General features: G+C 29.4%; 109 protein-coding genes, 1 pseudogene and 2 riboswitches (1 of these 112 running past the window's edge). Of the genes and pseudogenes, 75 read left to right on the top strand and 35 right to left on the bottom strand.

The window, feature by feature from the left end; all coding sequences use genetic code 11:
• Positions 1-1,110: the 3' portion of a glucose-6-phosphate isomerase gene (locus T369_RS0101655; RefSeq protein WP_006363697.1), read on the top strand. The gene continues 240 nt to the left of window position 1, outside the view; the window shows 1,110 of its 1,350 coding nt (coding positions 241-1,350); its start codon lies off the left edge, out of view; its stop codon occupies positions 1,108-1,110.
• 40 nt (positions 1,111-1,150) lie between these two features.
• Here T369_RS0101655 and T369_RS0101650 read toward each other — a convergent pair whose 3' ends face one another.
• The gene (locus T369_RS0101650) at positions 1,151-1,858 is read right to left on the bottom strand and encodes a UTRA domain-containing protein (RefSeq protein ID WP_006363696.1); all 708 of its coding nucleotides are present in this window, start codon (positions 1,856-1,858) and stop codon (positions 1,151-1,153) included.
• Positions 1,859-2,086: 228 nt separating this feature from the next.
• Here T369_RS0101650 and malQ point away from each other — a divergent pair, with 228 nt between their 5' ends.
• Genes malQ through T369_RS0101630 form a run of 4 tightly spaced genes read left to right on the top strand, consistent with a single transcriptional unit; the run spans position 2,087 to position 8,268 of the window.
• On the top strand, positions 2,087-3,592 hold the full coding sequence (gene malQ / locus T369_RS0101645) for a 4-alpha-glucanotransferase (RefSeq protein ID WP_031550889.1): 1,506 nt from the start codon (positions 2,087-2,089) through the stop codon (positions 3,590-3,592).
• Entirely contained in the window at positions 3,582-5,837 is a 2,256-nt protein-coding gene (gene glgP / locus T369_RS0101640) for a glycogen/starch/alpha-glucan family phosphorylase (protein ID WP_031550885.1), read from the top strand. Before malQ ends, glgP begins: the two co-directional genes overlap by 11 nt.
• A gap of 22 nt (positions 5,838-5,859) precedes the next feature.
• Complete coding sequence (locus tag T369_RS0101635; RefSeq protein ID WP_031550882.1) at positions 5,860-6,651, top strand: endonuclease/exonuclease/phosphatase family protein; 792 nt, start codon at positions 5,860-5,862, stop codon at positions 6,649-6,651.
• A gap of 27 nt (positions 6,652-6,678) precedes the next feature.
• Positions 6,679-8,268 (top strand): alpha-glucoside-specific PTS transporter subunit IIBC, encoded by a 1,590-nt coding sequence (locus T369_RS0101630; protein ID WP_031550878.1) that lies wholly within the window; start codon positions 6,679-6,681, stop codon positions 8,266-8,268.
• A gap of 51 nt (positions 8,269-8,319) precedes the next feature.
• On the opposite strand, the gene T369_RS0101625 is transcribed toward T369_RS0101630, so the two are convergent.
• Genes T369_RS0101625 through T369_RS0101615 form a run of 3 tightly spaced genes read right to left on the bottom strand, consistent with a single transcriptional unit; the run spans position 8,320 to position 10,542 of the window.
• Positions 8,320-9,141: a MetQ/NlpA family ABC transporter substrate-binding protein gene (locus tag T369_RS0101625; protein WP_031550875.1), complete on the bottom strand. Its 822-nt coding sequence runs from the start codon at positions 9,139-9,141 to the stop codon at positions 8,320-8,322.
• A 2-nt stretch (positions 9,142-9,143) separates the two neighbouring features.
• Positions 9,144-9,815, bottom strand: a complete 672-nt coding sequence (locus T369_RS0101620; protein ID WP_006363690.1) for a methionine ABC transporter permease — start codon at positions 9,813-9,815, stop codon at positions 9,144-9,146.
• On the bottom strand, positions 9,808-10,542 hold the full coding sequence (locus tag T369_RS0101615; RefSeq protein ID WP_031550873.1) for an ATP-binding cassette domain-containing protein: 735 nt from the start codon (positions 10,540-10,542) through the stop codon (positions 9,808-9,810). Before T369_RS0101615 ends, T369_RS0101620 begins: the two co-directional genes overlap by 8 nt.
• A gap of 298 nt (positions 10,543-10,840) precedes the next feature.
• On the opposite strand from T369_RS0101615, the gene T369_RS0101610 reads away from it, so the two are divergent.
• Entirely contained in the window at positions 10,841-11,848 is a 1,008-nt protein-coding gene (locus T369_RS0101610) for a LacI family DNA-binding transcriptional regulator (RefSeq protein WP_031550871.1), read from the top strand.
• A 7-nt stretch (positions 11,849-11,855) separates the two neighbouring features.
• Positions 11,856-12,653: a Cof-type HAD-IIB family hydrolase gene (locus T369_RS0101605; protein ID WP_031550868.1), complete on the top strand. Its 798-nt coding sequence runs from the start codon at positions 11,856-11,858 to the stop codon at positions 12,651-12,653.
• Positions 12,654-12,691: 38 nt separating this feature from the next.
• Here T369_RS0101605 and T369_RS0101600 read toward each other — a convergent pair whose 3' ends face one another.
• Positions 12,692-14,215: a ClC family H(+)/Cl(-) exchange transporter gene (locus T369_RS0101600; RefSeq protein WP_031550866.1), complete on the bottom strand. Its 1,524-nt coding sequence runs from the start codon at positions 14,213-14,215 to the stop codon at positions 12,692-12,694.
• Positions 14,216-14,401: 186 nt separating this feature from the next.
• Between T369_RS0101600 and T369_RS0101595 the strand changes: the two genes are divergently transcribed.
• The 4 genes from T369_RS0101595 to T369_RS0101580 all read left to right on the top strand — a co-directional run bounded on the left by T369_RS0101595 (position 14,402) and on the right by T369_RS0101580 (position 20,774).
• Positions 14,402-15,127 carry a rhodanese-like domain-containing protein gene (locus T369_RS0101595; RefSeq protein ID WP_031550863.1) on the top strand — a complete coding sequence of 242 codons (726 nt, stop codon included), beginning with the start codon at positions 14,402-14,404 and terminating at the stop codon, positions 15,125-15,127.
• Positions 15,128-15,251: 124 nt separating this feature from the next.
• Positions 15,252-16,454, top strand: coding sequence for a glycosyltransferase family 4 protein (locus T369_RS0101590; RefSeq protein WP_031550860.1), 1,203 nt, complete (start codon positions 15,252-15,254; stop codon positions 16,452-16,454).
• Positions 16,455-16,564: 110 nt separating this feature from the next.
• Positions 16,565-19,204, top strand: coding sequence for a DNA polymerase I (gene polA / locus T369_RS0101585; RefSeq protein ID WP_031550857.1), 2,640 nt, complete (start codon positions 16,565-16,567; stop codon positions 19,202-19,204).
• A gap of 310 nt (positions 19,205-19,514) precedes the next feature.
• Positions 19,515-20,774, top strand: a complete 1,260-nt coding sequence (locus tag T369_RS0101580; protein ID WP_031550855.1) for a Glu/Leu/Phe/Val family dehydrogenase — start codon at positions 19,515-19,517, stop codon at positions 20,772-20,774.
• Between the two features lie 69 nt (positions 20,775-20,843).
• Here T369_RS0101580 and T369_RS0101575 read toward each other — a convergent pair whose 3' ends face one another.
• A complete protein-coding gene (locus T369_RS0101575; RefSeq protein ID WP_031550852.1) occupies positions 20,844-22,832 on the bottom strand; it encodes an amidase family protein in 1,989 nt (662 codons plus the stop codon).
• 134 nt (positions 22,833-22,966) lie between these two features.
• On the bottom strand, positions 22,967-23,821 hold the full coding sequence (locus T369_RS0101570; protein ID WP_031550849.1) for a 5'-nucleotidase, lipoprotein e(P4) family: 855 nt from the start codon (positions 23,819-23,821) through the stop codon (positions 22,967-22,969).
• Positions 23,822-24,254: 433 nt separating this feature from the next.
• On the opposite strand from T369_RS0101570, the gene gap reads away from it, so the two are divergent.
• Together gap and T369_RS0101560 are read left to right on the top strand one after the other, a co-directional pair.
• Complete coding sequence (gene gap, locus T369_RS0101565) at positions 24,255-25,274, top strand: type I glyceraldehyde-3-phosphate dehydrogenase (protein ID WP_031550846.1); 1,020 nt, start codon at positions 24,255-24,257, stop codon at positions 25,272-25,274.
• A gap of 350 nt (positions 25,275-25,624) precedes the next feature.
• Complete coding sequence (locus T369_RS0101560) at positions 25,625-27,646, top strand: hypothetical protein (RefSeq protein WP_031550843.1); 2,022 nt, start codon at positions 25,625-25,627, stop codon at positions 27,644-27,646.
• A 78-nt stretch (positions 27,647-27,724) separates the two neighbouring features.
• On the opposite strand, the gene T369_RS0101555 is transcribed toward T369_RS0101560, so the two are convergent.
• Entirely contained in the window at positions 27,725-29,494 is a 1,770-nt protein-coding gene (locus T369_RS0101555; protein WP_031550840.1) for a glycerophosphoryl diester phosphodiesterase membrane domain-containing protein, read from the bottom strand.
• Positions 29,495-29,783: 289 nt separating this feature from the next.
• Between T369_RS0101555 and T369_RS0101550 the strand changes: the two genes are divergently transcribed.
• From T369_RS0101550 to T369_RS0101455, 20 genes are all read left to right on the top strand, one after another.
• Complete coding sequence (locus tag T369_RS0101550; protein ID WP_031550837.1) at positions 29,784-31,286, top strand: sucrose-specific PTS transporter subunit IIBC; 1,503 nt, start codon at positions 29,784-29,786, stop codon at positions 31,284-31,286.
• Positions 31,276-32,586: a glycoside hydrolase family 32 protein gene (locus tag T369_RS0101545; protein WP_031550835.1), complete on the top strand. Its 1,311-nt coding sequence runs from the start codon at positions 31,276-31,278 to the stop codon at positions 32,584-32,586. Before T369_RS0101550 ends, T369_RS0101545 begins: the two co-directional genes overlap by 11 nt.
• Before the next feature lies 1 nt (position 32,587).
• Entirely contained in the window at positions 32,588-33,526 is a 939-nt protein-coding gene (locus T369_RS0101540; protein ID WP_031550832.1) for a carbohydrate kinase family protein, read from the top strand.
• 311 nt (positions 33,527-33,837) lie between these two features.
• On the top strand, positions 33,838-34,650 hold the full coding sequence (locus T369_RS0101535) for an MIP/aquaporin family protein (RefSeq protein WP_031550830.1): 813 nt from the start codon (positions 33,838-33,840) through the stop codon (positions 34,648-34,650).
• A 45-nt stretch (positions 34,651-34,695) separates the two neighbouring features.
• Entirely contained in the window at positions 34,696-35,781 is a 1,086-nt protein-coding gene (locus T369_RS0101530) for a GTP-binding protein (protein WP_031550827.1), read from the top strand.
• A 96-nt stretch (positions 35,782-35,877) separates the two neighbouring features.
• Positions 35,878-36,462 carry a methyltransferase domain-containing protein gene (locus T369_RS0101525; protein WP_031550823.1) on the top strand — a complete coding sequence of 195 codons (585 nt, stop codon included), beginning with the start codon at positions 35,878-35,880 and terminating at the stop codon, positions 36,460-36,462.
• A gap of 27 nt (positions 36,463-36,489) precedes the next feature.
• Positions 36,490-36,633 carry a hypothetical protein gene (locus T369_RS0101520; RefSeq protein WP_006363668.1) on the top strand — a complete coding sequence of 48 codons (144 nt, stop codon included), beginning with the start codon at positions 36,490-36,492 and terminating at the stop codon, positions 36,631-36,633.
• 140 nt (positions 36,634-36,773) lie between these two features.
• Positions 36,774-37,451 carry a response regulator transcription factor gene (locus T369_RS0101515; protein ID WP_031550820.1) on the top strand — a complete coding sequence of 226 codons (678 nt, stop codon included), beginning with the start codon at positions 36,774-36,776 and terminating at the stop codon, positions 37,449-37,451.
• Complete coding sequence (locus T369_RS0101510; protein ID WP_031550818.1) at positions 37,444-38,676, top strand: sensor histidine kinase; 1,233 nt, start codon at positions 37,444-37,446, stop codon at positions 38,674-38,676. Before T369_RS0101515 ends, T369_RS0101510 begins: the two co-directional genes overlap by 8 nt.
• A gap of 186 nt (positions 38,677-38,862) precedes the next feature.
• On the top strand, positions 38,863-39,228 hold the full coding sequence (locus T369_RS0101505) for a hypothetical protein (RefSeq protein WP_031550815.1): 366 nt from the start codon (positions 38,863-38,865) through the stop codon (positions 39,226-39,228).
• A gap of 36 nt (positions 39,229-39,264) precedes the next feature.
• Positions 39,265-39,729, top strand: a complete 465-nt coding sequence (locus T369_RS0101500; RefSeq protein ID WP_031550812.1) for a DUF4064 domain-containing protein — start codon at positions 39,265-39,267, stop codon at positions 39,727-39,729.
• A 187-nt stretch (positions 39,730-39,916) separates the two neighbouring features.
• Positions 39,917-40,303, top strand: a complete 387-nt coding sequence (locus T369_RS0101495; RefSeq protein WP_081821890.1) for a hypothetical protein — start codon at positions 39,917-39,919, stop codon at positions 40,301-40,303.
• A 12-nt stretch (positions 40,304-40,315) separates the two neighbouring features.
• The gene (locus T369_RS0101490; RefSeq protein WP_031550807.1) at positions 40,316-41,263 is read left to right on the top strand and encodes a polyprenyl synthetase family protein; all 948 of its coding nucleotides are present in this window, start codon (positions 40,316-40,318) and stop codon (positions 41,261-41,263) included.
• Position 41,264: 1 nt separating this feature from the next.
• Positions 41,265-42,434: a tetratricopeptide repeat protein gene (locus T369_RS0101485; protein ID WP_031550803.1), complete on the top strand. Its 1,170-nt coding sequence runs from the start codon at positions 41,265-41,267 to the stop codon at positions 42,432-42,434.
• Between the two features lie 33 nt (positions 42,435-42,467).
• A complete protein-coding gene (locus T369_RS0101480) occupies positions 42,468-43,223 on the top strand; it encodes a GNAT family N-acetyltransferase (RefSeq protein ID WP_031550800.1) in 756 nt (251 codons plus the stop codon).
• Positions 43,224-43,384: 161 nt separating this feature from the next.
• Complete coding sequence (locus T369_RS0101475) at positions 43,385-44,335, top strand: serine hydrolase (RefSeq protein WP_031550797.1); 951 nt, start codon at positions 43,385-43,387, stop codon at positions 44,333-44,335.
• A 145-nt stretch (positions 44,336-44,480) separates the two neighbouring features.
• Positions 44,481-45,941, top strand: a complete 1,461-nt coding sequence (locus T369_RS0101470) for a DEAD/DEAH box helicase (protein ID WP_031550793.1) — start codon at positions 44,481-44,483, stop codon at positions 45,939-45,941.
• A gap of 148 nt (positions 45,942-46,089) precedes the next feature.
• The gene (locus T369_RS0101465) at positions 46,090-47,352 is read left to right on the top strand and encodes a competence/damage-inducible protein A (RefSeq protein ID WP_031550791.1); all 1,263 of its coding nucleotides are present in this window, start codon (positions 46,090-46,092) and stop codon (positions 47,350-47,352) included.
• 73 nt (positions 47,353-47,425) lie between these two features.
• Entirely contained in the window at positions 47,426-47,728 is a 303-nt protein-coding gene (locus T369_RS0101460; RefSeq protein WP_031550788.1) for a hypothetical protein, read from the top strand.
• A gap of 190 nt (positions 47,729-47,918) precedes the next feature.
• On the top strand, positions 47,919-50,081 hold the full coding sequence (locus T369_RS0101455; protein WP_031550785.1) for a hypothetical protein: 2,163 nt from the start codon (positions 47,919-47,921) through the stop codon (positions 50,079-50,081).
• Between the two features lie 36 nt (positions 50,082-50,117).
• On the opposite strand, the gene T369_RS0101450 is transcribed toward T369_RS0101455, so the two are convergent.
• Positions 50,118-50,444 (bottom strand): thioredoxin family protein, encoded by a 327-nt coding sequence (locus tag T369_RS0101450; protein WP_031550782.1) that lies wholly within the window; start codon positions 50,442-50,444, stop codon positions 50,118-50,120.
• A gap of 211 nt (positions 50,445-50,655) precedes the next feature.
• Here T369_RS0101450 and gorA point away from each other — a divergent pair, with 211 nt between their 5' ends.
• Positions 50,656-52,008 carry a glutathione-disulfide reductase gene (gene gorA, locus T369_RS0101445; RefSeq protein WP_031550779.1) on the top strand — a complete coding sequence of 451 codons (1,353 nt, stop codon included), beginning with the start codon at positions 50,656-50,658 and terminating at the stop codon, positions 52,006-52,008.
• Positions 52,009-52,112: 104 nt separating this feature from the next.
• Positions 52,113-52,856 (top strand): DUF4097 family beta strand repeat-containing protein, encoded by a 744-nt coding sequence (locus tag T369_RS0101440; protein WP_031550776.1) that lies wholly within the window; start codon positions 52,113-52,115, stop codon positions 52,854-52,856.
• Between the two features lie 42 nt (positions 52,857-52,898).
• Here T369_RS0101440 and T369_RS0101435 read toward each other — a convergent pair whose 3' ends face one another.
• Genes T369_RS0101435 through cysS form a run of 6 tightly spaced genes read right to left on the bottom strand, consistent with a single transcriptional unit; the run spans position 52,899 to position 57,400 of the window.
• Positions 52,899-53,423 carry an NYN domain-containing protein gene (locus T369_RS0101435; protein WP_006363642.1) on the bottom strand — a complete coding sequence of 175 codons (525 nt, stop codon included), beginning with the start codon at positions 53,421-53,423 and terminating at the stop codon, positions 52,899-52,901.
• Positions 53,424-53,456: 33 nt separating this feature from the next.
• Positions 53,457-54,329 (bottom strand): YwqG family protein, encoded by an 873-nt coding sequence (locus tag T369_RS0101430; protein WP_031550772.1) that lies wholly within the window; start codon positions 54,327-54,329, stop codon positions 53,457-53,459.
• 22 nt (positions 54,330-54,351) lie between these two features.
• The gene (locus tag T369_RS0101425; protein WP_031550769.1) at positions 54,352-54,795 is read right to left on the bottom strand and encodes a GNAT family N-acetyltransferase; all 444 of its coding nucleotides are present in this window, start codon (positions 54,793-54,795) and stop codon (positions 54,352-54,354) included.
• Positions 54,788-55,603: a 23S rRNA (guanosine(2251)-2'-O)-methyltransferase RlmB gene (rlmB, locus tag T369_RS0101420; RefSeq protein WP_031550766.1), complete on the bottom strand. Its 816-nt coding sequence runs from the start codon at positions 55,601-55,603 to the stop codon at positions 54,788-54,790. Before rlmB ends, T369_RS0101425 begins: the two co-directional genes overlap by 8 nt.
• Positions 55,587-56,018 (bottom strand): Mini-ribonuclease 3, encoded by a 432-nt coding sequence (locus T369_RS0101415; RefSeq protein ID WP_006363638.1) that lies wholly within the window; start codon positions 56,016-56,018, stop codon positions 55,587-55,589. The genes rlmB and T369_RS0101415 overlap by 17 nt, the downstream gene beginning before the upstream one ends.
• The gene (gene cysS, locus T369_RS0101410; protein ID WP_031550762.1) at positions 56,003-57,400 is read right to left on the bottom strand and encodes a cysteine--tRNA ligase; all 1,398 of its coding nucleotides are present in this window, start codon (positions 57,398-57,400) and stop codon (positions 56,003-56,005) included. The genes T369_RS0101415 and cysS overlap by 16 nt, the downstream gene beginning before the upstream one ends.
• 219 nt (positions 57,401-57,619) lie before the next feature.
• On the opposite strand from cysS, the gene T369_RS0101405 reads away from it, so the two are divergent.
• From T369_RS0101405 to T369_RS0101385, 5 genes are all read left to right on the top strand, one after another.
• Positions 57,620-58,498, top strand: a complete 879-nt coding sequence (locus tag T369_RS0101405) for a YitT family protein (RefSeq protein ID WP_031550759.1) — start codon at positions 57,620-57,622, stop codon at positions 58,496-58,498.
• Between the two features lie 355 nt (positions 58,499-58,853).
• Positions 58,854-59,840 carry a mannose/fructose/sorbose PTS transporter subunit IIA gene (locus tag T369_RS0101400; protein WP_006363635.1) on the top strand — a complete coding sequence of 329 codons (987 nt, stop codon included), beginning with the start codon at positions 58,854-58,856 and terminating at the stop codon, positions 59,838-59,840.
• Between the two features lie 29 nt (positions 59,841-59,869).
• Entirely contained in the window at positions 59,870-60,679 is an 810-nt protein-coding gene (locus tag T369_RS0101395) for a PTS mannose/fructose/sorbose transporter subunit IIC (protein ID WP_031550756.1), read from the top strand.
• A 16-nt stretch (positions 60,680-60,695) separates the two neighbouring features.
• Positions 60,696-61,619 (top strand): PTS system mannose/fructose/sorbose family transporter subunit IID, encoded by a 924-nt coding sequence (locus T369_RS0101390; protein ID WP_031550753.1) that lies wholly within the window; start codon positions 60,696-60,698, stop codon positions 61,617-61,619.
• Between the two features lie 133 nt (positions 61,620-61,752).
• Positions 61,753-62,115, top strand: a complete 363-nt coding sequence (locus T369_RS0101385; protein ID WP_006363632.1) for a DUF956 family protein — start codon at positions 61,753-61,755, stop codon at positions 62,113-62,115.
• A gap of 63 nt (positions 62,116-62,178) precedes the next feature.
• Here T369_RS0101385 and T369_RS0101380 read toward each other — a convergent pair whose 3' ends face one another.
• The 3 genes from T369_RS0101380 to T369_RS0101370 all read right to left on the bottom strand — a co-directional run bounded on the left by T369_RS0101380 (position 62,179) and on the right by T369_RS0101370 (position 67,077).
• Entirely contained in the window at positions 62,179-64,311 is a 2,133-nt protein-coding gene (locus tag T369_RS0101380; protein ID WP_006363631.1) for a cation:proton antiporter, read from the bottom strand.
• 164 nt (positions 64,312-64,475) lie between these two features.
• Positions 64,476-66,464 (bottom strand): 5'-nucleotidase C-terminal domain-containing protein, encoded by a 1,989-nt coding sequence (locus T369_RS08830; RefSeq protein ID WP_051618953.1) that lies wholly within the window; start codon positions 66,462-66,464, stop codon positions 64,476-64,478.
• 292 nt (positions 66,465-66,756) lie between these two features.
• Positions 66,757-67,077: a thioredoxin family protein gene (locus T369_RS0101370; protein ID WP_031550746.1), complete on the bottom strand. Its 321-nt coding sequence runs from the start codon at positions 67,075-67,077 to the stop codon at positions 66,757-66,759.
• A 202-nt stretch (positions 67,078-67,279) separates the two neighbouring features.
• Here T369_RS0101370 and T369_RS0101365 point away from each other — a divergent pair, with 202 nt between their 5' ends.
• The 7 genes from T369_RS0101365 to T369_RS0101335 all read left to right on the top strand — a co-directional run bounded on the left by T369_RS0101365 (position 67,280) and on the right by T369_RS0101335 (position 74,090).
• Positions 67,280-67,744 (top strand): GNAT family N-acetyltransferase, encoded by a 465-nt coding sequence (locus tag T369_RS0101365; protein ID WP_051618952.1) that lies wholly within the window; start codon positions 67,280-67,282, stop codon positions 67,742-67,744.
• A gap of 104 nt (positions 67,745-67,848) precedes the next feature.
• Positions 67,849-67,985, top strand: a riboswitch (Lysine riboswitch).
• A gap of 95 nt (positions 67,986-68,080) precedes the next feature.
• Positions 68,081-69,373 (top strand): diaminopimelate decarboxylase, encoded by a 1,293-nt coding sequence (gene lysA / locus T369_RS0101360; protein WP_031550740.1) that lies wholly within the window; start codon positions 68,081-68,083, stop codon positions 69,371-69,373.
• 30 nt (positions 69,374-69,403) lie between these two features.
• Positions 69,404-70,294: a 4-hydroxy-tetrahydrodipicolinate synthase gene (gene dapA / locus T369_RS0101355; protein WP_031550737.1), complete on the top strand. Its 891-nt coding sequence runs from the start codon at positions 69,404-69,406 to the stop codon at positions 70,292-70,294.
• Positions 70,295-70,296: 2 nt separating this feature from the next.
• Positions 70,297-71,040, top strand: coding sequence for a 4-hydroxy-tetrahydrodipicolinate reductase (dapB, locus tag T369_RS0101350; RefSeq protein WP_031550733.1), 744 nt, complete (start codon positions 70,297-70,299; stop codon positions 71,038-71,040).
• Between the two features lie 44 nt (positions 71,041-71,084).
• On the top strand, positions 71,085-71,786 hold the full coding sequence (gene dapD / locus T369_RS0101345; RefSeq protein ID WP_006363624.1) for a 2,3,4,5-tetrahydropyridine-2,6-dicarboxylate N-acetyltransferase: 702 nt from the start codon (positions 71,085-71,087) through the stop codon (positions 71,784-71,786).
• Positions 71,787-71,805: 19 nt separating this feature from the next.
• Positions 71,806-72,966 (top strand): M20 metallopeptidase family protein, encoded by a 1,161-nt coding sequence (locus T369_RS0101340; RefSeq protein WP_031550730.1) that lies wholly within the window; start codon positions 71,806-71,808, stop codon positions 72,964-72,966.
• Positions 72,967-73,016: 50 nt separating this feature from the next.
• A complete protein-coding gene (locus T369_RS0101335; RefSeq protein ID WP_031550727.1) occupies positions 73,017-74,090 on the top strand; it encodes an alanine racemase in 1,074 nt (357 codons plus the stop codon).
• Positions 74,091-74,146: 56 nt separating this feature from the next.
• Here T369_RS0101335 and T369_RS0101330 read toward each other — a convergent pair whose 3' ends face one another.
• From T369_RS0101330 to T369_RS0101320, 4 genes and pseudogenes are all read right to left on the bottom strand, one after another.
• Positions 74,147-74,644 carry a universal stress protein gene (locus tag T369_RS0101330; protein ID WP_006363621.1) on the bottom strand — a complete coding sequence of 166 codons (498 nt, stop codon included), beginning with the start codon at positions 74,642-74,644 and terminating at the stop codon, positions 74,147-74,149.
• A gap of 265 nt (positions 74,645-74,909) precedes the next feature.
• A complete protein-coding gene (locus tag T369_RS09585; RefSeq protein ID WP_411431472.1) occupies positions 74,910-75,122 on the bottom strand; it encodes an immunoglobulin-like domain-containing protein in 213 nt (70 codons plus the stop codon).
• Positions 75,123-75,137: 15 nt separating this feature from the next.
• Positions 75,138-75,455 (bottom strand): annotated as a pseudogene (locus T369_RS08825) (YuzB family protein); the annotation flags it as partial.
• An 83-nt stretch (positions 75,456-75,538) separates the two neighbouring features.
• Positions 75,539-76,195 (bottom strand): TIGR01906 family membrane protein, encoded by a 657-nt coding sequence (locus T369_RS0101320; protein WP_031550721.1) that lies wholly within the window; start codon positions 76,193-76,195, stop codon positions 75,539-75,541.
• Positions 76,196-76,405: 210 nt separating this feature from the next.
• Here T369_RS0101320 and treR point away from each other — a divergent pair, with 210 nt between their 5' ends.
• The 7 genes from treR (at position 76,406) to T369_RS0101285 (ending at position 83,441) form a co-directional block, all read left to right on the top strand.
• Entirely contained in the window at positions 76,406-77,131 is a 726-nt protein-coding gene (gene treR, locus T369_RS0101315) for a trehalose operon repressor (protein WP_006363618.1), read from the top strand.
• Between the two features lie 282 nt (positions 77,132-77,413).
• Positions 77,414-77,794, top strand: coding sequence for a class Ib ribonucleoside-diphosphate reductase assembly flavoprotein NrdI (gene nrdI / locus T369_RS0101310; RefSeq protein ID WP_006363617.1), 381 nt, complete (start codon positions 77,414-77,416; stop codon positions 77,792-77,794).
• Positions 77,781-79,871 carry a class 1b ribonucleoside-diphosphate reductase subunit alpha gene (nrdE, locus tag T369_RS0101305; RefSeq protein WP_031550717.1) on the top strand — a complete coding sequence of 697 codons (2,091 nt, stop codon included), beginning with the start codon at positions 77,781-77,783 and terminating at the stop codon, positions 79,869-79,871. The genes nrdI and nrdE overlap by 14 nt, the downstream gene beginning before the upstream one ends.
• Before the next feature lie 24 nt (positions 79,872-79,895).
• Positions 79,896-80,864, top strand: coding sequence for a class 1b ribonucleoside-diphosphate reductase subunit beta (nrdF, locus tag T369_RS0101300; protein WP_006363615.1), 969 nt, complete (start codon positions 79,896-79,898; stop codon positions 80,862-80,864).
• Positions 80,865-80,877: 13 nt separating this feature from the next.
• Positions 80,878-81,441: a histidine phosphatase family protein gene (locus T369_RS0101295; protein WP_031550714.1), complete on the top strand. Its 564-nt coding sequence runs from the start codon at positions 80,878-80,880 to the stop codon at positions 81,439-81,441.
• A gap of 97 nt (positions 81,442-81,538) precedes the next feature.
• A complete protein-coding gene (locus T369_RS0101290; RefSeq protein WP_031550711.1) occupies positions 81,539-82,102 on the top strand; it encodes a histidine phosphatase family protein in 564 nt (187 codons plus the stop codon).
• 421 nt (positions 82,103-82,523) lie between these two features.
• Positions 82,524-83,441 (top strand): homoserine O-succinyltransferase, encoded by a 918-nt coding sequence (locus T369_RS0101285; protein WP_031550709.1) that lies wholly within the window; start codon positions 82,524-82,526, stop codon positions 83,439-83,441.
• Positions 83,442-83,504: 63 nt separating this feature from the next.
• On the opposite strand, the gene T369_RS0101280 is transcribed toward T369_RS0101285, so the two are convergent.
• From T369_RS0101280 to efeO, 5 genes are read right to left on the bottom strand one after another with little or no spacing between them, the layout of a single operon-like run.
• Positions 83,505-83,705: a twin-arginine translocase TatA/TatE family subunit gene (locus tag T369_RS0101280; protein ID WP_006363611.1), complete on the bottom strand. Its 201-nt coding sequence runs from the start codon at positions 83,703-83,705 to the stop codon at positions 83,505-83,507.
• 1 nt (position 83,706) lies between these two features.
• Complete coding sequence (gene tatC, locus T369_RS0101275) at positions 83,707-84,417, bottom strand: twin-arginine translocase subunit TatC (protein WP_031550704.1); 711 nt, start codon at positions 84,415-84,417, stop codon at positions 83,707-83,709.
• Positions 84,418-84,427: 10 nt separating this feature from the next.
• Positions 84,428-86,134, bottom strand: a complete 1,707-nt coding sequence (locus tag T369_RS0101270) for an FTR1 family iron permease (protein ID WP_233417870.1) — start codon at positions 86,132-86,134, stop codon at positions 84,428-84,430.
• A complete protein-coding gene (efeB, locus tag T369_RS0101265) occupies positions 86,103-87,338 on the bottom strand; it encodes an iron uptake transporter deferrochelatase/peroxidase subunit (protein WP_031550698.1) in 1,236 nt (411 codons plus the stop codon). Before efeB ends, T369_RS0101270 begins: the two co-directional genes overlap by 32 nt.
• 1 nt (position 87,339) lies before the next feature.
• A complete protein-coding gene (gene efeO, locus T369_RS0101260) occupies positions 87,340-88,221 on the bottom strand; it encodes an iron uptake system protein EfeO (protein WP_031550695.1) in 882 nt (293 codons plus the stop codon).
• 336 nt (positions 88,222-88,557) lie between these two features.
• Between efeO and T369_RS0101255 the strand changes: the two genes are divergently transcribed.
• The 3 genes from T369_RS0101255 (at position 88,558) to T369_RS0101245 (ending at position 90,813) form a co-directional block, all read left to right on the top strand.
• Positions 88,558-89,478: a helix-turn-helix transcriptional regulator gene (locus T369_RS0101255; RefSeq protein ID WP_051618951.1), complete on the top strand. Its 921-nt coding sequence runs from the start codon at positions 88,558-88,560 to the stop codon at positions 89,476-89,478.
• 2 nt (positions 89,479-89,480) lie between these two features.
• The gene (locus T369_RS08950; protein ID WP_031550689.1) at positions 89,481-90,215 is read left to right on the top strand and encodes a glutathione S-transferase family protein; all 735 of its coding nucleotides are present in this window, start codon (positions 89,481-89,483) and stop codon (positions 90,213-90,215) included.
• A gap of 109 nt (positions 90,216-90,324) precedes the next feature.
• Entirely contained in the window at positions 90,325-90,813 is a 489-nt protein-coding gene (locus T369_RS0101245; RefSeq protein WP_031550686.1) for a hypothetical protein, read from the top strand.
• Between the two features lie 88 nt (positions 90,814-90,901).
• On the opposite strand, the gene T369_RS0101240 is transcribed toward T369_RS0101245, so the two are convergent.
• Complete coding sequence (locus T369_RS0101240) at positions 90,902-91,636, bottom strand: HAD family hydrolase (RefSeq protein ID WP_006363603.1); 735 nt, start codon at positions 91,634-91,636, stop codon at positions 90,902-90,904.
• 131 nt (positions 91,637-91,767) lie between these two features.
• Positions 91,768-93,459: a M3 family oligoendopeptidase gene (locus T369_RS0101235; RefSeq protein WP_031550681.1), complete on the bottom strand. Its 1,692-nt coding sequence runs from the start codon at positions 93,457-93,459 to the stop codon at positions 91,768-91,770.
• A gap of 278 nt (positions 93,460-93,737) precedes the next feature.
• On the opposite strand from T369_RS0101235, the gene def reads away from it, so the two are divergent.
• From def to T369_RS0101215, 4 genes are all read left to right on the top strand, one after another.
• Positions 93,738-94,292 carry a peptide deformylase gene (def, locus tag T369_RS0101230; RefSeq protein ID WP_031550679.1) on the top strand — a complete coding sequence of 185 codons (555 nt, stop codon included), beginning with the start codon at positions 93,738-93,740 and terminating at the stop codon, positions 94,290-94,292.
• A gap of 124 nt (positions 94,293-94,416) precedes the next feature.
• Entirely contained in the window at positions 94,417-94,854 is a 438-nt protein-coding gene (locus T369_RS0101225; RefSeq protein WP_031550676.1) for a YehR family lipoprotein, read from the top strand.
• A 31-nt stretch (positions 94,855-94,885) separates the two neighbouring features.
• Positions 94,886-95,323: a YehR family lipoprotein gene (locus T369_RS0101220; protein ID WP_031550673.1), complete on the top strand. Its 438-nt coding sequence runs from the start codon at positions 94,886-94,888 to the stop codon at positions 95,321-95,323.
• A 36-nt stretch (positions 95,324-95,359) separates the two neighbouring features.
• Positions 95,360-95,881 carry a YehR family lipoprotein gene (locus T369_RS0101215; protein ID WP_031550670.1) on the top strand — a complete coding sequence of 174 codons (522 nt, stop codon included), beginning with the start codon at positions 95,360-95,362 and terminating at the stop codon, positions 95,879-95,881.
• A 30-nt stretch (positions 95,882-95,911) separates the two neighbouring features.
• Here the strand turns inward: T369_RS0101215 and prfB are convergent, their stop codons facing one another.
• The 6 genes from prfB to T369_RS0101185 form a co-directional block, all read right to left on the bottom strand.
• Positions 95,912-97,030: a peptide chain release factor 2 gene (gene prfB, locus T369_RS0101210; RefSeq protein ID WP_031550667.1), complete on the bottom strand. Its 1,119-nt coding sequence runs from the start codon at positions 97,028-97,030 to the stop codon at positions 95,912-95,914.
• A 114-nt stretch (positions 97,031-97,144) separates the two neighbouring features.
• The gene (locus tag T369_RS0101205; protein WP_031550664.1) at positions 97,145-97,696 is read right to left on the bottom strand and encodes a hypothetical protein; all 552 of its coding nucleotides are present in this window, start codon (positions 97,694-97,696) and stop codon (positions 97,145-97,147) included.
• Between the two features lie 18 nt (positions 97,697-97,714).
• Positions 97,715-98,158: a DUF1307 domain-containing protein gene (locus tag T369_RS0101200; protein WP_031550660.1), complete on the bottom strand. Its 444-nt coding sequence runs from the start codon at positions 98,156-98,158 to the stop codon at positions 97,715-97,717.
• 18 nt (positions 98,159-98,176) lie between these two features.
• On the bottom strand, positions 98,177-98,629 hold the full coding sequence (locus T369_RS0101195; protein WP_031550657.1) for a DUF1307 domain-containing protein: 453 nt from the start codon (positions 98,627-98,629) through the stop codon (positions 98,177-98,179).
• Positions 98,630-98,648: 19 nt separating this feature from the next.
• Positions 98,649-99,080 carry a DUF1307 domain-containing protein gene (locus T369_RS0101190; RefSeq protein ID WP_031550654.1) on the bottom strand — a complete coding sequence of 144 codons (432 nt, stop codon included), beginning with the start codon at positions 99,078-99,080 and terminating at the stop codon, positions 98,649-98,651.
• Between the two features lie 25 nt (positions 99,081-99,105).
• Positions 99,106-99,546: a DUF1307 domain-containing protein gene (locus T369_RS0101185; protein WP_031550651.1), complete on the bottom strand. Its 441-nt coding sequence runs from the start codon at positions 99,544-99,546 to the stop codon at positions 99,106-99,108.
• 285 nt (positions 99,547-99,831) lie between these two features.
• Between T369_RS0101185 and hrcA the strand changes: the two genes are divergently transcribed.
• The 14 genes from hrcA to T369_RS0101115 all read left to right on the top strand — a co-directional run bounded on the left by hrcA (position 99,832) and on the right by T369_RS0101115 (position 114,283).
• On the top strand, positions 99,832-100,845 hold the full coding sequence (gene hrcA, locus T369_RS0101180; RefSeq protein ID WP_031550648.1) for a heat-inducible transcriptional repressor HrcA: 1,014 nt from the start codon (positions 99,832-99,834) through the stop codon (positions 100,843-100,845).
• Between the two features lie 14 nt (positions 100,846-100,859).
• On the top strand, positions 100,860-101,426 hold the full coding sequence (grpE, locus tag T369_RS0101175) for a nucleotide exchange factor GrpE (RefSeq protein ID WP_031550645.1): 567 nt from the start codon (positions 100,860-100,862) through the stop codon (positions 101,424-101,426).
• A gap of 326 nt (positions 101,427-101,752) precedes the next feature.
• Positions 101,753-103,570, top strand: coding sequence for a molecular chaperone DnaK (gene dnaK / locus T369_RS0101170; protein ID WP_031550643.1), 1,818 nt, complete (start codon positions 101,753-101,755; stop codon positions 103,568-103,570).
• Between the two features lie 71 nt (positions 103,571-103,641).
• The gene (gene dnaJ, locus T369_RS0101165; protein WP_031550640.1) at positions 103,642-104,808 is read left to right on the top strand and encodes a molecular chaperone DnaJ; all 1,167 of its coding nucleotides are present in this window, start codon (positions 103,642-103,644) and stop codon (positions 104,806-104,808) included.
• A 169-nt stretch (positions 104,809-104,977) separates the two neighbouring features.
• Positions 104,978-105,074, top strand: a riboswitch (TPP riboswitch).
• Positions 105,075-105,185: 111 nt separating this feature from the next.
• Positions 105,186-105,977, top strand: a complete 792-nt coding sequence (gene thiD / locus T369_RS0101160) for a bifunctional hydroxymethylpyrimidine kinase/phosphomethylpyrimidine kinase (RefSeq protein ID WP_031550637.1) — start codon at positions 105,186-105,188, stop codon at positions 105,975-105,977.
• A gap of 5 nt (positions 105,978-105,982) precedes the next feature.
• Positions 105,983-106,774, top strand: a complete 792-nt coding sequence (gene thiM / locus T369_RS0101155; RefSeq protein WP_031550633.1) for a hydroxyethylthiazole kinase — start codon at positions 105,983-105,985, stop codon at positions 106,772-106,774.
• Entirely contained in the window at positions 106,767-107,402 is a 636-nt protein-coding gene (thiE, locus tag T369_RS0101150; RefSeq protein WP_031550630.1) for a thiamine phosphate synthase, read from the top strand. Before thiM ends, thiE begins: the two co-directional genes overlap by 8 nt.
• A 125-nt stretch (positions 107,403-107,527) precedes the next feature.
• On the top strand, positions 107,528-108,292 hold the full coding sequence (locus T369_RS0101145) for an alpha/beta fold hydrolase (protein ID WP_031550627.1): 765 nt from the start codon (positions 107,528-107,530) through the stop codon (positions 108,290-108,292).
• A 535-nt stretch (positions 108,293-108,827) separates the two neighbouring features.
• On the top strand, positions 108,828-109,685 hold the full coding sequence (locus tag T369_RS0101140) for a MetQ/NlpA family ABC transporter substrate-binding protein (RefSeq protein WP_031550624.1): 858 nt from the start codon (positions 108,828-108,830) through the stop codon (positions 109,683-109,685).
• Between the two features lie 117 nt (positions 109,686-109,802).
• Positions 109,803-110,531: a prepilin peptidase gene (locus T369_RS0101135; RefSeq protein WP_016359621.1), complete on the top strand. Its 729-nt coding sequence runs from the start codon at positions 109,803-109,805 to the stop codon at positions 110,529-110,531.
• Positions 110,525-111,301: a RadC family protein gene (gene radC / locus T369_RS0101130; RefSeq protein ID WP_031550619.1), complete on the top strand. Its 777-nt coding sequence runs from the start codon at positions 110,525-110,527 to the stop codon at positions 111,299-111,301. Before T369_RS0101135 ends, radC begins: the two co-directional genes overlap by 7 nt.
• A gap of 185 nt (positions 111,302-111,486) precedes the next feature.
• Positions 111,487-111,813 carry a hypothetical protein gene (locus T369_RS0101125; RefSeq protein WP_031550616.1) on the top strand — a complete coding sequence of 109 codons (327 nt, stop codon included), beginning with the start codon at positions 111,487-111,489 and terminating at the stop codon, positions 111,811-111,813.
• Between the two features lie 559 nt (positions 111,814-112,372).
• Positions 112,373-113,071, top strand: coding sequence for a hypothetical protein (locus T369_RS0101120; protein WP_031550613.1), 699 nt, complete (start codon positions 112,373-112,375; stop codon positions 113,069-113,071).
• Between the two features lie 258 nt (positions 113,072-113,329).
• Positions 113,330-114,283 (top strand): Abi family protein, encoded by a 954-nt coding sequence (locus T369_RS0101115; protein WP_031550610.1) that lies wholly within the window; start codon positions 113,330-113,332, stop codon positions 114,281-114,283.
• The last annotated feature ends 1,060 nt before the right edge of the window (positions 114,284-115,343 follow it).

The raw sequence follows: 115,343 nt of genomic DNA, 5'->3' as shown, positions 1-115,343 counted from the left end.
GGAGGTTCTTATCTAGGGGCTCGTGCAGCTATTGAAATGTTAAATGATAATTTCTATAATTTCTATGAAAAAGATAGAAAAGCACCACAAGTATTCTTTGTAGGACATACTATTTCTTCAACATATACAGCGGAATTAGTGAATTACTTAAAAACTACTGGTAAAGATTTCTCAGTAAATGTAATTTCTAAATCAGGAACTACTACTGAACCTGCAATTGCATTCCGTATTTTTAAAGAATTACTAGAAGAAAAATATGGAAAAGAAGGTGCAAAAGAAAGAATCTTTGCTACAACAGATAGAGCTAAAGGAGCTCTAAAATCTCTTGCGGATGATGAAGGATATGAAACATTTGTAGTTCCTGATGATGTAGGTGGACGTTTTACAGTTCTTACAGCGGTAGGATTATTACCTATAGCAGTTAGTGGAGTTGATATTGATAAAATGATGGCTGGAGCTAAATTGGCTCAAGATCAACTTTCTACACCAGATTTAAGTACAAATATTGCTTACCAATATGCAGTAATGCGAAATATTCTTCAACAAAAAGGGAAATTAATAGAAATATTAGTTTCATATGAACCTTCAATGGTTTACTTTAATGAATGGTGGAAACAACTTTATGGTGAATCTGAAGGTAAAGATGGAAAAGCATTATATCCATCAAGTGTATGCTTCTCAACAGACTTACACTCAATGGGGCAATATGTTCAAGAAGGACGTCGTATCTTATTAGAAACTATTCTTAAGGTTAAAACTCCAAATAAAGATATCGAGTTAAAAGAAGCAGATAATAATTTAGATGGTCTAAACTACTTAGCTGGTAAAACTATGGACTTTGTTAATACTAAAGCATTCGAAGGAACATTACTTGCTCACACAGATGGTGGAGTACCTAACTTTGTAGTAGAACTTCCAGATATGAGTGAATTTACATTTGGATACTTAGTATACTTCTTTGAAAAAGCAGTAGCTATTTCTGGATATATGCAAGGATTAAATCCATTTGACCAACCAGGAGTAGAAGCATATAAGAAAAATATGTTTGCTTTACTAGGTAAACCTGGATTTGAAGATTTAAAAGCAGAATTAGAAGATAGATTAAAATAAAACTATAAAAAAAGATGCTAATTTAAAATTAGCATCTTTTTTATCTTTTAGCCATAGTAACAAAGGTGAATTTATCTGGTCGATAACTTAGTATTCCGTATTGTAGTATATTTCCATTTGATAAATATGTAGTACTTTCAACAACAGCAACCATATCATATTCTCCTAGGTCCATATGTGTTCTTTCTTCTTCATTAGCGTATCGGAAAGAAATCGCTCGTCTTGAATGAGTAATTTTTAGACCTAGTTCATCTTCTAAATATTTATAAATTGATGATTCGGCTATTTCTTTATTTAAGAAAGGTACCAATTTGCGATTAAAATATGAAACTTCATATTCTAGACGTTCACCATTAATAGTTCTACTTCGACTAACTCGGTAAAAATCTTCGTTCTCTTTAGCCCCAAAAATTTTCATTATTTTTTCTTCACCTTGAATTATATAAAGAGATTCAAGGTTTGTTGTTATTTCATATTTTCCATCAATATTTAATTCCGAAGAAGTTTTTATGTTTCCAAGATAATTATTTTTTATACGTCCATGTCCAAGAATTAAAGAGTTTTTTCCTTTTATTTTTTGGATATAGCCATTAATTTCAAGTAAAGATAAAGCTTTTCTTATAGTATCCTTAGAGTATCCATATTCTTTAACTAATTCATTTTCACTTGGTAATTCTGTATTACGTTTATAATAACGTGTATCTATTTTGTTTTTTATATCATTGTATACTATTTTATATTTACTCATTTTTATATTTATCCTTTTATATTTATCAATTAAATATTATAAATGTCTTTAATAAAAAAAGCAACTATTAATAAAAAGTTAATATAAAATTCTAACATATACGTAAATGTATAAAAAATATAATAAAAGAATTACATAAATGTATTGACAAATTAAACCGTTTTAATTATAATAATTAGTGTTGAGATATAAGATTATGTTAATAGCAAACTTATGGAGGATTTATAGATGAAAAAACGCTCAAGTGGTATTTTAATGCATATTACATCATTACCAGGTGAATTTGGTATCGGTACTTTTGGTAAAAGTGCTTATGAATTTGTTGACTTTTTAGAAGAAACAGATCAAACATATTGGCAAATATTACCATTAACAACTACAAGTTATGGAGATTCGCCATACCAAAGTTTTTCTGCAGTAGCTGGGAATTTAAATTTAATAGATTTTGAATTACTTAGTGAATCTGGATTATTAGAAAAAGGTGATTACGAAGGAGTAAACTTTGGTGATAATAAAGAAAAAGTAGATTATGAATTATTATTCAATGCAAGAAGACCTATACTAGAAAAAGCGGTAGAAAATACAAAACAAAATAGCAGCATTTTAGAAGAAATAGAAAAATTCGAACAAGAAAATACAAGTTGGTTACCTGATTATGCAGAATATATGGCTATAAAAGAAAGTTTTGGATATCAAAGCCTTAATCACTGGGACGAAGATATAAAACGTGGTGAACAACAATCTAGAGAAAGATATAGAGCAGAATTAAAAGATAGTATTAGATACTATACTGTAACTCAATACTTCTTCTTTAAACAATGGCTAGAGCTTAAAAAATATGCAAATGAAAAAGGTATAAAAATAATAGGGGACATGCCAATTTATGTTAGTGGTGACAGTGTTGAAATGTGGACAATGCCAGAGCTATTTAAAATTGATGAGAACAATGAACCTCTATATGTAGCAGGATGTCCAGCTGATGACTTTAGTCCAACTGGTCAACTTTGGGGGAACCCAATATATGATTGGAAAAAGCACAAAGAACAAAATTATTCTTGGTGGGTTTATAGAGTACAAGAGAGTTTTAAAATTTATGATGTACTAAGAATAGATCACTTTAAAGGTTTTTCAGATTTTTGGCAAATCGATAGAGATGCAGAAGATGCTGTAAATGGTACATGGGAAGAAGGTCCTGGTATTGAATTGTTTGAAAAAATAAAAGAACAATTAGGTAACTTACCAATTATTGCAGAGAATCTTGGATTCATTGATGCAAAAGCAGAAAAATTATTAGATGATTCAGGATACCCAGGTATGAAAATACTTCAATTTGCGTTCCCTGATCACGATAGTTTAGATTTACCACATAATTATACAGCTAATAGTGTGGCTTACACTGGTACACATGATAATGATGTTGTGAATGGTTGGTATGAAAAACTAAATGAAGATGAACAAAAATTAGTAGCTGAATATTTAAATCAACGTGATGATGAAACTATTACACAAGCAATGATACGTGGTATTCATTCATCAGTTAGTGATTATTCAATTGTAACAATGCAAGATTTATTAGATAAAGATGCAAGTAGTAGAATGAATGTTCCTTCAACAGTAGGTGGAAACTGGGAATGGAGAATGCTTGCGGAAGATCTTACAGAAGAGAAAAAAGAATTTTTAAAAGATCTAACAAATAGATATGCGAGAGAAAGAGAGGAAAACGATGAAATTTAGTAACTATGTATTAGATAAAACAGGAAAAGAATTAAGTTCTTTAAATAATAAAGAAATCTATATACAATTATTAAACTATGTTAAAGAAGAAGCTGATAAGAAGGCGTTAAATACTGATAAGAAAAAAGTTTATTATATTTCTGCTGAGTTTTTAATTGGTAAATTATTATCAAATAACTTAATAAACTTAGGGATTTATGAGGAAGTTGAAAAAGAATTATCAGCAGCTAATAAGCGTCTTAGTGAGGTAGAAGAAGAGGAGTTAGAACCATCATTAGGTAATGGAGGTCTAGGTCGACTAGCTTCATGCTTTATCGATTCTATTTCATCACTAGGGATTAATGGTGACGGAGTTGGATTAAATTATCACTGTGGATTATTTAGACAGGTATTTGTGAAAAATGAACAACATGCTGAACCAAACTTCTGGATTGAAGATTCTTCATGGTTAAGAGATACTGATATTAAATATACAGTTCCATTCAAAAACTTCAACCTAACATCTACACTGAAAAGAATAGATGTTCTAGGATATAAAAAAGATACAAAAAATTATTTAAACTTATTCGATATTGATTCAGTAGATACTAATATTATTGAAAATGGAATTAGCTTTGATAAAACAGAAATAGAGAAAAACTTAACACTATTCTTATACCCAGATGATAGTGATAAAAATGGTGAATTACTACGTATTTACCAACAATACTTTATGGTATCTAATGCAGCACAATTAATTTTAGATGAAGCTATCGCAAAAGGAAGTAACGTTCATGATTTATATGAATATGCTTATGTTCAAATAAACGATACTCATCCAAGTATGGTAATCCCTGAATTAATTCGATTATTAACTGAAAAACACGGAATTGGATTTGAAGAAGCATACACTATTGTGCAAAAAATGACTGGTTATACAAACCACACAATTTTAGCAGAAGCATTAGAAAAATGGCCGCTAGAGTATTTAGAAGAAGTAGTTCCTCATCTTGTTAAAATTATTAAAAAACTTGATGCAGTTATTCGTGAGAAATACGAAGGTGAAGATATCCAAATTATCGATAAAGATGATAAAGTACATATGGCTAATATGGATATTCACTTCTCAAATAGTGTAAATGGAGTAGCATACTTACATACAGAAATACTTAAAAATTCTGAATTAAAACACTTCTACGAGTTATATCCAGAAAAATTCAATAACAAAACAAATGGTATTACTTTCAGACGTTGGTTAGAGTTCTCTAATAGACCATTGGCAGCTTATTTAAAAGAACTAATTGGTGATGAGTACCTAACAGACGCAACAAAATTAGAAAAACTATTAGAATTTGTTGATAGTAAAGAAGTAGCAGCTAAACTAGAAGAAATAAAACATGAAAATAAACTTGTTCTTAAAGAATATCTAAAAGAAACTCAAGGAATTGAATTAGATGAAAATAGTATTATCGATACACAAATCAAGAGATTCCATGAGTATAAACGTCAACAAATGAATGCTTTATATGTAATTAAAAAATACTTAGATATTAAAAATGGTAAATTACCAGAAAGAAAAATTACTGTATTCTTTGGTGGTAAAGCAGCACCAGCTTATATAATAGCTCAAGACATTATTCACTTAATTCTTTGCTTATCAGAATTAATTAATAATGATCCAGAAGTAAACAAATACTTAAATGTATTCCTAGTTGAAAACTATAATGTAAGTGTTGCGGAAAAATTAATTCCAGCAACTGATATTAGTGAACAAATCTCATTAGCATCTAAAGAAGCTAGTGGAACTGGTAATATGAAATTTATGTTAAATGGAGCATTAACATTAGGAACTCTAGATGGAGCAAATGTTGAAATCGATGAGTTAGTAGGACGTGAAAACATCTATATCTTTGGTAAAGAAAGTGATGAAATTATTAAACTTTATGAAACTAGCGGATATGTATCTAAAGATTATTACAAAAAAGCTGGTGTAAAAGAAGTAGTTGATTTTATCGTTTCTGATGACTTAGTAAAACTAGGAAACAAAGAAAGATTAGAAAGACTATACAATGAGTTATTAAATAAAGATTGGTTTATGACACTAATTGATTTTGAAGAATATTACGCTAAAAAAGAAGAAATGTTAGCAGACTATGAAAATCGTGAATTATGGCTTAAAAAAGTAATTGTTAATATTGCTAAAGCCGGATTCTTCTCATCTGACCGTACAATAGATCAATATAACAAAGAAATTTGGAATAAATAACTATATGAAAGAGGGAAAGAATATGAAACTATTAACGATTAACGTTCATAGTTGGTTAGAAAATAATCAGCTTGAAAAACTTGATACCTTAGCAAAAACTATCGTAGAAAAACAATATGATGTTATCGCAATGCAAGAAGTTAATCAGCTGATTAATAGTGAAAATGTTTATTCGAACATAAAAAAAGATAACTTTGGAAAGATGTTATTGGATAAAATAAATAGTTATGGGGAAAGTGGCTATAATTATTACTGGACTTATTCTCATATTGGTTTTGACAAATATGAGGAGGGTCTAGCAATACTAGCTAAGGGTAAAGTGTGTGATGTAGAGGATTTTTACTGTACATCACACAAAGATATCCACTCTATATCTTCTAGAAAAATATTAAAGGTAACGTTACAAATAAATAATCAGACAATAGAATTTTATAGTTGCCATATGAATCTACCTACTTGTGAAGATGAAAACATTAGAGAAAATCTTTATAATTTAGTTAATCACACAGATAACTCTAATTTGAAAATCTTTATGGGTGACTTTAACACAGATTATTTTAATCAAAAAGAAGATTACAACATGATTATAGAAATGGGACTTTTTGACACTTACGAAATGGCTCAGAAAAAAGATGATGGTGTAACAGTATATAAAAACATTAGTGGTTGGGAAGATTCAATGAACAAGAAAAAACTAGATTATATATTTAGTAATCGTGAACTTAATGTTACGGAAAGTAGTGTTATTTTTAATAATACTAATTATCCAATAATATCAGATCACAATGGTTTAGAAGTAACAATAGCAGAATAAAAAAAAGAAAAAAAGGAGGATAATGTTATGTTACAAAAGATTCAGCGTTTTGGAGGCGCTATGCTAATGCCATCGATAATCTTCGCATTCTTTGGGTTAGTAGTAGGTTTAACTTCAATATTTAAAAACCCTAACTTAGTAGGGAGCATCGCGACAGAAGGTACTTTATGGTATAACTTCTGGTTCGTAGTAGAGCAAGGGGGATGGACAATCTTCAATCAAATGCCAGTAGTATTCGCACTTGGTATTCCGATTGGTCTTGCAAAAAAAGCAAATGGTCGTGCAGCACTTGAAGCATTCTTAATTTATATGGCTTTTAACTACTTTATCAATGGATTTTTAACAGTATTCCCATCATTTGGAGTAGATGTAACACCAGCTTTAAAATTACCAACAGGTTTAACTAGAATCGCAGGAGTTATCACATTAGATACTTCAATTATCGGTTCTATCCTTATTGCATCAATTGCCGTTTGGATTCATAATAAATACTTTGATAAAAAACTTCCTGAATTATTAGGAATTTTCCAAGGTACTACATTTGTTATTATTATTGGTTTCTTATTAATGATTCCTATGGCATACTTAACAGCATTATTATGGCCTAAAGTTCAATTAGGAATTGCTGCTTTACAAGGATTCTTAAAAGCATCAGGAGTAATTGGAGTATTTTCATATACATTCTTAGAAAGAATACTTATTCCTACTGGATTACACCACTTTATCTATGGACCATTTATGTTTGGACCAGCAGTAGTAGAAAATGGAATTACAGCTTTCTGGGTACAACATATTCAAGAGTTCTCTCAAAGCACAACTCCATTAAAAGAATTATTCCCTCAAGGTGGATTCTCATTACACGGTAACTCTAAAGTATTCGGTTTACCAGCAGCAGCTTTAGCTATGTATGTAACAGCTAAAGATAAAAAGAAAAAAGTTGTAGCAGGTCTATTACTTCCAGCTGCATTAACAGGTTTCTTAACTGGTATTACTGAACCAATCGAGTTCACATTCTTATTTGCAGCACCAGCATTATTCGTTGCACACGCAGTATTAGGTGCAGCAATGTCAGCAACTATGTATGGATTTGGAGTAGTAGGTAACTTTGGAAGTGGATTAATCGACTTCTTAGCACTTAACTGGATTCCAATGTTTAAAAACCATTCATCACAAATGTTTGTTCAAATAGCAGTAGGTTTAACATTCTCAGTAATTTACTTCTTCGTATTTAGATTTATGATTCTGAAATTCAATTTAAATACACCAGGTCGTGAAGATGACGATGCTGAAACAAAACTATATTCTAAACAAGAATATCGTGAAAAAGGTAAAGGAAATGCTGAAGCTAAACCAGAAGTTAGAGATGATTCTGCAACACACGATGACCAAGCAGTAATTATTCTTGAAGGTTTAGGTGGAAAAGACAATATTGTTGATGTTACCAACTGTGTAACAAGATTACGTGTTAACGTTAAAGATGAAAGTCTAGTTAAAGATGATAACTTCTTGAAAAAATCAGGGGCTCTTGGTGTAGCTCGTAATGGTAAAGCTATCCAAGTTATTATCGGATTCTCTGTAGGTCAAGTAAGAGAATCATTTGAAAAATTATTAAAATAATATAAAAAGAGCGAGTTGATATTTTCAACTCGCTTTTTTGTGATTAGTGTATTAGAATGCTGGAGTAGCATGTCCTTTTAGTTTTTCGTTGATGAAGTTTTTAACTTTTTCGCTAGCTAAAGCTTTTTTAACAGCTTTTACAGCATCGCTATCTTTATTATCTTCTCTTGCAACTAAACTTACTGCAAATGTAGAATCATTTTGATCTTCAACTATGATACCATCTTTTAATGGTGTAAGACCTAGTTTAGCAATGTAAGTAGGGTAGTTGAATACTAAGTCTTTTTCGTTATATGCTTCATTAAGGTTTAATAATGCAACTTCAGTAAATTTAAGATTTTTAGGGTTTTCTTTAATATCTGCTGTTGTTACAGTATAACTGTTAGGATCTTTAAGAGTGATTACTTTATTTTTGTCTAATAAACGTAAAGCACGAGCTAGGTTAGTTGGGTCAGATGGAATAGCTACATCTGCACCATCTTTAAGCTCTTTAATATCTTTAATGTTTTTAGAATAAAAAGCTACTGTTGCGTTATATATAGGTTGAACTGCTACTAAATGAGCACCATTTTTTTGGTTAAATTGTTCCATAAATGGTTTGTGTTGGAAGAAGTTAGCATCAACTTCTTTATTATTTAATGCGACGTTAGCTTGAACGTTGTCAGAAACTTTTACGATTTCAAGATTATATCCTTCTTTTTGAAGGTCATCTTTAATCATTTCTAACATATCTGTCATTGGGGCAGTATGTGAAGCTACTTTAACAGTAACATTTTCTTTTTTCTCACTTTTTGAATCTGATTTGCTAGAACAAGCAGTAAGAACAAGTGCAAGTGCTAATAAGCTTGTAAAAATTGAAATTAGTTTTTTCATTATTATTTCTCCTTTTTATTTATATAATTTTTTGCTAATCCATAACCTATGGATTGAATAATGAAAACATAGATAACAAATATGATAACTACAAGATACATAAGATTGTAGTCATATTCTTGGTAACCGTATCTATAGGCAAATTCACCTAGTCCTCCTGCACCAATAACACCCATTACAGTTGAATATGATAGTAAACTTATTGTTACAGATGTGAATGACAAGATTAAATCGCTTTTTATAGATGGTAATAGGAAGTAACGAATTATTTGTAATTTAGTTGCCCCCATACTTATAGCTCTATCAATAATTTTTTTAGGAACATTAAGTAGAGCCTGTTCAACAAAACGTGAATATATACTTATGGATACTAATGCTAGTGGTAAAGTTGCAGCTAAGTTACCGAATGCAGTTTTAAATAAAAATCTATTTACTGGTATTAAAATAAATATAAATATTAAAAATGGTACACTGCGTAAAGCATTAAGTAATATACTAAGTATTTGATAAATAAACTTATTTTTTAATAAATAATCTTTTTCTAATGAAAATAAAAGTATTCCCAATGGTAGAGAGAAAATAAGACATACTAACATTGAGACTGCCATCATAAAGTTAGTTTCCCAAAATGCTTTTATAATCCCATCAGAGTTTTTAATTAATAAATCAATCATTTAGCAAAAACTCCTTTACATAATTATAGTAGTTTTCATCATAATCTTTTTCATTATCTCTTTTTGGCACGATAACATCTTTTATAGTAGAGTCATCTATTATAATAACTTTATCGCAAAAGTTTTTTAATAATGATAAGCTATGTGAAATCATCAATATAGAAATATTTGTAGTCTCTCGAAGTTTATTCAATAGAGCAAAAATCTCTTTTTCACTATTAGTATCAAGAGCAGAACTTATTTCATCACATAATAAAATCTCGGGTTCCTGAAGTAGAGCCATCGCTATAGCAACTTTTTGTTGTTCACCACCACTAAGACTTCCGCAAAGACTATTTTTAAGTCTAGTAATATTCATAAACTCCAGTATTTCATCTATTTTTTTATTATTAACACTTACATTGTTTAATTTATAAACAAGACTAAGGTGATAATAGACGCTCTTATTATCTAAAAGATTAGAGTTTTGAAATATGTATGCTAAATTTTTTCTTGTACTTCTAAGTTCTTTATTTGTCATTGATTTTAAAGATTTTTCTTTATAGAGAATATCTCCACTATCAAAACTAACAATTCCATTAATCATTTTTAAAATTGTACTTTTTCCAGTACCATTTCTTCCGATTATACCAATAACTTCTTGCTTGTTTATATCAAAAGAAATATTATTTAGTTTAAAATTAGCATTTTTATATTGTTTAGATACGTTTTTTAATTGAACTAGCATAATTACCTCCAAAAAAAAATATATCACTTTTAGTAAATGATTTCAAGATAAATGCTTATGCTGTCTTAGTGTTTTTAAAAAATACACTTCATTCAAATAAAGTTGTTAAATCAATATTTTTAAAACTGTATTATATTCTGAAAAGATTCGAGATAGTACAGGTAACATATAATGTAAAATTTATTTAATTTTAGTAAAATTAAACCTGTTTCGACTTTATTTATTTTAAAGGATAGTTTATAATTAGATATGGTTGTAAATATAATTACAGAAGTGAAAAAGGGGGCTATAAATTTTTATGAAAAAATTGACTATAGTGGATATAGCCAGAATGGCAGGGGTAGGAACTACTACTGTTTCAAGGTATTTTAATGGTGGTAATTTAAAAAAAGATACAAAAGAGAAAATTAAAGAAGTTGTAGACAAATATAACTATACACCAAATACTTTTGCTAAAGCATTAAAAAGTACAGATAGTAAAATAATAGGTGTAATTGTTCCATGTTTACATTCATATGTTAGTTCTAATACGTTAAAATATATTGATGAATATTTGAAGAAAAGTAATTATGAAACATTAATTATGAATGCAAATTTTGATGAAGAAAAACAGCTTGAATACATTAGAAAGCTAGCGCGAATGAATGTTGATGGGATAATTCTATTACCGACAACTATGAGTAAAAGCTATGAAGATACTATAAAATCTATAGATGTACCTGTAGTGCTTTTAGGGCAAGAAGGAGAATATACCTATAGTGTAGAATACAATGACTTTAACGCAGCAAGAGACTTAACAAATTTTGTTTTAGCTAGTGGTCATAGAAAAATAGCGTATATAGGTGTAGGGGAAGAAGATATAGCAGTAGGGTACTACAGAAAATTAGGAGTAATGCGTACTCTGGAAAGATATAATTTAGAACCTAAAGATGTATTTATAACAAACTTTGGTTTAGAAAATAGTTATAAACTTGTCGATGAGAATATAGATAGAATTAGAGAGAATACATGTTTAATATGTGCTACAGATAATCTAGCATATGGTGCTATAAAAGCACTTGAAGAACATGGTTTAAGTGTGGGAGATGATTTCTCTGTTGCAGCGTTTGGTGATTATGCCTCTTCATCACTTTTAAAATCTCCATTAACAACTATCAAATTTGATTTAAAAGAAGCTGCAAAAAAAACAGTTGAAATGTTATTAAAGGTTATTAAAGAAGAAGAAACTGAAATGAAAATATTAATAGGTTATGATCTAAAAACTAGAAAGAGTGTAGTAGATCTTAATAATTATAATAGAAAGTAGAGAAATAATGACAAAAATTAAAGCAATATTTTTTGATATTGATGGAACTATTAGAAGTTTTAAAACTAAAACAATTCCGGAAAATACTAAGGAAACTTTGAAAAAATTAAGAGAAAAAGGAATAAAAATCTTTGTTGCAACAGGGCGTGCGCCGTTTCATACAAAATTTTTAGATGATTTACTTGATTTCAAATTTGATGGATATGTCACAATAAATGGACAGTACTGTTATTTAAATACAGGAGAGGTCTTAAACGATAAAGTTTTATCAAAAGAAGACATAAAGCAAACTTTACCATATTTTCAAGAACATAATATAGCGTGTGATTTTGCATTATTAGATGGTGCATTTTTAAATTTAAAAAATGAAAGAGTGCAATGGCTAGAAGATGAATTAGGAGATCCTACTAGATTTGTTGTTGTAGAAGATGCATATGAAAGAGCATTAAAAGAGAAAGTGTATCAACTTAATGTTTTTGTATCTGAAGAGGAAGAAGGGGACTTTATGCATCTTATGCCTAATTCAAAAACTGCACGTTGGACAAGCCATTTTACGGATATAATACCAAAGAATGGTGGGAAAAATAAAGGAATTGATGCAATTATTAATCATTTTGGAATTAAACTAGAAGAAACTATGGCTTTTGGTGATGGTGGTAATGACATAGACATGTTAAAACATGCTGGAATAGGTATTGCTATGGAGAATGCCAGAGATGATGTAAAAGAAATTGCAGATTTTATTACAACTAGTGTAGATGATGATGGAATTACTAATGCTTTAAAACATTATAATGTATTATAAAAACACATAAGGAACAGATTCGTTCCTTATGTGTTTTTTTACTCTCCAAATTTCTTTATAAATTCCTCGACACTTTCTTTATACATAATTACAGTGAGTCTGTCATTGGCTTCTAATTTAGTTGATCCTTTTGGTACAATTTCTCGTCCTGAACGCTCAATATTAGAAATTAATATTCCTTTAGTCCACGGTACCTCACTAATAGTTTTTCCTATTAGATTGCTGTCGTTAGAAATATTTGTAATTATTTCGACTTCCATTTCTAATTCATTATCATTAAGTTTATTACTTGTAAGTATGCGATCTAATAAATACTCATATACAGGTTTTGTTCCTAATATATTTGCTGTAAAATAAGCTAATAAACAACATAATGCAATGGGAAGGAAGTAATTTAGTTTTTGAGTCATTTCAAATAATAAAATAATAGAAGTAATAGGGCTTCGCACAATGGCAGTTAAGTATCCTGACATTGATAAGATAATAAATAGTGCAGCATATTTAGCATCAAAAAAATTACTAAACAAAGCACCTAATACCGCACCTTGTATAAGTATAGGAAGGAAAATACCTCCTGCAACTCCTGAAGTAAATGATATTAGTGAGAATAATGTCTTAATAAAGTATAGGATTAATAAAAATGCTATACTAAATTTATTTTTGATAAGAACCTCCACTAAACTATGCCCACTACCTAGGACTATTGGATAAACTATAAATAAAATAAATGAAATTATAAATGCAACTTGAGGTCTAAATACTATATTTAAGTTTAATTTTTCATAAATTTTAAATAAAACTTTAATAGTAGTATTATAAAATGTCCCAAAAATTCCAAGAAGAATTCCTAATATAACAACAGCAGGATATATTTCTGGTCCTACATAATCTATACTAGGGAAATTAAATATTGGCTTCAAACTAAAAATGTATTGTCCTATTATGTTTGCTACAACTGCTGCACTAAAGCAACAAATAACAATCTTCTTAGTAATGTTTTTATGAACTTCTTCAATTGAAAATAAAACCCCAGCAAGTGGTGCTCCAAATGCTATAGAAAGACCAGCACTAGCTCCACATGTTATTAAATATTTTTCTTCGACTGGGTTTCTTTTTAAAACTCTTGAAACGAGTTTACCACTCATGGCTCCTAGCTGAATAGATGGTCCTTCACGTCCTAATGATAAACCACCAAGACTAGCAACTAAACCACCAGTGATTTTATATACAAGAACCCTGAGTGGGTTAGAGTCTAATCTACCTGTAATCTCTGCAGAAACTTGAGGAATACCACTTCCACTAGCCATTGGTTCTCTTTTTAGTAAAAATCCAGAAATCAGTCCAAGTAAAATAAGGACAATTAATAAAATAACTTTCCAAATAAAGCCGGTTTTTATAAAATCTGCAGTAAAATGAACTAACTTTTCACTAAAACCAATAAGTAACCTATAGCTTGCTCCAACAATACCAGCAAAAATTCCAACTAAAATACCATTAAGAAGTAGAGTAGCCTCTGTTTTAAGATTTTTATTATCAATATTGTTAATTTTACTTATTTTCATGAAATACCTCCTTTCTAGAAAATTAAACATCTAATTATTACTATTTTATTAAATTAATGATAATAAAATAAATACTAATATCATTTTACTCCTAATTATATAAAAAATCAAAGATATTTTGTTTCTTTTAGTACAAATATATAATAAAATATGTTAAAATTAAAAGTAACAGAAAGGGGTATAGCGATGAATGTATTATTAATTATTTGTATAATTCTATTAATAATTGTAATCGGACTATACGCATTTTGGCAAAAACTACTAAAAGGAAAACCAGGTCGAGTACCGGGTGCTGAAGTAGAGAAAAAAACTTATGAAGAAGCACTAGTAGTGGATACTCGTTGGAAAAAAGAGTATGACAGGGTGCATGCCATTAATGCAGTAAGTTTACCGATTAAATTATTTAAAGATGGTAGCGATATTCTAGATGATTATAAAGATAAGGATATTATTCTATATTGTGTAGTAGATGTTACTTCACGAAACACAGAGAAATTATTACGTGAAAGAGGATTTACGAAATTACATATAGGTGATGGGGTAAAACAGTATGATTATGGAAAAGCTATATATACAAATGTTTTACTATCTGAGTTTAAATATAGAATCACAAAAACTTCTAAAAAACAATTATTAAATTTAGGGGAAGAAGTATTGTCAGATGACGAAATAAAAGTTTCACCTAAAGAAATCGATTCGGTTTTAGAAAAATTAGATAAAGATACTACAATTTTTGTCTATAATAATAATCCGGAAGAAAGTAAAGAAGTTTGTAAAAAACTAGGGGAAAATGGCTATACTATTATTAATTTAATAGAACCATTTTATACTAAAAAATATCGTGATGCATTTTATAATCCAAAAGATTATGATGCGAATCCGGCAGAACAAGCTTCTGAATGTAGCGCTTGAGGTTAGAGATTATTAAAACGATAGGTTATCGTTAATAAAACAAAAAGGGGTTCTTGATTAAGAATTCCTTTTTTCTGTGGTATAATAGTATGATAGAATAATTAAAAAGTTGAGGATGAAATTTATGCGAGTGTTACACGTTTTAGCACAATTACCTGCAAAAACAGGAAGTGGAGTTTATTTTACAAATGTAATAGAGGGATTAGAAAGCTTTAATCATGAACAAGCGGCTGTCTATGGTACTACTCCTGAATATAATTTTAATATATTAGATACTGTGTATGAAGTAGAATTTGAAGGAGAAGACCTAGACTTTCCTATAGTGGGAATGAGTGATATTATGCCTTACAATAATACTCTTTACAAAGATATGACAGAAGATATGGTAAATTCTTGGCAAAACGCATTTAAAGAAAAATTAATAAAAGCAAAAGAAGAATTTAATCCTGATGTAGTTATCACTCACCATCTTTGGATTTTAAGTTCAATAGTTTGTGAAATTTTTGATGATAGAAAAATTATAGGGGTGTGTCACAATACAGACATAAGACAAGCTGAAAAAAATCCTATAATGAAAGAAAAATATGTATTGAATCTAGGTAAACTTGACAAAGTATTAGCCTTAAGTAGTGGGCAAATTGATGAAATTGCAAAAGAATTTGATTATCCAAAGGAAAATATAATAAATCTTGGAGCAGGATATAATGAAAAAGTCTTTTTCCCTTTAAAAGAATATCCTAAAAAAGATAAAGTAGAGATAGTATATGCAGGGAAATTTGATGAATCTAAAGGATTTTTTGAATTAATTAAAGCTTTTAGAATATTAGAAACAAAAGTTGATAATATTGAAATAGAATTAATAGGAAACCTTAAAGAGCAAGATAGAGATAGAATTGAACGTCTTGTTGGAGATTCAAAAAATATAAATATTTATAATGCCATGGATCAAGTTCATCTTGGAGAAATAATGCGTGAGAAAGATATCTTTATCTTACCATCATACTTTGAAGGTTTAGGGCTAATTGCAGTAGAAGCATTAGGTAGTGGATTAAGAGTAGTTGCTACTGAAATAGAAGGACTTATTGAGTTTTTAGGTGATAAAATTAATAACTCAGATATAATAGAGTATATAGCTATGCCAACTATTTATGATACGGATAAAGCGGTAGAAGAGGAAAAACCTGCTTTTATTGAGAGAATAGTGGCTGCTCTAGAATTAATGATAGAAAGAACAAGAAAACAGCGTGAGATTCCAAAAGAGTTAATGGAAGAAATAAAACGTCATTCTTGGAAGAGTAAAATAGAACTAATTCATAATTTATTATAAGAAGTAATATTGTTATAAATGTGAGTGACTTAATAACGATGATTATTTTGAAATCATTGTTTGAGTCACTTCATTTGTGATTTATAGAAATTATTTTATAGGAGGAAAAAATGGATAAAATAATTTTATTAGATGGGAATAGCTTAAGTTATCGTGCTTATTATGCTATGCCAGCTCTAAAAAATAAAAAAGGTTTATATACAAATAGTGTATATGGCTTTACTTTGATGTTAGAAAAAATATTAGAAGATACCAAACCTAAATATGCATTAGTAGCATTTGATAAAGGAAAAGAGACATTTCGTCATAAAAGCTATGGAGCTTATAAAGGAACTAGGGACAAAACCCCTAATGAATTAGTAGAACAGTTTGGATATGTTCGAGAATTATTAGATTCATATGGTATAAAATATGAAGAGCACTTAGATTACGAGGCTGATGATATAATAGGTAGTTATGCGAAAATAGCCGAAAAAGCAGGGTTAGAAGTTATTATAGTATCAGGAGATAAAGACTTAACTCAGCTTGCTAGTGATAATATTACAGTTTACTATACTAAACGTGGAGTTACAGAAATTGATTATTATACCCCAGAGTTTATTAATGAGAAATACGGACTAACACCTCAACAAATAATCGATATGAAAGGATTAATGGGGGATAAATCTGACAATATTCCAGGTATTCCAGGGGTTGGAGAAAAAACTGCTATAAAATTATTAACTGAATATGAAACTGTAGAAAATGTACTAGAAAATATTGATAATATTAGTGGTAAAAAATTAAAAGAAAGATTAACTGAAGGTAAAGAAGATGCTATATTAAGTAAAAAACTAGCCACAATCTTTACTGATGTTCCTGTTGATAATAAAATAGAGGACCTTACTTTTAAAGAAGATAGAGAGAAGAAAAAAGAGTTATTTGAGAAATTAGAGTTTGTTTCATTTTTGAGAAAATTATCCCAAGAAAATAGCTCTGAAGACGCAGGTGAATCTGAAACTAAGGAAGAAAATATTAAAAAAGATATAAAAATTCAAATAGCTGATAAAGACACTAAATTAGATTTTAAAAATAGTGCATTACATATAGAATGCTATACTGAAGATTATCAAAATTCTGATGTGCTAGGTGTTTCTGTATATGTAGATGACATTGTATATATTTTTAGTGAGGAGAATTTCTTTGATAATAAATATGTTATTGAATATCTGCAAAGCCAAGAAGAAAAAACAGTTTATGATATAAAAAAAATCATTTATATAGCTAAAAAGAATAATATAGAAATTAATGGAGATGTATTTGATATTAAGATTGCTAATTATCTAATAGATGTTACATCAAAAAGTGAAATAGATAAAATAGTATTTAATTATCTAGGTGAGATAATTAGTAGTAATGAAGAAATCTATGGAAAAGGAGCTAAACGTTCCTTACCTACTCAAGAAGTTTTAAATTCATATATAGCCAAGATAGCAGCTAGTATTTTAGAAGTTAAGCCTCTAATGATAAAAAGGCTTGAAGAAGAAAATATGCTAGACCTATATAAAAATATTGAAATTAAAGTGGCTAGAGTGTTAGCTAATATGGAATTTGAAGGAATCCATGTTAGTAAAAAAGCTTTAGATGAAATGAGTCAGGAGTTTGATGAAAGAATTAAAGTCTTAGAAGGTAGTATTTATACTCTTGCTGGTTCAGAATTTAATATAGCTTCACCTAAGCAGCTTGGAGTAGTTCTATTTGAAGACTTAGGGTTACCGGTAGTTAAGAAAACAAAAACAGGTTACTCTACTGCCGTTGAAGTGCTAGAGCAGTTACAATATAAACATGATATTATTCCATTAATTATGGAGTATCGTACTTTAACAAAGTTAAATTCAACATATGCAAAAGGTTTAGTAAAAGATATTACACGTGAAGGGAAAATCCATACTCGTTATGAACAAACATTAACACAAACGGGTAGATTATCTTCAGTAAATCCGAATCTTCAAAATATTCCAACAAGAATAGAAGAAGGTAAAAAGATACGAAAAGCATTTATCCCGGCTTCTAGTGATAGAGTAATTTTATCTATAGACTACTCACAAATAGAATTACGTGTTTTAGCTCACATTGCCCAAGATAAAGGTATGATTGATGCATTTAAACATGATGTAGATATACATACAAAAACAGCAAGTGATGTCAATGGTGTACCACTAGATGAAGTAACACCAACTATGAGAAGGGAAGCTAAAGCAGTAAACTTTGGAATAGTTTATGGAATATCTGACTTTGGATTATCAAACAACCTTGGAATTACTAGAAAACGTGCAAAAGAATTTATTGAAAAGTATTTAGAAACATTTAAAGGTGTTGATAAATATATGACTGACATTGTAGAATTTGCTAAAGAGCATGGGTACGTAGAAACTTTATATAACAGAAGAAGAAGTTTGCCTGAAATCACTGCTAAAAACAAAATAATTGCAAATCTTAATGCACGTATTGCTATGAATACACCTATTCAAGGAACTGCGGCTGATATTATAAAAATAGCAATGATAAGTGCATATAACTACATCGAAGAAAGTAAGGTTGATGCAAAACTACTGTTACAAGTACACGACGAACTAATTTTTGATGTTAGTAAAGATATTTTAGAAGAATTTACTGATAAAATGGTAGCTATAATGGAAGAAGCGGCTAACCTAGATGTTAAGCTAAAAGCTGAAGCAAGTAGTGGACCTTCATGGTACGAAGCAAAATAAATAATAAATATAGTAAAAAACAGTTTTGATACGAGATCAAAGCTGTTTTTTATTGTACTAGTTAATAAAAATAATAAATATAAATAATATATTATTTAAATGAAAAAATAAAGTAATATTTATATTGAAAGTTATGAGGATTTCTATTTTAAAAAGCATATGAAAAATAATATTATAAATAATAAAAAAATATTATTTGTCTATGTAATTTTAGAAAAATATACTTTTTTAAAAAGTATTAGAGATTTGTTATAATATAGTAAACGAATACATTATTAAATGTAAAATTTAATTGTAAGGAGATAATGCTATGAACAACAATCCATTAATTAACGCAAGAGAACAAATCAAAAGTGCTTGTGATATATTAGGTTATAAAGAGGAAGTTTACGAATCACTAAAAGATCCTCAAAGATTTATTGAGATTACTATTCCGGTGAAAATGGATAGTGGAGAAGTGAAGTATTTTAAAGGGTTCCGTTCACAACATAATGATGCGATAGGGCCAACAAAAGGTGGACTTCGATTCCATCCATTAGTAACAGGAGATGAGGTAAAGGCATTATCAATTTGGATGACATTCAAATGTGCAGTTGCTAATCTACCATATGGTGGAGGAAAAGGAGGGGTTATAGTTGACCCTAAAGAACTATCAAAAGGTGAATTAGAAAGACTATCACGTGGATATATCCGTGGATTATATAAATACTTAGGAGAGAAACAAGATGTTCCAGCACCAGATGTTAATACAAATGGTCAAATTATGTCTTGGATGATTGATGAATATAACGTACTTACTGGAGAACAAGGAATAGGTACGTTAACAGGAAAACCATTAGAAATGGGCGGATCATTAGGAAGAACACAGGCTACAGGTCATGGGGTTGCATTATCTGCCAAACTTGCTTTAGAAAAAACTGGTAAAACAGTTGAGGGAGCTAAATTTTCTGTACAAGGATTTGGTAATGTAGGAAGTTATACAGTAGATACAGCCATAAAATATGGAGCTACAGTCGTTGCAGTAACAGAACGTGATGATGATGGAGTTCAATATGCAGTATATCGTGAAGAAGGACTATCATACGAAGAATTACAAAATTGTAAAGATACTAAAGTTAGATTCCATACTTTACCAAATACAAAACGTCTATCATTAGATGAATTCTGGGCTCTTGATGTAGATGTATTATGTCCTTGTGCTTTAGAAAATGCTATTGATTCTCATGAAGCAAGCTTAATTAAAGCACCTATTGTTTCAGAAGGTGCTAATGGACCAGCTACTCTTGAAGGAGATAAAGCTTTACAAGAAAAAGGTATTGTTGTAATTCCTGATATACTAGCTAATAGCGGTGGTGTTACTGTATCATACTTTGAATGGGTTCAAAACTTACAAGGATACTATTGGAGTGAAGAAGAAGTTGTTGAAAAACAAGATAAAGTTATGACAAAAGCATTTAACGATATTTGGGAAGTAAAAGAAAGATTCACTATTCCAATGAGAAAAGCTGCTTATGTAAACTCTATTGAGAAAATTGTAAAAAATATGAGACTAAAAGGTAGATTAAGCTAACTAAATTTTTTATTAACTTTATAATAAGAGAGTGACTTGAATTTTAAATTCAGGTCACTCTTTTTATAATTAGTTATTCTTTTTATTTCTATATAGCATTAGGGCTATTAAACCTAACGCAGCAATTGTAGTGAATGAAGTAGTGTTAGTTACCCCAGTTTTTGGTAAAGCTTTAACAGTAGAGTTATTATTTGCTTCTACTTTACTAAATTTTGGATAATTGCTAACAATATTTTTATCTGCTTTAGTAGTATCGGGATTAGCTGATGGTTTAACACTATCAATATTTAAAATAGGTAATTCTTCAACTACAGGAGCATAATTAGGTGTAGTATATTCAAATTTAGTATTGTAATCATTAACTCCAACTTTATTTCCATTTTCAGATAATGCAGTATTTCTAATACTTGAATTCATAATGAATTGCTTATTATCTTGGAATAATTGTCCCATTTCAAGTAATATTTTCTCTGAATTATTTCTACCAGCGAACATAACACCTAGTGGTAAGTTACTTTCGTTTTTGTATACAGGAAGAGAAATAGATGGGTTACCTGTAAGGTTGAATAGCCATGTAAATGGAGTTCTCTTCATCATAGGTTCCCATTGTTTTACTAATAAATCAAAGCGTTCTTTAGGGTCTTTAATATTATTAATGTTATATAATTTTTTCTCTACTTCAGGATCTACATAAGGGTCAATGCTCTTATCATTTGAAGGCGCTGTTACAGCATTAGTAGCCATTAAGAATAAATCATATTTTTTATAGAAATCATCCATTTGTTTTATATATGTGCTAGCTGGTTTAGCAGAAGAAATATCAGTATTACCTACCACTTTTCCTCTTGAAATAGTTGATGTTCCTAATGCATATGTAGCAGGATCAAGTTCATATTTTGTTGTCTCATTTGCAAGTTTTGCTGCTTGGGCGTATGCACCACCTATAGCACCAACTGTATATGTTCTGATTCCTTCATATCCATCAACAGGGAACTCATTAACTTCTTCAACTTCAAAACCTTGAGCTTTTAAGAAATCTACAGCTTTTAGAACTGCTTTTTTACCGTCTTCACTTAATTCAACATCTTTAAGTGGGGTTTTAAGAGTATAAGCTACTTTTAGTTTTTTTAAGTCGCTTGGTACTTCTTCAAGTGTTTTAGGTTTACTAATGTTAGTTTTATCAAAGTAAACTTTAGCATCTTCAATAGTTTTAACAAGAGGGAATTTAACTACATGTCCTGTAGGTTTTAAACCGATTAAACCTGTCCAAGAAGCTGGAATACGGATAGATCCTCCAGCATCACTAGCACTAGCAATTGGAACCATACCACTAGCTACAGCACCAGCACTTCCTCCTGAAGAACCTCCAGTATTTCGTGATGGATCAGCAGGGTTTCCCGCAGGTCCAAATAATTTAGAATCTGTAATATTTCTAGTTCCTAGCTCAGGATAGTTAGTTTGACCTAAAATGACAAATCCTAATTTTCTGAATTCTTTTGCTACCATTAAGTCGTTTTTTGATACTTTCCCCTTGTTAAAGTAAACACCATTTGATGCATCACCATTTTTGATTTGGTCTAACCCTTTAATAAGTGTAGGTACACCTAAAAATGGTTGTTCATCCCAGTTAACAGGGTTAGAAGAAGCTGTTCCTGCTTTTATACGATTATCAATTTCCTTAGCGTCAGAATAAGCTTGTTCTTTAATAGCAGCTGGAATTTTTCCATTTTCTGTTGTAAGTACAGCATTAAGTTTTGGATTTTCTTGGTCAATTGTTTTATATGCAAGGTTTACTAGCTCTTCACTAGTTACTTTTTTCTCGCGAATTAATTGAGCTAGCTCCAAGGCACTTTTTTGCTTGTACTCAGAAACAGTCATAGGAATTTTATTACTAATTTCCTTAGGTTCTTTTTGAAAAGTTGGTTGAGCGGCTGGTTGAGTAGCTGCAACTGTAGTACTTTCATCATTTGCTTTAGCGTTATTGTCTGCAAATATAGGGAACATTGCTGCTGTTGTAAATGCAGGTATAAGTACGTATTTTAATTTGTTTTTTTTCATTTTATGCTCCTTAAATATATATAGAAATATTTTCTAGTTTGTATTATACTCTTGAAAAATAATGTAATCAAGGAAAATGTTTTCAAATATAAAAAGAAGAGGTGAGGTCCACCTCCTCTTTAATAAAATATAGATTATTTATAACCTTTAAGAGCATTCATACGAGCTTCAGATTGACCTTTAGCGTCTTTTTTCTCACCTTTATAAACTGCAGATTCCCATGATCCGTACATAGGGTTAGGGAAGATAATGAATTTTTCACCAAATTCACCTTTTAATTCTTCGTATAATTTTTCTCTATCAGTTTCTGATGTTTTAGAGAAGTCAGCAAAGTCTACTAGATTATCCCCAAATAGCATAATTAAATTAGTATGTTTCATAACTTCTTGTCGACGTGGTTCTTTAGATTTATCTCCCTCTTTTTTAAACATTAAATGATCACGTCCTTGAACAGGAATACCTTGTTCCTCAAGATTTTTAATAGTTGCATCTATTTGAGAATCAGTTCTATCAGAAATATAGTAGATTTGAACTTTATTTTTATCAGCGAATTGAAGGAATTCTTTAGCTCCAGCAACAGGTTTTGCGGCTGCTTTTTGAACCCATTCATCCCAATCTTTAGCGTTAAATGCAGTTCCATCTTTAATATTTTGAACTTGATATGGGGTATTATCTAATACAGTTTCATCTAAGTCTAATACAATTGAGTATGGCTTTTCTGAAGGTGTTTTTAAATATTCTTTTAACTTAGCTGTTGCTATGTTATAACCTTGTTGGTATAGTGCATCTACTTCTGCAGCATTTTGATACCACAGAGTTCCCATAGTGTTTTCTCTAGATCTTAGTTCATCGTAAGAAAGAGTAATCTTGTTATCAGAATTTTTATTTTCTTCTTTTGAACTGTTATCAGATTTTTGAGCACATCCAGTTGCTAAAACAACAGATGCTAATAATGATGTCATAGTGACAACAACTTTTTTTCTTTTCATAGTTAGTTATTAACTCCTTTTTATGTTATCTAATATTAAGTATAGAACATGAAAATACAAAAATCAAGCCCTTTCAAAAGTTAAGAAACAAAAAAATATTTTAATATAAAATTTATTTAAAATATTAGCAATGCAAAAAATTCCCTTATAATAAAAGGTTTTAAATTTTGATGAAAAATATAAATTTTTATTTCATAAATATTTATATCATAAAAGTCTGTAATTTAAGTTTTAAGATATTGAAATTACTATTTTGATATGATATACTGTGTTTAGGTGTTTTGAAACGCTTACTATAAGTTTGCTTATAGAATGTACATTATGAATTTAAATAAAATTAAAAAGTTTATTTTACTATAAAAACGTGATTTAATCAAAATGAATTTTTAAGAAACTTATAGTAATAAAATAAATTTTTAGGGGGAAAAAACACATGACAATAAAAGTTGCTATTAATGGTTTTGGTCGAATTGGGAGATTAGTCTTGAGACAGATACAAGCACAACATGCTGATGATATTGAAGTTGTTGCAGTAAATAGATCAAGAATGAGACCAATTAATCAGATAGTATATTTATTAAGATATGACACAACTCAAGGAGCTTTTCCAGGAACTGTAGAAGAGGGAGAAGGAGCATTTATAGTTAATGGAAAAGAAATTAAAGTATTTGGGGAACCAGATCCAGAAAACCTTCCTTGGAAAGAATTAGGTGTTGATATCGTTTTAGAATGTAGTGGTAGATTCAATAGTAAAGAAAAAGCTGAAGCACATATTAGAGCTGGAGCTAAAAAAGTACTATTATCTGCACCAGGTGGTAATGATGTAAAAACAATAGTTTATAATGTTAATCATGAAATATTAACAGGGGAAGAAACTGTTATTTCAGGTGCTTCTTGTACAACTAACTGTTTAGCTCCAATGGCAAAAGTGCTTCATGATAATTTTGGAATTGTTCAAGGACTAATGACTACAATTCATGGTTATACTGGAGATCAACATACTTTAGATGGTTCTCATAATAAAGGAGACTTTAGAAGAGGACGTGCAGCTGCAGAAAATATTGTACCTAATACAACAGGTGCAGCTAAAGCAATAGGACTAGTAATTCCGGAATTAAATGGTAAATTAGATGGTGCTGCACAACGTGTACCAGTACCAACTGGATCATTAACAGAATTATTCGCCAATGTTGAGAAAAAAGTAACTGTTGAAGAAATCAACGAAGTTATGAAAAAAGCAGCAAATGAATCATACGGTTATACAGAAGATCCTATAGTTTCATCTGATATTATAGGTATGAGTTATGGATCTTTATTCGATGCTACTCAAACTAAAGTAATAGGTTTAGGAGATAAACAATTAGTAAAAGTTGTAGCATGGTATGATAATGAAATGTCATATACAGCACAATTAATTAGAACATTAAAACATTTCGTAAAATTAGTTAAATAATAAAAAAATTAAGAGAGAATGATAATCCAAATAAAAAAGATTATCATTCTTTTTTTAAAACATAAGATAATTTTTATTTTTCTAAATATAACTATAATAAAAATTTATTTGTAATCAACTATTTTTAAAATGGCAGTTCCTTTGAGAAAAGTATAAAAATAATATATCGTAAATATATAAAACGTTTTAGAGCTTATTATAGAAACTTTTGAAAACGATAAGATTTTGTTGTAATATGGTACATATAAAACAAAATACGAAGATGATTAATGTTATATCAGATAAGATAATGATAGAAATATATTTAGGAGAAATATTTTTTGTGTTATTTTTAAAACGGGGTGAAATAAATGAATAAAAAAATTATATTAAAATTATCGAGTGGAATTTTAGGTGGTGTATTAGTTCTATCTGGAATACCGCAGTTTGGGAAAGTAGAAGTTCACGCTAAGGAAAATATTGAAGTAGAAGTAAATCAAGATGCACAAGTTAGAATTATAGAGAATGATGAGGGTGCTATACTTGAAATAAAAGCTATTAAAGACATAAAAAATATTGATGTAAAAATAACATTAGATGGCAAAAAAACTATAAATTACCATATAGATAAACTAGCAGCAGGAGAAATCGAGCAAAGGGAAATATCTAAAGATGAACTTGAAAAGATAAAAAAATATAGGGTATTACCTAACACAGCTATTGTTAGAAAATCTTTACAAAAAAGTGCAATAGTACATGATACTATATTCAAAGTTAAAGTGAGTTATGATGTTGAAGGAGAAGTAGAAGCAACATCGTCACAAACCGAAAATAATAATGGATCAACAAGACAAAATGCAAAATTAGATTTCTTAGTATTAACTAGTGCTAATAAACCAATATCTGATACATTAACATTCAAATTTGCAAATAAAAAGCATCCTGAGGAAGTTGTTGAGATAACATCAAAAGATGGGATGCTAACTAGTTCCCAACTGTATACAAATGAAGAATATAATATATCTATAAAAGATAATAAAAAATATTCGTTTGATCCAATAGATGTAGTACTTAAAAAAGAAGAAGGTTATTATATTCTTTATGATGCAAAAACAGAACGTATTATAAATCATTTAGACTTAAAAGCCAAAAAAGAGAGTGCTACTTCAACAAGTAAACATTTATCTTTAGATAGTATATCTGCAAAAGTACTAGATAAGAATAATCAAGTATCGGAAAATGTACAATTTAGATTATTTGAATATGATGGAAATATACCTAATATTGTGAAACAACCTAAAACTTCAAAAGATGGAACAGTGACAGTTAAATCAAATGATTTAAAACCAAATACTAAGTATGAGTTAAGAATAGAAAAAAGAGATGTTGCATTTAGTAGGGAAAGTCTAGTATTTACAACTGATGATAAAGGAAGAATAAATAATTTAGATAATAAGGCTGTTACAGATAAAACATCTGATGTAGTTGAATTTAAAGAAGAAGTAAAAAATGATCAAAATGTTAAAGTGGTAAAATCACAGTTTAGAGTTGTTGATGAAAAAGGAAACCCAGTTGAAAATGTTGAATTATCTGTAAGTGGAATAAGAACGAAAATAACTACTTTAAAAAACAGTAAATCAAATAAAAATGGTATAGTTGAATTAGATTTAGAAGGTAAAGTAAATGGAGTAGAATATATAGTTAATGTCTCAAAAAATGATCAGTTTAACTGGGAATTTAAACCAGATTCAATAAATGTAAGTGTATCAGAAGATGGAATAATTGAATATGGTAAAGCAACTAGCTATTCAACTTTTAACTATGAAGGAAAAGAAATACCCGTATTTGTAGTTAAAAAAGTTGATTTAAATCATTTAAAAACTGATTTAGCAAATAAAATAAAAGAAGCAGAAGAAGTTTTAAATACTAAAGATTCAAAACAATTACGTGATTTAGTAACCTCAGCTAAAGAAGAACTTGCAAAACCAGAGACACTACCGATATATGTGAATGGTTATCTTAAAGATATAGAAAAAGAATTAGAAAAAATTAAAAAAGATAGTGCTAGTTCAAAAGAAGAAAAAGACAAAGTGAAAATAGGAACTATTTCACAAATAGTGGTAATGAATAAAGAACAACCAGTATTTGATGAACTAGAATTTGAGTTAGTCAGTAAAAAGAATCCTAATGATGTTATAGCGATAAGAAGTTCTCAGAGTATGCTATCTAATATTAATGTTAAAATGGGAAATGTCTATACGTTAAGAATAAAAAATAGTAAAAAATACTCGTATCAAAAAGATATAGAAATTCATGATGAGGATGGCGAAGCAATACTATTTGTATTAGGTACTGAAGAACCACTTGTTAATATTGATTTAGTTGAGAAATAAGTTCATGATAATTTCTAATAATGATTAATAAAAAAGTAAACCTATATAAGTTAATTTACCAACTTATATAGGTTTTTTCTAATCTTCTAGTCCCGCTAACCTCAATACTCGATCAAAATAAGAGTTGTTTTTTTCTAATTTTTCTTTTGTTTCTTTCACTTGAGTAGGTTCGTCTGTTATTATACCATTTGCAGGACTTTGTAAATATTTAGTAATTAAGCTAGGTTCATTTATTGTCCAAACATAAACACTTTTATTCTGTTTTTTTGCTTGTTCCACTAAACTATTACTAAATGAAAAGTCTTCTATAGCAAAGAAGTCAACATTATTATTAGAAAACTTACCAAACTGGAAAGGAATTATATATCCAGTTTCTAGTTGAGGCGCTTTAGATTCTAATTCTTCCATAATTTTTAAATCTAGGGACATATATTTATAATTTTTTTCTATATCTAACTCTTTTACCTTCTCTAGGAATATATCAACATAGTTATTTGGTTCACCACCATGTGGTTTTAATTCTACTACAAGTTTCATGTTAAGTTCTTTAGCTCTTTTTACATATTCTTCAAAAGATGGTATCTTACTTGTATGACCTGATTGGGAAATAGGTAAACCTACTAATTCATTATATGTCATATCTTGAACTTTTTTATTTATACCTGCAAGACGTTTTAAATTATAATCGTGCATTACTATAAACTTATTATCTTTTGTCATAAGAACATCCATCTCAACATAATCGACTCCAGCTTCAGCTGCAGCTTCAAGAGATTCAATAGAATTTTCTACACCTTTTTCTACATATCCTCTATGGGCAATTGTTTTGATATTGTCATTAACTCCATTAGAGTATAAAGTAAAACCATTAAAAATAATTATTCCTAAAACTAAAACTGTTGATAAGAAAAGAAGAACTCGCGATTTTTTCTTATCTTCTTTTTTATTTATAACCATTTCTTTAGATATCTGATCTTGTTCTATTAATACTGTAATAATTGCGGTTATACTCGTTACTTTAGAAAGGGCTCCAAAGAAAAAGATAGTTGCACTTAGGATAGTAAAGAATACTGTTTCGATAATAAAATTATTGCCTTTTGGATCAATAAAAGCTAATAATGATACTGTTAAACTTACTGTGGTAAATGAAATTATGGCATAAATTAATTCAAATATACCTATAGTAATAAAGAATTTAAATTTACCTTTTTTAGTGAGTCTCCAACTTTCTTTTATACTATCTAAAATTTTCTTATCACTTATAGCTGTTAGAGGAAGAGTAAATATCAATCTAATATGTATATATGTAGATAGTATAACAACAGCAGCTAAAATCAAACTTCCAGAATTAGATTTAGAAAGTTCATCTGTGATAAATTTAGGAATATAAAAATTCTGTGAGAGTATTGATTTTATACCAATATTAGCAACAGGGATAGATAAAATAAAGTAACCAATGAAAAATATGATTTGAATACCTATTAAATTTTTCATTTTCTTCCATGCGTTACCAGCAATGTTACGAATAGAATAGGTGCTCTCTACTAATTGACCGTAAATAGTAAAGGTTAATGTAGAAAATTCTATAAACATAAAAAATGCTGCAGTGAGAATTAAGACTATGAGTAGTATAAAACTAATAGGGTTTGAAATAATATGGTAAATATTATTTTTATCTAGATTATCTTCTCCTGCAAAGTTTAAAGCTAAACGAAATATATTGGAAATTAACCAAATACCACATAGTAATGTTAATTGTAATACGGTAGCGACTGCAAGATAGGTTGATTTATTTTTATAGATATTAGTCCATATTTTGCTAAAAAGCCGTAGAATAGATATATTCATTGAAGTTCCTTCCGTTAAGTTAATTATAAAGCTGCTTTGATTATATCAAAGTTAAAATCCTATAAGCAAGAAATATACTATTTTTTAAAAATCAATCGCTAAAATAATGATTGTTTTTCAGTTTAAAAAAATAAAAATAAAAAATTTAGGTAACGTTACTTTTTTCTATTGACAAATCTACTTAAGTAATATAGAATATAAAAAGTAACGTTACCATTTATATTTTATCGGTTTTTACCGAAGTGTTATTATTAAAAATAAATAAAAATAAAAAAGGAGAAAAAATATAATGGATTTAAAAAAAGTTGTTAATGAAGTTGTAGAACACAGTGGTGGCGAAAGCAACATTCGTAGTGTAGTTCACTGTGCAACACGTCTTCGTTTAGAATTAAATGATGAGGAAAAATATGATAAGGATAAGTTAGAGGATATTGAAGGGGTTAAAGGTGTATTCTTTAATAATGGACAACTTCAATTAATCTTCGGAAGTGGTTTAGTTCAACAAGTATATGCTGCTTATAACGATGCTTATAAAGGAAATAATGTTAATAGTGAAGAAGATTCTTCAGATACAGTAAAAAAAGCAAAAGGAAATCCTATTCAACGTTTTGTTAAAATGTTAAGTGATATCTTCGTACCAATCATTCCAGCGATTGTTGCTGGAGGGTTATTAATGGGGATTAATAACGTATTAACATCTAAAGATTTATTCTATACTGGTAAATCAGTTATTGAAGCTAACCCAAGTATTGCTGGACTTGCTGATATGGTTAACGTTTTTGCTAATGCACCGTTCGTATTCTTACCAGTATTAATTGGTTTTTCTGCAACTAAGCGTTTTGGTGGTAACCCATATCTTGGGGCAGCACTTGCAATGTTAATGGTTCACCCAGATATTATGAACTTCTATACATTTGGTAAATTAGATCCAGCTACTAATCAACTATTAGCACCAGCTGTAGATATTGTTAACCAAAGTGGGCAAGTAGTAGAAGGTTTACAAAAAGTAACAACTCTACAATATTGGGATGTATTTGGATTTAAGATTGCAAAAGTAGGATATCAAGGTACAGTATTGCCTATCTTAGCGGCAGCATGGATTCTTGCGACTATCGAGAAATTCTTACGTCGCGTAACACCATCATGGTTAGATAACTTAACTACACCATTAATTTCATTATTCGTAACTGGATTTGTAACATTTGCATGGATGGGGCCAGTTCTTCGTGAAGCAGGTACTCTACTTGGAGAAGGATTACAATGGTTATACACTAATGGTGGATTTATTGGAGCTGGTATCTTTGGTCTATTATATGCACCAATCGTTATTACTGGTCTTCACCAAAGTTTCGCAGCTATCGAAACTCAATTATTAGCTGCAACAGGACTAACATTTATTTTCCCTATTGCATCTATGTCAAACGTAGCTCAAGGGGCAGCAGTTCTAGCAGTATTAGTATTCTCTAAAAACACAAAAATGAAATCAATTTCTTCAGCATCAGGTATTTCTGCTTTACTAGGTATTACAGAACCAGCGATGTTTGGGGTTAACTTAAGACTTAAATATCCATTCTACGGAGCTATAGCAGGAAGTGCTGTAGGTAGTGCATGGATTGGATTTAACAAAGTATTTGCATCAGCTTTAGGTGCAGCAGGGCTTCCAGGATTCATCTCAATTCCTGCAAATCACTGGTCAGTATTTGCCATTGGTATAGCATTATCATTCATAGTAGCATTCTCAGTAACAGCATACTTCTTCAAAACTAAGAAAGAGCTTGTGAATGCTAGCTAATAATTGGAAGCAAAATCTTCATTTAGAACCAGAAAAAGGTTGGCTAAATGATCCAAACGGACTAGCTTATTTTAAAGGTAAATATCATATATTTCATCAATACTCATATGAAGTAAATGGTGGATTGAAACTATGGTATTACTATACAAGTAGCGATCTTAAAAAATATGAAGATCAAGGCGTATTCTTAACACCAACAATTGAAGAAGAAAAAAGTGGTGTTTACTCTGGAAGTGCTAATGTAGAAGGTGATAAGTTAGTTTTCTATTACACAGGAAATGTGAAATATAAAGGAGATTATGACTACGTTCATGCTGGGCGTGGTCATAATACCATATCATTCTCAACAGAGGATGGAGTAAACTTTACTGAGAAAAAATGTCTTTTAACGACAGATGATTATCCTAATATGTCAAACCATGTTAGGGACCCAAAAGTATTCGAAAAAAATGGTAAAAACTATCTAGTGCTTGGAGCTAGAGATAGTAATGATTATGGATGCTTATTAGTATATGATAATGATACTTTAGAACCATACAAAACTATTTACTCTGAGAAAAATCTAGGTTTTATGTGGGAATGTCCAGACTATTTTGAAGTAGATGGAAAAGAAATCTTTATGTTCTCTCCTCAAGGAATATCTAGAATGTATCCTAATTATGAGAATATGTATCAAATTGGATATTCAGTTGTAGAAGAAGGAATTGAGAATGTAGAAAAAATAAATAACTTTAGTCTATTAGATTACGGTCATGATTTTTATGCTTCGCAAACATTTTTAGATGAAGATAATAATCGTGTACTAATAGGATGGATGTATGTTCCAGATAGTAGTTATACAAACCCAACATCAAAATTTGGATATCAAAACTGTTTAACAATACCTCGTGTAGTAAATTATAAAGATGGTAAAGTACGCCAAACATTGCACAAGTCAGTAAAAGAATTATTAGGAGAAAGTATAAAAGATAGTGATTTTACTGAGAAAACATGGTATTATAAACAAGAGCATGGTCAAGAGTTTGAAATCGAAATAGCTGATTTTAAAGTGAGCTACAATGATAATGAATTAAAAGTAGATTTTGGGACTAGTGGCTATGGTCGTGATAATAGAAATTATAAAGTGAATATAGAAAATGTAGAAATAGTTTTTGATAGTTCATCAATAGAATTATTTGCTAATGACGGATCTTTTGCATTATCAACAAGATTTTATCCAGATAATCACAATGTGAAAATTTCAGCAAATAATTATATAGCACAAAAACTAGGAAAGATAGAAATTAGAGAGGAGAACTAGAATGGCAGTTTTATGTATAGGAGAAATGCTAATTGACTTTATTGGCGAAGGTGTAGGTAAAATCGATACTGTTAAATCTTTTAAAAAAGAAGCTGGGGGATGTGTAGCTAATGTTGCATGTGTCACTCAAAAATTAGGTCATAAGAGTTATCTATTAACATCATTAGGAGAAGATGGCTTCGGAGATTTCTTAGAAAATACTTTAAGAAAAGAAAATGTAGATTGTAAATATGTAAGCCGAAAAGGGCATAGTTTTACACCATTAGCATTTGTATCTTTAGATGAAACAGGAGACCGTTCATTTAGTTTTTACTTCAAAGGTTCTTCAGCTTTAAAAATTAGTAAAGAAGATGTAGAAAAAGTAGATTTATCTGAAATAGAAGCAATTCACTTTGCTAGTATTGCTATTCAAGAAGAATCAAAAGAAAGCCATCATCTTTTATTAAAAAAAGCAAAAGAAGCTGGAGTTCTAATTTGTTTCGATGTTAACTTAAGATTTAATCTTTGGGAAGATAAAAAAGTATATTTAGAAACAATTAAAGAATTTTTACCATATGTTGATGTAATCAAGGTTGCTGATAACGAACTTGAATTTTTAACTGGTACAACAAATATTAAAGAAGCTCTAGAAAAAGACTTTTCACACATAAAAGTTGTTCTTTACACTAAAGGAGAACATGGAGCAGAAGTATATTATCAAGATAAAAAAGCCGTAACAGAAATTCCAAATGTTAGGGCAATAGATACTACAGGGGCAGGAGATGCTTTTGCAGGTTCATTTTTATCAAAACTATTAAATCATAATAATCTTGATGAAATAACAGAAGAAGAATTATCGGAAATGGCTACTTTTGCAACAAACTACGCTAGCTTGACGACGACAAAAACAGGTGCTATTTCTAGTTATTTAACAGAAGAAGAGTATAAAAATTTAATATAAAATAAACTATTAGGTAAATTGACCTTAGAAAATTGTTTAATTATAAATATTTTAATAAAAAATAATATAATTTTATTTATTTTGATTATTTTTTTAAGAGTATTTTAATTAGTTTGGTATTATAGTATTTACATATATAAATATATGATAAGTGAAGTATATTTTATATTTTTGATTATACAGATTCTATAATAATAATTAGAAAAAAAGGAGTATTTTTGATTTACATAACAAAAAATAATAGTTCAAATATTATTGTTTTTTCGGTATAATGCAATTATATTAATATATGAAAAGGAGATAAAACTTTAATGCAAAATTATTCTTTAAAAAATGATTTTTTAGGAGAGTTAATTGGGTCATTTGTCTTAGTTCTTTTTGGAACAGGTGCGGTGGCAGCAGCTGTCCTATATGATGCTCATCAAAGTTTATTCCAAATTGGTATGATTTGGGCATTAGCAGTAACTTTTGGTATTTATATGACTAGACATCTAAGTAACGCTCACTTTAACCCAGCGGTTTCAGTAGCTATGGTACTAACAGGTCGTATGAGTGCAAAGAGATTACCAACTTATGTAGCAGGACAATTTATAGGTTCATTATTAGGAGCTTTAACAGTTTATGGCATATATGGTTCATCAATAGCTCAATATGAAGCTAAGAAAAATATTGTTAGAGGTACTTTTGAATCTGTAACAACAGCGAAAATGTTTGGTGAATATTATAACCAACCAGGTGGATATAATATATCTATGCCACTTGCTTTTGCAGTAGAGGCTTTAGGAACGTTTTTATTAGTACTTATTATTTTCTTATTTACAGAAGGTGCAAATGTAGGAAGACCAAATGATAATACAGCTCCAATTTTAATAGGGTTAACAGTAGGATCACTTCTTGCGCTATTAGCATCAATTACACAAGCTGGTATGAACCCAACACGTGACTTCGCACCACGTTTAGTAGCGTGGATGTTCGGTTGGGGTAGTGCAGCATTCCCAGACTCAAGTGGAGGCTTCTTCTGGGTATATATTCTTGCACCACTTATTGGTGGTATTCTAGCTGGATATTTCTTTACAAAAGTATTAGAGCCAGCTATGAAAAAACAATCAGAACTAAATAAATAAAATCACACAAATAAAATATACTTTTAACTAAAGGAGAGAGTTAATATGTCAAACAAAACAGATTTAATTTTAGTAGGTGGCTTTTTAGGAGCTGGGAAAACTAGTCTTTTATGGGAAGTTGCAAAACGTTTGAACTCAAAAGGACGTAAAGTAGGATTAATTACTAATGACCAAGCTAGTGAATTAGTAGATACTTCATTTTTAGAAACAAATAATGATATTGTTGAAGAAGTAAGTGGAAGCTGTTTCTGCTGTAACTTTGGTGGATTTGCTGAAGCAATTGCACACCTTCAAGAAGCTAATAACAGTGATATTATTTTAGCTGAACCTGTTGGTAGTTGTACAGATTTATCTGCAACAATTATGCAACCATTAAAAGAAAAATATAGCGATAAAGTTAATTTAAAACAATTAACAGCATTAGCAGATCCAACTCGCCTAAGAGCTGTACTAAAAGATCACTCAAATCCTGGAGATTATATTATCTATAAACAATTTGAAGAAGCAGATGTAATCTTAATTAATAAAACAGACTTATTATCAGAAGCTGAGTTATCTGAATTAGTAGAACAAACTAAAAAAGAATTCAACAATGAAAATGTACTTACAGCAAGTGTTAAAACTGGTGAAGGACTAGATGAATGGTTTAACTATATCGTTAATAGTGAAAAAGAAGTAGGACGTAGAATAGTTGAAGTTGACTATGATACATATGCTGATGGGGAAGCGCTATTTGGTTGGTTAAATGGAACATATAGTGTAGCGAAAGAAGAAAACTTCAATGAACTTGCGGCTGCATTTCTAGCTAATTTAGGTGAACGTTTTGACTCACAAGGATTAAACGTAGGACACGTTAAATTCTTATTACAAGGTAAAAACGAAGGTATTGTAGGTAATATCGTTGGTAAAAAAGAAACTGGAAGTTTACGTACTCTAGATAGTAAAAGTGATGATGTGTACTTAACAGTTAATGCACGTGTTGAAGTGCACCCAGATACTTTAGTAGAAATAGTTAAAGAAGAAGTAGAAAGAGTATTCAGTGCTGTAGGTTATAAACAAGAAAAACTTAATGCACTTATTCCTGGACGACCAAATCCTACATTTAGATATAGAGAAATCGTTAAGCTGTAATTTTAGTAAAAAAATAATAATTATGGTAGAATATCAATAAGTAATAGTTGCTTGGATGCTGATTCAAGCAACTATATTCTTAGAGGAGGAAGATGCATGTCAAATAATAATTTAAAAATTAGATTATCTGTAGATTCTTTTTATGATAATATTTCAAAGAAAAAACAAAAAACTAAAATTGACCCTAAACAACTAAGTAAGTCATTAGGTTATGATGAAAAAATTATTAATGAGTTTCCTGACGAAATTAATATGGGGTTATCATGTGGAAACCCAGTTAATCATTTGAAAATAAAAGAAGGTCAATCTCTTATTGACTTAGGTTGTGGAGCAGGAATGGATATCTTTATTACAAAGATGAAAAATCCAAAAGTAGGAACTTTATATGGGCTTGATAGATTAGATTCTATGTTAGAAAAAGCTAAAAAAGTTCGAGACAATAAGAAGTTCGATAACATTGAGTTTATAAAAGGAGAATTAATTGATATTCCTTTAGAAGATAATTCAGTAGATAGAGTAATAAGTAACTGTGTTATTAACTTAGAACCTGATAAACAAAAAGTATATGATGAAATATATCGAATACTAAAAGATGATGGTATGTTTGTAATATCTGATATTCTTCTTAAACAAGAATTACCAACAGAATGGAAAAACTCTGAAAAGCTGTACTGTACTTGAGTTGCAGGTGCTCTTCTGGAAGAAGAGATGGCGAATATAATAAAAAAAGCAGGATTTACAAAGTTCCAAATTATTAATTCTGATGTAACAGATGAATATGCTGAAAAATGGGGTTATGGTAAAGGGATGAAAGACTATATCCAAAGTGGTTTATTAATTGGTAGAAAATAAACTTATAATGAAGTAAGGTTACAAAAAACTTACTTCATTAATTTTGGTAAGTTATGTAAATAATATTAGTTCTTTAAACTTGATTTTAGTTACTTTTACTATAATTAGAATGAAATATATTATAGATTGGAGTGTAAGGAATGAGGGTATTACTTGCAGAAGATGAAAGAGATTTGGCTGATGCACTCGAAGCAATGCTAAAACACAATAATTACTCGGTTGATACTGTAGATAATGGACAAGACGCCTTAGACTATCTAATGTTGGATGACTATGATGGAGCAATATTAGATGTTATGATGCCTAAGATGGACGGCGTAACAGTAGTTCAAAAATTAAGGGAAAATAAGAAAAGCACACCAGTATTATTACTTACTGCAAAATCAGAGATAGAAGACAAAGTATATGGTTTAGACAGCGGTGCTGATGATTACCTAACAAAACCATTTGTAATTAAGGAGTTGTTAGCTAGAGTTCGTTCAATGACAAGAAGACAGACAACATTCACTAGTAATGTTTTAGAACTTGGGAATGTAAGTCTAAGTAAATATACTTTTGAGCTTTCTACTGAAAAAGATAAGGTGAGATTATCTAATAAAGAATATCAAATGATGGAAATGCTAATGCGTAATCCAGGTAATGTAATTCAAACGGAGCAATTTTTAGAAAGAATCTGGGGTTACGATAGTGATTCAGAAATAAATGTAGTATGGGTTAATATTTCATATTTAAGAAAAAAATTAAAAGCATTAGATGCGAATGTACAAATTAAAGCAACTAGAAATGTTGGGTACACATTGGAGATAGTAGATGTTTAAGAGTCTTAGAAGAAAGTTTGTTGCAACATCAGTAGCTAGTGTAGCGGTAGTAATAATTTTAATGGCGAGTACTTTGAACTTTATTAACTATTACAAAATGGGGCAGAGGGTAGATGATTCATTATATGAAGCATCAAAATCCTCAGCCCTAGTAACTATTTTTAGTGATGGTGAAGAAGATATGATAGTTACAAAAAATACAGCTTCAAAAACGCCGAACAATAATGGATTCTCCATCGCTAAAATAGATGAAAATAAAAATGTAATTCGTTCATATCGTGATGACGTGTTAATTAAAGGTAAAGATGACCTTCAAAAGCTAGTAACAGAGGCTTTAAAAGAATCTGATACTAGTGGTTATGTTGGAACATATAGATATTTAAAAGTAAATAATGATGCAGGTAACTTAGTATTATTATTAAATACTCAGCGTGATTTAGATTCATTCCATGCGTTTATGAGAAATAGTATTATTGTTTCGTTAATAGTTATTCTTTCAGTTTTTATTTTATTAGTATTAATTTCTAAAAAAGTAATAGCACCTATTCAACAAAGTTACCAAAAACAAAAGCAATTTATTACTGATGCGAGTCATGAATTAAAAACACCATTAGCGATAATACGCTCTAATACCGATGTACTAGAGTTGGAAAATGGAGACTCAAAATGGACGAAAAATATTCAAAACCAAGTTGATAGATTAACTAGTTTAGTAAATAGTCTAGTAGTGTTTAGTCGTATGGAAGAAAAAGATACAGTAGAAAAAGTTAAATTTAACTTATCTGAGGCATTACATGTAAGAATCGATGATTTTGAAGAACTTGCGAGTTTCCAAAAGAAACATTTTAACGCAGATATTGATAATAACATATTTTATAGAGGGGAACAACAAGCTATTGTTCAACTAATGGACATATTATTAGAAAATGCAATAAAATATGCTACTAAAGAAACGAATATTAATGTAACCCTAAAGAAAAATAAAAAATATGCCACAATGAAAATTTCTAATAAAGCTAGTGTTAAAAAAGGTGATTTAAGAAAAGTATTTGATAGATTTTACCGTTTGGATGAATCTAGAAATAGTACTATAAAAGGCTATGGTATTGGTTTATCTATGGCTAAACTAATAGCTGAAAAACACAAAGAAGTAATAAAAGCTTATGCTCCAGAAGATGGAATTTTCGAAATAGAAATGCGATTCACATTAGATGATAGAAGATAAAATAATAGATAGAACTTAAAATAAAAATAGTTTTAAGTTCTATTTTTATTTTAAAAAATATAAAATTAATCTTAAAAAGCTAGTATATAAATGAAAAAATTAGTATAATATACTTATATGAATTAATAATATAAGTAATTAAATTTTGTATTTATAATCACTTTTAAGAGTAAGGAGGAAATTAAAATGATAAAACATCTTGTTGAGTTGGGATTTAGAATATTTGTTCTAGCAGGAATAGTTTATATGGTCAGCAAAGGTTACACTGATTTTAGCACAAATACAATAATAATTTCATTAGGATTATTAGTAATTATTGGCTTACCGTTTTTAATAAAAGTTTTTAATAAAGAATTAGTAAATGGTAAAAAAGATTATGGTACAAGTATAGTATTTGCTAACTATGTATTATTAGCGTTCCTACTATTTGAAGCATTTATCAATAGAGAATTTGTTAGACAACATATAGTAGTGTTAGTTGTAGTATTTATTGTTCAAGCAGCATTAGCATCTAGTGATTTTACTGCAGTTTCAAAGAAAAAAAGAGGATAATAATATAAATTTAAATAATGATTGGAGTTGTGAAATATGAAACCTTTTAAAAGAACAGTAGAAAAAGTATTGTCTTGGATAGCAAATGTATTTTTAATATTGTTTACTGGAGTACTTTGGTATATGCACAGTAGAGATATACTGCATGATCAAGGATTTGTTGTTAAATTTAAAGAAGAATTAGCAAAACGTCCAAATACCAATATCGGTTACACAGCAGATGAGTTAATTAATCAGATGGCATTGGGGCTTAAGTATTATACAGTATTTTATATAGTATTAACTATTATTGCGATAATAGCGACAATTACAATAAAAAAACGTATTGTTGCCGGTGTATTACTTTTACTAGTTGCAATAATAACAGCAATTACTTCAGGAGGAGTATTAATACCTTGTTATTTATTACACTTTATAGCTGCAATAATGCTATTTGTTAGAAAAGAACCAGCACCTTTAGGTTTAAATCAAGAACATATAGAGAGAGTTAATTATCTATAAAAAATTAATAGAAATAAGATTACATTAAATTTTTAATTTAGGTAATCTTATTTTTAATTTCTAAGAATTAATTTATATTTTATTTGCAAAAGTGAAGATAATATGGATAAAATAGTATATGAAATTTTTATTAATGGGGATTATATGGTATAATTTAGAGAGATAAATTGTAGAAGGATAAACTATTGTGAGATATAATTATAATAACGAAGTAATAAAAAAATTAAATATTACACAATTCATAAATAAGAATAATTTTAATAATGAAAATTATAACTTAGCTATATTTTGTGCATTAAGTGCAGTTTATGAGCACTATAAGAAGGATGTAAAAGATATATCTACAACATCTTTATTATTAGGTGATTACTATAGCTTTGAATATTATAGTTTACTTCAAAATGATTTAGATAAATTAAAATTGTTAACAAATGTTATGAAAAAAGGATATTTAGATTTAATTAATAATAATATTAGCTTAAATAAGTTCGTTATTAATATAATTGAAGTATGGTTTAGATTTTATAATTTTACGTTTGAAGATAAAGATTTGACAGAATTAACTAGCTTATAGATGGAGAAAACAATGTTAAAACAATATGATGAACTAGTTCAGGAAGTCCTAGAAGATATTTTTGTTATTACTAAAAGTGAAGATGAAAAATTAAATCAGGTAATAAAAAAGTACTTTTCAGCAGGAGGGAAGCGAGTTAGGGTATTGCTTCTGTTGATTTGCTCGAAACTAGGGGACTTTAATAACAATAAAAAGAATATTATACGAATGGCTAGCATTGTTGAAATTATCCATACGGCTAGTCTTATTCATGATGATATAATAGATAAAGCTGAAACTAGAAGAGGAAATATTACTTTAAATAAAGAGTTTGGAGATGAGTTTGCCCTTTTAGTTGGTGACTATCTTTTTTCAATTGTCCTAAGGGAAGTTTCAGAATTTGAAAATGAGCTTATACATAGTTATTTAGCAACCACATTAAAAGAGCTCTGTATAGGAGAATTAATTCAAGAAGATGGTTTGTATAATTTAAATACAAGACGCTTAGATTATTTGAGGAAAATTAAAAGAAAAACTGCTATTTTAATTGCTTTTGCTACAGTTTCTGGAAGCATAATTTCAGGAGCTAAAAAAGAAGATGTAGATAGTAGTTATAGATTTGGGTACTATTTAGGAATGAGTTATCAAATAATTGACGACTATTTAGACTTTGCTGGAGGAACTGCCTCATTAGGAAAAGAAACTGGTCAGGATCTTGTTAACGGTAATATAACGCTACCTGCCCTAATAGCTAAAGAGAAAAACGAAAATTTATTTTTAGATTTTAATAGAAGTATTAATCTTGAGAAAAAAAATGTGATTATAGATTATATTAAAAATAATAAAGATATTTTAGATGAAACTCTAAGTATTAGTCAAAGATATTTAGATAAAGCAGAAAACAGTATTGCTGAAATAAATGAAGAAGTAAATAAAGAATTAATCTTTATTATGAATAGATTAGCAAGGAGAGAAAATTAGAATGGAAATAGAACAATTTTTAAATGAATTAGAAAATATTGACTTTGAATCGATTGATAGAGAACAACAAGAAAGTTTTCGAACTATATTATTAGACAATGGTTTATTTGACAAAGCATTAGAATTATCAGAAGTTATTTATAATCAAAATAAAGAAGATGATGCAGCGATAGAAAGTTATGTCCACAACTTAATGTATCTAGATAAAAAAGATGAAGCGTTAGTGGTTCTTTATAATTCACCGAAGACACCTGCTGTATTGTATTTAGAAGGATTAATCTATAAGGAAGATGAACTTTTTGAAATTGCAGAAGAAAAATTTGTTCGTGCTAGAGAACTAACAGATGTAAAAGAAGCCGTTAGAGCTATAGATAAAGAATTAGTTGCAATTTATTTGGAAACAGGTCGTGAAGAAAAAGCAAAAGACATGAGCGAAAAAATATACCATGAAGAACCATCATTAGAAAATTTCCAAGTAGCGTTTGATAACTTAATAGCTTTAGGTATGTTTGAAGAGGCAATTAATTTTTATAAAGATTATGGTAAAGATTATGAAGATCCAAATGTAATATTTGCAGCAGCATTTGCTTACAACCAAATGCAAGATTTAGAAAATTCTAAATTGTGCTTATTAAAAATTATTTCAATAGCTCCAGATTTCCCAGAAGCATACTTACATCTAGGACATATGTCTAAAGGAGATGAAGCTAAAAAATACCTTGAGAAATACATAGAGTTACAAGGTTTAGCAATGAGTGCATACTTACACTTAATCTCTTTATATAAAGAAGATCGTGAATATGATAAAACAAGAAACTTAATGAAAAATGTACTAACTTCAATGGGAATTTCAGAAGAAACTCTATTTATTTCTATAAATGCATTGAAATCTTTATATGAATATGATAAAATTCATGAGTTATATACTCAACATGCATTAATCCAAGATGATCCTATTCTTTTAGGAGCAGCACTAAATGCACTATCTGAAGAAGAGGATTACATCGATTTTGTTGCAGAAGAAGCTATAAGATATTACGAATTATTACATGATGAACCTACATATCCTGAGACATTGAAAAATGTTTATGCCTTAACTGGAAATCAAGAAATTCTAGAAATAATTAAGCATTTTGAGCATCACCATGGACCTCATGGTCATCATCATTAAGAAAAAATAATAATAGTAGAATGGAGGTGTAATATGAATTATAGTTTTAAAAATATTTATTCAAAAGCAAAAGTAGCAGTTGAAACGGATAGATATGTTATTTATCAAACATTAAAATCTAAATTAAACTTTAGTGGTAATTATCTTCTTATGAAGAAAGAAGCGGAAACTATAGAAGACTTAGAATATTATATAACGTCTTGTCGAAACTTTTTCCGTGATAAAGGTGTTGATTTTATTCATATTGCTTCCTCAGAAAATACTAGTCTTCCTAAAAAACTTAATAAATATTTAAAAAAACAGGGGTATAATGAAATTAATTTGGATTTATATCACTTAGATATTAATGATTTTATAGAGCAAGAGGAAACAGAGTATACTGTAGAATATTTACAAAAGAAAGATCTTAGTAAATATTTAAAATTCCAGTATAAAATTGATATTGAATCAAGTAATGAAGAATGGGCAGAACATAATCAGGAATTACTGTATGATGAGATTCGTTCAGAAAATATTAAACAATTAGTAGCAAAAGATGAAGATAAAATTGTTGCTGCTGTAAACATTATAGTAAAAACAGATTATTTTGAAATAGATAATCTTTATGTTAGTAAAGAATATAGAAGAAGGGGTATAGCAATGCAACTATTAAGCTATGCTATAAAAAATGAAAATAAGGCTAATATAGTTTTAGTTGCAGATGCTAATGATACACCTAAATATATGTATGAAAAAGTAGGATTTAAGAAAATTTCAGAACAAGATTTTTATTTAAAATCGAAACTTTAATATCTATAATAAAGGTACCTAATATAAAAAGATAAAGGTATCTTTATTTTGTGGATATAAATTTTTTAAGAATATTCAAAAAAAAATTATTGATGTACTAAAAAAACTGTAGTAAACTTATATTATGAGTGTTTTGGCGAAGGAAGTGAGAAAAAGAGAAAATGAAAAAAATATTTAAAAGAATATTAAAGTTCTTTATTGAAACATCTGTAGTAATATTAATGACCTATGTTGTTTTTTCAGCTGGAGAATATTTAAAAGCAAAAAAAGATGCTGAAAAAGGTCAGAATAATAGTGTTCAACAAATAGATAATAGTGAACAGAAAGAACAAGAAAAAGAACAACAACCAGCTCAAGAAAAGAAAAAAATGAGTAAAATTGAGTTAGATGAAGCTATGAATAAAATAATAGCAAAATATAAAGGTAATAATGAAATTGGAATAGTATACAAAAACTTTTCAACGGGTTATAGATATGCTGTAAATGATGATAAGTATTTTACTGCAGCAAGTACAGTAAAAGTTGCCTATGCTATGAAAGTTTACGATAGAATCAAAAAAGGTGAACTATCAGAAGATACAGATATACCATATAATAGTAGTGACCTAGAGGAAGGTGCAGGAGATATTACTAACAAACCTAAAAAAAGTAGCTACAAACTTGATTATGTTATCCAAAATATGATTCAATTTTCAGATAATACTGCGACAAAAATGATTTCAGGTAGTAATTCTAGTGCGCAAACTACTTTAATTAACTATTTTGCTGAACTAGGAGTAACTCTTCCAGCAAAAGAAGCCAAAAACAATAGAGTAACACCAAAAATGATGGAAGCATTATGGACAAAACTATATAATGAGAGAGATAGTTATACAAAACTTCTTGAATACTTAGAAAACTCAGAAGATAGCGAGTGGATAAAAAAAGGAATTCCAAATAAAAAAATAGCTAGTAAATATGGTGGAATAAGTACATATATGCATGATACAGCAATAGTATTTGGAAATGAAGATTATATGTTGTTAATTTACACTAATAATTTAAGCCATTCTGGAGATAGTATTGCAAAAATGGCTAAATCAATTAATGAATTAACTGATAGTAATATGTAAGCGGTAAAGAGGATAGTAGAAATGCTATCCTCTTTATTTTTTTGAAAATCAGTGTGAAATCGATGTACTTACTTAATTAAATATGATATAATAATCTAGTTATATAAAAAAGAGTATATAAAAATGAGAAAACAAGGAGAAATAAATGACAACATTTGAAGAATTAGGAGTCAGTAGAGAAGTAGTAGAATCACTTTCAAAAATGAACTTCCAATCTCCTACTGGTATTCAAACAGAAACAATTCCATACGTATTTTCGGGAATTGATATTCTAGCCCAAGCGCAAACAGGGTCAGGAAAAACTGGTGCATTTGGGATACCAATCGTAGACATTGTAAGAAGAAGTGAAGAACTACAATCACTAGTGTTAGCTCCTACAAGAGAATTAGCACAACAAGTTGGTGAGCAACTAAGATTAATGGCACGTGCTAAAGGATTAAAAGTAAGCATAATTTTTGGTGGAACAAGTATTGAACGACAAATACAAGACCTTAAAAAACGTCCACAAATAGTTGTAGGTACACCAGGTAGAGTAATTGATCATATCAATAGAAGAACATTGAAACTAGATAATTTAACACATCTAGTATTAGATGAGGCTGATGAAATGTTAAATATGGGATTCATAGAAGATGTGAGATTTATCCTATCTAAAATAACATCAAATCACCAAACATTATTATTCTCAGCTACTATGCCAAAAACAATTATGGAACTTTCTAAAGACTTTATGAAAGACTATAAACTTATAAAAACAATGAGTGATGAGGATTTAAATCCAGACATCAAAGAATATGCAACAATAGCTAGAGAAAATGAAAAATTAGAAACATTGATTGGATTTTTAGATGTTCAAAACCCTAATTTAGCAATTGTCTTTGGACGTACTAAACGAAGAGTAGATGAATTATCTAGTGCTTTAATCGCAAAAGGTTACTTAGCTGAAGGGTTACACGGAGATATCACACAATCTAAACGTTTAGAAATCTTACGTAAATTTAAAAATAATTCATTACAAATATTAGTAGCTACAGATGTAGCAGCACGTGGGATAGATATTAGTGATGTAACACATGTTTACAACTTTGACATTCCTCAAGACACAGAAAGCTATACACACAGAATAGGTAGAACAGGTAGAGCAGGGAAATCTGGTGTTGCGGTAACATTCTTAAATCCAATTGAGATGCCATATCTAAAAGATATAGAAAATTCTCGTGGTGAAAGAATGAAAATGCTTAGACCATATACAAAAGAAGAGGTTAAAAAAGCACGACAAAACAGATTATTTGAGGAAGTAGTATCTGAACTTTCAGATAACCATGTAGAATTAAATAGTTTAGCTAATAAATTATTAGCGGAAGCTAATGCAGAAAAAATAATAACAGTACTATTAAACAAGCTTATTAATGATAAAAAAGAAGTTGATGTTGAACTTTCATTTGAAAAACCACTTCCTAGAAAACAAGAAAAAGGAAGAGGTTCTTCTAGATCAAATAATAGAAGAAGACGCTCTGATAATAGAGATAGAAAACCTAAAAATGAAAGACGTAGTACTGATAAAAAATTCTTCGACAAAAAAGGAAGAAGAATGCAAAATAAATAAAATTCAAATACTAAATTTGAATGATAAAGGCCATCAAGTATATGGTCTTTATTTTTTTCCCTCATTGATGTAGAATATAATTAGTGGTTAATAAAATTTCTTTTTTATAAAAAAATAGAAGTTTTTTACTTGAATGGAGGAATAAAAAATGAGAGTTGAACTAGTTTCTGTAGGAACAGAATTATTATTAGGGGATATAGTAAATACTAATACTGCATACTTATCAAAAGAATTAGCAGCACTAGGTATAGGAGTATATCGTCATACTACAGTTGGTGACAATCATGATAGATTGATTGATACTCTAAAAACAGCATTTTCAGAAAATGATACGGTTATTATTACTGGAGGATTAGGTCCTACCGATGATGATATCACAAAAGAATGTGCTGCAGAATATTTTGGTCGTGATTTTTATTTTCATGAATACTCATGGGTAAAAATACTAGAAAGAATTGCGCGTTCTGGAATGAGTACGGTAACTAATAATAACAAAAAACAAGCAATGATACCTGATGGAGCAATTATATTAGAGAACTTTTGTGGAACAGCACCTGGTATAATTTTAGAAGAAGAAAATAAAAGAATTATATTAATGCCTGGGCCACCTAGAGAAATGAAAGATATGTTTGAAAAAAGCGTAAGACCATATCTTCAAAAATTTAGTACTAAAAAATTTGTTTCTAAATATGTACGTTTCTATGGAATAGGAGAATCACTACTTGAGACAAAAATTAAGCATATTTTAGATAGCCAAGATAATCCTACTCTAGCTCTATATGCAAAAACAGGGGAGGTATTATTAAGAATAACTGCTAGTGCAGATTCAATTGAGGAATGTGAAAAATTAATAGATGCTCAACTTAAAGAGATAGAAGAAATAGTAGGAGATAAAATCTATTTAGTTGGAGGAGAAGATATATCTTCTAGTCAAACAGAACTACATAATGTAGTAGCTGGATTACTTATAGAAAACGAGCTTACTATCTCAATTGCTGAATCACTAACTGGTGGAAGACTAACTTCTATGTTAGTAGATAAAAGTGGTATTTCAAGCTCATTATTAGAAGGTATAGTTTGCTATTCTAATAAATCTAAAGTTTCTGCTTTAGGTGTGAAAGAGGAAACTTTAGAAAAATATGGAGCAGTTAGTGAGCAGACAGCTAAAGAGATGGTTCAAGGTATTGCCAAAAGACTTAATAGTGATATAGCAGTAGCAACTACAGGAATTGCTGGTCCAAATAGTGATGAGAGTGGAAAGCCTGTTGGATTAGTATATATAGCGACATATTACAAAGGTGATATAAATGTTGCTGAGGTAGAATTTGTTGGAAATAGAGAGCTAATTCGTACAAGAGCAAGCGTTGAAGCATTAAATGAAATAAGAAAAATTATTTTAAAAAATACATAGTTTTTGCTTGTAAAGTTCAAATATTTTTTGTATAATTAATAAAAATATAATATAAAGAAAAAGAGGAGATTTTATGTATACGATAAACTTATCTAGTTTGGAGTCCCCAGATCCCAGGTTCTCGCAAGATGATGAATATTCCCAGGACTTCAATACAGAAATAGACTATGAAGATGAAATTTTAACTGATTATGCTGATGAAAGTTATAATGAGGTAGAATTCAACACTCCAGATGAGGAGTTTTTAGATTACTCTAATGAGATGTTCCTTTACAAGGAGTATTCGTATGATTTTGCAGACGATTATGACTACGAATATGATGAAGTTAGTATATCTAATGATCAAATAATGTTAGAAAATATAAGTGAAATATAGTTAACATTTAAAGAATATACAACAGGGGTTTTTGCAAGTAATTAATATATACTTACAAGAATCCCTGTTTTTTATAACGTAATTTTTAGCTATATTTAAGAAATATTTATTATAATAATTGACGAAAAATTTTATAGATAATATAATAATTATTACGAGAAAGGGAAATTAAGAAAGGAGGAGAATAAATTTGAAAAAAACTATTATTACAACATTTTTATGTATGAGCAGTTTTATTGTTTTTGATAATGTAGCGAAGGCTGATTATATAACAGATTATAATACATCAGTAGAAGATACTGTATTTCAAAAAAGTATGTTTAATTTTGATTTAATACCGGAAACATCAAATTATTCTCTTCCAACAATAGATAAAAACATTTCTACACAAAATATTACCGAACTAGATTATACAGCAGAACTACTAAGTTATAAAAAAAATGCACAAAATTTCCTGATATTTTATTCACTGGATGAAAAAAAAATCCCAACCGAATTATTCAGGATAAAACTAGAGAAAAGTGGTAGTGGTAAGATAGTTAATAGAAGCCTATTAAATATGATTAAACCAAATTCAACTTTAATAATGAATGTTATGAGTTTCGATATTAATAATGGAAAGATAGAAAATACAAAATATTCTAAGACTAGTAAAGAATATTATACTCAAAAAACTATTAATCTTATTGTAAAAGAAGGCGATAAAAAAGTTGTAACTAAACAAGTCACTTTGATTAATGAACCTAAAGATGGCAAAGTGTTAGTAATTCCTTATGAGTTAGAGAAGTACCATAAGCCAGACAAGTACTATTCATACACTAATGAGAAGGTAACAGTAGACGGCCAAGAGTACAATATCAATAATTTAGAAATACCATTTAATGCTAAAGAGATAGTTCTAGATCTTGCCAAAAATGAAGAATTTTGGCAAAAAGTATCAGTAACATATCCATCGAAATATAAAGATAAAAATACTGAATATAGTATCAAGAAAAATTCAACTATTGCTGAACTTGTGAAAGAAACAAAATTACCTCATGAATTTGAAAAAAATAGTGATTATACTTTTGATGGTTATTATATAGATGATAAGAAAATAACACAAAATGATACAACACCAATCAAAGAGGGACAAAGTATAAAAGCAGTCTTTAAAACAAAAGTTATCTTAGATAATGGAAAAGATAAAAAAGAAGTAACTCTGTTAACGGGGCAAAAACTTAGTGAGATAGATACAAGTTACTTTGAAAAAGATAAGTACTATATAGAAAACTATACTCTATATGATAAAGAAACTAATGAAAAGATTAAAGATGTAAGTAACTTACAAGATGAGACTATAGATAATAGTATTATAGTAAAAGCAAATTACAAAGAAAAACAACATACTTTAAGTGTTCGTCAAGATGAATATAATAAACGTTTTGGAAGAGTAGATAGCAGTATTAACGATAAAGACTTTACTTGGAGCGAAGTTAAGCCTGTAGGAGACTTATTAAAAGAATTAAGAAGCAAGATAAAACCAAGTACCGGCTATGAAACAGTATTTAGAATTAATAAAAATGTAGTAAAAGATAGTGATTATATTACTAAAGATGTAGTATTAGAAATTTACTTTAAAAAGAATGAATCTGACTGGGTTACTGTCCGTTTCAACGGAAGAGGAATAGATAAGTTCTTATCTGATGGTCAAGAGATTCTAGCAAATACAAGATTAGATACCATGATTAACCTACCGTCATCTACAGGTGAAACATCTAGAGAGTTTTTAGGTTGGAGAGCTAATGATGATTATTTAATAGTTGGAGAGGATTCAAAAACTAAGAAAGTTTCTAAAGAAAAACTACTACAAACTAACGAACTTGGGTCAGTTGTTACAGAAAAAGGTAAAAGTTTGGAATTCACTGCAGTTTATAGAGAAATCTTTAAAGTTGAATTCACTAAGACACAGACAGGAAATATATTACTAGCAAAAGACAACTCAAACATACTAGAAGTTGATGAATTTAATAGTATAGGAGATTCAACAAAAGATAATAAGCTAATTATAGATCCAAGAGCTGGGTACAAACTATCTCATTTTGTTGCAGAAACAAATGTTAAGGTTAAAACAGACAAAGGTTCAAAAGAAATATTTGCAGGTCAAAAAATAGAGGAAGAAGATATTTATAATATAATACCTACTTCTGATTTAAAACTAACACCAATTTTTGAATTTTCTTTATGCCCATCTGGTTTAGAAGAAATGATTGAAAATAATAAGATTAAAACTGTGGAAGATGCATTAACGTTAGAATTTGAATCAAAAGAAGATATAAGGAAAATATTAGGTCCATTATACTATCTAAGATAAAAGAATAAAGAGCTTTGGAAAATCCAAAGCTCTTTTTTATATGTTTGAAAGAAAATCTTCTACTTCTTGTTGAGTTTTTGAAAACTTAGAAACAAAACGGCTTACTTCTTTATTGTTTTTATATGCAACAAAAGAAGGGATACCCATAACATCTAAAGCTTCTGTAATCTCAGAGAAGTCATCACGATTAACATATACAAACTTAATATCGCTAAATTTATTTACAGTATCTTCAAAAAATCTATCCAACATTACACAATCTGGACACCATGGAGCAGAAAAAACAAATACTACTTTCTCATTATTCTCTTTAAATGTTTTAAAATCATCAATTGTTGATAATTTTTCAATATAACTAAACATATAATCACCTCATATAATAATATAGTAATATTATAGCACTAAAAAGGTGGGAAAGCATAGTAGAATTTTCTATATAGGAGTTTTTTGACTACAAACGTAAGCATATTTATTGAATAATGTTTTTAAATAATGCATAATATAATTGTTAAAATTAAAAAATAAGAATTTAGTAGAGTAAGCTATTATTTTACTAAAGAAGAGAGGTAGAGATATGTCTAAACATTATGACTACATTGCAATAGGTGGAGGAAGCGGAGGAATTGCTTCTATCAATCGTGCTGCAATGCACGGAGCAAAAGCTCTATTAATTGAAGGAAATGAACTAGGTGGAACATGTGTAAATGTCGGATGTGTCCCTAAAAAAGTTATGTGGCATGCATCTCAAATTTCAGAGAGTTTAAAATTATACGCAAATGACTATGGATTTACATTTGGTGATGTAGAGTTTGATTTTTCTAAACTTGTAGATAATCGTTCTGCATATATTGACAGAATACATGGTTCGTATGAACGTGGACTAAGCAATAACAAAGTAGATGTAATAAGAGGATATGCTAAATTTGTTAACAAAAATACTGTAGTAGTAAATGGTGAACAATACACTGCAGACCATATACTTATAGCTACTGGTGGACAACCTACTATTCCAAATGTGGAAGGTGCTGAATATGGTATTACTTCTAATGAAGTCTTCGCATTAAAACAATTACCAAAACGTATCGCAGTAGTTGGAGCAGGGTATATCGCTGTTGAATTAGCAGGAGTGTTTAACGGTCTAGGTGTTGATACACATCTTTTTGTTCGTCGTGATAGACCGCTAAGAACATTTGATAAAGATATCGTAAATACGTTAGTAGAAGTAATGGAAAAAGAAGGTCCAAAACTTCATACACAAGCTATTCCTAAAAAAGTAGTTAAAAATGCTGATGAAAGTTTAACACTAGTATTAGAAGATGGTCGTGAAGAAACTGTAGATTTATTAGTTTGGGCAATTGGTAGAAAACCATTAACAGAAAATCTTAACTTAGAAGTTACAGGAGTAGAATTAGATGAACGTGGATACATCTCAACTGATAAATATCAAAATACTAATGTGGAAGGTATTTATGCAGTAGGTGATGTAACTGGTAGATTAGCTCTAACACCTGTAGCTGTTGCGGCAGGACGTCGTTTATCTGAAAGATTATTCAATGGGAAAACTGATGAGCACCTAGATTATACTAATGTTGCAACTGTTGTGTTTGCACACCCACCTATTGGATCTATTGGTTATACAGAAGAACAGGCTATTAAAGAGTTTGGTGAAGAAAATATCAAAGTATATAAATCATCATTTACACCAATGTATTCAGCTGTAACAAGCAATAGACAACCTAGTGTTATGAAATTAGTAGTATTAGGTGAAGAAGAAAAAGTAATAGGATTACATGGTATTGGATTTGGTGTCGATGAAATGATTCAAGGATTTGCGGTTGCTATAAAAATGGGAGCAACAAAACGTGACTTTGACAATACAGTAGCTATCCACCCTACAGGGTCTGAAGAATTCGTAACAATGAGATAATTATTAAAAGTATGTTTAGTTAGAAAATAAACTAAGCATACTTTTTTATTTTATTTGATAATAAATTTTTGTAAAGGTATAATATAAGTAGGGAGGGGATATCTATGAAAAAAATTCTAAAAATATTATTTATAGGAATATTCGCAGTATCATTATCTACAGGATGTGTTGATAAATATAAAGATACAAAAAAAGAAGTAGAGAATAATATTATGGAAGATAATTCTCAGGATATATCAAAAAAATGGATTTCAGCTAAAGATATAGATAGTATTAAACTTAATAATATAAGAAGCAATGTGAAAATCTATTATCATAATGATGATAAAATTTTAATAAAGGGAGATTTAAAAGACAAATATCAATTTAACACAGAAAATAATATATTAGATATTACATCAAAAGTAGAAGAAGCTAATGATTATTGGATTACAGTATATCTTCCAAGAAAAGAATACAAAAGTATCTTAGTTGAAAATAAAGGTGCATCTACAAAGGTATTTAATGTCGAAGTAGAAAATTTGATTATTAATAGTAATGATGAGATTGTAGTTGATAGTGTGGAAGTAGTTAATCTTAATTTATATACTGAAGACAAAAAAGTAGTAATAACTAAAGATAATATAGACAATGCAGTAATAGAAACTAAGAATAATACTAACATTATAGTTGATGAAACTAAGGTGACTTCAATGCATATGACAACAGATAATGGAAATATTTATGCTAGAATAAATGGAGATAAAAACGACTATCAAGTCAATTATGGAGAGAATAAAGCTAAAACTCAAGAAAAACAAATAACAGCAATATCAAATACAGGACAAGTAGAAGTTAAATTTATGTAAAAAGTAAGAGATGGATAAAAAATCCATCTCTTGTTTTTTTGATTAAAATTTACCAGTTTTAAGAAAATTCTCTAGTTTTTTTCTATCGCTATCGCTCATACGAATATGTCTGTTTTTTAGCTCTCTAGAATTTTGATTTTTTGCTATTTTTGAAACAACTTGTTTTCTGTCTTTTAATTCTTTTATAAACATATGACAGTCCCTCAAAATTGCTCCGTAACCAAGTGTTGCATCACGTTCATCGTGGTCATCACTAACAACGATTATATCAACAAAATGATCTATTCTTAGTTCTCGAGTTTTTCTTTCAATCCATTGATCGGCTTTTTCACCTGTTTTTGTATAAACAATAGTTATAGGATCTTCTTCTTTGATATATTCTTTTGAACGCGTTAAGTATGCATCGAAGATGCAATAGACAATGTAATTATTACCACCGGCATATTCTTTTAGAATATCGATAAGGACATCTCTTTCTGCAGGGAAAGTAGAACTTTTGATTAGTTCATATTCTTTCATGCGAAAAAGTAGATTATATCCATCGATAAATAAATATTGCTTTTTCATATTGCATCTCCTTTCTAAATATTGTAATAATTATTAGAAACAATCCCAGCTATATAAGACACTAGAAAAATCTAATTGTTTCAATTTATCTTCTTGGATAAAGAAGTTTCCGATTCCTTCGTCACCCCACATTATTGAAGGTTCATTAGCACCATAATCAGTGTCAATTTGTAAAAGTAAAATGTTATAGTCATTTAAGTATTCATCAGAACGTGGATCCCATTGAGTAAAGTGTCCATATCCACCAATTTGTGTTCCACTAGTTAATGTAGTAAGTTCTTTTTCTAAGATATTGAATACATCAATATTTAAATCTTCCAGCTCAGGCCATTCTTCTTCAATTTTAAGACTAGGGAACTTTTCGTTCCAAGCACTATTAAATAAAGAATTAAAACTATACTCCATAACTGTTATAGGTTGTTTTTCTAATTTAAATGATAGAGCAAAAGTAGCTCCATTTAGAAGAGGAGTTAATACTTTACCATTAAATTCTTTAGGTTGATACAGTGAATTGATTTCTTCTTCTGAATAATGTTCTTCAATAGTTGAGTAATATATAACGCTCTTATTTTTATTATTATTTATGTTATCAAAGTCCATGAAATCAGCACCTAGTTGTGGACTTCCACCATAAATCCAAAATTGAACTATTCCTTCTTTTGGATAGATATTATTTTCAGGTAATTCCTTACAATTAATTTGTGCAAGGAATGTTAGTTGTTCATCTTCATTATTTGTAGGGATTTGAGTATTTTTTGGTAAGTAAAAAATCCCACCAAATTTACTACTTGTAATATCTACCGGTTTATTGGGATAAGTAGTTATTGTAATTACTTCTTTTGAGTTCTCACTTTTAAAATTTTTGATAAATTGTTCAACTTGAATTAAGTTAATTTCGTTTCCCATAATTTTCTCCAGTTTATAATTTTTATTTCTTTATTGTTTTTTTCATATCTATATGCTCAATTCCAGCATCAATATAGATATTGTTGTTAATACGGTTGTAACCAAGTTTTTTATAGAAAGTTTCAGCATATACTTGGGCACCCAGCTCAATATTGAAGTCTCTATTTAACACTTTTTTTGCAATATCTTCACAACCAAGAATTAGTTTATAACCAATACCTTCACCACGGTGATTTTTATCAATGGCAACACGACCAATATGGATTACTTCTTTATCCATATCAATTAGTCGTGCAACACCTATAAGCTCATCACCATTAAAGTAACCGATATGTATTGTATGTTCACTATTATCTTTCTCGTCAAGTTCAAGTTCTATAGGAACATTTTGTTCGTTTACAAATACTTCTGTACGTAACTTAAAACCTAATAAACGATCTTTTTCTGATTCAAGTATTCTAATCATTATCTTTTATTCTTTCGTACATTATAATACCTGCAGCAACAGATGCATTCAGACTTTGGATTTTTCCTAACATAGGAAGGTGATATAAGAAATCACACTCTTTTGTAACGACTTTACTCATTCCTTCGCCCTCATTACCAATAACTATAGCTAAAGGAACATCTTTTGCGATTTTAGTATATTCTTCTGAACGCTCAGCTAAGGTAGTTCCAGCAATCCAGAATCCTTTTTCTTTTAGTTTTTTAATCGCATCAGTAAGACTAGATACACGAATAACAGGCATATGTTCGATTGCTCCAGCAGAAGCTTTAACAGCAGTTTGACTAACGACAGCAGCACGTCGTTTAGGAATAATAATTCCTTTTACACCACTAGCTTCAGCAGTTCTAATAATTGCCCCTAAGTTATGAGGATCTTCTATGTGGTCTAGTATTAAAAGAGTAGTATTCTTATTAATATCAAGTTTATTTAATACTTCATCAAGCTCAAAATAATTATAAGGAGCTACGAAAGCAATAACACCTTGGTGACGTTCAGTTGTAGTATTATCAAGTTTACGTTTAGGTACTTCTTGGCATACTATTTTTTTCTCATTAGCAATAGCAAAGATAGATTTCAAACGACCTTTTTCTATACCTTCTTGGAATAAAATTTTATTAATTTCACGTCCAGATTTTATAGCTTCTAAAATAGCATTACGTCCTGCAATAACTTCTTTATCAGGATCTACTTCAGTATTTTGAACAGGAGCTTTTTGTTCTTTATTTTTTTTACGTAATTCTTTGTAGTAATTATTGTTTTTCTTCATATAATTTAATGATGTAGTTAAACATTTCCTCCAATCTTTCAAAGTTTTTCTCTAAGTATAAATAACCAAAAACAGCTTCTAAACCAGTAGCAAGCTTATATTCCATAATACTTGCATTTTTTGCTTTTGAATTGTTTTTCTGATTTTTTGCACGATTATAAATTTTTTCTTCATCTTCAGTTAGAATGTTGTTTTCTAACATATTTTCCATAAAACTAGCTTGTGCACGAGCTGATACTATAGTAGATACTTTTTTATGAAGCTCATTTATTTTTCCAAGGTGATTTTTCATAACATATTCTCTACTCATAATATCATAGATACTATCTCCGATATAAGCAAGTGTTAAAGCTTGCATTTGATTAGGATTAGAAAAGTTTTTTTCAGTAAATTTAAAAGCTATTGTTTTTTCCATCGTACACCTTGTTTAGTATCTTCTAAAACGATACCTTGTTCTTTTAAATCATCACGAATCTTATCCGCTAGGGCAAAGTTACGATCTTTACGTGCTTGTTCACGTTCTGCGATTAGATTTTCAATATATGAATCATCAAGCTTATTATCCTCTTTAACATTAATTCCAAGTATAGAACTATATGTTTCAAATGCAGCATTAAGAAGCTCTAGAGTTTCTTTATTTACTGTTTCTTTTGAAGTATAAGAGTTAGAAATTCTAACAAGTTCATACCAAGAAGAAAGAGCATTAGCAGTATTGAAATCATCTTGCATATATTCTTCAAATTTTTCTAATTCTTGAGTTACTGCATTAACAACTTCTTTATCCAATACTTCTTCAGTTGTTTCATTATCTAATCTAAATTGTAGATTTTGATAAGCAGTTTTTAATTTTTCATAGTTAGTAGTAGCTAGTTCAATATTTTCTAATGTGTAGTTAATAGGAGTTCTATAGTGAACTGTAAGCATAAATAAACGTAGAACCATAGGGTCTATTTCAGCTATAATATCTTTAACTAAACGGAAGTTACCAAGACTCTTACTCATTTTAACATTATCAATATTAATAAATGCATTATGCATCCAATAATTACTAAATGGTGCATGATTATGACACTCAGATTGAGCAATTTCATTTTCGTGGTGAGGGAATGTTAAATCTTGTCCACCAGCGTGGATATCTATAGTTTCACCTAATGTTTCTTTTGCCATAACTGAACATTCTATATGCCAACCAGGGCGACCTTCACCAAATGGACTATCCCATTTTACTTCTCCAGGTTTAGCTTTCTTCCAAAGAGCAAAATCAAGGGGATCTTCTTTATGTTCTCCAACCTCAATACGAGCTCCACTAATTAAATCGTCGATAGATTGTTTACTTAGCTTACCATAGTCTTCTTTTTTACGAGTTCTAAAGTATACATCTCCATTTGATTCATAAGCAAAACCTTCTTTAACAAGATCAGCGATAAAATCAATAATTTCTTGCATATATTCTGTTACACGAGGGTTTTTTGTAGCACGAGCACATCCTAGCGCATCATAGTCTTTAAAGAAAGCTTCTATATATTTATTAGTAAGTTCAGTTGTTGAAATTCCTTCTTCATTACTAGCTTTGATTATTTTATCGTCTACGTCAGTAAAGTTAGAAATGAAATCTACTTCGTACCCACTGTGTTCTAAATATTTGCGTACAACGTCAAAAACAATAATAGGACGTGCGTTACCAATATGAATATAGTTGTAAACAGTAGGTCCACACACATACATTTTTACTTTATTTTCTTCTATAGTCTTAAGTATCTCTTTTTGTTTTGTTAATGTATTATAAAGTTTAATCATATTTTTCTCCTTTACAAATTTTAAAAATTTCATTTCTTCTTTTACTGAAATAAAATTTTCAAGGTTAATTAAATATAAGTACTAAATAAAAAATTCATTACTTAAATTTTAACATAAAAAGCTTATAAAATGAATTGTTAATTTATATTTTCATATCTCTTGATTTATTTTTTATTTATATTACAATATAAATAAGTATACAAAAAGGAATATTGGGAAATGCATTTATCGGATACTATATTTACGACAGAAAGACATAAAGAAGCAAAAAATATAATACTACTTATACTAGGGACGGTGCTTTTCTCTATATATGCAGGATTATTAATACCTGTAAATAATATAGGTGCGGGTGGCGCGTTAGGTTTAAGTTTAGTATTAAATAAAATATTTGGTATAAAAATAGGGACAGCACAATTTTTACTTAATGTGCCACTATTTTATATTGGATACAAATATGTAAGTAAGAAATTTGTAATATTAACGGTATTTGTAATAAGCACATCATCATTACTTATTAATAACTTACCAAAATTAATTACGCCTGTTCATTTAGGAGATTCTCTAGTTGCGGCAATATTTTGTGGGATTATTTCAGGACTTGCAATGTGTTGTTTATTGGTAGGAGGGGCTTCTACAGGGGGAACAGATATTACAGGTAAATTTATCTCGTATAGATTTAAATTTAGTTTACCAACAGTATTTTTAATTCAAGACATAATTATATACATTATCGTCTGGATTTTCTTCGACATAAAATATGTTATGTATGCATTAGTAATGAGTTTTGTACGTAATCAAACAATGAAAGGTGTACAAAAACTATTCTCAGCATATATTCAATGTACAATTATTTGTAATGATCCTGAAAATATGGTGGAAGTAATAAATAATACTTTACACAGAGGCTCAACAGTAATGGATGTAGAGGGAGGATACTCTCATGAGAAGAAACGTATGATTATTGTGGTTATCCAACAAAATGAAATGTACTTATTGAAAAAACTAGTTGCTAAAAATTGTCCAGAGGCATTTATTACAGTAACTGCAGTAAACACAATTGTAGGTAATTTCAAAGAACATTCATATAGATTATAAAGAATAAAAAAGAGCATTAGGTAGCATAAAGTTACTTAATGCTTTTTTACGATGAAAAAATAATGAAAATTTATGAAAATAGAAATTTTAATTTTCTTTAAAGTTAAATTTTTGATAGTTTTTATGATTAGAAACAAAGCGAAATAAAAAAAAGTTGCAAAATATATTATTTTAACAATGTTTTATAAGATTATGTAAATTGAAAATAAAAATGTGAACAAAGAAAAGCGGATACAATGTTTGGGTTAGGAGGGAATCAAACAATTTACAAACTTATGTTTAAATGATATAATCTTACAGTATGCTAGCGTATACACGTCATATTAAAATATTTTAAAAATAAGGAGGTACTAAGATGGTAGGAATTATCATCGCAAGTCACGGTGAATTTGCTGCTGGTATTAAACAATCTGGTACTATGATTTTCGGTGAACAGGAAAAAGTAGAATCAGTAGTATTTATGCCTAGTGAAGGTCCAGATGACTTGCAAAGAAAACTTCAAGAAGCTATAGCTAAAGTAGACTCTGAAGAAATTCTTTTCCTTGTCGATCTTTGGGGTGGAAGTCCATTTAACCAAGCTAACAAATTATTTGAAGAAGCTCCTGAAAAAAGAGCTATCGTAGCTGGACTTAACTTACCAATGTTAATCGAAGCATATGCTAGTCGTTTCACAATGACTACGGCACATGAAATTGCAAAAGCAATTACTCCAACTGCTATTGATGGATGTAAAGTTCGTCCTGAAGAACTACAACCGAAAGCAGAAGTAGCAGAAACAGCTGCAAATGCAGCTCCTCAAGGTGAAATCCCTGAAGGTACTGTAATTGGAGATGGAAAAATTAAATTTGTTTTAGCACGTTTAGACTCACGTCTATTACATGGTCAAGTTGCGACTAACTGGACAAAAGCAACTCAACCAAACAGAATTATCGTAGTTTCAGATAATGTAGCAAAAGATGAACTACGTAAAAAACTTATTGAGCAAGCTGCTCCTCCAGGAGTTCGTGCTCATGTAATTCCGCTTGATAAACTTGTTCAAGTGTATAATGATCCACGTTTTGGTGATACAAAAGCATTATTATTATTTGAAACACCTCAAGAGGTACTTTCAGTTATTGAAAAAGGTGTAGAAATTCCAGAACTTAACGTAGGTTCTATGGCGCACTCTGCAGGTAAAGTTCAAATTAACAATGTATTATCTGTAGATCAAAACGATGTTGATACTTTCAAAAAGCTTAATGAATTAGGTGTTAAATTTGATGTTCGTAAAGTATCTAATGACTCACGTTCAGACTTATTTAAACTTATTGAAGCAAAAGCTAGTGAAGGTTTAAAATTATAATTAAATAGTATTTATATTAGGAGGACACTATGGAATTTAGTATTCTAGCAATTATTTTAGTCCTTGTTGTTGCATTTTTAGCAGGTATGGAAAGTATTTTGGACCAATTCCAATTTCACCAACCAATTATTGCTTGTTCATTAATCGGTTTAGCAACAGGACATTTATCAGAAGGTATTATTTTAGGTGGTGCCCTACAATTATTAGCACTTGGATGGGCTAATATTGGGGCTGCAGTTGCTCCTGACGCAGCATTAGCATCAGTAGCATCAGCAATTATTTTCATTAAAGCAGGTGACTTCTCTGACACTGGTCGTCAAATTGCGATTGCAACAGCTGTTACACTAGGTACAGTAGGATTAGTTTTAACTATGTTTGTTCGTACATTATCAGTTGTTATCGTGCACAGAGCAGACCACGCAGCTGCAAATGGAAACTTCCGCGGAGTAGAGTTTTGGCACTATGTAGCACTTGCATGTCAAGGATTACGTGTAGCTATCCCAGCAGGATTACTTATGTTCATCCCATCTTCATCTGTTCAAAAAGCGCTTGAGTCATTACCAGCTTGGTTTACAGAAGGTATGACAATTGGTGGGGGAATGGTAGTAGCAGTAGGGTTTGCAATGGTTATTAACCTAATGGCAACTAAAGAAGTATGGCCATTCTTCTTCTTAGGATTTGCATTAGCACCTATTAGCCAATTAACACTTATCGCAATTGGTATCATTGGATTATGTATCGCTATAGTTTACCTAAACCTTTCTAAAAACAAAGGTGGCGGTGGTGGAGGAAATTCTTCATCAGGTGATCCACTAGGTGATATCTTAAACGACTATTAATAAGGAGGAACTAAAAATGACAGAGAAAAGAATTACGTTAAGTAAAAAAGATCGTCGTAGTGTAATGCTACGTTCTCAGTTCCTTCAAGGTTCATGGAACTATGAGCGTATGCAAAATGGTGGTTGGGCATTCTCATTAATCCCAGCTCTTAGAAAATTATATCCAAATAAAGAAGATGCTTCTGCAGCATTAAAACGTCACTTAGAGTTCTTTAACACTCACCCATATATTGCGGCACCTATCTTAGGGGTAACACTTGCTCTTGAAGAAGATAAAGCAAATGGAGCTGAAATCGAAGATTCAGCAATTCAAGGTGTTAAAGTAGGTATGATGGGACCATTAGCAGGTATTGGGGATCCAGTATTCTGGTTCACTGTACGTCCTATCCTTGGAGCTATCGCAGCATCACTTGCAACAGGTGGTTCAATTATCGCTCCATTATTCTTCTTTATCGCATGGAACGCAATCCGTATAGGATTCTTATGGTATACTCAAGAACTTGGGTACAAAAAAGGTTCAGAGATTACAAGCGACCTTTCAGGTGGATTCTTACAAACTATTACTAAAGGAGCATCTATCCTAGGTATGTTTGTAATGGGGGTATTAGTAATGCGTTGGACTAATATTAAATTCCCATTAGTAGTTTCTAAAGTTCAATTAGCTGATAAGGCGTATATTCACTTCCCAGGAGAAAAAGAACACGTAACAGGTGGAGTATTACAAGATATCGTAACAAAAGCAACAAGTGGAGACTTCTCATTAACTCCAGAAAAAGTTACTACGTTACAAGATAACTTAAATCAACTTGTTCCTGGATTTGCAGCGTTATTATTAACATTCGCATGTATGTGGTTATTAAAACGTAAAGTAAGCCCAGTAGCTATTATCTTTGGATTATTCGCATTAGGTATTTTAGCTCACTTAGCAAAATTAATGTAATATTTATTAAAAGGGTTGGAACAATTAAGTTTCAACCCTTTTTTTCTTTATTATAATATAGTATAATTATCTTGATATAAATAAAATAGTGTATTTATTTTAAAGAAAATTTACGTAAATTGGAGGTATTGTAATGGTAGTATCGATGAGTAAGAAAGTCATTTATACGACTAAGGCAAACTGTTTAACTGGTTCTCTTGGTAATAAACACGGTGATGTATTAGTAGGAGATAAATCTTTTGAATTTTATAATCAAAGAAATCCAGAAGATTATATCCAAATACCGTGGGGAGAAATAGAGCGAGTTCGCGCTCAAATGTTCTTCCGCGATAAATATATTAGAGGATTTTTTATAGATACAAAAAGTGCAGGTAGTTTTAACTTTGTGGTAAAAAATGCAGGTAAGTGTCTAAAAGAAATGAGAGAGTTTCTTGGAAATGAAAAAATCGTAAGAAATAAACCTTTATTTTCACTTAAAAAATTATTTAAAAAATAAAATAAATACGAGTATAAAATATCTAATCAACTTAAAGATTTGAATTTTAACTCGTATTTTTTATTATTCTTCAATATTTGAATATAATAGTGCCTCATTATAGTTAAGATCACGTAAAATCTTATCAGCTTCACTATGTTCGATTTTTTGTTCTAGTTTTAATGCTTTAAATCTATCTTTTTGCATTTGAATTGCTTCAGTTTCAAATTCTCTTGATTCTTCAATATAACTATCTGAAGGAACATTATAAAGAGTATAATCAAAATTATCATAAATATTTTTAAGAAAATCAACAGAAAGACTATTTTCTTTTGTTCGTTGCTCTTCTAGGATATCCATTGCGTTATAAGTAAGAGTATCTATTATTTCTGCCATATCTTTACTAAAAGATTGAACTTGAACTCTAATCTTTTCATTTTCTTTTAATCTTTTTTGAAGTCTTTTTCCGTACAAGTTCGAATTTTTATCAGACTCAGCTTCTCTAATTAAATTAAGAACAACTAAAAGTCTCTTAAATGTTCTTTCTAAAGAACTCAGCCGTAATGTTATAAATAATTGCTTATAAACTGAGTAAGTAACTAGTTTTCTTATACGCCAATCCCTTACTTCAAATACTCTTTTTAAAAACCTATTATTATCATATTTAGCTAGGAGTTCATTAACTTTTTCTTGTTCAGCTTTTCTAACTAGTTTAGAAAGATCCTTAATATACTTAATTAATTCTTTTCTATTATTACAAAAGTATATTTGTTGTTCTTGTAATTTTTTTATAGCTATTGCATAACCCATTCTTTCAGAATTGGTATTAAGTTTATTGTAGTATTTTTCTTGTAACTCATTAATTACCTCATTTAATACTTTACTGCGTGCATTATTTTTATGCTCTATTTCCTCATCTTCTGTTTTGATAATAAGTGGTAGGAATATAGTTCCTATTATCATACTTAGTAAGACAACTCCACTCCCTATAAATAATATAGCATTACGAAGAGGGAAGGGCTCGCCTGCAGTTCCAATAGTTAATGGAATCATAAGGGCAGTTGCTAAAGTTACTGTTCCGTGAATACCACATAATGAAGTAACTAACGCATATTCAAATCTACTATAGTTACCAACATCAAGCTGTCTAGTTTTTAAAAATTCGACAATATTATGTGAAGTTTTAAAAGTATGCTGTTGAAATGATACATAAAAAATATAAACAAAAGTAAATCTAGTTATAATTAATGCAATAGTGATTAAAATAACATAGAACATAGCAGTTTGAACGTCAAGGTCAGGATAAGTAATCATATTTCTAAATATACCAGGTAATAAATATCCTAATAATACAAACACAAAACCGTTAAGTACATAAGAAATTGTATCCTGATTATAACTAATTGATACTACTGCTTGGTTATCTAATGAATCACCTTGTCTAAGATATCTTTCGAAATTAAGTAATATTCCGGCAAAAACTACTGCAATAATTCCTGAAAGATGGAATTCTTCTGCAATAAAGTAAGTTGCTACCGGTAATATTACTTGGATAATTACCAGTATACTAGGTTCAGTATTTAAGTATTTCCTATTAACAAGTTTTATAGAAACAATTATTAAACCAATTAAAACACCTAAAATCATTCCTCCAATCGCAGTAATAAAAAATTCTCTAGAAGATCTAGAAAGTGAGAAAGTTCCAGTAATAATAGATGCTAAAGCTATTTTAAAAGATACGATACCTGCAGCATCATTAAGGAGTGATTCTCCTTCTAAAATGGACATTAGTCCTTTTGGCAACTTCATACCTTTTGTAATAGATTTTACCGCTACTGCATCGGTAGGTGATAGGATAGCGGCTAGTGCAAATGCAGCACCTAAAGATATAGATGGAATAATATAATTAATAAAATAACCAACGACCACTACCGTTGTAATTACTAAACCTACAGCCATGTAAACAATAGGCTTTTTATAGAGCCAAAGCTCACTACGTGATGCTTTGTACGCATCTGTAAATAATAGAGGTGCGATAATCATAGCCATAAAAGCTTCGGATTCGAATTCAAAATGAAGCGGAATAGCTAAATAAGATACCAAGAATCCTAATATAATTTGGAAAAGTGCTGCTGGAATTCTAGGTATATATTTGTTTAAAAAAGAACCTATTATAACTAGTGTAATAAAAACAGATATTGTAATAAGTATTTCCATCAAAAACCTCCTTGTTAAAATTTTATTATAAAACGAAGAATAGATAATTTTCTCGTATATACAAACCTAATTTTACACAATGTTTTTCTGAAAATCAATATATTAAGTTAAACATAAAAAAAGTAGCTTATACGTATGTATAAACTACTTTTAAAAGTTTAATATTATTTGTTAGCTTTTCTTCTAGAAATAACTAGAGATGTTGCAGCTAATAGTCCTAGACCAACCATTGAAGCATCAGTAGTAGTACCTGTATTTGGTAATGTTTTAACATTTCCTTTAATAGCACTAGCTGTTCTGAAGTGTTTAACTTCTTTATTAGCATTAGCTACTTGTAATTCAGGAAGAGCATCTTGAACAGCTGCTTGACCTGTTTGGTGACTAACACCATTGTTATCAGTAATTACTTTACCATCATTAACTGGTTTAGCTGGTTTTGTTTCTGGAACAAATGGTTTAATACCAGGAATAATACGAGAGTATGGGAATGGATCTTGGTAAGCAAGGAATTGTTCAGGAGATAGTTGTTTAATATAGTTAACAACAACATCATCCATTGTAGCACCACCTTCGTTACGAGCTCCACCTAACATTGTATAACCATCACCACCAACAGCTAAGAAGTCATTTGTTGCAACATAGTATGTTCTATTAGGATCAAGAGGTTCAAATTCACCAGTTTTTTTGTTTAAAACATGGATAGAAAGAACTCTATCTCCAGCTTTTCTATGTGGATCAAAAACAACTTTAATTGAGCTAGATGATTGTAAGAATCCACCGTTACTTCCTAATTGTGGTTTTCCTTGAGCGTCAAGTTCTTCTTTACCATCTTTTTCATTTATAAGAGCTCTTAATGAGTGCTCATACATTTTCTTAACATCAGAACCTTTAACTTGGATTTGAGTAAGTTGGTTACCGAATGGCATAACTTTGATAATGTCTCCTACAGTAACAGGTAAGTCTTTGTTAAGAGTTGTACGAATACCACCACCGTTTGTAACAGCGAAGTCACTTTCGTGATCAAACTTAGTTGAGTTGTAAAGTGCATCAGCGATTAAGTTACCTAAGTTAGTTTCTTTAGTACGAACATTTTCACTAGTTCCTTCTAAAGTATAAGGAGATTTGTCAATTACAACAACATTTCCTTTAGCAGCAAATTCATCTTGTGCAGCTTTAACGATTTTTTCAACATTAGCATCTGGAGTTAAATCTTTAGCATTATCTTTAGCAGATAACATCACAGATTTAAAGTTTTCGATTTTTTTAGTATCTTTGTTATAATCGAAAGTCATTTTTCCAACGTATTCTAAGTATGATTTAGCTTGCACGTGGTGTACAGGAGAGCTTGCCTCATCTTGAATAAGTTGGTGTGAGTGTCCATCTATTACAAAAATAGAAGTTCCAGCAAATAAAGGATTTGCTTTTAAAGCAGCTGCTAGTGCAGAACCTTTTTCATCTTCTAATGTAGTAGTATCATCTCCTAAGTGGGCAAGAACAGCTATGAAATCTACTTTATCTTTAATTCTAGTGATTTCATTTGTAACCTCTGGAATAGGTTTTTTAAATGTTACACCTTTAATTCCAGTTGGGTTAGTTTTTGTTGCTGTTTCAGGAGTAGTAACTCCGACAATACCAATTTTAACACCATTTTCGTTTATAATAGTAGAAGGTTCAAAAAGACGTTTTCCATCTTTATAAACGTTTGTAGAAAGAATAGGGAAGTTTAACCACCCACCATTTTGAGGGTTATTTTTGTATTTTTCTACAGTATCTAATCCAAAATCGAACTCATGGTTACCAGCAGCCATAGCTTTATAACCAATTTCATTCATAGCTTTTGCCATATCTTGACCTTTAGATTGGTTAGAAACTGGTAAACCTTGTAATGCATCCCCGGCATCTAAGGCAATAACAGTTCTATTTGGATTTTCTTTCTTTTCTTTATCGATAAGAGCTTTCTCACGAGCAGAACCGAAAGAAGTTGGTTTTCCTTTATATTCTTCATAACCAAGACGACCATGCATGTCGTTAGTATGGAAAATAGTAAAAGGAACTTTATTATCAGCAAGTGCAAACGAAGAAGTAAATACTTGTGATAATAGAATAAAGAACGTAAGTAGAAATACTACTACTTTTGATGATCTCATTCTCATTATAATATCCTCCGAAATTTATATATTCGCATTAAAAAACGCATACTTAAATTATATCATAAATAATAAAAATATATAGTATAAATTTAAGAAAATTGAGAGAAACTATAAAATGAAAACTTAGTGAAAATATGTGGAAAATAAATGAAAATTACTTACATTTACAAGTGCTATATATTACTAAATATAATATAATTTTTAAATAGTAAAAGAAATAGTTAAAGTATTCGTAGGAATCTAATAGTAAAATAGCGTAGCAGCAATAAGGCTGTTACGCTATTTTCTAATTCTATTATATCTGTTCACTAATACTACTAACTTTATCTAGTATTTCATCAAGACTAAAGTATCCACTTTTTTGAATAGAAAGTCTTCCTTCAATATATACTTCTACGGTTGGTGCCGAAAGAATACCTCGTTGAGCAGCGATTTCCATATTTTCTTCTAATGAGATATAGTATGCAACTACGTCTTTATGATCTTGTTGCCATGTAGTTATTTTATTTTTTATAGAGTGGCATGGCATACATGTTGCAGCACCGTATTGAATAATTGTAATAGTATTTTCGCTAATAATTTTATTTAAGTCATCTTTGTTTGAAAAGTCAATCATATTTTATCTTCCTTTGATTTAAGTGATTAGTTCTTATTTTCTTATTATTAATATATTATCTTCTTTTTAGTTGATAGTCAACTATTCTAAATAATACACTAGTATCTAAGCTAGTAGATTCTTTTTTAAATGGAGTACACTAGAGTATATGTGTTATAATCAACTAAGAAGAATATTATAGTGAATTTGAGAGGGGAAAACTGTGATTAGGAAATTACATAAGGATGATATAGATAGTGTTGCTAATATATGGTTAAATACTAATTTACAGGCACATTGGTTTATAGATGAACAATATTGGAAGAAAAATTATGAATTAGTAAAAGGAATGCTATTGGAAGCAGAAGTATATGTTTATGTTGAAAATAATGAAGTTTATGGTTTTATAGGTATTAATGAAGAACATATTGAAGGCATATTTATAACAAGAGAGGTTCAATCACGAGGCCTAGGAAAACCATTACTAGACTTTGTAAAGGAGAAAAAAGAAAGATTACATCTAAATGTATATCAAAAAAATACTAGAGCTATAAGTTTTTATAAAAAAGAAGGATTTAAAATTGAAAGTACTAGCATTGATGAAATAACGAAGGAAAAAGAGTATTTTATGGTATGGAAAAAAATAGAGGATAAAGAAAATATAAAAAATATTATTAATAACTTTTGAAGCAAACATATAGGTCGTTTTTCCTTAATTCCGATAAATTTTCAGAAAACTCTTGACATTGATTTTTATGTGTGATATGATTTTGATAACGTAAATAGATAAGTATTATAAAAAGAGGCCGCGATGACTAATTTAAAAGGTAGCGTCGCCGAAGTGATTTTGTGTCACTGGGGTTATGTCGAATAGGCATAGCACTGTCATTAGAAAATGCCCATTTTCTTCATGGTGAGCTTTTTATAATAAGGGCAAGAGGATGAGTATAGAATTATAAACTAGACTGCAAGAACCTTTTGTTCTTGTGGTCTATTTTTTATATAAAATACAGGAGATAATCAAATGAAACTTTTTAATGGAATGACAGTAGAAAATAATGAGCTTGCAATATCGGGTGTCACGGTAAGTGAACTAAGGCGAAAGTATGGGACACCACTTTATGTTTATGATGAAAATATGTTAGAAAATCAATGTGATACATTTATCTCTAATTTTAAAAGTGAAAAGTTTAAAACAGAAGTTCTATACGCATCAAAAGCATTTAGCTGTTTAGAAGTCTTAAGAATAGCTAATCGTGAAGGATTAGGAGTAGATGTTGTATCTTTAGGTGAAATACATACGGCTTATAAAGCAGGATATGATATGTCAAAAGCATATTTTCATGGAAATAATAAAACTCGTGAAGAGTTAAAATATGCTATTGAAGTTGGTGTAGGAACTATTGTAATTGACAATGACTACGAATATGAAATGATAAATGATTTAGTTAAAGAAAGCAAAAAGATAGTTGATGTATTACTAAGAATCAATACAGGAATAGATGCACATACACATGAGTATATTAAAACAGCTAAAGATGACTCTAAGTTTGGATATTCAGTTTATGATGAAACTATCTTTGATTTAATAGCTGATATTAATGGCCAAAGTAATTTAAACTTTTTAGGGTTCCACTCTCATATTGGATCTCAAATATTTGAGAAATCATCATTTTATGAAGCTGCAAAAGTAGTAATGGAGTTTAGTAGAAGAGTAGAAGAAGAGTTAAAACTTACTATTAAAGTATTAAACCTTGGTGGTGGTTTTGGAGTTTACTATACTGAAGAGGATAAACCATTTGAACTTGGAGAATTTTTACAAGAATATATTAAAGTTATAGAAACTGAAAGTGAAAATTTTGGTTTAGAATTAGAAAAAGTAGTTATCGAACCAGGTCGAAGCTTAACATGTAATGCTGGTAGCACATTATATACAGTTGGTGGGGTTAAGAAAACTTTCGCTGGACGTGAGTATATCTTTGTAGATGGAGGTATGGCAGATAACCCAAGATATGCATTATATAAAGCAAAATATGAAGCAGCACTTGCTAATAAGATGAATGCTGATGCAAATACTGTTTATACAGTTGCTGGGAAATGTTGCGAATCAGGAGATATGTTAGTAATGGATATTAAATTACCAAAAGCAGAACAAGATGATTTATTAATAGTACCATCTACAGGTGCATATAACTACAGTATGAGTAGTAATTATAATAGATTACCAAAGTTACCAGTAGTTTTTATTAAAGATGGAACTAGTAGACTGGTAATTAAAGGCGAAACTTTAGAAGATTTAATAAGACAAGACATTTAATAAAAATACAAATAACAAGGAGATAAGATTATGACAATTTATACAGGAAGCGGAGTAGCAATAGTAACACCATTTTTTGAAGATGGAAGTGTAGATTATGATACGTTTGGAGAACTAATAGAATTCCAAATTGCAGAAGGAACTGATGCGATTATCGTAGCTGGAACAACTGGAGAAAGCTCAACAATGCCAGATGATGAACAAGTAGCAGTTATTGATTTCGCTATTAAAAAAGTAGCAGGACGTATACCAGTAATTGCTGGTAGTGGGGTTAATGATACAGCACACTCAATAAGATTAAGTAAAGAAATAGAAAAATTAGGACCAGATGCACTATTAGTAGTAACACCTTACTATATTAAAACTAGCCAACAAGGTTTAATTGAACACTTTGAAGCAATAGCTAATAGTGTCGACTTACCGATTGTATTATATAATGTACCAGGAAGAACTGGTCAGGTAATGGCACCAGAGACAATCTTACATTTATCTCAACATAAAAATATCGTAGCTTATAAAGATGCAGTAGGAGATATCGCTCATACTTTAGCTGTTAGAAATTTAGTAGGAGATAAAATAGATATCTACTCTGGTAATGATGATATTAACGTACCTATTATTCTAGCTGGAGGTAAAGGAACTATTTCTGTTTTAGCAAATGTTTATCCAAAAGCGACACATGAAATGTGTAAATATGCTTTAGAAAGACAAGTAGACAAAGCATTTGCATTACAACTAAAATATTTAGACTTTATCCACATGTTATTTGCTGAGCCTAATCCAATGCCAGTTAAAAAATGTGTAGAGTTAATTGGTAAATCAGCTTGTCACTATCGTCTACCAATGACACATGTAGCCCCAACGTTAGCTACAAAACTTGAACAAGAGATTGCAAGACTTAATACATTACAAGGAGAATAAATATGCGCGTAATATTAAGTGGATATAATGGAACAATGGGTCAAGTATTAAAAAATTATATCCAAGAAAGTACTGATATAGAAATAGTTGCGGGTGTCGGACAACATGCTTTAGAAGAAGCTTTTCCAACTTATACAAGTTATACAGATTTAGAAAAAATTGCTGATGTGATTATAGACTTTTCACATCATGCAGGAACTGCTGATTTAGTAGAGTATGCTTCTAGAACACTAACAAAAGTAGTAGTAGCTACAACCGGACATACACCAGAAGAATTAGTTTTAATAGATGAGCTAGCAACTAAAGTGGGAGTAGTATATGCTGGTAACTATAGTTTAGGTGTTAATGTCTTAGTAGAATTAGTAAAAAAAGCTAGTGAATTACTACTAGGTTATGATATAGAAGTAATAGAAAAACATCATAATAAAAAGGTAGATGCTCCAAGTGGAACAGCTAAAATGTTAGTAAATGCTGTTAAAGATGCTGATGAATACAATAAAGTATATGGACGTCACGGGGATATGAAACGTGGTGAAAAAGAAATAGGTATTCATGCAGTTCGTGGTGGAACAATAGTAGGTGAACATGAAGTTATATTTGCAGGTGAAGATGAAGTTATAGAAATCAAACACACTGCACTAAGTAAAAAAATGTTTGCTAAAGGTTCAGTAACTGCAGCTAATTGGTTAAATAATACTGATGAACCAAAACTTTATTCTATGAAAGATGTACTAGGTATAGAATAAAAAAAGATAGAATAATAAAATATAAATATAAATAGGAGATAGTAATGAAATCAACTGAAGAAATAATTAAATTTATAGCAACATCAAAAAAGAAAACACCTGTTAAAGTATATGTGAACTTTAATACAGCTGTGGAATTTCCAGAAACATTAGAAGTTTTCGGAGAAGGTAATTCAAAAGTTATCTTTGCTGATTTAGAAGATTGGACAGCATTTTTAGAAAATAATAAAGAAGCGGTAAAAAATTATCGTTTAGAAAATGATCGTCGTAATAGTGGTGTACCAATGATAGATTTAACTCAGTTTAATGCTCGTATAGAACCAGGATGTTCAATTCGTGAACACGTAAGTATTGGTGATAATGCGGTTATTATGATGGGGGCTGTTATTAATATCGGAGCTAAAATTGGTAAAAACACAATGATCGACATGAATGCTATATTAGGTGGACGTGCAGAAGTTGGAGAAAACTCACATATCGGTGCAGGATCAGTACTATCTGGAGTTATTGAACCAGCTAATGCAACGCCTGTAAGAGTAGGGAATAATGTTCTTATTGGGGCGAATGCAGTAATCTTAGAAGGTGTTCAAATAGGAGATAATGCAGTAGTAGCTGCAGGTAGTGTAGTTACAAAAGATGTTGAACCTGGAACAGTAGTTGCTGGGGTACCAGCTAAAGTAATTAAAACACGTGATGAAGTAGCAGGGGAAAAAGTAGATATTATAGCTGAACTTAGAAACTTATAGTTAAAAGTGGGATGAGAGAATGAAAATAATAACAGAAGAAAACTTAAAAACTTGGCGTAGACATTTACATCAAAATCCAGAACTATCTTTAAAAGAATATAAAACAAAAGAATTTCTAATTTCTGTTTTAGATGAATATGGAATAGACTATAAAGAAACATTAGAAACAGGATTAGTAGTTATATTAAATGCTAATAATGAGACTAAAGATACTGTTCTTTATAGAGCAGATATAGATGCACTACCTATTCAAGAGGAGAATAATGTTGATTTTAAATCGCAAACAGATGGTGTAATGCATGCTTGTGGTCATGATGGGCACACAACTATGTTATTAGGAAGTGTGATAGAAGCGGCAGATTATTATAAAAACAATGATACATATGTTAATAGTATATTTGTCTTTCAACCAGCTGAAGAAACATTTGGCGGTGGGAATTTATTAATCGATGACTTTGATTTTACGCCATATAATATATTAGCAAGTTATGCATTACACATGAACCCAGATTATCCTGAAAATCATATTGTTTCTAAACCTAATGAAATAATGGCTAGTGCAAATGAGTATAGAATATACATAAAAGGTAAAGCAGCTCATGTAGGGTTAAAAAATACTGGTATAGATGCATTAAATGTTGCGACAATGTTTTTCCAAGAAATGTTAAAATTAAATGCACTGCATACTAAAGCTCGTAACACTAATATTATTCATATTGGGAAAATGTATGGTGGAGATGCTATGAATGTAGTCGCCGAAAATGCTTATATGGAAGGGACTATTCGTACATATAGTATGCATGATTTAGCGATTATAAAAAAAGCTATTCTAGATACTAAAAAAGGTTTAGAGTATCTTACTGGAGCTGAAATAAGGGTAGATTTTGCTGAAGGATACCCGGCTGTTATTAATGATTCAAAACCATATGAAATAATGCGTGAAGTAGTTAGTAATAATGAGATTTCTTATATTGAATTAGAAGAGGCATACTTATATGGAGAGGATTTCTCATTCTTTAGTAGGTTATCACCAATAAATTATAGTTTCTTAGGACTAAGAAATAAAGAAAAAGATTTTACTTCTGGACTGCATACACCAACATTTAATTTTGACGAAAAAATATTAACTACAGGTGTGAAATACTACCTAGGATTAGTAGAGTATTATAATAAAAAATAAAAATATTGTAGAGTGGTGGGAAGCCAATTTATTATATAGTAAGGAGAGCTATGGCAACAATAGAGATAAATTATCATAATATTAAACAAAACGCTATAAACTTAAAAAAAGAAGCCAAAGATATTATTGCTGTTGTAAAAAATAATGCTTATAATTTGGACTTAAGAGAATGTGTCAAAATTTTTTCTGAAGCTGGAATAAATTACTTTGCCACTACAAAAGAAGAAGAGTGTAAAATCATTAGGGAAACATTAGGAGAGGAAGTTAGTATTTTCTTATTAAATCCAACTAGAGATTTTGAATTGGTAAGAAAATATAATATAGAAGTTAATATAGCTAATTTAGATTATTTAAAAGAAAATATAGATGAATTACGAGATTTAACATTACAATTAGAATTTGCTGGTAGTATGAGAAGAGCTGGGGCCAAAACACTAGATGAAGTTTTAGAAATAATTAATTTTTGTAAAGAAAATAATTTAAATCTAAAAGGATTTTGGTCACACTTTTCGTTTGCAGATGAATTTGATGGGTTTTATGAAAAAGAAAAAGATCTTGTATTAAAAATACTAGATGAAGCCTTAAAAATTTATGATTTCGAAGTAGTACATTTACAAAATAGTGCATCTTTCTTAAGAGATGGTGCATTTGAAAAAACAACACATCAAAGACTAGGTATAATTTTATATGGAGCCTTGCCTTATGATGTTAAACAATATCCAGTTGCATTACCAAATCTAGTAATAAAAAATCCAATTACTGTTTATGGAGAGATAGTCAATATAGTAGATTTAAAAGAAGGGGAATGTATAGGTTATTCTAATGCTTATATAGCCCAAAATGATAAAAAAGTAGGGGTAGTAAATATTGGCTATGGCGATGGTATTTTAAGAGATAGACTTAGAGGAAATACATGTATTATTAATAATGAAGAAAAAGATATCTATGCAACAATGATGAGTCACTTAGTTGTTGAGATTTCTGAAAAGGAAAAAATAGGGGATAAAGTATTTCTGTATGATGATATACAACAGTTACATGATTATGTTAAATACTTTGGACCTAATTCGGTTCAGCTTGCTGCATTAAACTATAGTAGTTTAAATGTAAAAAAAATATATTAAAAAGAGAATCCTTAGTAAAATTATACTAAGGATTCTTTTAAATATTTTAGTCTAGATTATTCTTGATCTTCTTGGAATTTTTTAGCGATAGTTGCTTCAAAATCTTTAGGGATAGAGCGTTGTTTAATGATGATAACATCACATTTAGCATAACGTACAATACCCTCAGAAACAGATCCCATAAGCATACGTTTGAATCCAGTTAATCCAGAAGAACCACAAACTACTAAGTCGATACCTTTTTCATCAACGATATCTTCACTTAGAACGATTTTAGGAATACCTTGTTCTACGATTCCGAAAACTTTAGTAAGTCCATCTTTTTCTGCAGCTTCTACATAGCTATCAACTAATTCTTTAGTACGTTTGTAGAAAGAGTTAAAGATATAAGGATCTGATAGTCCAGATGTAGCGATTGTTGCATCGATAACAGAAGCGATGTATAATTCAGCATCTTCATTTCTTCTTGCGATAGCAACTGCATTTTTGAAAGCCCATTCAGCTTGTTTTGAACCATCGACAGCGACTAGTATTTTAGAGTATTTATTTTCCATAATTAAAACCTCCACCCTATTTTTATTTACTTATATTATAACACATTTTGTTTAAAAGTAAAACGTTATTTTCAAGAATAATATAAACAATATTTTTTAAAATAAGATAAATACGAAAAAAATAAGGTTGACATATAAGTTTTTTGAACATATGAGTTATATGAGATAGAGTAGGATAAAGTGTAATAAGATATTCTTTATTTATTTAGAAAATTAAAAAAATAAGGAGAGTTTAGAGTTTTTATTTAATCTCTCCTTTGAAGTGTTATTCAGTAACTGTAATAGTTCTAGTTCTTTTATGTTCTTTTCCGTCTATCTCTACTTTGTAAACAGCCTCATAAGTACCTGGAGTATTTTTGTCAAAGTTAGTCTCTATAACAAGATTTTCTAAATAAGATTGTCCCGCTTTTCTAGCAATAACTCCTTCTTTACTAATATCAACATCTTCTCCAACTTTAACAGTAACATTTTCTGGAATGATAAAATAGAAAGTACGTTGTAGGCGTCGTTCAAGACGTTTTCTATATTTTTCTTCATCTTCAGCACTCATACGATCACGAAGTTTTTCATCAACTAGAGGCATTAATTCTACTTCAGTATCAGCAATACAGATTCTACTATTTACTAAGGTAAAAGTTTGTGTTCTTCCAGGTCCACAATAAGATTGGCATCCTATAATAAATTCTGCGTTTGGTGCTTTTTTCTTAAGTTTAGGAATTAATGTTTTTAAGTTTACTCCTAAACAATCATCACATAGTCTAAATGTTACTTTGTCTTCGGTAATAACATTTTTATCTTTATTTTCTGCCATTGTATTTCCTTTCTTATGTTTTCTTCCTTTATGATAGAAACAATTATATCATATCATAAAAACAAATTAAATTTTTAAAGCTATTATTTTGTTAGTTTTTTTCTTATAACAATATTACTAGTAAATAATAAGATAAATAGTATTAAGATGTAAATTATTATTTTTGTAATAAGACTTATAAAAAATTCTTCTGGTACCATTTTTATTAAATTAGACTCATTTGGGCTTAATAACCATAAATCATTTGAAAAAAGAGTAGTATGAAACTTAATCCAAAAAGAATTAAAATTATAAGCTATAACTGCAGAAAGCCCACCAACTAGGACTATAAATAGCAGCAAGACTTTATTAAAGATTTTAGTAATATATAGTAAAGATTTTCCTCGTAAAATTAAAATAATTATTATAGTAGATAGAATAAATGTGATAAAACAGTAAATCATAATGCTATGACTAAAAGTATATAAATTTTGAACATCTACCATATGTAAAATATCTTTCTCGGAAAACCAGTCTGTATTTAGTTGTTCTTTTTTATTTAAGTAATTCAATAGGTTTTGTGTATTATTTATTAAGTTATCACTTGAAGTATCTATGTAATTTGCTATGTTTTCCTTTTGGTAGAATTCTTTATAGAAGTTTATGTCGAAACAAACATAAAAAATCACAGCTAAAATAGAGCTGATAAATAATGAAAAGCATTGAATTATTATTAAAAATGTTGTAAAAAATTTTTTCATAGAGTAACCTCCAATGCATATTATACCATAAATATGCATAATTAGTATTAGAAAAAGAATAGAAGAGATAAGACGTTTAAGGATTTTGGTTTACATATTTACATTTTTTAACAAATTATTTCCTAAAAATAAAGAATTTGAGTAAAAAGTAGTTGTAATTACAGTAATTTGTGTTAAAATAATGGTATAATCAACTATTTGGGGGGAATCATGAATAAGTTTTTTAAGATCTATTTAGAGTTAAAAGAAAAAATTGAAAACAAACAATATAGATCTAATAGTTTGCTACCTAGTGAAAATGATTTAGCCAGAGAGTATGGTGTATCTAGGGAAACTATTAGAAAGGCTTTATTACTATTACTAGAGAATGGTTATATTCATAAAATTCAAGGCAAGGGTTCAATCGTCCTAGATGTTCACAGATATAGAATGCCTGTAACTGGTATTTTGAGCTTCAAAGAACGACATGAATTTTTAAATAATGAAATAGAGACTAGGGTAATAGAAAATAAAGAAATTGACGCACCTGAATTTTTAATCAAACAAGGTTTGTTAAAAAGAGGTGAGAAGGTTATTTATTTGGTACGCCAAAGAATAATTGATGGCGAAGCAGTAATCTTAGATAAAGATTATATTAAAAAGAATATAATAGAAGAACTTCCTACAGAAAAAGTAAAAGAATCGTTATATAATTATTTAGAGAACGATTTAGGGATTAAAATTTCTTATGGAAACAAAGATTTTAAAATAGAGCCTGTAAATGATGAGGATGTTAAATATATCGATTTAAATGGACATAATCATATTGCTGTTTTAAGAAGTGATATTTATACAGAAGGAACAGATTTCCTTCATTATAATGAAAGTCGCCATAGAGTTGATAAATTTTATTTTTCAGAGTTTGCAAGAAGAACAAATGACAAATCAAATAACTAATAATTAATAAAGGTATAAGAGTGTACAAAATTTATACATTCTTATACCTTTATTTTACTTTAAAAAATAATTTTCAAAATTTATTTATATTTTAAAATAAAAAAACAATAGAATTCGCTACTATAAAGGTTAAAAAAGGTAAGAACTTTTTACAAATATTTTGATTGGAAAAAAGTCGATGTTTCCTGTTGAAAAAATATATATTTAAGTGTATAATAATTACTAAGTTAGAAATTTCCGGGAAATAATCCGGAAATATTTTTTGTGGGAGAGTGAGGAAAAGTGAAAGTAATAGTATTTTCATTAACAGGAAATTGTAAAAGATTCATAGACATGTGTAAGATACCAGAAGAAGATGTTATAGATTTATGGGAAATAGATTACGATGTTGATTTCGATTATATACTAATTACACCTACTATTGGTTTTGGAAAAGTTCCAGAAGATGTTGAAAGATTTTTAGAGAAAAATAATAAACATTTAAAAGGTGTAGTAGGCAGTGGAAATAAAAATTGGGGTAATAGATTTGCAAAAGCTGCAGATACTATTAGTGAACAGTATGAAGTTCCGCTTCTTATGAAAATTGAATTACATGGAAATACAAAAGACTTAATAAAATTTAAGAAAATTTATTTGGAGAGTGTGAAAAATGGAAAAATTTAACCATATAGAATTAAATAATGAAGTTACAAAGCGTGGAGATAATGGATTTTTCAGATTAGAAAAAGATCAAGAAGCTATTGCTGAGTTTCTTCGTGAAGTAGACTATAAAACAGTAAAGTTTAGTTCTGAAATTAAGAGATTAAGATACTTAGTAGAAGAAAACTACTATTATAATATTTTTGATAAATATATTGAAGATGAGATTGTTGAATGTTTAGAACTTGCAGCTAATTATAAATTTGAGTTCAAAAGTTATATGGCAGCAAGTAAGTTCTATAAAGACTATGCATTAAAAACAAATGATAAAAAACAATATTTAGAAAACTATAATCAACACGTTTTTATAGTAGCTATGTATTTAGCAGATGGAAATGTTTCTTTAGCTAAAGAACTTATGATTTCTATGTTAGAGCAACGTGTTCAACCAGCGACTCCAACTTTCCTAAACTCTGGAAGAAGTCGTCGTGGAGAATTAGTATCTTGTTTCTTATTAGAAGTAGGAGATTCACTAAATTCTATAAACTACATTGATTCTACAGCAAAACAACTTTCTAAAATTGGTGGAGGGGTAGCGATAAACTTATCTAAACTTCGTGCACGTGGAGAAAGTATTAAAGGAATTAAAGGTGTAGCTAAAGGGGTTATTCCTGTAGCTAAATCTTTAGAACAAGGTTTTGCATATGCAGATCAACTTGGACAACGTCCTGGGGCTGGAGCTGTGTACTTAAACATCTTCCACTATGATGTATTAGAATTTTTAGATACTAAAAAAGTTAACGCCGATGAAGAATTACGTTTACCAACTATTTCTACTGGTATTATCGTTCCATCATTATTCTTTGATTTAGCACGTGAGAATAAAGATTTCTATATGTTTGGACCTCATTCAATCTATGAAGAGTACGGTCTAGTATTAGATGATATAGATTTAGCGAAATATTATGACGAATTTGTTGCTAATGAGAACATTATGAAACGTAAATATAATGCTCGTGATATGCTGAACTTAATAGCACAAACACAATTACAATCAGGATACCCATACTTAATGTTTAAAGATAATGCTAATAAAAACCATGCACTTCGTGAAATTGGTCAAGTTAAGATGAGTAACTTATGTACAGAGATTTTTCAATTACAAGAAACTTCTGTAATTAAAGATTACGGTGAAGGAGATATTATTAAACGTGATATTTCTTGTAACTTAGCATCATTAAACATTGTTAATGTAATGGAAAGTAAAAAAGTTAAAGAATCTATTTACTCAGGTATGGATGCCTTAACATTTGTAAGTGATTCTACAAAAATTAAAAATGCACCTGGTGTAGTAAAAGCTAACGAAGAGTTCCACTCAGTTGGTCTTGGGGCGATGAACCTTAATGGATATTTAGCTAAAAACTGTATAGCATATGATGGTGAAGAAGCGAAAGATTTTGCTAATGTCTTCTTTATGATGATGAACTACTATACTTTAGAACGTTCAATGCAAATAGCAAAACAAAGAGGACAAAGCTTCAAAGACTTTGAAAAATCTGATTACTATAACGGAAGTTATTTTGCTAAATATATCGAAAAAGATTACTTACCAAAATCAGATAAAGTAAAAGAATTATTTGAAGGGATTTATATTCCTACTAAAGAAGATTGGCACAGTTTAAAAAATAGAATTAAAGAGAACGGATTATACCATGCGTACAGAATGGCTATAGCTCCAACTCAAAGTATTTCTTATGTTCAAAACTCAACATCAAGTGTGTTACCGATTGTTGATAAAATCGAACGTAGAACTTACGGAAATGCTGAAACATTCTATCCAATGCCATACTTAAGTCCAAAAACACAATGGTACTACAAATCAGCATTCACAATGGATCAAATGAAACTCATTGACTTAATGTCAGTAATCCAAGAACACGTAGACCAAGGTATTTCTGTAATATTATATGTAAATTCAGATATTACTACTAGAGAACTTGCTAGATATTATATCTACGCACACCACAAAGGATTAAAATCACTGTATTACACTAGAAACAAACTTCTTTCAGTAGAAGAATGTACTTCATGTGCGATATAGAAAAGAGAGGAAATTTTATAAAAAATGAAAGCAGTAAACTGGAATAAACAAGATGACTTAACATTTATGTATTGGCGTCAAAACATTGCTCAGTTTTGGGTAGATACAGAATTTAAAGTTTCTAAAGATATTAAAAGCTGGAATGAAGATTTAAATGATAAAGAGCGTGATGCTTATAAAAAAGTATTAGCAGGGTTAACAGGTCTTGATACTCAACAAGGTGATAAAGGTATGCCATTAGTATCTCTTCACACAGAAGATATGAGAAAACAGGCTGTATATAGCTTTATGGGTATGATGGAACAAATGCATGCTAAGAGTTATTCAACAATTTTCACATCATTAATTCCAAGTAAAGAAACAGACTATTTACTAGATGAATGGGTTCCAAATAATGCGGAACTACAATATAAAGCAAACCTTATTGAAAGTTACTACATGAAACTATTTAAGCCAGAAGTAAAAACTTACGATTTATACATGGCTAGAGTAGCATCAGTATTCTTAGAAAGTTACATTTTCTATAGTGGATTCTTCTATCCATTATACTTAGCTGGACAAGGTAAAGTAACAACTTCAGGTGAGATTATCCGTAAAATCTTACTTGACGAAACTATCCACGGAAGTTTTACAGGGTTTGATGCACAAGAAATCTTCAAAACATTAACTAAAGAAGAACAAGAAAAAGCTAAAAAAGAAATGTATAAATTATTATTAGATTTATATGAAAATGAGCTTAAATATACTCAAGATATTTATGGAGAAATTGGGTTATACGATGAAGTTAAAGATTATGTTGAATACAATGCAAACCGTGCATTAGCTAACTTAGGTTACCCAGGATACTTTGAAGATAAAGATATTAACCCAATTATTGAAAATGCGATGAATACATCAACTAAAAACCATGACTTCTTTAGTGTTAAAGGTGATGGATACGTAGTAAGTATGAACGTTGAATCAATTGAGGATGAAGATTTTATCTTCGAATAGGAAGAAATATATTATGAAAATATTATTAGTAAGACATGGTGAAACAGATTTTAATAAAAATAAAAAAATCCAAGGGCACACTGATATTCCGTTAAATGAAACGGGAGAAAACCAAGCGATAAATGCAGGATCAAAGATATCTAAGTATGATGTAGATGCTGCATTTAGCAGTCCTTTAAAAAGAGCAAAACAAACGGCTAGATTAATGCTAGATAACTCTAAAAATAGTGGCAATAAAGAATTAGAAATTATTACTGATGATAGATTAATAGAAAAGTATTTTGGAGATTTTGAAGGAAGTACTTTTGAAGAATACTTTTCTGCATTAGAATCAGGAGAAGGATTAGAAACTGTTGAACTTGAGGAGAGGGTATATAAAAGAGCGTCTGAGTTTTTTATTAATCAATATGATGAATACAAAGGAAAAACAATTTTTGTAGTATGTCATGGGGCGCTGATTCGTATATTTTTACGAACTTTAGGCTTATACCCACATAATGAAATGATAAATAATACATCATTAAATATAGTAAATTTTGATGGTCAGGAATTTACATTAGAAGAATTTAATATTTAACAGATATAAAATAAAGTAGTTTAGAAATATTCTACTTTATTTTTTTCTATATGTATTTTATAATAGTGTGTATAAAAAAATAGAAAGAGAGATACATATGCGCATAATTTTAGCACGTCACGGAGAGACAGATTATAATAAAAATAAAAAAGTTCAAGGTCATAGTGACATACCATTAAATGAAGAAGGAATTCGTCAAGGTAAGGAAGCAGGTAAAAAACTTGAAGGACATGAGATTGATGTTGCATATAGCAGTACGTTAGAGCGTGCATTTGATACAGCAAGATATATGTTAGATAATTCTAACAGTGAAAATAATAAAAACTTGTCTGTTATTAAAGACAAACGTTTAATAGAAAAATCATATGGTGGCTATGAAGGAGTTTCATTTGCAGAGTACGGGGCAGGTCTTAAAGCTGGAGAAACTCGTGGGATGGAATTAGATACTGAAGCTGCAGATAGAGTAGAGGAGTTCTTTAAAGAAAAATATAACGAGCATCCAGATAAAACTATATTAGCAGTATGTCATGGTGGATTAATTAGATCATTTTTAACACAAAAAGGAATTAAAGAGGTTTCTAGAGGAGTAATAATTAATACTTCAGTAAGTGTCTTAGACTATGATGGAGAGAAATTTACATTAGTAGAATTTAATAAATAATAATAAGAGTATGACTGCAGCAAGTAGTCATACTTTTTATATTTAAAGTTAAAACTAGACAATTATTTTGTAATAAATTATTGACAAAAAGTAATAAATTAATTATACTATAAGTAATTTAATAGAATTGAACAAAGAAAAGATAAGTAAATTAATTTAATATTAAAACAGAGAACTTTCGGTTGGTGTGAGAAAGTAAAATATTGTTTATTTGAAAATGGTCTTGGAGTTATAGTTATCTAATAGGTAACTACGTCTGTGTACGATATAACACAATGGTATGAACACGTACCAATTAAGGTAAATAATTGCGAGATTATTTATAAAAATGGGTGGTAACACGATTATAGTCGTCCCTACTGTATCAAGGATATAGTAGGGGCGTTTTTTTATTATGAATGACTTTAGGAGGAGCAGAATTATGCCAATATGTATACAAAATGATTTACCAGTAAAAAACACGTTATTAGAAGAGGGAGTAATAGTAATTGAAGAAAATAGAGCGAAAAACCAAGATATTCGACCATTAAGAATCCTTATTTTAAATTTAATGCCTAAAAAAGAAGAAACAGAAAGACAATTACTTAGATTATTAGGAAACTCTCCTATCCAAATTAAAGTAGAGTTTTTACATGTAGCGACACATCAAGCTAAAAATACAGCTAACTCATATTTGAAAAAATTCTATACTACTTTTGATCAAATTAAAGATAATTTCTATGATGCTTTAATAATAACTGGAGCGCCAATAGAGCATCTAGAATTTGAAGAAGTGAATTATTGGAAAGAATTACAGTCTATTTTTGAGTGGAGCAAGACGCATGTATTTTCAACTTTAAATATTTGTTGGGCAGCTCAAGCAAGCTTATATCATCATTTTGGAATAAAAAAAGAGCAGGTTGATGGAAAGATTTTTGGTGTATTCGAACACGATGTACTAATAGAAAATCATTCATTAACACGTGGTTTTACGGATAGCTTTTTAGCGCCACATTCTAGACATACGAAAATCGAAGAAGAAAAATTATCAACTATTCCTGAATTAGATGTATTGGCAAAATCTGAAGATGTGGGTACATTTTTATTAGCAACAAAAGACTTAAGAAAAATATTTATAACAGGACATATAGAGTATGAGGCAGATACACTTCAAAATGAATATTTAAGAGATAAAAATAGTAATCTTCCTATAGAAGTACCATATAACTATTATCCAAATGATGATGATACAAAAACACCTCAAAATACTTGGCGTGGAGTGGCATACCTGTTTTACCATAACTGGATAAATCAAGTTTATCAATTGACTCCTTATGATTTAAAAGAATTAGCAAAATAAATCCCTTAAAAGTAAAAGAAGTAGTTTTTTATTAGTTAATATTACTAATAAAAAACTACTTCTTTATTTATTTTCTTTTTCATTTTCATTTTTATCAGAAGACGATTCATCATCAGTTAATCCAGATATTGATTTTTTAAATGATGTAAACATTTTTCCGATTGATTCACCTAATTCTGGTAGTCGTTTAGGCCCGAAGATAAGAAGTGCAGCAAGAACTAACACTATAACTCCAGGAGCTCCTATATCACGTAAGAATCCCATTCTAGTCACCTCTTTTTTTATAAATATACTTACTTATTAAAACACTTAATTCATATATAAGAATAAGTGGAATAGACATTACTATATCACTAATAAAATCTGCTGGGGTAATAACTACAGCAACAAATATTAAAATAAAGTAGGCATAACGTCTATTACGTATTAAAAATAGTGGTGTAATAATACCGATTGATGTTAGAAATGCAATAATTACTGGAAATTCAAATAAAATTGCAATAGGAATCGTAGTATTAATTACAAAAGATAAGTAATTTTGGGCAGTTAATTGAGTATTAAATAAATCATCACCAATAGAAAGTAATACATTTAGAATTGCTGGTGTTACAAGAAAGAAACCAAATGCTAATCCTAAAGAAAAACAAATAAATACTGCAGGAATATATGCTAATAATGCGCGTGCTTCTCTTTCTTCTAGTCCAGGTTTAATAAATGCCCATATTTGATAGCAGGTAAATGGAATAGTAAATGTTATTGCGCAAATTCCTGCTAAAGTAAGATATATCCATAGTATATCATTAGGTCCTAAAACAATCAACTTATGATTAAATTTACTTGTTAAAAATTTATATATATCAGATGACCAAATTAAACTAACTACGAAGGAGATGATAAAAAATATTAAACAATATATCATTCTCCTTCTTAGTTCAGTTAAATGATCAACGGTAGATACTTTATCGCCGTATTTCATATTTTAACACCTATTTATGTTTTGATTTTTCATATATCATGCTAAGAATAACTATTATCATGTATACTATTTGTGAAATTACTACTTCATAGCTTGGATAGATACCTAGCCATTCAATTGTTGGCATATGATCAATTATATGATTTGATAACATATCTGTAATTTGTAATGCGTGGATACTAACTCCTAACATCTTAAATCCAAGAATATAGATTAACCATGATAACACTAGGAACACTTTACTAATAGGTAATTTTCCAGATGCTTTCATCATAGCGAAACCTAGAATGACAAGTGCAACTATTGCTAATCCAATTCCAATAAGTAGGTTAGATGTAGTAATTAATGGCATAATACCTGCGTAGAAAAGTATTGTTTCAGCACCTTCACGGAATACTGCAAGGAAACTTAGAGCAAACATTGAGACAAAACTTCCTGTTGATAAGACAACATTTAATTTTTTATCCATATAATCTTTCCATGCCTTAACCGAAGATTTACTATGCAGCCAAATACCAATACCAATCATCATTATAACAGCAAAAATACCAACAACACCTTCTATTATCTCTCTGTTAGTACCAGAAGATAGAGCAGGGAATGAGTATTTTAGTACTACTGCAGCTAAGATACTTGCTAAAATACCAGCGATAGCTCCAGCATAAACCCAAACAAGACCTTTACGTTGTTTTGCTGCTCTTAGAGCACTAGCAAGTGATAGCACGATTACTAATGCTTCAACACCCTCACGTAGTAGGATTAACATAGAATCAATAGCATTATAGTTTGATTTTGTATCGATTTTTGATAATTCAGCTATTAAATCTTTAAGTTGATCTTGGTATTTTTGTTCGTTACCTTTAACCATAATTATAGGAGTTTCACTCTCAACTTTAGTATAAAGTGAAGCATTTCTAGTACGAACATCACCTTCAATAACTGGCCATACCTCGATAAATTTCTTCATTTTTTGAGAACCTTGGGCTTTATCACCAGAAACAAAAGCATTATAACTTTCTTCTAATAATTTAATCCCTTGATCCAAAGTTTTTACATCTGAATTTTGTTCAAGTTTTTTTCCAGCTAAGAAATCATCTAGATGTTTTTTTAAGTCAGATAGATACATTTTTGTAGTTTGGTAATCATAAGGCTCGACTTCCATAGAACTACGTAAAAATGACATTGTTGTTTCGATTTTTCCATAGTAAGCCGGTTCAACAGATCTTACGATTCCTTCATTACGAACCCAAGCAGCGTTATATTTAACGTACTCAGCTTTCATTGTTTCTACATCTTTAGTATCAATAGCTTTTTCAAGCTTATCAAAAGAAGGATAAAGTTTTGTTTTAAAAGCTTTTTTTTCTGCCTCAATATCTATAGGATTTTGTTCTGTTTCAAAAGCAAGAAGAGCAGTAGATAATTCTCTTAACTGATCCTCATCTAGATTTTCAGAAAGGGCAGTTTTCTTAACTCTTTTACCCGCCTCTGAATCTGAATTTTTTGTAGCATTAAATTCATTTCTGAATTCTTCAATTAATTTTTTTGCTTTGTCCTTATCATTATTTTTAAGGGCAGTATTAGCATCTGTAATTTTAATAAATAAATCACTATAAGATTCTTTAGCAATAGCTGTATGAGCTAAAGGTATAAAAGAAGTGAAAATAATAACAAATGTTATTAAAATTTTACTCAAATAATTTTTGACCAATATATTCACCTTCCTTTACACCACCGAAGCATGCGAATAGTCCACTACCTATATGTGTGATGTATTCATTCATTTTATCTTCATTACCTAAACTGTTTTGAATTGTAATGAATTGCTGAGGATCCTTTTGGAATGCTATAAATAATAGACCAGATTCAAATTGACCAGTTGTATCATTAATACCATCAGCGTATGAGTAAGAACGTCGCAGTAATTCAACTCCAGTTTTATGAGCTAGATGTACATGAGAGTCTTCAGGAATATATAGTTTTCCATCAGGACCTTTTTTCTCTAAGTCTACAGTAGCGAATTCGTCTTTTTCACCAAGAGGAGCACCGCTATCTTTATATCTACCAAACGTATGTTCTTGTTCATTTAAGTTTGTTCTATCCCATGTTTCAAGGTGCATTTGGATACGACGAACAGCCATGTAGCTTCCACCTTTCATCCAGTTATCTTTGTCACACCAAACTATATTATTAAATTGATCTTCTTTTGTTGCATTAGCTGTACCATCTTTAAAACCAAATAGGTTTCTTGGTGTCTCTTTTCTATTTCCAATAGCAGCGAAGCCAGATTGACTCCACTTCATAGTCACAGTAGAGCGAGCTTTACGAATTAAGTTTCTCACAGCATGGAACGCCACTTGCTCATCATCAGCACATGCTTGGATACAAATATCTCCACCAGTATACCTTTCTTTTAGTTGTTCTCGAGCAAAAGGAGGTAGGTCTTTAAATTCAGCAAGACCTTTATTCTCTAATTTCATTTTTTTCAAGAAACTAGGACTAATTCCAAAGGTAAGAGTTAAACGATAGGGGTTAAGTCCTACCGTTTCTCCTGTGTCTTTTGGTGGTAAGTAATGGTTTTTAAGAGCAGGCTCAACAAGTTCACCATTAACAAGTTTTTCGCTATATTGAGTCCATTCTTTAAACATGTTTATAACATCTTCACGATTTGTTGAATGAAGATCTAATACAACAAAATAGATATTTTTTTGCATTAACGTAGTGATTCCAGCTTGGTGTTCACCGTAAAAAGTGATTTTTTCATCACCATCAGCAATTTCACGCTGATTTTCTGCTTTGTTTGCAAAGAAACCTCCTATTGCAGATGCCCCTACAACGGCACCAGCACTAGTCATACCAGCTTTTTTTAGGAAATCACGACGCGTTATTTTTTTGTCAGTCCAATTATTACCATTTTTAGCCATATTACTTAGCCTCTTCGTCTAAAATAACACCCATTTGTGATAATGGCTCACCTAATTTAGTAACAGCTTCAGAAAGTTCTTTAGTGTTTTCTTTTGATAGGTCAGTGTATAGTTTGTAGTTTTTATCATCAGTTTTGTATTTGTCTAATAAACCGTTGATAGTAGCAAATTTTTCTTCTAAGTCTTTAGCTAATTTACTATCTTTTTTCTCAATTAAAGGTTTAAAGATTTTGAAGATTTCTTCAGCACCTTCGATATTAGCTTTGAAGTCGTATAAGTCAGTGTGTGAGTAAACTTCTTCTTCACCAGTTATTTTTTGTGTTGCAACTTCGTTTAGTAAGTCTACAGCTCCAGTAACCATTAAGTCTGGTGTTACTTCTACAGTAGCAACTTTAGCTTTTAATTCTTTAACGTCTTTAACTAATTGTTCTGCATATTCTTCAGTACCTTTAGTTGTATTTTGTTCCCACATAATTTTTTCGATTCTGTGGAATCCTCTCCAACCTTCTTCAGTTTTATTTTCTTCTAAGTAATCAGCAAGACGGAAATCGATATTTACGTCTAATTCTCCAAAGCTTTCTGCGATTGGCTCAGAACGTTCATAAGCCATACGAATAAGTGGATATTGTTTTTTAGCTTCGTCTAGTTTACCAGCTTTTAAAGTCTCAGCAAATTTCTCAGTATCTTTTAATAGATTATCTACTTGACCTTCAACATATTTTTTGTAAGCTTCAGTAGCCTGTTTTAACTGATCTTTAGTGCTTTTAGAAGTATCAACTTGTTCAGTCTTATTTTCTTCTTTCTTTTGTTCAGTTTTGGCAGAGCAACCGCTAATAACTAATGCCCCTGTCATAATTGCTAGGAATAATTTAGATTTTTTCATATGTAATAAATACTCGCTTTCTATAAATTCTTCTACTTTAAATTATAATCATTATCAATTACAATGTAAAGCGATATGAGAAAAAATAATAAAATTATAAAAAAAATTACAGTATGACTAAAATTTTTATAGATAAATTAATAATTGTGAAAAATATTTGACTAAAAAATAGTAATTAATAATTTAAGACAAAATATGTCCAAGTAGTTTGATATTCTGTATTTAAAGGAGATGATTCGAATATATATAATGTAAAAATATTATTGAAATTAAAAACTATTTACATTATAATAGAAAGTGCTTACAACTAATAGAGAGTAAAGGAAGGTGGAGGTTTTGAAAAAGGACAAGGCTTTTAGAGCGCTAGAAATATATGATAGGTTTAGGAGAGGAGAAAAGTTATTAAAAGAAAATTTGGCTACTGAATATGGTGTATCGTTAAAAACTATTCAAAGAGATATTGAAGAATTAAGATATTATCTTTATGAGAAAAGGAATGAAATAGGCGAGTTTGAAATTAAAGTAGAGAATAAACATTATGTCTATAAAGCTGTATCGGATAGTGATAATACTCTAACTCAAAAAGAAATTTTAGCCGTTAGTAAAATATTACTTGAGAGTAGGGCTCTGACAAAAAATGAGATGGTTCCTTTAATTAAAAAGTTCCAAAATCAGTTAAGTCATAAAAGTAAAAAAGAAGTGGATGATTTAATTTTAGACGAACTTCATCACTACATTGAACTACAACACGGAAAAGAATTATTAGAGATTCTGTGGGATTTATCAATAGCTATCAGAGAGAAAAAGCTAATAACATTTGATTATAGTCGTATGGATAAGAAACAAACTAAAAAGGAAGTCAAACCTGCGGCAATAATGTTCTCAGAATACTATTTTTATCTTATATCATATGGCTTAAATGTGGAAGAAGATATGCCGTTGGTATTTAGAGTTGATAGAATAAGAAATATAAAATATAGAGATGAAAGATTCTATATTCCATATAAAGATAGATTTGAAGATGGAGAATTTAGAAAAAGAATCCAGTTTATGTATTCAGGAAAATTAAAGAAATTCACCTTTGAATTTAGTGGTCCATCATTAGAGGCTGTATTGGATAGGTTGCCTACTGCTAAAGTAATAAAAACTCAAGATAAGACACATACTATAACTGCAGAGTGTTATGGAGATGGGATAAAAATGTGGCTAAATAGCCAAGGAGATAATGTAAAAATAATAGAAGAAAGGGAGGTGTAGAAATGAAAGTTGAAATTATAGTTGCGTTAGTTGGGTTATTTGGAGTCTTAATAACTACAATAGTTAATACAATAGTTGTTAGTAAAAAATTAAACAGTGAATTAGATTTTATTACCGGTTGGAGGAAAGATTTATCACGAATAGCAGGGGAATCTGAAGTAAGTTTAGAAGATGTATACATAGTACGTGCGAAACTTAGATTTTCAAAAAAAGAAGAGAATTCCGAATATGTTAAAGTAATGAATTATATTATTGATGAACTTGAAAATATATTAGAAAAAGCTGAAGTGAAATTATCTGAAAAAAGCCAGAAAAAAATAAGATTAATCTGTATGTATTTGTTAAAAATACAATGGGAAAATAGAGAATATATGTTACCAAGAAAACCATATTTTAGAAGATTGTTTCCTTTGAAAATTAGAACTTATTGTGATGGATTTTATACAGAAATTAAAAATATTGAAGAAAATACAGAGGAGAAAAGTATGAATAAAGAAAATAAAGATAATACAGAAAGTATTAGTGATAAAGAGCCTAGTAACAATAAAAATAATTGTTGGAATTATGTGGTATGTCATTGTGTATTAGTAAAATTATTAATATTCCTCATAATTATTATGGGTATACCTGCTATTCTAATAAAATTTTTAGAATTAAATCAGGGTTGGAAAGATATTGTAATAATTTTATTAGTTGGTTTATTTAGTTTGTTTTATATATTAATAGAGAAAGAATAATATTATTGGATTGAAAATTAATAAATTAAAAAATTAATTAAAAAATTCATTAATTCCCTTATTTTGTCCAACTTATTTATTATACTAAATGTAGTAAGGAGGATTTGCTATGGAAAATATTAATTTAAAGGCATTAACTAATGTAGAAAGAATATTGATCGAGGAAGACTATGATTTTTATAATAAAAAGTACAATTCTCCTCTTTCTCATATTAAAAACAACTTTAACATATTATTTAAAAATAAAGAATTACCAGTTTTAGATAGAGTAAATTATTGTATTACTGTAAGTTTCTTTGGTGATATTTATTTTAGAAATGATTATGTTAAAATTACTTCACTAAGATATCTTTATAAACCATCAGGTTTGAAAATTTATTATGATGATATAAGAAGTATTGAATGTTATCCGAGAAAATGTATAATTAAGTATGTGAAAAAGGGGAAAGAAAAAGAATTTTCATTTTATTCTATTCATGAGAGTTATATGTTTGAAGGATGTAGATTATTAAAAAACGTCTTTAATACCTATAAAGATGAGAAAAAGATATCTAATACTTATGGAGTAAATATAAAAAGTAAGCTAGCATTAAGTTAGAAGTATTAAGTTAAGTCCTCTTTCTTTCTTTTTATTTTTCTTTTAAAAAACTCAAGAAATGTACATATTGTCATTCCTTGAGTTTTTTCTATAATTCTAGTATGTCTATGTCTGCTTTTGTTTTGTAGATAACATCTTTACGTTCAATAAGAATAGTAGCTTTTTTTGCTAGTTCTTCATTTGCTTTAATTTTAGTAAACAACTCTTTACTTGGATTCATTGCAACAGGATTACCAACACGGCGAAGCATATTGTAGTCACCATTTGTATCACCATAAGCATATGATTTATCTAAGTCTATATTATATTCTTCTACTAATCTGTCTATAGTTTTATTTTTACTTTCTGCATCCCACATCGGAATAACTTCACCAGTAAAATAATTATTTTTCATTATATATTTACTACCTATAGCAAGAAAAGCATGATGTTTTTTACCCATTGCTTCTACTAAAAAGTCGGGACTTCCTGAAATAAATATTATTAGATGTCCTTCTTTTTTATGTTTTTCAATAATATTACGTGTGTATTTATATACACGATCTGCTTTTAATTTCATAACTTGCTCTGTAGCGAAGTCAATATATTTTTTGTGTAAACCTGTAATTGCTTTTACATATGCTGCAGAAACATCAAATAAATAGTTATCATAATCTTCAAATCTTTTATCCCAATTTATGTAAGAATCTTTAACACCATTTACCCAAAAACGTTCATCAACAACTTCATATTTTATTAACTTTTTAAAGTGTTCATTCATTAGTGAATCTCTATGTAGAGTACCATCTATGTCAAAGAATGCTGCTATTTTTTTATCATTCATATTTTTTCCTCCAATCTAATTTATTCTATAATTCTACTTAATTAGCTTTTTAATAAATAAAGACATTATTTTAATTATAGAAGCTATAATTAAAATTAAATTAAAGAGCGAGGGTAACCTCGCTCTAATCATTAGAATTCAGTTGTGTCAACAGAATCAACGTATTTTTTAACTTCTGGCACTATAGTTTCAATAGTTCCATCTTCGAATGGATTTTTAAGAGAAGTTGCTTTGATTAACTCAGTAAATGGTTTAGTACCACCTAAACGGCAAAGGTGTAAGTATTCTTCCCATGCTTCTTTACTATTTTCTCTTGATTTATTCCAGAATTGAAGTGCACATACTTGAGCTAATGTGTAATCAATGTAGTAGAATGGGTATAAGAAAATGTGAAGTTGACGGTAGAAGAATAATCCTTCATTTAAGTCAGCAATCTCTGAGTAGTCACGAGATGGAAGATATTTTTTCTCAATTTCTAGCCATTTCATACGACGTTCATAAGGTGTTAATTCTGGGTTTTCATAAACTGCATGTTGGAATTCATCTACAGTTACACCATATGGTAAGAATTTAACAGAACCAGTAATATGGTAGTATTTGAATTTCTCAGTTTCTTCTTTGAAGAATAAGTTCATCCAAGGCCAAGTTAAGTATTCCATACTCATTGAGTGGATTTCACAAGCTTCAAAAGTAGGCCAAACGTATTCTGGGATAAAGTCTTTACTTTGATATACTTGGAATGCATGTCCAGCTTCGTGAGTTAATACTTCAACATCATGTGGAGTAGCATTAAAGTTAGCAAAGATAAATGGTGCTTTATAGTTAGGGATAAATGTACAATATCCACCACCAGATTTACCAGGTTTTGTATCTAAGTCTAATAGGTTGTTATCAGTCATAAATTTAAAGAATACATCTGTTTCAGGAGATAATTCTTTATACATTGTTTTAGCACTTTCAACAAGCTGCTCACGGTTTCCTTTAGGAGTAGGGTTACCAGATTTGAAAGTTACAGATTCATCGTGGAATGATAATTTTTCTAATCCAAGACGTTTAGCTTGTGCAGCTTTAAATTCTTCTACTAAAGGTACTACATCATTTAATACTTGTTTTCTATAGTTAGCAACATCTTTAGAAGTATAATCTGTACGGCGTAAACGTAGGTAAGCTACTTCAACAAAGTTTTCAAAACCAAGTTTTTTAGCAATACGTGTACGTACTTTGATTAATTTATCAAATAGATTATCGAATTGTTCTAAATTATCTTTGAAGAACTTAGCAACTGCTTTAGAAGCTTCAAGTCTAGTTTCTCTATCTTCATGTTGAGTATATTTCGCCATACCACTAAGGTTACGTTCTTCTCCATCAAATGGGATACGAGCACTTGCAGTAAGTTTAGTATATTCAGAAGCAGTTTTATTTTCTTCTTTTAAGTCTTCAATAATTTCATCACTAAATACTTTTAATGTTGTTTCTGTTAAATTGAAGTAGTGTTCTCCAATTTCTTTTTTTAATTCATCTTTGAATTTTGAATTATATATAGCTTTATCTACCTTACTATATAGAGCTGTTAATTCTGGTTTATAATCATCCCAGAAGTTTTGTTCTTCTTCATAGAAACTATCAGTAGTATCAATTGTATGTCTAATTTCAACTAAAACACTTTGTGTTTCTAAGTCTCTGCGTAGTGTATTATATTCATCAAAAACAGCTAACACATCTTTTGCAGAAGCAGCATCTAAAACTCTTTTTTCAATGTCTAATAGTTTTTTAGATGTTTCTTCTAAATTAGGTCTTGTGTATTTGTAATTTTCAAAAGTCATAAATAACCTCCCGTAAATTTCATTTAATAAATGTCAGTAACTATATAATAACACGAAAATAGTAAAATTACAAAAGCGAATTCATAAAATAAATTGTAGAGAATGTATCTTTATAAATATTTTAAATACTTTTGGATAAACTGTAGTGTATATAAATTTTAAATAAGCACTAAATACGGTAAGAATTCTATATTGTATGTAACTCTTCTTTGACAATATAAAGTATTTGTGAAATAATAAATAGTAAGAAATTAGTATTTAAATAAAGGAGATAAGTTTTGATTACAACAAAAGATATAATTATTGATCCTCATGAAACTCTAAGAAAAAGAGCAGAGGAAGTAAAAAGTCCAATATCTGATGAAGATAAAGAGATATTAAGAAGTTTATTGGAGTATGTTATAGCTTCTCAAGATGATAAAAAAGCAGAAGAATTAGGATTAAAACCAGGGATAGGTCTTGCTGCGCCTCAAATTAATGTTTCTAAACGTATGATTGCAGTACACATTCCAGATGAAGAGAATCCTGAATATACAGTATCTTATGCGCTATACAATCCTAAAATTATTTCTAACTCAGCGGCTAAATGCTATTTAGCTGGAGGAGAGGGATGCTTATCAGTTGAGGAAGAGAAAAAAGGCTATGTTCCAAGATATTCAAAAATCAAAGTAATTGGTTATGATGAAAATGATGAGAAAGTAACATTAGTATTAACTGACTTACCAGCAATATGTTTCCAACATGAAATAGATCATTTAAATGGAATCATGTTCTATGATCATATTAACAAAGATAATCCATTTGATGTTCCAGAAGAATACGAAAGATTATAATTTTTAGCTTGATAAATGGAGAAAACAATATTATAAAATAAATATGGGTAGTTTTATCGTTCTTTATAGTACTTAATACATTATAAAGATAAAAAAATAAATTTGATAAGGAGACATATTTCGAATGAAGAGAATATTGACGATTTTATCAGCAGTACTATTAATCTTTTTAGCTGGATGTTCATCAAAAGATGGTAGTAAGACATATGTTTTGGAAAAAAGTGGTGTTAAAACTGAAATAACTGTTTATTATGAGAGTGACAAAGTAACTAAACAAACAACAGTGAACACCATGAATTATGAGAAAATGGCAGTTACTAAAGATGAATTAAAAGACGTAGCTATGCCGGTATCTGAAAAATATCAAGGAATAGATGGAGTAGAACAAAAAATAGTTTTTGATGATGACAAAGCAGTTGAAACTCTGACTATTGATTATACAAAAGTAGATTTGAAAAAATTAAAAGATTTACCAGGAATGGATATAGATACTGATGTAGAAAGCGTAAGCTTAAAAGACACTGAAGAATCTTTATTAAGTCAAGGTTTTACAAAAAAATAGTAATTTTAAATTAAAAGGAGAATAAAAAATAATGAAGAAGATCATATCAATAATTTCAGCTATATTATTAATTTTTGTGGCTGGTTGTTCAGCAAAAGAACAAAGCTCTACATATGTATTAGAAAAAAATGGAGTAAAAATAGAATTAACATATTATCATGATGGTGATAAAGTATTAAGACAAACTGCAAATAATACAATGAACTATAAAGAAATGGGTGCTACTAAAGATGAAGTGAAAAAAGCATTAGAACCTTTGGCAAAACAATATCAAGGAATTGATGGGTTAGAGGAAAAAATAGATTTCCAAGATGACAAAGCAGTTGAAACTTTAACTATTGATTATACAAAAGCGGATAAAAGTAAATTAAATAATATTCAAGGTATTACAATAGATGGTGACAGTAAAGATATTAGTATGAAAAAATCTGAAGAACATTTATTAAGTCAAGGATTTACTAAAAAATAATATTTAAGTAATTTTCCATCAAAAGGGGTATAAAAAATGAAAAAAATTTTATCAATAATATCAATGGTTTTATTAATTTTTTTAGTAGGATGTTCATCAAAAGACAATAGTACTACTAATAATTCGCAGAATACTTCAAATGTTACAGAAAGTAATAAAAACAAAGAAGATTCAACTAAAAATGTAGAAGTTAGTAAATTTTATACTGAAAGAAATGGAGTAAAATTAGAAGTTACATATTATCATAAGGGAGATGAGGTGCTTAAACAAACGGCATACAATATAATGAACTACAAACAAATGGGTGTTACTAAAGCGAAATTTATAGAATATGCTAAGCCTATAATGGAAAAATACAAAGGTATTGAAGGGCTAGAACAAAAGTTAGATTTTCAAGATGATGCAGCTTATGAGACGATAACAGTTGATTATACTAAGGTAGATAAAAATAAATTAATAGGTCTCCCAGGTACTTCTGTTGATACTACTACTTCAGATGTTAGTTTTAAAAAAGCTGAAAATTATCTATTAGATCAAGGATATGTAAAAGTAAACTAGAATGATATATAGAAAAGAAGTGTTGTATTTTTACAACACTTCTTTTTCTTTCATATTATAGTGAAGATAAGCATCGATAAAATCAATAATGTCGCCATCCATTACTTTATCAACGGTAGAAACTTCATAGTTTGTTCTATGATCCTTAACCATAGTATATGGAGTAAAGACATATGAACGAATTTGAGATCCCCAACCTATATCTTTTTGTTCTCCACGAATAGATGCTAATTCTCTTTCTTTTTCTTCCAACTCTAATTGATATAGTTTAGACTTTAGATTCTTCATTGCTGAATCTTTATTTTTGATTTGACTTCTTTCAGCTTGTGACTGAACTACTATTCCCGTAGGAAGGTGAGTAATACGTACTGCTGAATCTGTTGTGTTAATATGTTGCCCACCAGCACCTTGGGCACGATAAGTATCAATTTTCAAATCATCATTGTTAATTTCTATATTAATTTCATCATCTGAAAATTCAGGCATAACATCAATAGAGGCAAATGAGGTATGTCGTTTTCCAGAAGGATCAAAAGGGGAAATACGAATAACACGATGCACACCTTTTTCACCTTTTAGTAAGCCATAAGCAAAATCTCCTTCAACCTTTATTGTCGCTGATTTTACTCCGGTGATATCACCTGATTGATAATTTAAATAACTGTATTTTAATCCTTGTTTTGAGAAGAATCTTTCATACATACGTAACATGATTTCTGCCCAATCTGTAGCATCAGTACCTCCAGCTCCAGCATGGATGTCCAAAATAGCATTATTATTATCATATTCCTCAGAAAATAGCAATCTAAAGCTAAAATCTTCAACACTATCTTTAAGGATTGCCACAGTTTCTTCTAAGTCAGCATAAATTTCTTTATCTTCTTCGTCACGTAGGAATTCAACCATTTCCTGAGAGTGTTCTAGATAGTCAATCATATTGGAGAATTCATCTAATTCTTTTTTTATACTCTTAGATTCTGTAACGAGAGCACTTGCATTATCACTATCATTCCAGAAATCAGCATCAAGCATCATGTTTTCAATTTCAGCCACTCGTTGTTCTTTATCTTCTATCTTTAAAGAGGTTTTAAACTCTGTTATTCTTTTTTCAATTTCTTCAAGTTCTTTTCTAAGCTCTATTATTTCCAAATTTTTCACCTCTATAACTTCTATTGCTTATTAATTATACTAAAATTATCTATAAGATACAAGCTAAGGTAAAAAATAAAGAAGCTAAAACTATTGTTTAGCTTCTATGTTAAGTTATTTTTTCTCTGTAACGCCAAGTTTAGCAAGAATTTTTTCAAAATTATCGATTTTTCTTGCATCATCTAGTGAACCATCAAAATTACCTAGGGCATTTTTTGCATCACTTTCAGAAATTTCATTTAAGTCTAATATTGCTTTAATAGTCAGATTATTATTTTCTTCTTTAGCTATTAATTTAAGACCTTTAGATTCTTCAATTATTTTTTCTTTAGTTTCTGTAGATTGCGTTGATTCTATTACATCATCAAACTTAAATTTTTCATTTTGCGTTAACTCTGAGATTGGCTTATTAACGAAAAGTTGAGTCATTTTTTGTGCTATATTGTTTTTATATTCAACTTCAACATCAATCATACTTCCTTCTTCAGAAATAACATAATTCTTAACAAGAACAGTATCTTTTTTTTCTGTATTTTCACTAGGTTTATTATTATCTTGTGTTTGATTTTCTATATTATTAGATTGCTTATCTTCTTTATTTGAACAACCCGTAAATATTAATAATATAGAAGAAAGTATTAAACTAGTTTTAAGGATTTTTTTCATACTATAAGTTACCTCCAATTATTTTTTCTCTTTCAAACCATTGTTTTCAAGTTGTTGTTGTACATTACTTAATTTACGTTCTTCATCAAGTGATGTTTTTTTAAACCCAAGTTTTTCTCTGTCTTTATCATAATTTATTTTTGTGAAATCTACATCATAGTTGATATTAATCTTATTATCTTTCTTTTCCACGCTATAAGTAACACCAACTACATCTTTTAGGTTTTCATCAAAGCTATTTTTAAATAAATTATAATCTTCATCTGGGTAAGTATCTTTAATATTATATGTAACTTTTGACGACATCTTATTGACGTTATCACCACTGTAAAATATAGTGACTTCCGTTGATTCTCCTTCACTGTTATTAGAAATAAATACCTTTTGTTTTTCGCTTGAACAAGCAGTTACTAAAAGTAGAGTGGCTAGTAATGGTGCAATAATTTTTAAAAATTTTTTCAATATTATATACCTCTTTCTTTATTTTTTTTCTTTAAAACTATTGTTAGTTAGGGCTTTTTCAACTGAGCTGAGTTTTCTAGCTTCGTCAAGTGAGTTTTCTGGAAAATTAACTGCAGCCTTATATTTATTAAAGTCTAATTTATTAAAGTCTGTTTCCCATGTAATATGAATTTTCCCATCTTTTTCCTCAACTTTATAAGAATATCCAGCAATATTATCAATTGGATGCCGATTATTATTTTTAATTGATTCTTTAATGGATTCTATTGCTGAGTTTATATCATCACCATCGACAGTCAATGTATTTTCAGAAACTACTTTATTTACTGAATCTCCTTTATAATAAATAGTTACTTGAAGATCTTGATTATCAATTGATTTCGTGTATACTTTTGTCTTTTCACTGCCACAAGCAGTTAATAAAACTAGCATTGCTAATAAGGGTGTAATTAATTTTAGTATTTTCTTCATGTGATTACCTCATTATATTTTATTTTTCTTTAAATCCTTTTTCTTTCATGTTTTTTGTAATTGTACTAAGTTTTCTTGCTTCTTCAAGAGAGTTTTCGGGAATTGCATGCACAGATTTAGCTTTCTCAAAATCTAGTTTATTATAATCAATTACATAAGTAATAGTAATTTTCCCATTTTTTTCTTCAACATTATAAGAATAACCTGATATATTTCCTATACTTTTTTTAAGAACCTCTTGAAGAAATTCAACAGAAATATTATTTTTATTATTAGTAAAAGTATCAACAGTGACAAATTTATTAACAGTATCATCTTCATAATAGAGCGTAGCTTTAATTTCATGATCATCTGAATTTTTTATAAATTCCTTTGTTTCTTCTTTACTACAAGCAGTAAATAAGACTAGTATTGCTAGTAAAGGTGTGATTAATTTTAGTATATTCTTCATTTATTTACCTCAATATAATATAGTGTTATTTTTTTTCTGTTGCTCCTGCATCTTTAAGATGATACTCGACAGTTTCTAGCTTTCTTTCATTTTCTAATGTATCTGAACCAGATAGGTGGACTCTTCCTTTATATTTTTCAAAGTCTAATTTATTATAGTCAATTTCAGTAGTAATAACGACTTTTCCATCTTTAATTTCTGCAGAACGTGTGTAACCATCAAAATTTGGTTTTTGAGAGATAGTAGATTTAATATTATCTAATGTAGAATCTAAATTTGCTTTGTCAGTAGTTAATGTTGAATTAGTAACAACTTTATTTACAGTTTCATCTTTATAATATATTGTAGTTACGTGTTCTTGTTTACCACTTTTTTCTGTATAAACTTTTGTCTTTTCACTACTACAAGCGGTTAGTATAAGTACGGCGGATAAAAGTAATGTACATAGTGTAAGTAATTTCTTCATCTAATTCCTCCTAGTGTATTTATATATTAGTATTTATTATAACATACTAATTATAATTAGTAAAAACAACCTTTATTTTTTTAACTTTAATTTAATAGCATATAATAAAATAACAAAAACCTTTATTTTAAGCCTTTTATAAGGATAGAAAAATAAAAGTCAAAAAAAGTCAAAAAAATATCAAAAAAACTATTGACTTTTTTTGACCTTAATGTTAATATAAATAATGTGATTAGCACTTAGATGTTTAGAGTGCTAAAAACAAAATGAAGATAGGTGATAAACATGTTAATAGATAGACAAGTACTTATTCTTCAATCTATAGTAGAAAATTTTATAACTACTAATCAACCGGTTGGATCTAAGCAACTTGCTCAAAGCATTGATTTTAGTTCAGCAACTATTAGAAATGATATGAGTAAATTAGAAAAAGAAGGGTTGATAAAAAAAACACATATTTCATCAGGGAGAGTTCCTTCTGAAAAAGGATATCGCTATTATGTAGATTATATAAAAAAAGATTATGAGCTTACTAGTAGCGAGAGTAAAAAGTTAAAAGAACTTATGAGTGATAAATATGTATCAGAGGATAACTATTTAGAAAAAAATGCTATAGTTTTATCAGATTTAACAGATTGTACGGCAGTTATCTTAGCGCCTACAAAAGCTGATAGACGAATTAATAAAGTAGAAGTTATACTCTTAAGTAGTCGAAGTATTTTAGTTATATTAGTAACTAATATAGGAGAGGTATTCCAACAAAACTATAAACTTGATGCAGATTTTACTGCGGAGGATATAGCGGAAGTGAATAAACTCTTACAAACTTACTTTTATGACGTAGATATGGCAACAGCCCATGTAATAATACATGGAGAACTTGAGAAGTATTTAAAAACTAAAGTTAATAATTACGATATGATCGTAGTTGCCTTAAATAGATTGCTTCAAAATAAAATAAAAAAAACTGTAGCATTAGGAGGTAAGTACAATTTACTAAAACAACCTGATATAGATAATGTAGAAAAATTAAAAGAAGTAGTATCGCTCTTAGAAGATGATAAGATTGTTGAGTTACTAGACCACAATGTAGAGGTTACTGATTCAGATACTTGTATAAAAATAGGTAAGGAATTAGAGCTTGAAAATATTGCAGACCTTTCATTAGTATCTAGTAAATATAACACATCAAAAGGTCAAGGTGTAATAGCCGTTTTTGGACCTAAGAGAATGGACTATTCAAAAATAATGACATTAATAGGATGTGTCAGAGATAATCTAAATAACAATTTGAAATAATTTAGGAGGTAGAGATGACTACTGAAGAAAGAAATGAAAACTTAGAAGAAGTAGAAGAAACTGTTGAAAATACTGAAACAACAGAAACTGAAGAAGAAGTTGTAGAAGAAAAAACAGCAGAAGAATTACTTCAAGAAAAAGTTGATAAACTAGAAGAAGAATTAAAACAATCAGAGGATAAGTATTTACGACTTTATGCAGAGTTTGAAAACTTTAAACGTCGTAAAAACAAAGAAATTGAAACAAATAATGTTTATAAAAGTCAAAAAGTTATTACTGAAATCTTACCTAGCTTAGATAATTTAGAAAGAGCATTACAGGTAGAAAGTGATAACGAGGAAATCAAATCATTACTAAAAGGTGTTGAGATGGTATATGAAGGGCTTTTAAATGTATTAAAAACAGAAGGAGTAGAGTTAATCGAAACAGAAAATGCTCAATTTGACCCAAATTATCACCATGCAGTAATGCAAGAAGAGGATAGCGAAAAAGAAAGTGGAGCAATTTTAGACACTTTCCAAAAAGGCTACAAATTAAAAGACAGAGTAATCAGACCAGCAATGGTTAAGGTTAATTCTTAATTCTTAATCCTTAGTTTTTTCGAACCTGTAAGGTGAAGAAAAAGTTAGGAGTAAGAATCGCACAGCTACACCAAGAATGAGGAGCGTAGCAACGAAATGATTGGGGTGTAGCCACTGCGCAGATACTTATTCAAAGAATAAGGAACGAAGTAGCGAAATGATTTGAAAGAATCAACTAATCCTTAGTTTTTTCGAACCTGAAAGGTGAAGAAAAAAGTTAGAAGTAAGAATAATAAATAAAAAAATATAAATGTTTTGTTAGAATAGTATGTTTTAACAAAAAAACTAGAAACTTTAGAATAAATATAAAATAGGAGGACAAAAACATGTCAAAAATTATTGGTATAGACTTAGGAACAACTTATAGTGCAGTAGCAGTATTAGAAGGTGGGGAAGCTAAAATTATCCCTAACCCAGAAGGAAACAGAACTACACCATCTGTAGTAGCATTTAAAGGTGACGAAATTCAAGTAGGGGAAGTAGCAAAACGTCAAGCAATTACAAACCCAAATACAGTAATTTCTATTAAACGTCACATGGGGACAGATTATAAAGTAGAAGTTAATGGTAAAAAATATTCACCACAAGAAATTTCAGCTATGATTTTACAAAACTTAAAAGCAACAGCTGAGAGCTATCTTGGAGAAAAAGTTACTAAAGCAGTTATAACAGTACCTGCATACTTCAACGATGCTCAACGTCAAGCAACAAAAGATGCTGGTAAAATCGCTGGATTAGAAGTAGAAAGAATTATCAACGAACCAACAGCTGCAGCATTAGCTTATGGTTTAGATAAAACTGATATTGATCAAAAAGTATTAGTATTTGACCTTGGTGGTGGTACTTTCGACGTATCTATCTTAGAATTAGGTGATGGAGTATTCGAAGTTTTATCTACATCAGGAGATAATTTACTTGGTGGTGATGACTTTGACCAAGCTATCATTGATTACTTAGTAGAAGAATTCAAAAAAGAACAAGGTATTGACTTATCAAAAGATAAAATGGCAATGCAACGTCTAAAAGATGCAGCTGAAAAAGCTAAAAAAGACTTATCAGGTGTAACATCAACACAAATTTCATTACCATTCATCTCTGCAGGAGAAAGCGGACCAGTTCACTTAGAAAATACTTTAACTCGTGCTAAATTTGATGAATTAACTCGTCATTTAGTAGAAAAAACATTAGTACCAACTCGTCAAGCTCTTAAAGATGCTGGATTAACTCCAAGTGATATCGATCAAGTAATCTTAGTTGGTGGATCTACTCGTATTCCAGCTGTACAAGAAGCTATTAAAAAAGAAATGGGCAAAGAACCTCATAAAGGTGTAAACCCAGACGAAGTAGTAGCTATGGGTGCTGCTATCCAAGGTGGGGTAATCACAGGGGACGTTAAAGATGTAGTATTATTAGACGTAACACCATTATCATTAGGTATCGAAACTATGGGATCAGTTATGACAGTATTAATTCCAAGAAATACAACTATCCCAACTTCAAAATCACAAGTATTCTCTACAGCTGCAGATAACCAACCAGCAGTAGATATTCACGTACTACAAGGTGAGCGCCCAATGGCAGCTGATAACAAAACTCTAGGAAGATTCCAACTTACAGATATTCCAGCAGCTCCACGTGGAGTACCTCAAATCGAAGTTACATTCGATATCGACAAAAATGGTATCGTAAATGTTACTGCTAAAGATTTAGGAACTCAAAAAGAACAAAAAATTACTATTGAATCAAGTAGTTCATTAAGTGATGAAGATATCGATAGAATGGTTAAAGAAGCTGAAGCTAATGCAGATGCTGATGCTAAACGTAAAGAAGAAGCTGATGTTCGTAACGAAGCTGACCAACTTTCATTCCAAGCAGATAAAGCTTTAGAAGATGCTAAAGATAAAGTTGATCAAAGCTTATTAGATGCAATCAAAACTAAAAATGATGCATTAAAAGAAGCTATTAAAAATAATAACTTAGAAGAAATCAAAGCAGCTAAAGATGAATTAAACAAAGCTGTTCAAGAAATGACTATGAAACTTTATGAACAAGCAAATGCAGCAGCAGGAGCTCAAGGTGCTAACACAGAATCAAGCAATCAAGATGATGATACAATTGATGCAGATTTCACTGAGAAAAAATAATAAATTTTAGAAAAAAAGGGAGCTGGACTTAGGTTCTGCTCCCTCATTTAAAATTTAAGGAGAGGTAGAAAATGGCTAAAAGAGATTATTACGAAGTGCTTGGTCTTAGTAAAGGAGCAAGTGCAGCAGAAATAAAAAAAGCTTATCGTAAGTTATCTAAACAATACCACCCGGATATAAATAAAGAAGAGGGTGCAGAGGAAAAATTTAAAGAGATTACTGAAGCTTACGAAGTATTAAGTGATGAAAATAAAAAAGCTCAATATGATCAGTTTGGTCATGCAGCCTTTGATGGTGGTGCAGGTGGCCAAGGTGGTTTTGGAGGCTTTGGAGGATTCGGTGGCGGATTCTCTGGAGGGTTCTCTGGTGGCTTTGATGATTTAGGAGATATATTCTCTAGCTTCTTTGGTGGAGGCGGAGGAAGAAGAAATCCTAATGCTCCACGACAAGGTGATGATTTGCTACATAGAATGCATATTACTTTTGAAGAATCTGTTTTTGGTACTAAAAAAACAATCAAACTTCGTAAAGATGTGGAATGTGATTACTGTCACGGAACAGGTGCAAAAGACTCTTCATCTGTAACTGAGTGTCATAGATGTCATGGTTCTGGGCAAGAAGCTGTATATCAGGATACTCCATTTGGTAGAATCCAAAGCCAAAGAACATGTTCTGAATGTCAAGGACGTGGAAAAATAATTAAAGATAAATGTCCACACTGTTTCGGTAAAGGATATAATAACAAAGAAGTTGAATATGAAGTTGAGATTCCAGCAGGAATAAGCTCAGGACAACGAGTTCGTCTGCAAGGTAAAGGTGGAGCAGGAGAAAACGGTGGTCCAGCAGGAGATTTATTCATTGAAGTATCAGTTTCAAGTGATTCATACTTCCAACGTGAAGATGATGATATCTATACAGAATTAGAATTATCACCAGCCCAAGCAGCACTTGGTACCAAAGTGGATGTTAGAACATTAACTGGTGTTATTGAGTTAAATGTTCCAGCAGGTACGCAACATGGTAGAAAATTCCGTTTAGCTGGTAAAGGTGTAAAAAATGTAATGGGATATGGACAAGGTGATCATTATATTGTAGTATCAATAAAAATCCCTAAATCATTATCATCAAAAGAAAGAGAACTATACTTACAATTAGCAAAACTTAAAGATGAAAAAGTTGAAGAAGACGAAAGCTTCATTGATAAAGTAAGTAGAAAAGCAAAAGATTTATTTGATTAAAAAAGCTCGAGCATTATTATATGCTCGAGTTTTTTATTTCTATAATCATTAACTAAATGTTCTTTTTTTAAAAAAACATTTATAAATTATGTTAACAAAAGCAAATAAAACGATTTCTAATTTTTGACAATAAAAAATATTTCTGTTAAGATAAATTTAGTAATTAAATATAAAACACTGGGGGAGCCAATGGCTGAGATTACTTTGTTAGACCCTTTGACCTGAACTAGATAATGCTAGCGTAGGAAATGTGAATAGTATCTTAGAATATAATTATAGACACTTTCTACTGTTAGTAGAAAGTTTTTTTATATTTAATTTGATAAATTTTTGATGTTTTAAATTTAATAATAAAATTAATTAAGGGAGGCTAATTTATGAGTAAATTAGATATTGCATTAACTATAGCTGGAACTGATCCTACAGGAGGAGCAGGAATAATGGCTGATTTAAAAAGTTTTCAAGCCAGAGGTGTTTATGGAATGGCTGTTGTAACTAGTGTTGTCGCACAAAATACTCTAGGAGTACAAAAAATACACAATATTCCTTTAGATATTTTAGATGCTCAGCTTAACAGTGTTTTTTCTGATATTACACCAAATGCGATAAAAACTGGAATGTTGGCAAATGTAGAAATAATGGAAGTCGTGAAAAAGTATTTATCTAAAGATATTGCCTATGTAGTTGATCCAGTTATGGTAGCGACAAGTGGTGATAAACTGATTGATAGTAATGCGAGAAACCATTTGAAAAATGAAATATTACCGTTGGCTACCATAATCACACCAAATGTTCCTGAAGCTGAAGAAATAGTAGGATTCAAAATTGTAACAGAAGATGATATTAACAAAGCAGGAAAATTTATTTTAACAGAAGTAGGATGTAAATCTGTAATTATAAAAGGTGGACATTTAGAAGGTAAGGCTAAAGATTATTTGTTTACTAGAAACGATTCGCCTCATGTATGGGAAAGTGAAAGAATAAATACAAAACATACACATGGAACGGGATGTACTTTTTCCGCAGTAATTACTGCGGAATTAGCAAAAGGTAATGACTTAGTTACTTCAGTAGATATTGCTAAAAAATTTATAACAGCAGCAATAAAAAATTCACCAGAAATAGGTCATGGAAGTGGTCCAGTTAATCATATAGCGTATAAGGAGTAAAAAATATGAGCAGTTTAAAACTATTAAAAGAAAAAGCACCATTGGTTATTTGTATAACTAATGATGTTGTAAAAAATTTTACAGCTAATGGCTTAGTCGCATTAGGTGCCTCACCAGCAATGAGTGAGTTTAAAGATGACTTAGAAGATTTATTAAAATATGCAGGTGGACTATTAATTAATATTGGAACACTGACAGATGATAATTGGCAATTGTACCGTGATGCGTTAATTATTGCAGAAAAATATAATGTACCAGCGGTACTAGACCCAGTAGCGTGTGGAGCAAGTGCATATAGAAGAAGAGTAGTAGATGACTTATTAGAAAACTATAAAATATCAGCTCTTCGTGGTAATGCAGGTGAAATAGGTTCATTGGTGGGTATGGATATAGCTTCTAAAGGTGTAGATAGCGCTAATGTTGACAATATTGGCGAATTAGCTTTATTAGCCAATAAGAAATATAATATACCTATTGTAGTAACTGGAGAGGTTGATGCCATTGCAGTAGATGGCGAAGTAATCACTATCCACAATGGCAGTGCTATGATGCCAAAAGTTATAGGAACAGGATGTTTGTTAGGAGCTGTTGTAGCAAGTTTTATCGGACTTGATAAAGATAATGTCTTTAAGTCATTAGAAACATCATTACTAGCTTATAATATAGCTGGCGAGTTTGCAGAAAAAAGACCTAATGGTCATCTACCAGGTACATATAAAGTTGAATTTATAAATTCATTATATGAAGTTACAGATGGAGATATTTCATTACATAAGAAGGTGAAAAGATATGTTTAATCCAGAGAGCTTAAAGCTATATTTTATTTGTGGAACAACTACTTGTAATGGAAGAAATTTATTAGAAGTAGTTGAAAAAGCATTGGCAGGAGGGATAACACTATTTCAATTTAGAGAAAAAGGTAAGGGTGCATTAGAAGGTAAGGAGAAAGAAGACCTTGCTCGTGAGATTCAGAAGTTATGTAAAAATTATAACGTTCCTTTTATTGTAAATGATGATGTAGAACTTGCTTTAAAACTAAATGCTGATGGAGTTCATGTAGGACAAGAAGATAGCGATGTTGAATTAATAAGAGAAAAAATGCCAGATGCTATATTAGGATTATCAATAGGAGATGAACTAGAGTATAAATCTTCTAATTTAAGTGTAATAGATTACATTGGCGTAGGACCAATATTTTCTACTATTTCAAAAGATGATGCAGGAAAAGCTATAGGTTATACTGGCTTAAAACAAATTAGAGAATTAGATAAAAGTTTACCTATAGTGGCAATAGGTGGAATAAGTAGAGATAAAATAAAACCTATTATGGATACAGGAGTAGATGGAGTTTCTATTATTTCGGCAATTTCATATGCTGATGATATTGAAAAAGAAGTATCCTTAATGTTAAAACAATTTAATTAAGCCTCCAAAATCAAAAAAGGATATACATCAAGTATATTCTTTTTTTGTTAAACATATAAATTTTTTTAATTTAGTGCAATTTAGAGTATAATAAATATATAACTTATTAAGTTGGAGGTAAGTAAATGAAAGATATAATTTTAATTCATGGAACATGGTGTGATGGAAGTGTATGGGGAGAGTTTGCTACAGAATTAGAGAAATTAGGTTTAAGAGTGCATACTCCTAGCTTGCGTTATCACGATTTACCTTATAAAGAAGTAGAAGAAAAAGTAGCAAAAGTTAGTTTAAATGATTATGTTGAAGATATAGTTGAGTTAGTAGAGAGCTTAGATGAACCGCCTATCGTACTAGGGCATTCATTAGGGGGATTAATAGCTCAGCTAGTTGGTGTAAAAACAAAAGTAGAAGGTCTTATTTTAATGGGAACTGCTCCAGCTGCAGGTATTTTTGCATTTTATCCTAGTATGATTGTATGTTTCTATAAACACTTCTTAAGATGGGGATTTTGGAAAAAATCAATGCCACCATATAAACATGCATTCTGTGATTATTGTATGAATAATCAAGATCCAGAGGATAAAGAAAGAGAATTTGCTAAACTTGTACCTGAATCAGGATTTACATATTTTCAAATGGCACTACCATTCTTAGATAAACAAAAAGGTGCATATGTTGATTTTGATAAAATTAAAGAACCAGTGTTAGTTATAACAGGAACAGATGATAAAATGGTAAATCCTAATATCGCAAAAGCAACTGCTAAAAAATATAAAAATTCTAAATTAGAAATAATACAAGGTTCAGACCATATGTATGAAGCACCAAAATTTAGAGATGTTACAGTAAGTGTAATTAACAAGTGGTTAGAAGAAAATAACTTAAAATAATAATTGGTTATTATTAATGTTTAGAAATAATAAAAAATAGAATATTTTCAAAAAAAATATTTTGTAGCTATAAAATGAACAACTGTACATAAGGAACCGTTTTCTTGTTTTCTTGGTTGGGAAATTTTTCAAAAAAAGTATTGACACAATAAAAGATAAATGATATCATTTACTCAAGTTAATAGTTACCAATATTTGAATAAGTAACATATAAAAACTTTTACAGAGAGTGTGAATAGGTGAAAGCACACATTGCAGATTATATGTGAAAATGGTTTGAATGGTAAAAAAAGTGAGTTTTAATTTAATCCGAGCTTTTTTCGTAAGCGTTACGTTACAAACGCACATTATTTTAAGATATATTCTAGACCCGTATCTTTAAAGTAGTGATTGAGTTCGTATATTTACGAAAAGTAAGGTGGTACCGTGAAATTGATTTCGCCCTTATTCTCTTAGGAGAGTAGGGGTGTTTTTTATTTCCAAAACTTACTAAATATAACAAAAAAATAAAATAATTTAAAAGGAGAAAACTCAAATGAAAAAACTACTACTATTAGTAACAAGTTTCGTACTTGGATTTGTTTTAATTGGATGTTCATCATCATCTAAAGACGAAAAGAAAGGGATTGATGTAGAAAAATTAGATCCAAACAATCCTGTAACAGTAAAAATTGGTGCAACTAACGTACCTCACGCAGTATTATTAGAGCACGTGGCACCACAACTAGAAAAAGAAGGTATTAAATTAGATATCGTTACTTATCAAGATTACTACATTCCTAACAAAACGTTAAATGAAAAAGAAATCGACATCAACTACTTCCAACACGTACCATTCCTAAAAAATGCAATTAAAGAAAATGGATACAAAATTGAAGACGCTGGTGCTGTTCACTTAGAACCAATCGGTTTATACTCTAAACGTGTTAAAGATGTAGCTGACCTTAAAGACGGAGCTAAAGTTTACGTAAGTAACAACAAAGCTGAATGGGGACGTGTAATCAAATTATTAGCATCTAAAGGTTTAGTAAAAGTTAAAGATGGTGTTGATCCAGTAACTGCTACTTTTGATGATATCGCTGAAAACCCTAAACACTTACAATTCAGCTATGAAAATGATCCAGCTTTAATGACTAAATACTATGAAAATGATGAAGCTGATTTAATTTCTATCAACGCTAACTTCGCTGTTGATAATGGATTAAACGCTGCTAAAGATCCAATCTTAGTAGAAGCTGCAACTTCAGATAACCCATACGGAAACATCCTTGCTGTTCGTGAAGGGGATAAAGATAAAGTTGTTGTTAAGAAAATTCTAGAAGCACTAAGATCAGATGATACTAAGAAATTCATGCAAGAAAAATGGAACGGAGCAGTATTACCTATAAAATAGTATAATCACAACTTAAAATTAAAAAGAAACAACTCAAATATTAATTATTTGGGTTGTTTTTTTATGTGAAAAAATATGGTAAAATAATATAAGGGAAATTAATTAGGGAGAATTATTATGGAAAGTTATATTTTTAAACCTTTTATACTTATAGTAAGTTTAATTTTATCAAGCTCAATTAAGTGTTTAGTTGATACTGAAAATAAACTTGACTATTTATTTAAGCGTAGTAGCTGTGCGAGTTGTAAAAGACAGCTAAAACCTTTTGATTTAATACCTATTTTTAGTTTTTTATTTAAACGAGGACGCTGCAATTATTGCGGTTCTAGAATTCCATTTGATATATTTTTATACGAATTTTTTACAGCTAGTATAATTATTTTATATTTTGTTTTTGAAGATAATTTTGTCTTTGTAACATTACTTCATGCGTATATCTTAATTTTATTAATTTATATTTCTATAGAAGATATAAAATATTTACAAATACTAGATGAACTATTCTTTCTTCTATTATTAATGAATATTATTCTCCTAATTAACAACTTTTACTTTTTCGATATTTTTAATTTTTTATTTCTTATTTTACTTTTTCATATACTATATTATCTATCAAAGGGTGGTTTAGGTTATGGCGATATAAAAGTATATTGTGTTTTGGCCATAAACTTAAATATTTTTGAAGGAATATACTTATTAGCATTTACATTTGTTTATGCTGGATTTTTTGCACTTTCATTATTAGCTTTAAAAAAAGTTAAAAAGGGAACTAAAATACCGTTAGTACCATTTATTACACTTAGTTATTTAACAATTATATTAATAAGGGAGGGATTGTTATGGTAAGTGGTTATACAATAAAGGAGTTTTGTGAAGATGATCGTCCTCGAGAAAAATTTAGAAAATTCGGGGCAACAGCTCTTAGTGATAAAGAAATTCTAGCTATTTTGCTTAGAACAGGAATTAAAAATCAAAATGTAATTGAATTGGCAGATAGTATTTTAAAAGATGTAGGGGGGATAACTAAGCTTAGAGATGTAACTTTTGATGAGCTAAATAAACATAAAGGAATAGGAACAGAAAAAGCAATTCATATCCTAGCGAATATTGAATTTGCGCGAAGAATATACGCTACTAATGTGTTGGATGTAAAATGTTCTAGTCCAGAATCGATCGCTAGATATTTAAAATCATCTGTGGAAAATCTAACACAAGAAGTATTTATAGTTTTGGATATAAACACTAAAGGCAAGATTATTCAACAGCGTGAAGTATTTAAAGGAAGTTTATCTACATCTATCGTTCATTCACGAGAAGTATTTAAAATGGCTATTAAAAATAGTGCAGCAAGTATAGTGTGCGTTCATAATCATCCTAGTGGAGATGCAACACCTTCAGTTGAAGATATAAGAACAACGATTAACTTAATGGAAGTAGGCGATATAATAGGGATTGAGATGCTAGATCACTTAATTATTGCTAAAGAAGGATATGTGAGTATTAGACGCTTTTTAAACTATTTAGCTAGTGAAAATATAGACTATAGAAATGAAGAAATCAGAAGTGAACAGCTTCGTTATATTCTGAAAAAGTATAAGGTGAAAAATAGTTTTTAAAATACTAAAAATGCAAATTAGAGAGTTTAAAAATAGCTTGGTGATAACAATAATAACTATTGTAGCTTTCTGGTATTATTGGAATAACAGTAAGAAGACATGATATAATATAGTAAAGAAGAGAGTGTAAAAGGGTAGCAGTTTAAATAAAAGTAAATAAAATATGAAAAGGTAGGGATAAAGATATGAGTAGAAAAAATTTTCTAATATTAACGGTAATAGAAACTTTATTAATTACAGTGACATTTATTCTAGAATCAGTATTTAATAATAAACTATGGCATATTGCTGGTATAATTATAACGATTTTTATACTTCTTCATACTTCTTATCTATTGATAGTTAAAAAGAGCATAAATCTTTTAGCTGGAATGACAGAGGAAGAAGCAATAGAAATAAGGAAAGACCCAGATAAATTAAAAAAACATGAAAAAATTGCCCAAGCAATAGGGATTGTAATCTTTTTAAGTATTTTTTTCTTAATATATCTAATTTACGAGATACTGGGATAATTATATTAAATATGTGTAAAACTAACTTAAAGATTCTATATAAAATAGAATACTTTGGGTTAGTTTTTTTATATGGAATAATAATTAAAGTTTTGATATAATATTGAGAATGTATAGTCAAGAAATAATTAAATACTCGTGTATAATTAGATATATGGAAGGATGCTTTATATATATAAATTAATAGTTACAGAAATGAGGATTAACAAGATAATACAATAAAAGACCCAAATAGCTTGAAATAAAGGGATTGAGAGATATAGTAGAAGTTTTAGTGTAATAATGTGGTTAGATATGGAGTGAGAGAAGGTAAAAATGTTAAAAAGTTGGTAATCGTTATATAGTTTTAGGACTAATAGAATACTAATATTTTGTGTATGAGATGAATTAGAAAATATATTAAATTTATATCTTTAAAAAATAGAAAATACAAAACGTAATTTTTAGTCATGTTTTATTTAATTTATATAGAAATATACAGATGAAAATAAAATAGTTTATAATTGACGGATATTTATACGTATAAGATAATAATTAAAAATATAGGAGATTAGATATTATGAACTTTGGAGATTTAAGTAGAGAAATAAAAAAAGAATTTAAAAATGGATGTATAAAACTATTGGGGTGGACAATACCTACAGTAGTTATGACTTTTATAGGAATTAGTATTTATAATAGCACTATTAATAATAATTTAAAAATAGAAACAGTGAGAATAGAAGAAAAGACAGATAATATGGTGTTATCTCCGGAAAATCCAACTAGAGTGAAAGTGTTAAGAGTTGGGGAGGATGATAATGATATAAGTAATAATTTTTTTTCAAAAACATATAGTTTATCATTAAAAGGCTATGGACAAGTAAAAAAAGCATATTATTTTAATTCATATAAAGAGGGGGAAGAATTAGATAAAACAGAAATGTTAGTAAAGGGTGGAAATTTAATATCAAGGATTGTAAGCGTTAGTCCTTCTGAGTTTGAAATGAAATTATCTTTTTATTTTAGTGATAAAGGACAAGACAATATAAGAAGAACATATATAGTTTTTCAAAATAGTGGAGTGGAAGATTTAAATATATTTTTGATGTTAGTTAATGGTAGGAATCATGAAGGAGAATATAGAATTGTTTCTGAGAGTGAACTTAATTCTATGATTCCAAATGACCCGAATATTAAAAATGAGGATATTTATTTATCAACGCATTTAAAAGAAATAAAAAAAGATTTAGACCTCATAAAAAGCCATTTAAAATAAAAGATATGTTAGAAAAAATTAAATCAGGGTGTGTAGAAAAAACGTTATAAAGCAATCGCTACTCAAGAAGACTATGATAGTTTTTAATACTTTTAGAAACCCTTTAGAAGTTTTTGAAGCGATTCAAATCTCTTTGAATTTTTTAGGAACTTTTTTAATATTTTACTTTACAAAAGAGTATAATTAGTATATACTTAGTGTATAGGATTAGGTCAGTAAGCATCAGGTGCGCTGACCATTTTTTATGGAGTGATAATTATGAAGGACTATAAGACATTTAATCAACAATTAAAAATTCTAAGAAAACGAGGTCTTGATGTTCCAACTGATGGAAGTCCTAAGAGATTTTTAGAACAAGAAAATTATTATAATGTAATCAATGGATATAAAGATTTATTTCTAAAACAAAATAGTTTAGGTAATCCAATAGATCCAGAACAGTATTTAGACGGAACTCATTTTAATGAACTAAAATCATTGTTTCTATTTGATAGAGAGTTAAGAAGTTTATTTTTAAAATATATATTAATTTTTGAAAATTCTTTTAAAACTGTGTTATCACATGAATTTTCAAGAAGATATCCAGAGGAAAATTCTTATTTGGATATTCAAAACTATGTGAGTAATAATCCTAAAAAGGTATTACAACAAATATCTATTTTAACCAAAACTATTCATGACAAAGTTGATAAAAATGGAGCAGTTAAACACTATATAGAGGAACATAAATCTGTGCCATTATGGGTATTAGTTAACTATTTAACTATTGGAAATTTATCGTACTTATATGATATTTATAAAGATAATGATAGAGATGTTATAGCAAAGTATTATTCTCAGAAGTATAATAAGCAACATAAACCAGCTAATAATATTAGGATAGCTAGTGATGATTTAAAATCAGCATTAAAAATTATAAATTTGGTTAGAAATTCATGTGCTCATGATGAAAGACTATATAATATGAATTTTGGAAATATAAGATTGAGTAGAATAGCTAGGTATTATAATATAGAAAATTATAATAACAACAGAATTATGGTTGCTATATTATATTTAAAGATTTTATTAAATAAAAATTATTCTCAAAATTTCATTTTAGAATTAGAAAAAATATTTAAAAAATATAGAAAAGAGTTTGCGACAGTAACTTTTGAAAATATATTAGATATAATGGGAATAGATGAATTAGAATTACAAAAATTAAAATAGAATAAAATCAGCTTAGATTAACATCTAGGCTATTTTTTATACCCCAAAGAAAGGGCTGTATAATAAATTCGGGGCATGGGAAAAATGATCTGACGCCAAAAAGTTAGACTTAGGATAGCGTAGTAGTTGTAATGACTGCTACGCTATCTTTTTATTTTTCCCTATGTAATCCGGCAACAGCAGTACAACAATTATATTGAATACTTACATTCTAAATTAAAATTTTAAAGTGAAAATTTCTAGACTTTGAACAGTGTTTTCCTCCAGTAATTACCCAAAAGTATAAACTTATGCAAATTTTTTATAAAAGTATAAATATCTTATTATGAATAGAAATGAAACTAACATGAATAGAAATGCAAACTTAACTAGATTATCTACAAATTGTAAATAGATAAATACTAGTAACACTACTACTTCTACCAAGTATTCAATTACACTCGCTTTTTTTTAGTTGATTTTATTATATAAATCAATCACATAATATTGAGAAATACCTAATATCATAAACGTAAATATAAAATAGAATGCTTTAGGTTAGTTTTTTTTATATGGAATAATAATTAAAATTTGGATATAATATTGAGAATGTATAGTCAAGAAATAATTAAATACTCTTGTATAATTAGATATATGGAAGGATACTTTATATGTATAAATTAATAGTTACAGAAATAACAACGTAAAATAGAATACAATTAAACATTGTAAAAAGCTTTATATTAAGGGATTTGAATAGAATTAGTTGTTGAAAAGAGCAGGTAGAAATATTTTGGGTACAGTATGTGATTTGAGTATTCTTCATAGAAAATTTTAATCGTTTAAAAGTTTAGTAATCGAATGTAGTAAGACTAATTTATAATAATATAATCAAACCAGTATATAATAAAGTAGTCAAACCTTTTGTAGAGCCTATTTATAATAAAGTTATTAAACCAGCAAGTAATTGGATATCAGGTAAATATAATAAAGCAAAAAACTGGATAAAAAAATGGTTTTAAGAAAGGAAATGAGCAAAATGATAAAAAAAATTATACTAGTGATATTGGCGTTAGCAACA

The sequence above is a fragment of the Gemella sanguinis ATCC 700632 genome, assembly GCF_000701685.1.
Classification (GTDB): domain Bacteria; phylum Bacillota; class Bacilli; order Staphylococcales; family Gemellaceae; genus Gemella; species Gemella sanguinis.
This window is presented reverse-complemented; position numbering and strand designations above follow the sequence as displayed.

What these genes read in the sequence shown, in the direction of transcription:
- T369_RS0101650 (WP_006363696.1), bottom strand. Translation starts at nt 1,858, where the DNA reads ATGAGTAAATATAAAATAGTATACAATGATATAAAAAACAAAATAGAT.
- malQ (WP_031550889.1), top strand. Translation starts at nt 2,087, where the DNA reads ATGAAAAAACGCTCAAGTGGTATTTTAATGCATATTACATCATTACCA.
- glgP (WP_031550885.1), top strand. Translation starts at nt 3,582, where the DNA reads ATGAAATTTAGTAACTATGTATTAGATAAAACAGGAAAAGAATTAAGT.
- T369_RS0101635 (WP_031550882.1), top strand. Translation starts at nt 5,860, where the DNA reads ATGAAACTATTAACGATTAACGTTCATAGTTGGTTAGAAAATAATCAG.
- T369_RS0101630 (WP_031550878.1), top strand. Translation starts at nt 6,679, where the DNA reads ATGTTACAAAAGATTCAGCGTTTTGGAGGCGCTATGCTAATGCCATCG.
- T369_RS0101625 (WP_031550875.1), bottom strand. Translation starts at nt 9,141, where the DNA reads ATGAAAAAACTAATTTCAATTTTTACAAGCTTATTAGCACTTGCACTT.
- T369_RS0101620 (WP_006363690.1), bottom strand. Translation starts at nt 9,815, where the DNA reads ATGATTGATTTATTAATTAAAAACTCTGATGGGATTATAAAAGCATTT.
- T369_RS0101615 (WP_031550873.1), bottom strand. Translation starts at nt 10,542, where the DNA reads ATGCTAGTTCAATTAAAAAACGTATCTAAACAATATAAAAATGCTAAT.
- T369_RS0101610 (WP_031550871.1), top strand. Translation starts at nt 10,841, where the DNA reads ATGAAAAAATTGACTATAGTGGATATAGCCAGAATGGCAGGGGTAGGA.
- T369_RS0101605 (WP_031550868.1), top strand. Translation starts at nt 11,856, where the DNA reads ATGACAAAAATTAAAGCAATATTTTTTGATATTGATGGAACTATTAGA.
- T369_RS0101600 (WP_031550866.1), bottom strand. Translation starts at nt 14,215, where the DNA reads ATGAAAATAAGTAAAATTAACAATATTGATAATAAAAATCTTAAAACA.
- T369_RS0101595 (WP_031550863.1), top strand. Translation starts at nt 14,402, where the DNA reads ATGAATGTATTATTAATTATTTGTATAATTCTATTAATAATTGTAATC.
- T369_RS0101590 (WP_031550860.1), top strand. Translation starts at nt 15,252, where the DNA reads ATGCGAGTGTTACACGTTTTAGCACAATTACCTGCAAAAACAGGAAGT.
- polA (WP_031550857.1), top strand. Translation starts at nt 16,565, where the DNA reads ATGGATAAAATAATTTTATTAGATGGGAATAGCTTAAGTTATCGTGCT.
- T369_RS0101580 (WP_031550855.1), top strand. Translation starts at nt 19,515, where the DNA reads ATGAACAACAATCCATTAATTAACGCAAGAGAACAAATCAAAAGTGCT.
- T369_RS0101575 (WP_031550852.1), bottom strand. Translation starts at nt 22,832, where the DNA reads ATGAAAAAAAACAAATTAAAATACGTACTTATACCTGCATTTACAACA.
- T369_RS0101570 (WP_031550849.1), bottom strand. Translation starts at nt 23,821, where the DNA reads ATGAAAAGAAAAAAAGTTGTTGTCACTATGACATCATTATTAGCATCT.
- gap (WP_031550846.1), top strand. Translation starts at nt 24,255, where the DNA reads ATGACAATAAAAGTTGCTATTAATGGTTTTGGTCGAATTGGGAGATTA.
- T369_RS0101560 (WP_031550843.1), top strand. Translation starts at nt 25,625, where the DNA reads ATGAATAAAAAAATTATATTAAAATTATCGAGTGGAATTTTAGGTGGT.
- T369_RS0101555 (WP_031550840.1), bottom strand. Translation starts at nt 29,494, where the DNA reads ATGAATATATCTATTCTACGGCTTTTTAGCAAAATATGGACTAATATC.
- T369_RS0101550 (WP_031550837.1), top strand. Translation starts at nt 29,784, where the DNA reads ATGGATTTAAAAAAAGTTGTTAATGAAGTTGTAGAACACAGTGGTGGC.
- T369_RS0101545 (WP_031550835.1), top strand. Translation starts at nt 31,276, where the DNA reads ATGCTAGCTAATAATTGGAAGCAAAATCTTCATTTAGAACCAGAAAAA.
- T369_RS0101540 (WP_031550832.1), top strand. Translation starts at nt 32,588, where the DNA reads ATGGCAGTTTTATGTATAGGAGAAATGCTAATTGACTTTATTGGCGAA.
- T369_RS0101535 (WP_031550830.1), top strand. Translation starts at nt 33,838, where the DNA reads ATGCAAAATTATTCTTTAAAAAATGATTTTTTAGGAGAGTTAATTGGG.
- T369_RS0101530 (WP_031550827.1), top strand. Translation starts at nt 34,696, where the DNA reads ATGTCAAACAAAACAGATTTAATTTTAGTAGGTGGCTTTTTAGGAGCT.
- T369_RS0101525 (WP_031550823.1), top strand. Translation starts at nt 35,878, where the DNA reads ATGTCAAATAATAATTTAAAAATTAGATTATCTGTAGATTCTTTTTAT.
- T369_RS0101520 (WP_006363668.1), top strand. Translation starts at nt 36,490, where the DNA reads ATGGCGAATATAATAAAAAAAGCAGGATTTACAAAGTTCCAAATTATT.
- T369_RS0101515 (WP_031550820.1), top strand. Translation starts at nt 36,774, where the DNA reads ATGAGGGTATTACTTGCAGAAGATGAAAGAGATTTGGCTGATGCACTC.
- T369_RS0101510 (WP_031550818.1), top strand. Translation starts at nt 37,444, where the DNA reads ATGTTTAAGAGTCTTAGAAGAAAGTTTGTTGCAACATCAGTAGCTAGT.
- T369_RS0101505 (WP_031550815.1), top strand. Translation starts at nt 38,863, where the DNA reads ATGATAAAACATCTTGTTGAGTTGGGATTTAGAATATTTGTTCTAGCA.
- T369_RS0101500 (WP_031550812.1), top strand. Translation starts at nt 39,265, where the DNA reads ATGAAACCTTTTAAAAGAACAGTAGAAAAAGTATTGTCTTGGATAGCA.
- T369_RS0101490 (WP_031550807.1), top strand. Translation starts at nt 40,316, where the DNA reads ATGTTAAAACAATATGATGAACTAGTTCAGGAAGTCCTAGAAGATATT.
- T369_RS0101485 (WP_031550803.1), top strand. Translation starts at nt 41,265, where the DNA reads ATGGAAATAGAACAATTTTTAAATGAATTAGAAAATATTGACTTTGAA.
- T369_RS0101480 (WP_031550800.1), top strand. Translation starts at nt 42,468, where the DNA reads ATGAATTATAGTTTTAAAAATATTTATTCAAAAGCAAAAGTAGCAGTT.
- T369_RS0101475 (WP_031550797.1), top strand. Translation starts at nt 43,385, where the DNA reads ATGAAAAAAATATTTAAAAGAATATTAAAGTTCTTTATTGAAACATCT.
- T369_RS0101470 (WP_031550793.1), top strand. Translation starts at nt 44,481, where the DNA reads ATGACAACATTTGAAGAATTAGGAGTCAGTAGAGAAGTAGTAGAATCA.
- T369_RS0101465 (WP_031550791.1), top strand. Translation starts at nt 46,090, where the DNA reads ATGAGAGTTGAACTAGTTTCTGTAGGAACAGAATTATTATTAGGGGAT.
- T369_RS0101460 (WP_031550788.1), top strand. Translation starts at nt 47,426, where the DNA reads ATGTATACGATAAACTTATCTAGTTTGGAGTCCCCAGATCCCAGGTTC.
- T369_RS0101450 (WP_031550782.1), bottom strand. Translation starts at nt 50,444, where the DNA reads ATGTTTAGTTATATTGAAAAATTATCAACAATTGATGATTTTAAAACA.
- gorA (WP_031550779.1), top strand. Translation starts at nt 50,656, where the DNA reads ATGTCTAAACATTATGACTACATTGCAATAGGTGGAGGAAGCGGAGGA.
- T369_RS0101440 (WP_031550776.1), top strand. Translation starts at nt 52,113, where the DNA reads ATGAAAAAAATTCTAAAAATATTATTTATAGGAATATTCGCAGTATCA.
- T369_RS0101435 (WP_006363642.1), bottom strand. Translation starts at nt 53,423, where the DNA reads ATGAAAAAGCAATATTTATTTATCGATGGATATAATCTACTTTTTCGC.
- T369_RS0101430 (WP_031550772.1), bottom strand. Translation starts at nt 54,329, where the DNA reads ATGGGAAACGAAATTAACTTAATTCAAGTTGAACAATTTATCAAAAAT.
- T369_RS0101425 (WP_031550769.1), bottom strand. Translation starts at nt 54,795, where the DNA reads ATGATTAGAATACTTGAATCAGAAAAAGATCGTTTATTAGGTTTTAAG.
- rlmB (WP_031550766.1), bottom strand. Translation starts at nt 55,603, where the DNA reads ATGAAGAAAAACAATAATTACTACAAAGAATTACGTAAAAAAAATAAA.
- T369_RS0101415 (WP_006363638.1), bottom strand. Translation starts at nt 56,018, where the DNA reads ATGGAAAAAACAATAGCTTTTAAATTTACTGAAAAAAACTTTTCTAAT.
- cysS (WP_031550762.1), bottom strand. Translation starts at nt 57,400, where the DNA reads ATGATTAAACTTTATAATACATTAACAAAACAAAAAGAGATACTTAAG.
- T369_RS0101405 (WP_031550759.1), top strand. Translation starts at nt 57,620, where the DNA reads ATGCATTTATCGGATACTATATTTACGACAGAAAGACATAAAGAAGCA.
- T369_RS0101400 (WP_006363635.1), top strand. Translation starts at nt 58,854, where the DNA reads ATGGTAGGAATTATCATCGCAAGTCACGGTGAATTTGCTGCTGGTATT.
- T369_RS0101395 (WP_031550756.1), top strand. Translation starts at nt 59,870, where the DNA reads ATGGAATTTAGTATTCTAGCAATTATTTTAGTCCTTGTTGTTGCATTT.
- T369_RS0101390 (WP_031550753.1), top strand. Translation starts at nt 60,696, where the DNA reads ATGACAGAGAAAAGAATTACGTTAAGTAAAAAAGATCGTCGTAGTGTA.
- T369_RS0101385 (WP_006363632.1), top strand. Translation starts at nt 61,753, where the DNA reads ATGGTAGTATCGATGAGTAAGAAAGTCATTTATACGACTAAGGCAAAC.
- T369_RS0101380 (WP_006363631.1), bottom strand. Translation starts at nt 64,311, where the DNA reads ATGGAAATACTTATTACAATATCTGTTTTTATTACACTAGTTATAATA.
- T369_RS08830 (WP_051618953.1), bottom strand. Translation starts at nt 66,464, where the DNA reads ATGAGAATGAGATCATCAAAAGTAGTAGTATTTCTACTTACGTTCTTT.
- T369_RS0101370 (WP_031550746.1), bottom strand. Translation starts at nt 67,077, where the DNA reads ATGATTGACTTTTCAAACAAAGATGACTTAAATAAAATTATTAGCGAA.
- lysA (WP_031550740.1), top strand. Translation starts at nt 68,081, where the DNA reads ATGAAACTTTTTAATGGAATGACAGTAGAAAATAATGAGCTTGCAATA.
- dapA (WP_031550737.1), top strand. Translation starts at nt 69,404, where the DNA reads ATGACAATTTATACAGGAAGCGGAGTAGCAATAGTAACACCATTTTTT.
- dapB (WP_031550733.1), top strand. Translation starts at nt 70,297, where the DNA reads ATGCGCGTAATATTAAGTGGATATAATGGAACAATGGGTCAAGTATTA.
- dapD (WP_006363624.1), top strand. Translation starts at nt 71,085, where the DNA reads ATGAAATCAACTGAAGAAATAATTAAATTTATAGCAACATCAAAAAAG.
- T369_RS0101340 (WP_031550730.1), top strand. Translation starts at nt 71,806, where the DNA reads ATGAAAATAATAACAGAAGAAAACTTAAAAACTTGGCGTAGACATTTA.
- T369_RS0101335 (WP_031550727.1), top strand. Translation starts at nt 73,017, where the DNA reads ATGGCAACAATAGAGATAAATTATCATAATATTAAACAAAACGCTATA.
- T369_RS0101330 (WP_006363621.1), bottom strand. Translation starts at nt 74,644, where the DNA reads ATGGAAAATAAATACTCTAAAATACTAGTCGCTGTCGATGGTTCAAAA.
- T369_RS0101320 (WP_031550721.1), bottom strand. Translation starts at nt 76,195, where the DNA reads ATGAAAAAATTTTTTACAACATTTTTAATAATAATTCAATGCTTTTCA.
- treR (WP_006363618.1), top strand. Translation starts at nt 76,406, where the DNA reads ATGAATAAGTTTTTTAAGATCTATTTAGAGTTAAAAGAAAAAATTGAA.
- nrdE (WP_031550717.1), top strand. Translation starts at nt 77,781, where the DNA reads ATGGAAAAATTTAACCATATAGAATTAAATAATGAAGTTACAAAGCGT.
- nrdF (WP_006363615.1), top strand. Translation starts at nt 79,896, where the DNA reads ATGAAAGCAGTAAACTGGAATAAACAAGATGACTTAACATTTATGTAT.
- T369_RS0101295 (WP_031550714.1), top strand. Translation starts at nt 80,878, where the DNA reads ATGAAAATATTATTAGTAAGACATGGTGAAACAGATTTTAATAAAAAT.
- T369_RS0101290 (WP_031550711.1), top strand. Translation starts at nt 81,539, where the DNA reads ATGCGCATAATTTTAGCACGTCACGGAGAGACAGATTATAATAAAAAT.
- T369_RS0101285 (WP_031550709.1), top strand. Translation starts at nt 82,524, where the DNA reads ATGCCAATATGTATACAAAATGATTTACCAGTAAAAAACACGTTATTA.
- T369_RS0101280 (WP_006363611.1), bottom strand. Translation starts at nt 83,705, where the DNA reads ATGGGATTCTTACGTGATATAGGAGCTCCTGGAGTTATAGTGTTAGTT.
- tatC (WP_031550704.1), bottom strand. Translation starts at nt 84,417, where the DNA reads ATGAAATACGGCGATAAAGTATCTACCGTTGATCATTTAACTGAACTA.
- efeB (WP_031550698.1), bottom strand. Translation starts at nt 87,338, where the DNA reads ATGGCTAAAAATGGTAATAATTGGACTGACAAAAAAATAACGCGTCGT.
- efeO (WP_031550695.1), bottom strand. Translation starts at nt 88,221, where the DNA reads ATGAAAAAATCTAAATTATTCCTAGCAATTATGACAGGGGCATTAGTT.
- T369_RS08950 (WP_031550689.1), top strand. Translation starts at nt 89,481, where the DNA reads ATGAAAGTTGAAATTATAGTTGCGTTAGTTGGGTTATTTGGAGTCTTA.
- T369_RS0101245 (WP_031550686.1), top strand. Translation starts at nt 90,325, where the DNA reads ATGGAAAATATTAATTTAAAGGCATTAACTAATGTAGAAAGAATATTG.
- T369_RS0101240 (WP_006363603.1), bottom strand. Translation starts at nt 91,636, where the DNA reads ATGAATGATAAAAAAATAGCAGCATTCTTTGACATAGATGGTACTCTA.
- T369_RS0101235 (WP_031550681.1), bottom strand. Translation starts at nt 93,459, where the DNA reads ATGACTTTTGAAAATTACAAATACACAAGACCTAATTTAGAAGAAACA.
- T369_RS0101225 (WP_031550676.1), top strand. Translation starts at nt 94,417, where the DNA reads ATGAAGAGAATATTGACGATTTTATCAGCAGTACTATTAATCTTTTTA.
- T369_RS0101220 (WP_031550673.1), top strand. Translation starts at nt 94,886, where the DNA reads ATGAAGAAGATCATATCAATAATTTCAGCTATATTATTAATTTTTGTG.
- T369_RS0101215 (WP_031550670.1), top strand. Translation starts at nt 95,360, where the DNA reads ATGAAAAAAATTTTATCAATAATATCAATGGTTTTATTAATTTTTTTA.
- T369_RS0101205 (WP_031550664.1), bottom strand. Translation starts at nt 97,696, where the DNA reads ATGAAAAAAATCCTTAAAACTAGTTTAATACTTTCTTCTATATTATTA.
- T369_RS0101195 (WP_031550657.1), bottom strand. Translation starts at nt 98,629, where the DNA reads ATGAAGAAAATACTAAAATTAATTACACCCTTATTAGCAATGCTAGTT.
- T369_RS0101190 (WP_031550654.1), bottom strand. Translation starts at nt 99,080, where the DNA reads ATGAAGAATATACTAAAATTAATCACACCTTTACTAGCAATACTAGTC.
- T369_RS0101185 (WP_031550651.1), bottom strand. Translation starts at nt 99,546, where the DNA reads ATGAAGAAATTACTTACACTATGTACATTACTTTTATCCGCCGTACTT.
- hrcA (WP_031550648.1), top strand. Translation starts at nt 99,832, where the DNA reads ATGTTAATAGATAGACAAGTACTTATTCTTCAATCTATAGTAGAAAAT.
- grpE (WP_031550645.1), top strand. Translation starts at nt 100,860, where the DNA reads ATGACTACTGAAGAAAGAAATGAAAACTTAGAAGAAGTAGAAGAAACT.
- dnaK (WP_031550643.1), top strand. Translation starts at nt 101,753, where the DNA reads ATGTCAAAAATTATTGGTATAGACTTAGGAACAACTTATAGTGCAGTA.
- dnaJ (WP_031550640.1), top strand. Translation starts at nt 103,642, where the DNA reads ATGGCTAAAAGAGATTATTACGAAGTGCTTGGTCTTAGTAAAGGAGCA.
- thiD (WP_031550637.1), top strand. Translation starts at nt 105,186, where the DNA reads ATGAGTAAATTAGATATTGCATTAACTATAGCTGGAACTGATCCTACA.
- thiM (WP_031550633.1), top strand. Translation starts at nt 105,983, where the DNA reads ATGAGCAGTTTAAAACTATTAAAAGAAAAAGCACCATTGGTTATTTGT.
- thiE (WP_031550630.1), top strand. Translation starts at nt 106,767, where the DNA reads ATGTTTAATCCAGAGAGCTTAAAGCTATATTTTATTTGTGGAACAACT.
- T369_RS0101145 (WP_031550627.1), top strand. Translation starts at nt 107,528, where the DNA reads ATGAAAGATATAATTTTAATTCATGGAACATGGTGTGATGGAAGTGTA.
- T369_RS0101140 (WP_031550624.1), top strand. Translation starts at nt 108,828, where the DNA reads ATGAAAAAACTACTACTATTAGTAACAAGTTTCGTACTTGGATTTGTT.
- T369_RS0101135 (WP_016359621.1), top strand. Translation starts at nt 109,803, where the DNA reads ATGGAAAGTTATATTTTTAAACCTTTTATACTTATAGTAAGTTTAATT.
- radC (WP_031550619.1), top strand. Translation starts at nt 110,525, where the DNA reads ATGGTAAGTGGTTATACAATAAAGGAGTTTTGTGAAGATGATCGTCCT.
- T369_RS0101125 (WP_031550616.1), top strand. Translation starts at nt 111,487, where the DNA reads ATGAGTAGAAAAAATTTTCTAATATTAACGGTAATAGAAACTTTATTA.
- T369_RS0101120 (WP_031550613.1), top strand. Translation starts at nt 112,373, where the DNA reads ATGAACTTTGGAGATTTAAGTAGAGAAATAAAAAAAGAATTTAAAAAT.
- T369_RS0101115 (WP_031550610.1), top strand. Translation starts at nt 113,330, where the DNA reads ATGAAGGACTATAAGACATTTAATCAACAATTAAAAATTCTAAGAAAA.